The 113193-nt window shown below is 60.8% G+C and carries 116 protein-coding genes, 2 tRNA genes and 2 pseudogenes (2 of these 120 only partly in view); 70 read left to right on the top strand and 50 right to left on the bottom strand.

Annotated features, from left to right (window positions below):
• The 7 genes from PSH73_RS04500 to PSH73_RS04470 form a co-directional block, all read right to left on the bottom strand.
• On the bottom strand, positions 1-1134 hold the 5' portion of the coding sequence (locus PSH73_RS04500; RefSeq protein ID WP_169990148.1) for a DUF1329 domain-containing protein. The gene continues 234 nt to the left of window position 1, outside the view; 1134 of the gene's 1368 nt are visible here — the first part of the coding sequence; its start codon is at positions 1132-1134; the stop codon falls past the left edge of the window.
• A gap of 30 nt (positions 1135-1164) precedes the next feature.
• Positions 1165-2955: a DUF1302 domain-containing protein gene (locus tag PSH73_RS04495; protein WP_305462011.1), complete on the bottom strand. Its 1791-nt coding sequence runs from the start codon at positions 2953-2955 to the stop codon at positions 1165-1167.
• A gap of 483 nt (positions 2956-3438) precedes the next feature.
• Positions 3439-4350, bottom strand: a complete 912-nt coding sequence (locus tag PSH73_RS04490; protein ID WP_120731680.1) for an SDR family oxidoreductase — start codon at positions 4348-4350, stop codon at positions 3439-3441.
• A gap of 198 nt (positions 4351-4548) precedes the next feature.
• On the bottom strand, positions 4549-5493 hold the full coding sequence (locus PSH73_RS04485; protein ID WP_057958330.1) for an alpha/beta fold hydrolase: 945 nt from the start codon (positions 5491-5493) through the stop codon (positions 4549-4551).
• Complete coding sequence (locus tag PSH73_RS04480) at positions 5493-6275, bottom strand: class II aldolase/adducin family protein (RefSeq protein ID WP_057958329.1); 783 nt, start codon at positions 6273-6275, stop codon at positions 5493-5495. The genes PSH73_RS04485 and PSH73_RS04480 overlap by 1 nt, the downstream gene beginning before the upstream one ends.
• Before the next feature lie 153 nt (positions 6276-6428).
• On the bottom strand, positions 6429-7115 hold the full coding sequence (locus PSH73_RS04475; RefSeq protein ID WP_169960571.1) for an LrgB family protein: 687 nt from the start codon (positions 7113-7115) through the stop codon (positions 6429-6431).
• Complete coding sequence (locus PSH73_RS04470; protein ID WP_282405502.1) at positions 7105-7497, bottom strand: CidA/LrgA family protein; 393 nt, start codon at positions 7495-7497, stop codon at positions 7105-7107. Before PSH73_RS04470 ends, PSH73_RS04475 begins: the two co-directional genes overlap by 11 nt.
• A gap of 92 nt (positions 7498-7589) precedes the next feature.
• Here PSH73_RS04470 and PSH73_RS04465 point away from each other — a divergent pair, with 92 nt between their 5' ends.
• Positions 7590-8486, top strand: a complete 897-nt coding sequence (locus PSH73_RS04465; RefSeq protein ID WP_057437816.1) for a LysR family transcriptional regulator — start codon at positions 7590-7592, stop codon at positions 8484-8486.
• On the opposite strand, the gene PSH73_RS04460 is transcribed toward PSH73_RS04465, so the two are convergent.
• The gene (locus tag PSH73_RS04460) at positions 8467-8922 is read right to left on the bottom strand and encodes a flavodoxin (RefSeq protein WP_057444540.1); all 456 of its coding nucleotides are present in this window, start codon (positions 8920-8922) and stop codon (positions 8467-8469) included. The genes PSH73_RS04465 and PSH73_RS04460 overlap by 20 nt on opposite strands.
• 103 nt (positions 8923-9025) lie before the next feature.
• Between PSH73_RS04460 and PSH73_RS04455 the strand changes: the two genes are divergently transcribed.
• Both PSH73_RS04455 and PSH73_RS04450 read left to right on the top strand, forming a co-directional pair.
• The gene (locus tag PSH73_RS04455; RefSeq protein ID WP_057437813.1) at positions 9026-9493 is read left to right on the top strand and encodes a PAS domain-containing protein; all 468 of its coding nucleotides are present in this window, start codon (positions 9026-9028) and stop codon (positions 9491-9493) included.
• 58 nt (positions 9494-9551) lie between these two features.
• A complete protein-coding gene (locus PSH73_RS04450; protein ID WP_057437811.1) occupies positions 9552-10157 on the top strand; it encodes a hypothetical protein in 606 nt (201 codons plus the stop codon).
• A 2-nt stretch (positions 10158-10159) separates the two neighbouring features.
• On the opposite strand, the gene PSH73_RS04445 is transcribed toward PSH73_RS04450, so the two are convergent.
• Positions 10160-11119, bottom strand: a complete 960-nt coding sequence (locus PSH73_RS04445; RefSeq protein ID WP_057958326.1) for a MerR family transcriptional regulator — start codon at positions 11117-11119, stop codon at positions 10160-10162.
• Positions 11120-11332: 213 nt separating this feature from the next.
• On the opposite strand from PSH73_RS04445, the gene PSH73_RS04440 reads away from it, so the two are divergent.
• The 5 genes from PSH73_RS04440 (at position 11333) to PSH73_RS04420 (ending at position 13740) form a co-directional block, all read left to right on the top strand.
• On the top strand, positions 11333-11893 hold the full coding sequence (locus PSH73_RS04440; RefSeq protein WP_057958325.1) for a hypothetical protein: 561 nt from the start codon (positions 11333-11335) through the stop codon (positions 11891-11893).
• Between the two features lie 61 nt (positions 11894-11954).
• Positions 11955-12662 (top strand): dihydromonapterin reductase, encoded by a 708-nt coding sequence (folM, locus tag PSH73_RS04435; protein WP_305462006.1) that lies wholly within the window; start codon positions 11955-11957, stop codon positions 12660-12662.
• Between the two features lie 55 nt (positions 12663-12717).
• Entirely contained in the window at positions 12718-13089 is a 372-nt protein-coding gene (gene folX, locus PSH73_RS04430) for a dihydroneopterin triphosphate 2'-epimerase (protein WP_057437798.1), read from the top strand.
• 23 nt (positions 13090-13112) lie between these two features.
• Positions 13113-13409 carry a DUF1244 domain-containing protein gene (locus tag PSH73_RS04425; RefSeq protein ID WP_057437796.1) on the top strand — a complete coding sequence of 99 codons (297 nt, stop codon included), beginning with the start codon at positions 13113-13115 and terminating at the stop codon, positions 13407-13409.
• On the top strand, positions 13402-13740 hold the full coding sequence (locus tag PSH73_RS04420) for a HopJ type III effector protein (protein WP_120731674.1): 339 nt from the start codon (positions 13402-13404) through the stop codon (positions 13738-13740). The genes PSH73_RS04425 and PSH73_RS04420 overlap by 8 nt, the downstream gene beginning before the upstream one ends.
• An 87-nt stretch (positions 13741-13827) precedes the next feature.
• Here PSH73_RS04420 and trxB read toward each other — a convergent pair whose 3' ends face one another.
• Positions 13828-14790: a thioredoxin-disulfide reductase gene (trxB, locus tag PSH73_RS04415; protein ID WP_057958322.1), complete on the bottom strand. Its 963-nt coding sequence runs from the start codon at positions 14788-14790 to the stop codon at positions 13828-13830.
• Positions 14791-15084: 294 nt separating this feature from the next.
• Between trxB and cysZ the strand changes: the two genes are divergently transcribed.
• The 4 genes from cysZ to PSH73_RS04395 all read left to right on the top strand — a co-directional run bounded on the left by cysZ (position 15085) and on the right by PSH73_RS04395 (position 18706).
• A complete protein-coding gene (gene cysZ / locus PSH73_RS04410) occupies positions 15085-15840 on the top strand; it encodes a sulfate transporter CysZ (RefSeq protein ID WP_057437792.1) in 756 nt (251 codons plus the stop codon).
• Positions 15841-15938: 98 nt separating this feature from the next.
• Positions 15939-16916 (top strand): cytochrome-c peroxidase, encoded by a 978-nt coding sequence (locus PSH73_RS04405; protein ID WP_162947782.1) that lies wholly within the window; start codon positions 15939-15941, stop codon positions 16914-16916.
• A gap of 78 nt (positions 16917-16994) precedes the next feature.
• Positions 16995-18173: a glycosyltransferase family 1 protein gene (locus PSH73_RS04400; protein WP_169960576.1), complete on the top strand. Its 1179-nt coding sequence runs from the start codon at positions 16995-16997 to the stop codon at positions 18171-18173.
• 116 nt (positions 18174-18289) lie between these two features.
• Positions 18290-18706 (top strand): hypothetical protein, encoded by a 417-nt coding sequence (locus tag PSH73_RS04395; protein ID WP_057437786.1) that lies wholly within the window; start codon positions 18290-18292, stop codon positions 18704-18706.
• A 74-nt stretch (positions 18707-18780) separates the two neighbouring features.
• Here the strand turns inward: PSH73_RS04395 and PSH73_RS04390 are convergent, their stop codons facing one another.
• From PSH73_RS04390 to PSH73_RS04380, 3 genes are all read right to left on the bottom strand, one after another.
• On the bottom strand, positions 18781-19884 hold the full coding sequence (locus PSH73_RS04390; protein ID WP_057958319.1) for an NADH:flavin oxidoreductase: 1104 nt from the start codon (positions 19882-19884) through the stop codon (positions 18781-18783).
• Positions 19885-20038: 154 nt separating this feature from the next.
• On the bottom strand, positions 20039-20521 hold the full coding sequence (locus tag PSH73_RS04385; protein ID WP_057958318.1) for a glutathione peroxidase: 483 nt from the start codon (positions 20519-20521) through the stop codon (positions 20039-20041).
• Between the two features lie 136 nt (positions 20522-20657).
• Complete coding sequence (locus PSH73_RS04380; protein ID WP_017476012.1) at positions 20658-21143, bottom strand: peptidylprolyl isomerase; 486 nt, start codon at positions 21141-21143, stop codon at positions 20658-20660.
• Between PSH73_RS04380 and PSH73_RS04375 the strand changes: the two genes are divergently transcribed.
• From PSH73_RS04375 to PSH73_RS04365, 3 genes are read left to right on the top strand one after another with little or no spacing between them, the layout of a single operon-like run.
• Positions 21112-21450 (top strand): DUF3565 domain-containing protein, encoded by a 339-nt coding sequence (locus PSH73_RS04375; protein ID WP_081044174.1) that lies wholly within the window; start codon positions 21112-21114, stop codon positions 21448-21450. The two genes, PSH73_RS04380 and PSH73_RS04375, sit on opposite strands and share 32 nt — an antisense overlap.
• Before the next feature lie 60 nt (positions 21451-21510).
• The gene (pta, locus tag PSH73_RS04370) at positions 21511-23610 is read left to right on the top strand and encodes a phosphate acetyltransferase (RefSeq protein ID WP_057958317.1); all 2100 of its coding nucleotides are present in this window, start codon (positions 21511-21513) and stop codon (positions 23608-23610) included.
• Positions 23611-24510 (top strand): acyltransferase, encoded by a 900-nt coding sequence (locus PSH73_RS04365; RefSeq protein ID WP_120731668.1) that lies wholly within the window; start codon positions 23611-23613, stop codon positions 24508-24510.
• Positions 24511-24682: 172 nt separating this feature from the next.
• Here PSH73_RS04365 and cysN read toward each other — a convergent pair whose 3' ends face one another.
• The 3 genes from cysN to PSH73_RS04350 form a co-directional block, all read right to left on the bottom strand.
• Entirely contained in the window at positions 24683-26581 is a 1899-nt protein-coding gene (cysN, locus tag PSH73_RS04360) for a sulfate adenylyltransferase subunit CysN (protein WP_186625435.1), read from the bottom strand.
• A 9-nt stretch (positions 26582-26590) separates the two neighbouring features.
• Positions 26591-27508: a sulfate adenylyltransferase subunit CysD gene (gene cysD, locus PSH73_RS04355; protein ID WP_057437780.1), complete on the bottom strand. Its 918-nt coding sequence runs from the start codon at positions 27506-27508 to the stop codon at positions 26591-26593.
• A gap of 159 nt (positions 27509-27667) precedes the next feature.
• Positions 27668-28426: a Nif3-like dinuclear metal center hexameric protein gene (locus tag PSH73_RS04350; protein ID WP_057958314.1), complete on the bottom strand. Its 759-nt coding sequence runs from the start codon at positions 28424-28426 to the stop codon at positions 27668-27670.
• A 102-nt stretch (positions 28427-28528) separates the two neighbouring features.
• Here PSH73_RS04350 and algW point away from each other — a divergent pair, with 102 nt between their 5' ends.
• The 3 genes from algW to PSH73_RS04335 all read left to right on the top strand — a co-directional run bounded on the left by algW (position 28529) and on the right by PSH73_RS04335 (position 32599).
• Positions 28529-29683 (top strand): Do family serine endopeptidase AlgW, encoded by a 1155-nt coding sequence (algW, locus tag PSH73_RS04345; protein WP_057437778.1) that lies wholly within the window; start codon positions 28529-28531, stop codon positions 29681-29683.
• Between the two features lie 75 nt (positions 29684-29758).
• Positions 29759-31867 (top strand): TonB-dependent siderophore receptor, encoded by a 2109-nt coding sequence (locus tag PSH73_RS04340; protein ID WP_128593277.1) that lies wholly within the window; start codon positions 29759-29761, stop codon positions 31865-31867.
• Positions 31868-31879: 12 nt separating this feature from the next.
• A complete protein-coding gene (locus tag PSH73_RS04335) occupies positions 31880-32599 on the top strand; it encodes a DUF4198 domain-containing protein (protein WP_057958312.1) in 720 nt (239 codons plus the stop codon).
• A 63-nt stretch (positions 32600-32662) separates the two neighbouring features.
• Here the strand turns inward: PSH73_RS04335 and hemH are convergent, their stop codons facing one another.
• Together hemH and PSH73_RS04325 are read right to left on the bottom strand one after the other, a co-directional pair.
• Positions 32663-33685, bottom strand: coding sequence for a ferrochelatase (hemH, locus tag PSH73_RS04330; protein ID WP_057958311.1), 1023 nt, complete (start codon positions 33683-33685; stop codon positions 32663-32665).
• A gap of 14 nt (positions 33686-33699) precedes the next feature.
• Positions 33700-34599 carry a TIGR01777 family oxidoreductase gene (locus PSH73_RS04325; RefSeq protein WP_186625433.1) on the bottom strand — a complete coding sequence of 300 codons (900 nt, stop codon included), beginning with the start codon at positions 34597-34599 and terminating at the stop codon, positions 33700-33702.
• A 197-nt stretch (positions 34600-34796) separates the two neighbouring features.
• Between PSH73_RS04325 and PSH73_RS04320 the strand changes: the two genes are divergently transcribed.
• The 12 genes from PSH73_RS04320 (at position 34797) to PSH73_RS04265 (ending at position 44789) form a co-directional block, all read left to right on the top strand.
• Entirely contained in the window at positions 34797-35783 is a 987-nt protein-coding gene (locus PSH73_RS04320; RefSeq protein ID WP_057437773.1) for an NAD(P)/FAD-dependent oxidoreductase, read from the top strand.
• Positions 35780-35995, top strand: a complete 216-nt coding sequence (locus PSH73_RS04315; RefSeq protein ID WP_057437771.1) for a TIGR02450 family Trp-rich protein — start codon at positions 35780-35782, stop codon at positions 35993-35995. The genes PSH73_RS04320 and PSH73_RS04315 overlap by 4 nt, the downstream gene beginning before the upstream one ends.
• 122 nt (positions 35996-36117) lie before the next feature.
• Positions 36118-37077, top strand: a complete 960-nt coding sequence (locus PSH73_RS04310; protein WP_057958357.1) for a DUF523 and DUF1722 domain-containing protein — start codon at positions 36118-36120, stop codon at positions 37075-37077.
• A gap of 3 nt (positions 37078-37080) precedes the next feature.
• Entirely contained in the window at positions 37081-38016 is a 936-nt protein-coding gene (locus PSH73_RS04305) for a MerR family transcriptional regulator (RefSeq protein ID WP_057437769.1), read from the top strand.
• Entirely contained in the window at positions 38016-39461 is a 1446-nt protein-coding gene (gene phrB, locus PSH73_RS04300) for a deoxyribodipyrimidine photo-lyase (protein ID WP_198792285.1), read from the top strand. Before PSH73_RS04305 ends, phrB begins: the two co-directional genes overlap by 1 nt.
• Positions 39454-39876, top strand: coding sequence for a nuclear transport factor 2 family protein (locus PSH73_RS04295; RefSeq protein ID WP_057437765.1), 423 nt, complete (start codon positions 39454-39456; stop codon positions 39874-39876). The genes phrB and PSH73_RS04295 overlap by 8 nt, the downstream gene beginning before the upstream one ends.
• Entirely contained in the window at positions 39873-40655 is a 783-nt protein-coding gene (locus PSH73_RS04290) for an SDR family oxidoreductase (RefSeq protein ID WP_057958308.1), read from the top strand. Before PSH73_RS04295 ends, PSH73_RS04290 begins: the two co-directional genes overlap by 4 nt.
• Entirely contained in the window at positions 40652-41899 is a 1248-nt protein-coding gene (locus tag PSH73_RS04285) for an NAD(P)/FAD-dependent oxidoreductase (RefSeq protein WP_057958307.1), read from the top strand. Before PSH73_RS04290 ends, PSH73_RS04285 begins: the two co-directional genes overlap by 4 nt.
• On the top strand, positions 41896-42699 hold the full coding sequence (locus PSH73_RS04280) for a DUF1365 domain-containing protein (RefSeq protein WP_057958306.1): 804 nt from the start codon (positions 41896-41898) through the stop codon (positions 42697-42699). The genes PSH73_RS04285 and PSH73_RS04280 overlap by 4 nt, the downstream gene beginning before the upstream one ends.
• A complete protein-coding gene (locus PSH73_RS04275; protein ID WP_057437758.1) occupies positions 42686-43957 on the top strand; it encodes a cyclopropane-fatty-acyl-phospholipid synthase family protein in 1272 nt (423 codons plus the stop codon). Before PSH73_RS04280 ends, PSH73_RS04275 begins: the two co-directional genes overlap by 14 nt.
• On the top strand, positions 43950-44429 hold the full coding sequence (locus PSH73_RS04270; RefSeq protein ID WP_057958305.1) for a DUF2878 domain-containing protein: 480 nt from the start codon (positions 43950-43952) through the stop codon (positions 44427-44429). Before PSH73_RS04275 ends, PSH73_RS04270 begins: the two co-directional genes overlap by 8 nt.
• Positions 44430-44483: 54 nt before the next feature.
• Positions 44484-44789, top strand: coding sequence for a YkgJ family cysteine cluster protein (locus PSH73_RS04265; protein WP_057958304.1), 306 nt, complete (start codon positions 44484-44486; stop codon positions 44787-44789).
• Positions 44790-44951: 162 nt separating this feature from the next.
• Here the strand turns inward: PSH73_RS04265 and PSH73_RS04260 are convergent, their stop codons facing one another.
• The 6 genes from PSH73_RS04260 to hemA all read right to left on the bottom strand — a co-directional run bounded on the left by PSH73_RS04260 (position 44952) and on the right by hemA (position 50319).
• Complete coding sequence (locus PSH73_RS04260; protein WP_057958303.1) at positions 44952-45470, bottom strand: acyloxyacyl hydrolase; 519 nt, start codon at positions 45468-45470, stop codon at positions 44952-44954.
• A 113-nt stretch (positions 45471-45583) separates the two neighbouring features.
• On the bottom strand, positions 45584-46378 hold the full coding sequence (gene murI, locus PSH73_RS04255; protein ID WP_057958302.1) for a glutamate racemase: 795 nt from the start codon (positions 46376-46378) through the stop codon (positions 45584-45586).
• Positions 46371-47126, bottom strand: coding sequence for a molybdopterin-synthase adenylyltransferase MoeB (locus PSH73_RS04250; protein ID WP_057958301.1), 756 nt, complete (start codon positions 47124-47126; stop codon positions 46371-46373). The genes murI and PSH73_RS04250 overlap by 8 nt, the downstream gene beginning before the upstream one ends.
• Positions 47120-47950, bottom strand: coding sequence for a peptide chain release factor N(5)-glutamine methyltransferase (gene prmC, locus PSH73_RS04245; RefSeq protein WP_120731658.1), 831 nt, complete (start codon positions 47948-47950; stop codon positions 47120-47122). Before prmC ends, PSH73_RS04250 begins: the two co-directional genes overlap by 7 nt.
• Positions 47951-49033, bottom strand: coding sequence for a peptide chain release factor 1 (gene prfA, locus PSH73_RS04240; protein WP_057437746.1), 1083 nt, complete (start codon positions 49031-49033; stop codon positions 47951-47953).
• Complete coding sequence (hemA, locus tag PSH73_RS04235) at positions 49030-50319, bottom strand: glutamyl-tRNA reductase (protein WP_057437744.1); 1290 nt, start codon at positions 50317-50319, stop codon at positions 49030-49032. The genes prfA and hemA overlap by 4 nt, the downstream gene beginning before the upstream one ends.
• A gap of 182 nt (positions 50320-50501) precedes the next feature.
• Between hemA and PSH73_RS04230 the strand changes: the two genes are divergently transcribed.
• The 19 genes from PSH73_RS04230 (at position 50502) to PSH73_RS04140 (ending at position 64911) form a co-directional block, all read left to right on the top strand.
• Positions 50502-52226 carry a tetratricopeptide repeat protein gene (locus PSH73_RS04230; protein ID WP_057958298.1) on the top strand — a complete coding sequence of 575 codons (1725 nt, stop codon included), beginning with the start codon at positions 50502-50504 and terminating at the stop codon, positions 52224-52226.
• Positions 52227-52230: 4 nt separating this feature from the next.
• Entirely contained in the window at positions 52231-52848 is a 618-nt protein-coding gene (gene lolB / locus PSH73_RS04225) for a lipoprotein insertase outer membrane protein LolB (RefSeq protein ID WP_057437742.1), read from the top strand.
• A gap of 1 nt (position 52849) precedes the next feature.
• A complete protein-coding gene (ispE, locus tag PSH73_RS04220) occupies positions 52850-53698 on the top strand; it encodes a 4-(cytidine 5'-diphospho)-2-C-methyl-D-erythritol kinase (protein WP_115127432.1) in 849 nt (282 codons plus the stop codon).
• A gap of 36 nt (positions 53699-53734) precedes the next feature.
• A tRNA-Gln gene (locus PSH73_RS04215) sits at positions 53735-53809 on the top strand.
• Positions 53810-53854: 45 nt separating this feature from the next.
• Complete coding sequence (locus tag PSH73_RS04210) at positions 53855-54796, top strand: ribose-phosphate pyrophosphokinase (protein ID WP_003171603.1); 942 nt, start codon at positions 53855-53857, stop codon at positions 54794-54796.
• A gap of 138 nt (positions 54797-54934) precedes the next feature.
• Positions 54935-55534, top strand: a complete 600-nt coding sequence (locus PSH73_RS04205; protein WP_057958296.1) for a 50S ribosomal protein L25/general stress protein Ctc — start codon at positions 54935-54937, stop codon at positions 55532-55534.
• 168 nt (positions 55535-55702) lie between these two features.
• On the top strand, positions 55703-56287 hold the full coding sequence (gene pth / locus PSH73_RS04200) for an aminoacyl-tRNA hydrolase (protein WP_032857782.1): 585 nt from the start codon (positions 55703-55705) through the stop codon (positions 56285-56287).
• A gap of 22 nt (positions 56288-56309) precedes the next feature.
• A complete protein-coding gene (gene ychF, locus PSH73_RS04195; protein WP_057437736.1) occupies positions 56310-57410 on the top strand; it encodes a redox-regulated ATPase YchF in 1101 nt (366 codons plus the stop codon).
• Positions 57411-57806: 396 nt separating this feature from the next.
• A complete protein-coding gene (locus tag PSH73_RS04190; protein ID WP_057958295.1) occupies positions 57807-58730 on the top strand; it encodes a sigma 54-interacting transcriptional regulator in 924 nt (307 codons plus the stop codon).
• Between the two features lie 177 nt (positions 58731-58907).
• On the top strand, positions 58908-59087 hold the full coding sequence (locus PSH73_RS04185; RefSeq protein WP_081044173.1) for a hypothetical protein: 180 nt from the start codon (positions 58908-58910) through the stop codon (positions 59085-59087).
• 63 nt (positions 59088-59150) lie between these two features.
• Positions 59151-59525 carry a hypothetical protein gene (locus tag PSH73_RS04180; RefSeq protein WP_057958294.1) on the top strand — a complete coding sequence of 125 codons (375 nt, stop codon included), beginning with the start codon at positions 59151-59153 and terminating at the stop codon, positions 59523-59525.
• 6 nt (positions 59526-59531) lie between these two features.
• Complete coding sequence (gene sctJ, locus PSH73_RS04175) at positions 59532-60320, top strand: type III secretion system inner membrane ring lipoprotein SctJ (protein WP_057958293.1); 789 nt, start codon at positions 59532-59534, stop codon at positions 60318-60320.
• A complete protein-coding gene (locus PSH73_RS04170; RefSeq protein ID WP_057958292.1) occupies positions 60313-60894 on the top strand; it encodes a hypothetical protein in 582 nt (193 codons plus the stop codon). The genes sctJ and PSH73_RS04170 overlap by 8 nt, the downstream gene beginning before the upstream one ends.
• Positions 60878-61468, top strand: a complete 591-nt coding sequence (gene sctL / locus PSH73_RS04165; RefSeq protein WP_057438025.1) for a type III secretion system stator protein SctL — start codon at positions 60878-60880, stop codon at positions 61466-61468. Before PSH73_RS04170 ends, sctL begins: the two co-directional genes overlap by 17 nt.
• A 105-nt stretch (positions 61469-61573) precedes the next feature.
• Complete coding sequence (locus PSH73_RS04160; protein ID WP_282405500.1) at positions 61574-61792, top strand: hypothetical protein; 219 nt, start codon at positions 61574-61576, stop codon at positions 61790-61792.
• 1 nt (position 61793) lies between these two features.
• Complete coding sequence (locus PSH73_RS04155; RefSeq protein ID WP_282405499.1) at positions 61794-62186, top strand: CesT family type III secretion system chaperone; 393 nt, start codon at positions 61794-61796, stop codon at positions 62184-62186.
• A 15-nt stretch (positions 62187-62201) separates the two neighbouring features.
• A complete protein-coding gene (sctC, locus tag PSH73_RS04150; protein WP_305461997.1) occupies positions 62202-64343 on the top strand; it encodes a type III secretion system outer membrane ring subunit SctC in 2142 nt (713 codons plus the stop codon).
• On the top strand, positions 64340-64543 hold the full coding sequence (gene hrpT / locus PSH73_RS04145; RefSeq protein ID WP_120731648.1) for an HrpT family type III secretion system protein: 204 nt from the start codon (positions 64340-64342) through the stop codon (positions 64541-64543). The genes sctC and hrpT overlap by 4 nt, the downstream gene beginning before the upstream one ends.
• A gap of 5 nt (positions 64544-64548) precedes the next feature.
• Entirely contained in the window at positions 64549-64911 is a 363-nt protein-coding gene (locus tag PSH73_RS04140) for a transcriptional regulator (protein ID WP_305461993.1), read from the top strand.
• On the opposite strand, the gene sctU is transcribed toward PSH73_RS04140, so the two are convergent.
• From sctU to sctW, 11 genes are read right to left on the bottom strand one after another with little or no spacing between them, the layout of a single operon-like run.
• A complete protein-coding gene (sctU, locus tag PSH73_RS04135) occupies positions 64908-66005 on the bottom strand; it encodes a type III secretion system export apparatus subunit SctU (RefSeq protein WP_200660697.1) in 1098 nt (365 codons plus the stop codon). The genes PSH73_RS04140 and sctU overlap by 4 nt on opposite strands.
• Positions 66002-66790: a type III secretion system export apparatus subunit SctT gene (sctT, locus tag PSH73_RS04130; RefSeq protein WP_169990136.1), complete on the bottom strand. Its 789-nt coding sequence runs from the start codon at positions 66788-66790 to the stop codon at positions 66002-66004. The genes sctU and sctT overlap by 4 nt, the downstream gene beginning before the upstream one ends.
• 10 nt (positions 66791-66800) lie before the next feature.
• A complete protein-coding gene (gene sctS, locus PSH73_RS04125) occupies positions 66801-67064 on the bottom strand; it encodes a type III secretion system export apparatus subunit SctS (RefSeq protein WP_057958285.1) in 264 nt (87 codons plus the stop codon).
• Positions 67065-67071: 7 nt separating this feature from the next.
• Complete coding sequence (gene sctR / locus PSH73_RS04120) at positions 67072-67725, bottom strand: type III secretion system export apparatus subunit SctR (RefSeq protein ID WP_057958284.1); 654 nt, start codon at positions 67723-67725, stop codon at positions 67072-67074.
• Positions 67722-68744 (bottom strand): FliM/FliN family flagellar motor switch protein, encoded by a 1023-nt coding sequence (locus tag PSH73_RS04115; RefSeq protein ID WP_305461989.1) that lies wholly within the window; start codon positions 68742-68744, stop codon positions 67722-67724. Before PSH73_RS04115 ends, sctR begins: the two co-directional genes overlap by 4 nt.
• The gene (locus PSH73_RS04110; RefSeq protein WP_057958282.1) at positions 68741-69199 is read right to left on the bottom strand and encodes a type III secretion system HrpP C-terminal domain-containing protein; all 459 of its coding nucleotides are present in this window, start codon (positions 69197-69199) and stop codon (positions 68741-68743) included. Before PSH73_RS04110 ends, PSH73_RS04115 begins: the two co-directional genes overlap by 4 nt.
• A complete protein-coding gene (locus tag PSH73_RS04105; protein WP_057958281.1) occupies positions 69196-69621 on the bottom strand; it encodes a YscO family type III secretion system apparatus protein in 426 nt (141 codons plus the stop codon). Before PSH73_RS04105 ends, PSH73_RS04110 begins: the two co-directional genes overlap by 4 nt.
• Complete coding sequence (locus tag PSH73_RS04100; protein WP_200656617.1) at positions 69608-70966, bottom strand: FliI/YscN family ATPase; 1359 nt, start codon at positions 70964-70966, stop codon at positions 69608-69610. Before PSH73_RS04100 ends, PSH73_RS04105 begins: the two co-directional genes overlap by 14 nt.
• A complete protein-coding gene (locus PSH73_RS04095; RefSeq protein WP_305420539.1) occupies positions 70963-71868 on the bottom strand; it encodes an FHA domain-containing protein in 906 nt (301 codons plus the stop codon). The genes PSH73_RS04100 and PSH73_RS04095 overlap by 4 nt, the downstream gene beginning before the upstream one ends.
• Positions 71869-71925: 57 nt before the next feature.
• Complete coding sequence (gene sctV / locus PSH73_RS04090) at positions 71926-74022, bottom strand: type III secretion system export apparatus subunit SctV (RefSeq protein WP_198830825.1); 2097 nt, start codon at positions 74020-74022, stop codon at positions 71926-71928.
• Positions 74019-75110 (bottom strand): type III secretion system gatekeeper subunit SctW, encoded by a 1092-nt coding sequence (sctW, locus tag PSH73_RS04085; RefSeq protein WP_169990135.1) that lies wholly within the window; start codon positions 75108-75110, stop codon positions 74019-74021. Before sctW ends, sctV begins: the two co-directional genes overlap by 4 nt.
• 262 nt (positions 75111-75372) lie before the next feature.
• On the opposite strand from sctW, the gene PSH73_RS04080 reads away from it, so the two are divergent.
• Positions 75373-75924, top strand: coding sequence for an RNA polymerase sigma factor (locus tag PSH73_RS04080; RefSeq protein ID WP_057437724.1), 552 nt, complete (start codon positions 75373-75375; stop codon positions 75922-75924).
• A gap of 38 nt (positions 75925-75962) precedes the next feature.
• On the opposite strand, the gene PSH73_RS04075 is transcribed toward PSH73_RS04080, so the two are convergent.
• Positions 75963-77180 (bottom strand): MFS transporter, encoded by a 1218-nt coding sequence (locus tag PSH73_RS04075; protein WP_057958276.1) that lies wholly within the window; start codon positions 77178-77180, stop codon positions 75963-75965.
• Positions 77181-77567: 387 nt separating this feature from the next.
• On the opposite strand from PSH73_RS04075, the gene PSH73_RS04070 reads away from it, so the two are divergent.
• Both PSH73_RS04070 and PSH73_RS04065 read left to right on the top strand, forming a co-directional pair.
• Positions 77568-77644, top strand: a tRNA-Met gene (locus PSH73_RS04070).
• A 140-nt stretch (positions 77645-77784) separates the two neighbouring features.
• Positions 77785-78225 carry a hypothetical protein gene (locus PSH73_RS04065; protein WP_128593266.1) on the top strand — a complete coding sequence of 147 codons (441 nt, stop codon included), beginning with the start codon at positions 77785-77787 and terminating at the stop codon, positions 78223-78225.
• Positions 78226-78389: 164 nt separating this feature from the next.
• On the opposite strand, the gene PSH73_RS04060 is transcribed toward PSH73_RS04065, so the two are convergent.
• Positions 78390-78995, bottom strand: coding sequence for a nucleotidyltransferase domain-containing protein (locus PSH73_RS04060; RefSeq protein WP_169990518.1), 606 nt, complete (start codon positions 78993-78995; stop codon positions 78390-78392).
• A 62-nt stretch (positions 78996-79057) separates the two neighbouring features.
• Positions 79058-80014 carry a GlxA family transcriptional regulator gene (locus PSH73_RS04055; protein ID WP_057958274.1) on the bottom strand — a complete coding sequence of 319 codons (957 nt, stop codon included), beginning with the start codon at positions 80012-80014 and terminating at the stop codon, positions 79058-79060.
• 115 nt (positions 80015-80129) lie between these two features.
• Here PSH73_RS04055 and PSH73_RS04050 point away from each other — a divergent pair, with 115 nt between their 5' ends.
• Positions 80130-81131 carry an SLAC1 anion channel family protein gene (locus tag PSH73_RS04050; RefSeq protein WP_170060234.1) on the top strand — a complete coding sequence of 334 codons (1002 nt, stop codon included), beginning with the start codon at positions 80130-80132 and terminating at the stop codon, positions 81129-81131.
• 283 nt (positions 81132-81414) lie between these two features.
• A complete protein-coding gene (locus PSH73_RS04045) occupies positions 81415-81681 on the top strand; it encodes a hypothetical protein (protein ID WP_252117623.1) in 267 nt (88 codons plus the stop codon).
• A gap of 194 nt (positions 81682-81875) precedes the next feature.
• On the opposite strand, the gene PSH73_RS04035 is transcribed toward PSH73_RS04045, so the two are convergent.
• A complete protein-coding gene (locus PSH73_RS04035; protein ID WP_057442027.1) occupies positions 81876-83930 on the bottom strand; it encodes a TonB-dependent receptor domain-containing protein in 2055 nt (684 codons plus the stop codon).
• Positions 83931-84239: 309 nt separating this feature from the next.
• On the opposite strand from PSH73_RS04035, the gene ggt reads away from it, so the two are divergent.
• Positions 84240-86084 carry a gamma-glutamyltransferase gene (gene ggt / locus PSH73_RS04030; RefSeq protein WP_305461985.1) on the top strand — a complete coding sequence of 615 codons (1845 nt, stop codon included), beginning with the start codon at positions 84240-84242 and terminating at the stop codon, positions 86082-86084.
• A gap of 116 nt (positions 86085-86200) precedes the next feature.
• Here the strand turns inward: ggt and ddlA are convergent, their stop codons facing one another.
• Positions 86201-87295, bottom strand: a complete 1095-nt coding sequence (gene ddlA / locus PSH73_RS04025) for a D-alanine--D-alanine ligase (RefSeq protein ID WP_057442032.1) — start codon at positions 87293-87295, stop codon at positions 86201-86203.
• Between the two features lie 153 nt (positions 87296-87448).
• Between ddlA and PSH73_RS04020 the strand changes: the two genes are divergently transcribed.
• Together PSH73_RS04020 and PSH73_RS04015 are read left to right on the top strand one after the other, a co-directional pair.
• Entirely contained in the window at positions 87449-88258 is an 810-nt protein-coding gene (locus PSH73_RS04020; RefSeq protein ID WP_057442033.1) for an AraC family transcriptional regulator, read from the top strand.
• A gap of 154 nt (positions 88259-88412) precedes the next feature.
• Positions 88413-88928 carry a GNAT family N-acetyltransferase gene (locus PSH73_RS04015; protein ID WP_057442037.1) on the top strand — a complete coding sequence of 172 codons (516 nt, stop codon included), beginning with the start codon at positions 88413-88415 and terminating at the stop codon, positions 88926-88928.
• Between the two features lie 35 nt (positions 88929-88963).
• Here the strand turns inward: PSH73_RS04015 and PSH73_RS26945 are convergent.
• Both PSH73_RS26945 and PSH73_RS26940 read right to left on the bottom strand, forming a co-directional pair.
• A pseudogene (locus PSH73_RS26945) lies at positions 88964-89395 on the bottom strand (methyl-accepting chemotaxis protein); the annotation flags it as partial.
• Between the two features lie 156 nt (positions 89396-89551).
• Positions 89552-90190, bottom strand: a pseudogene (locus PSH73_RS26940) (PAS domain-containing protein); the annotation flags it as partial.
• Positions 90191-90638: 448 nt separating this feature from the next.
• On the opposite strand from PSH73_RS26940, the gene PSH73_RS04005 reads away from it, so the two are divergent.
• From PSH73_RS04005 to PSH73_RS03990, 4 genes are all read left to right on the top strand, one after another.
• Positions 90639-91967: an OprD family porin gene (locus PSH73_RS04005; protein ID WP_305461983.1), complete on the top strand. Its 1329-nt coding sequence runs from the start codon at positions 90639-90641 to the stop codon at positions 91965-91967.
• Between the two features lie 185 nt (positions 91968-92152).
• Positions 92153-92326, top strand: a complete 174-nt coding sequence (locus PSH73_RS04000; protein ID WP_169990520.1) for a hypothetical protein — start codon at positions 92153-92155, stop codon at positions 92324-92326.
• Between the two features lie 291 nt (positions 92327-92617).
• Positions 92618-93292 (top strand): heavy metal response regulator transcription factor, encoded by a 675-nt coding sequence (locus tag PSH73_RS03995; protein WP_057958269.1) that lies wholly within the window; start codon positions 92618-92620, stop codon positions 93290-93292.
• A complete protein-coding gene (locus tag PSH73_RS03990; protein WP_057442049.1) occupies positions 93289-94695 on the top strand; it encodes a heavy metal sensor histidine kinase in 1407 nt (468 codons plus the stop codon). Before PSH73_RS03995 ends, PSH73_RS03990 begins: the two co-directional genes overlap by 4 nt.
• Before the next feature lie 94 nt (positions 94696-94789).
• Here the strand turns inward: PSH73_RS03990 and PSH73_RS03985 are convergent, their stop codons facing one another.
• The 3 genes from PSH73_RS03985 to PSH73_RS03975 are packed head-to-tail and all read right to left on the bottom strand — an operon-like array spanning position 94790 to position 100362.
• The gene (locus PSH73_RS03985; RefSeq protein ID WP_220172697.1) at positions 94790-97939 is read right to left on the bottom strand and encodes a CusA/CzcA family heavy metal efflux RND transporter; all 3150 of its coding nucleotides are present in this window, start codon (positions 97937-97939) and stop codon (positions 94790-94792) included.
• 18 nt (positions 97940-97957) lie between these two features.
• Positions 97958-99121, bottom strand: coding sequence for an efflux RND transporter periplasmic adaptor subunit (locus PSH73_RS03980; RefSeq protein ID WP_120731596.1), 1164 nt, complete (start codon positions 99119-99121; stop codon positions 97958-97960).
• Between the two features lie 17 nt (positions 99122-99138).
• Positions 99139-100362 (bottom strand): TolC family protein, encoded by a 1224-nt coding sequence (locus PSH73_RS03975; protein ID WP_057442054.1) that lies wholly within the window; start codon positions 100360-100362, stop codon positions 99139-99141.
• A 183-nt stretch (positions 100363-100545) separates the two neighbouring features.
• Here PSH73_RS03975 and PSH73_RS03970 point away from each other — a divergent pair, with 183 nt between their 5' ends.
• The gene (locus PSH73_RS03970) at positions 100546-101220 is read left to right on the top strand and encodes a heavy metal response regulator transcription factor (protein ID WP_057958264.1); all 675 of its coding nucleotides are present in this window, start codon (positions 100546-100548) and stop codon (positions 101218-101220) included.
• Positions 101221-101223: 3 nt separating this feature from the next.
• Here the strand turns inward: PSH73_RS03970 and PSH73_RS03965 are convergent, their stop codons facing one another.
• Together PSH73_RS03965 and PSH73_RS03960 are read right to left on the bottom strand one after the other, a co-directional pair.
• Positions 101224-102120 carry a cation diffusion facilitator family transporter gene (locus PSH73_RS03965; protein WP_057442058.1) on the bottom strand — a complete coding sequence of 299 codons (897 nt, stop codon included), beginning with the start codon at positions 102118-102120 and terminating at the stop codon, positions 101224-101226.
• A gap of 297 nt (positions 102121-102417) precedes the next feature.
• On the bottom strand, positions 102418-103701 hold the full coding sequence (locus PSH73_RS03960) for an MFS transporter (protein ID WP_169990523.1): 1284 nt from the start codon (positions 103699-103701) through the stop codon (positions 102418-102420).
• Between the two features lie 199 nt (positions 103702-103900).
• Here PSH73_RS03960 and PSH73_RS03955 point away from each other — a divergent pair, with 199 nt between their 5' ends.
• The 4 genes from PSH73_RS03955 (at position 103901) to PSH73_RS03940 (ending at position 107853) form a co-directional block, all read left to right on the top strand.
• A complete protein-coding gene (locus PSH73_RS03955; RefSeq protein ID WP_057442063.1) occupies positions 103901-105319 on the top strand; it encodes a short-chain fatty acid transporter in 1419 nt (472 codons plus the stop codon).
• A 200-nt stretch (positions 105320-105519) separates the two neighbouring features.
• Positions 105520-105729 (top strand): hypothetical protein, encoded by a 210-nt coding sequence (locus PSH73_RS03950; RefSeq protein WP_128593259.1) that lies wholly within the window; start codon positions 105520-105522, stop codon positions 105727-105729.
• A 261-nt stretch (positions 105730-105990) separates the two neighbouring features.
• Complete coding sequence (locus PSH73_RS03945; RefSeq protein WP_305461977.1) at positions 105991-107160, top strand: hypothetical protein; 1170 nt, start codon at positions 105991-105993, stop codon at positions 107158-107160.
• Between the two features lie 168 nt (positions 107161-107328).
• Positions 107329-107853, top strand: coding sequence for a hypothetical protein (locus PSH73_RS03940; protein ID WP_057958259.1), 525 nt, complete (start codon positions 107329-107331; stop codon positions 107851-107853).
• Here the strand turns inward: PSH73_RS03940 and can are convergent.
• A complete protein-coding gene (gene can / locus PSH73_RS03935; protein ID WP_057442066.1) occupies positions 107850-108494 on the bottom strand; it encodes a carbonate dehydratase in 645 nt (214 codons plus the stop codon). The two genes, PSH73_RS03940 and can, sit on opposite strands and share 4 nt — an antisense overlap.
• A 151-nt stretch (positions 108495-108645) precedes the next feature.
• Here can and PSH73_RS03930 point away from each other — a divergent pair, with 151 nt between their 5' ends.
• A complete protein-coding gene (locus tag PSH73_RS03930) occupies positions 108646-109050 on the top strand; it encodes a hypothetical protein (protein WP_057442067.1) in 405 nt (134 codons plus the stop codon).
• 74 nt (positions 109051-109124) lie between these two features.
• Here the strand turns inward: PSH73_RS03930 and rimI are convergent, their stop codons facing one another.
• Positions 109125-109577 carry a ribosomal protein S18-alanine N-acetyltransferase gene (rimI, locus tag PSH73_RS03925; RefSeq protein WP_057442068.1) on the bottom strand — a complete coding sequence of 151 codons (453 nt, stop codon included), beginning with the start codon at positions 109575-109577 and terminating at the stop codon, positions 109125-109127.
• Positions 109570-110322, bottom strand: coding sequence for a hypothetical protein (locus tag PSH73_RS03920; protein WP_057442069.1), 753 nt, complete (start codon positions 110320-110322; stop codon positions 109570-109572). Before PSH73_RS03920 ends, rimI begins: the two co-directional genes overlap by 8 nt.
• 229 nt (positions 110323-110551) lie before the next feature.
• On the opposite strand from PSH73_RS03920, the gene mksB reads away from it, so the two are divergent.
• The 3 genes in view from mksB to mksF are tightly spaced (each overlapping or abutting the next) and all read left to right on the top strand, a layout consistent with a single transcriptional unit that may run on beyond the window.
• Positions 110552-111829 carry an Mks condensin complex protein MksB gene (mksB, locus tag PSH73_RS03915; RefSeq protein ID WP_057442070.1) on the top strand — a complete coding sequence of 426 codons (1278 nt, stop codon included), beginning with the start codon at positions 110552-110554 and terminating at the stop codon, positions 111827-111829.
• The gene (gene mksE / locus PSH73_RS03910; RefSeq protein WP_057442072.1) at positions 111819-112520 is read left to right on the top strand and encodes an Mks condensin complex protein MksE; all 702 of its coding nucleotides are present in this window, start codon (positions 111819-111821) and stop codon (positions 112518-112520) included. The genes mksB and mksE overlap by 11 nt, the downstream gene beginning before the upstream one ends.
• Positions 112517-113193 carry the 5' end (the start) of an Mks condensin complex protein MksF gene (mksF, locus tag PSH73_RS03905; RefSeq protein WP_305461974.1) on the top strand. The gene runs 2164 nt beyond the window's last position, so 677 of the gene's 2841 nt are visible here — the first part of the coding sequence; its start codon is at positions 112517-112519; its stop codon lies off the right edge, out of view. The genes mksE and mksF overlap by 4 nt, the downstream gene beginning before the upstream one ends.

Below are 113193 nucleotides of genomic sequence, written 5' to 3'. Positions count from 1 at the left end.
CAGCGCCACTTGCCAGCTGTCTTCGTCGATGTACATGTGGCGCTTGGCATAGATGTGCCGTTCGTTGGGCTTGACCGTGCCGACCACTTCCCAGACCCGGTGCAGTTCATAGCGGGTCAGGTCCTGGTTGATATGGCCGGCCTTGATGATGTCGTCGTACTTGAGGGATGGCGAGTCGAGCTTGTAGGCGTTGTAGGGAATGTACATTTCCTTCTTGCCCACCAGCTTCCAGTCGTAGCGGTCTGGCGCGCCGGAGAACATGTCGAAGTTATCCGAGGTGCGCAGGCCGTCGGACGCGGTACCCGGCCCGTCATAGGCTACTTGCGGTGCACGGCGCACGCGGCGTTGACCGGCGTTGTAGATCCACGCCAGGCGCGGTTCCTTCACCTGGTCGAGGGTTTCGTGCACCAGCAGCACGTTACCCGCCAGGCGGGCGGGCGCGGTGACCGACTGCTTGAAGAAGGTCAGCACGTTGGCGCCCTTGGTCGGGTCCATGTCCGGGATCAGTTGCGGCACCGCCACTTCTTCTTCGAAGCGGATCGGCGTGTAGCTGCCGTTGGTCTGCGGTGTGGCCTGGGTGATGATGCGCCGCAGGTTGCCGCCGTGGTAACGGGTGATGTGGTTCCACAACACCTCGACGCCATTCTTCGGAATCGGGAAGGCGTAGTAGCGGTTGCCGGTGAAGTTTTCCAGGCCGTTGCCGTCGTTGATCGACTTGACGTTGAGCGCGCTGCGCTTGATCGACTCGTAGATATCGTCGGGCAGGTTGACCGTGCGGTGAGTGGTGTAGACCGGGATTTTGTAGGTCTCGGGATAACGCTTGAACATCGCCACCTGGCCGTCCGAGAGTTTGTCCTTGTACTTGTCGACCGTGGCCGCAGTGATCACGAACAGCGGTTTTTCATTGGCAAACGGGTCGGCCAAAAAGCCCTTGCTGTCCACCGCACCGGCGTTTTTCGGGATGCCGCCGGTCCAGGCCGGGATCGAGCCATCGGCGTTACCGGCCTTCTCCGCACCCACCGGGGTCAAGGTGGTCCCCAGCTTGGCGGCTTCTTGCGGTGACACCGCGGCCATCACGTTGGCGGCCAACAGGCTGAGGGCCAGCACACCGCACTGCAAAATCGTCTTACGCATGGTTGTTGTCCTTGTTCTTTTTTAGCCGAATCAGAAGTTCACGCCGAAGCTGAGGGCGAGGAAGTCACGATCGGTCAGGGTGTTGTAGTCACCGCCAAAAAAGTCGGTGTAGCTCAGGCTCGCGGTGTAGGTATTGCGGTAGTCCGCATCGACCCCGACGCTGAGCGCCCTGGCCCCTTCGTTGAACAGGCCGTTGGGGCCGTAGCCCTTGACGTCATGGGACCAGGACAGGTTGGGCTTGAGGTTGATCCCGGCGATCACGTTGTTGTAGTCGAGGATCGCCCGGGCGCGATAACCCCAGGAGGTCGCGGTGACGAAGCCGTCAGTGTCACCGCCAAAGCCGTATTGGCCATAGACCGAATCGCGGCCGTAGCGCAGCTTGGTTTTGTTCTCCAGCCCGCCGACCCGCACGATGGCCGCCTCGCCCACCACGGTCAGGCGCTCGGCGCCCAGCACCTGGTCGAAAAACTGGGTCATGGTGGTCTGGAACTGGGTAATTTCCTTGCGCCGGTAGCCGATGTTGTCGGCGCCAAATGAGCTCCTGATAGGTGACACGGTGTTACCGGCAATCGGGTTGACCAGGGCCAGGGTCAGGTCAGTGGTGTTGAGTTGCACGGGGGCGTTGGGGCGGTAGCTGATTTCCCCGGTCCAGGCCGTGCCGGTGGGCAGGGTCGTGGAAAAGCTGGCGCCGTACAGGCGGATATCTTCGGGGTAATCCAGGTAGTACTGGCCGCGCCCGAGCATCACGCTCTGCGCCAGGCCGGCGCCACTGCCGGGGGCAATGCCGTTGGCGGTATTGATGATATTGCCGATGGTCGCCAGGTTGGTGTTGGCCGTGAGGGTGCCCACCGTCGGCGTGCGGCTGTGGTAGTTCATGAAGTACAGGCCGTACTCGGTGTCATCGCCCAACCAGCGCAAGGCCATGCCGAACTGCCCGGAATCCCGGGCGTCACGGTCGGCGGCGCGGCGTACGATCACCCCTTCATTGGTTACGCCAAAGCCCTGGCCGAACGCGGCAGCGACCGGTTGCAGCGGGCGGATCGCCGGGCTGCCAACGGTGTAGTTGTCGGTGCAGCCATCGGCCGCCACGTCGCCACCAAAGTAGGTGCCGCAGTTATCCAGCACGGTCTGGTCCCATTCCAGCTGGTAGAAGCCTTCCACGGTCAGTTGGTTGGTCAGGCCCTGGGAGGCGAACAGCATGTTGACTGGAATCAGGCCCTCCTTGATCTCGGCGCCCGGCCGGCGGAAGGCCGAGACGTCAATGGGGTTGATGCTGTTGATGGAGTTGCCGATGAAGGTACTTTCGCCCCAACTGACCACCTGTTTACCGGCGCGCACGGTGCCCGGCAGGTTGCCCAGGGAATAGTTGTGATAGACGAAGGCATCGAGGATCTGCGCACCGCTGGATTTGGAGCCTTCCTTGCGGTTGTGGTCGCTGATCGGCTTGAACTCGCGGTCTTCGTCCTTGAGTTCGAAGTCGTACCAGTATTTGCCCCGCACAAACACACCGGTATCGCCGTACTTGAGTTCCAGGTCGTGCAGGCCCTTGAAGATTTTCGAGAAGGTTTCGCCCTTCTTGAAGTTCAAGCGCCCGTCATCCCCGGTGGAAGCCTGGCCACTGCCGCCGTTGACCGTCCCCACCAGCTTGCGGTCGGCATCGCGCATGCCCCAACTGGCCCCGACCGACAGCGATGAATCGAATTGACCCTCGATCTCGCCGATATTGAATGAAACAGCCTGCGCCTGAACGCAGCAGCCCAAAGCAACCGCAGCGGCCAGCGCCTGTGGCCTGAAGATGGCGCGCATTGTTGTTTTTGTCATGCGTCTTCCCCGGTGGTGTGACAGAAGGCCCCACCCTACTGCCCGCCAGCAGGAGCGATAAGCGCACCAAGGAGGTATTCGTTGTGTCGCTCGAAAGGATTAGCGCAGGCTCTAGCGTGGGTATCAGCGGGGCTATGGACGCAGTGGATGGAGCGCCATCAAGAGAATGGATACCCCCGCCCGGCAGGGGCGCCACTGTTGTTGTTTTGGTAACAGTCCTTGTCCTGAATCAGTGTTTTTCATTCTGTTACAACGGACTATTCTTGCCGGGCTTTCAAGGCAAACAGCCTGCTTCACGAAAGCCAGTTTTGGATGGATTGAAGCTTATTTTCAGTCTGTTAACGGTGTTCACTGACGTTGATTTGTAGCTCCTTGATCCAACGTCTTACTTCGGCCGCTGCTTTTGCAGCGGCCTTTTTTATGCCTGAAACAAAGCGGGGCGCTCTCAGCGCCCCGCAGGATTAAATGTTTTTCAGGTAACGATCACAGGCTGTACTTCTGCAGGTTGTCCATCATCTCTTTCAAGGCTTCGATATTGTCCTTGGGATGGGCCGCCCCTTCAAAGTCGCAGATCTGCTGCCAGTGCGCCGCCACATCCTCTGGCGAGAAGCCAGCCTCAGGATCAAAGCCTACGCCCAGGCTGCGTTCCCAGCGGGTCTTGCCGATCCAGCCGCCGCCCACTTCAAACAGCCCCGAGGTTTCCTGGCAGGTCTCGCTGCCCAGGTACACCACCAGCGGGCTGACCAGCTCGGGCTTGAGTCGCTCGAACACCTGCGGCGGAATCAACCCTTCAGTCATGCGCGTGCCGCCAGTGGGCGCGATGGCGTTGACCAGGATGTTGTGCTTGCGCCCTTCCAACGCCAGGGTGCGGGTCAGGCCATACAGGCCGAGCTTGGCCATGCCGTAGTTGGACTGGCCGAAGTTGCCGTAGATGCCTGAAGTGGACGCGGTGAAAATCACCCGGCCGTAGCCTTGCTCGCGCATATGCGGCCAGGCGGCGCGGGTCACTTTGTAGGCACCTTCGACGTGCACGCGGTACACCAGGTCCCAGTCGCTGTCCTCCATCTTGTGGAAGGTCTTGTCCCGCAGGATCCCGGCGTTGTTCACCACCACGTCGATGCGGCCAAACACGTCGAGGGCGTGTTGCACGATCTTTTCGCCGTCGGTCACCGAATCGTGATTGGCCTCGGCAATGCCGCCGGCCTCACGAATCTCGGCCACTACGCGGTCGGCCGCCGAGGCGTTGGCGCCTTCGCCCTGAGTCGAGCCGCCAAGGTCGTTGACCAGTACCTTGGCCCCGTGCCTGGCGAACAGCAGCGCATGGGCACGGCCCAAACCACCCCCGGCCCCGGTGACGATCACGACTTTATCTTGGAACTGCACAGACTCACTCATAGGGAACTCCAGCGAAGACAGTGGACGATGGCTTGAGTGTCAGGCACCGGGCTTGTGGTCACAATAAATACGGGCGGGGGTGAATGGTGCGCAATAAGGCACGGGGATGATTGAACTGATGCAGGAGATAGCTTGTGTGGGAGCTGGCTTATGTGGGAGCTGGCTTGCCTGCGATTGCATCACCTCGGTACAACTGATTTACCGAGGTGTACCCATCGCAGGCAAGCCAGCTCCTACACAAGCCAGTTCCCATAGCGGGTCTTTGCTGTTGCCGATGCCGTCGCGAAATACCAGGTAATGCTTGAGCACCTGCACCGGCGCCTCGATCTGCGGGTAGTGGCCGATATTGGCCAGCAACACCGTGTCGGCGTCCGGTATCAACTCGCGGTAACGCGCGACCATGTGCGCGCCGGAGACCGGATCGACTTCGCCATCGATCACCCGCAACGGCACTTCGCCGCGCTGCATGGCCGCCACCCAGCGCTCACGCTGGCGACGGCGCTGGGGAATGTAGGCGATGAGTTTGTGCAGGATCCGCGGGCCGTCGTTGTTTTCGATCAGGCTCCAGAAATCATCCAGGGCACTTTCGCTGGGACGGGTGTCGGGGCCGAAGATCTGCTTGAAGCTGTCGGCCAGGGCGTTGCGCCCGAATGCGCGACCGATCATCCACCCCAGGGGGCTGAGCAAGAGTTTTTGCACCAGCGCCGCGCGGTGGGTCTCGGGGAACAGCCCGCCATTGAGAAATACACAACTGGCCAGTTGAAAGCGACCTTCGTAGTGCCGGGCGAGCAGTTCCTGGGCCACGCTGTCGCCGTAGTCATGGGCCATGACATGCACCGGCTGTTGAATCCGCAGATGGGCCAGCAGCGCCTGTTGCAGGTCGGCCTGTTCCAGCAGGCAATAAGTGTGGTCCAGGGGCTTGGCCGAGTCGCCGAAGCCGAGCATGTCGCAGGCGATCACCTGATAACGCTGGGCCAGGGGCTGCCAGAGGTAATGCCAGTCCCAACTGGCGCTGGGGAAACCGTGGATCAGCAGCAAGGGCTCGCCCTGCCCGGCCACCCAATAACGCAGGGTCTGCCCGCGAAAGACAAAACTCTGCCCGCGCTTGCGCCAGGCGCTCAGGGGGATCTCGGCCAGTGGCATCAGAGTCGGTATCCTGGGTCTTGTTGGTCCAGCTTGCGCAACAATGCCGGCCAGGCCAGCGCGCCGCCCATGCCTTGGGCGCTCTTGGTCACGCCCGCAATCATCGCCTTGGCCCCCGCCAGAATCTGCGGCTCGATGGCGATCAATTCCGCACCGCCGTTTTGCGCCAGCACCTGGATATCGCAGGCGCGCTGGAAGGTGAACATCATCAGGAACGTATCGGCGATGGTCGCACCGCAGGTCAACAGGCCATGGTTGTGCAGCATCAGGAAATTGTTCGGCCCCAGGTCGGCCTGCAGGCGGGCCTTTTCCTCGTGGTTCAGCGCTACGCCTTCGTAGGCGTGATAGGCCAGGCTCGACAGCACGAACAGCGATTGCTGGCTGATGGGCAGCACGCCCTGCTTCTGGGCCGACACGGCCACGCCGGCCGCCGTGTGGGTGTGCAGCACGCAGACCACGTCGTGGCGTACTTCGTGTACCGCGCTGTGGATGGTGTAGCCGGCCGGGTTGATCTCGTAGGGGCTGTCCATCAACTTGTTGCCGGCCTGGTCGACCTTGACCAGGCTGGAGGCGGTGATTTCGTGGAACATCAGCCCGAACGGGTTGATCAGGAAGTCTTCGGTGCCCGGCACCTTGGCAGAGATATGGGTGAAAATCAGATCATCCCAGCCATGCAGGGCCACCAGGCGATAGCAGGCGGCCAGGTCGATACGGGCCTGCCATTCGGCGGCGCTGACCTGGTCTTTTACACTCTGTGTCGATTGAACGGGGGCTAGGCTCACGGCAATGACCTCGACGCGGTGGTGTTCTTATAATTTTTTTAGGGTGATGGGCCAGTCTAGCCAGACCTCGGGGCAGCCGTAGTTGCGTTGGCAGCCAGCTTGATGACCGAGCGAGTCAACTACGAGGATAGTTCAGATTCGTACAACAAGGTGTCAGAGAAGCGACGCCAATAAAGGCGCGGCAAACAGGTTGAGCAAACCGGCCAGGACCATCACCAGTCCGGCCACCGAGCCCTCCTCGCCCCCCACTTCATGGGCACGGCTGACGCCCGCACCGTGGGCGCCCACGCCAAACAACGCGCCCCGCGCCAGGGCACTGCGCAGCGGCAACCACTTGAGCAGTACCCCGCCGAGCATGGCGCCGAACACACCGGTGAACATCACAAATACTGCCGTCAGCTCCGGTACACCGCCCAAGTCATGGGCCAGGGGCATGGCAAAGGGCGTGGTGATCGAGCGTGGCACCAACGACATCGTGACCGAACTGTCCAGGGCCAGGGCCTTGGCCAGGCCAAATGAGGTGCCAATGGATGCCGCGCTACCCGCCAGCATCCCCAGCAGCAACGCCGACCAGTGCCGCATCAATAACTGGCGCTGCTGCCAGATCGGAATGGCGAACGCCACCGTGACCGGCCCCAGTACCAGCATCAGCCAATGGGTGTCGGTGGAGTACTCGGCATAGGCGGTGTTCAGTGGCACGGCCACCGCCAGCAGCAGCGCGGGCACCAGAATCAGTGGCGACAGCAGGTAGCGCCCGGTACGCCGATAGATCCAGCGGCTGAAACCATAGGCCACCAGGGTCAGGGCCAGCCAGAACAGCGGCATCAGTTCAAGCTTCATGGCGCAACTTCCAGCGGCAGACCAGTTCGACGGTAAACGCCGTGACCAGCATCACCATCAGGGTACTGAGGGCGATCACCAGCATGATCCGCCAGCCGTCATGGCGCATCAGGCCGCCGTAATCGAGCAGGCTCATCAGCGCCGGGATAAAGAACAGCAGCATCTCTGCCATCAGCAGGCCAGCGCCCAACTGCAGGGCCGCCGGCTTGATCAGGCCGCAGGCGAACACCAGCAACAGCAAGCCCAGGCCAATCACCCCGCCAGGGATCGGCCAGGCCAGCCACACGGCCACTTGGCAGCCCAGCAAGTAAATCGCCAGCAATACCAGCAACTCAACCAGCAGCCGGCCCAGATGTTTGAAGGTTAAGCGTTTAGTAGACATAGGTTCCTCGCAGGCCTTCATTTTAAAGAGCCGCGTGGCATACCCGAAGCGAATTGTTAGACTGCAAGCCATTCCAAATAGGAATTACCGCAATGGAATTCAAACAACTGCGCAGCTTTATCGAAGTGGTCCACCGTGGCGGGTTTACCCAGGCCGGGAAAACCTTGCATATCAGCCAGTCCGCCGTGAGCAAGCAAGTGGCGCAACTGGAGCAAAGCCTGGGCACGCCGCTGCTCGACCGCATTGGCTCCCAGGTGCGCCTGACCGCCGCCGGGCAGGTGGTGCTGCAACGGGCCGAAGCCATGTTGCGCCTGCAAACCGAGCTGCTGAGCGAGCTGGACGACTTGAATCAACTCACCCGTGGCGAGTTGCGCATGGGCCTGCCGCAGTTGGGGGGCGACACCCTGTTTGCCGGGCTGTTTGCCGAATATCGCCGGCGCTACCCCAATGTCAGCATCCAATTGCTCGAAGGCGGCAGCCGCAATATTGAGCAGGCCATCCTCGCGGGTGAGCTGGACGTCGGCGGCAGCCTGTTGCCCACCGATCCGGCCTTCGCCTGGCAAGCCTTCTGTGATGAACCGCTGGATGCGCTGCTGCCCGTGGACCACCCGCTGGCGCAGCACACAGAGATTGGCCTGGAGGAGCTGGCCGACACACCATTTTTGATGTACCAACGCAGCTTTGTGCTCAATGACCGGCTACTCCAGGCCTGCCAGCAACTGGGCTTCACACCCCGGGAAAGTGGGCGCAGTGGCCAGGCGGACTTTCTGGTGGCACTGGTGGCCGCCGGCCAGGGCGTGGTGCTGCTGCCCAGCGTGGTCGCACGTGGGCTGGAACGTCCCGGCGTGGTGCGCCTGACACTCAGGGCACCGCAATTCCTACGTTGGGATATCGCCTTTATCTGGCGCAAGGGCGCCTATCTGTCGAAAGCCGCCCTGGCCTGGCTGGCGCTGCTGCGCGAATACCCGATCAGCCGCGCAGTGCGCTGACCAACTCTGCCAGCCATGGCTCCGCGTCAGCTTCCGGGGTGACGCTTTCGCTGGCATCCAGGCGCAGCATTGGCAGGACTTCGCGCACGCCCAATTCGCCGAACAGCTCACGCATCTGCTCGCCGCCGCCACAGAAGGTGTCGCCGTAGCTGGCGTCGCCCAGGCCGATCACCGCGCCAGGCAAACCGCGCCAGGCGGCGGGCAATTGGTCGCGGATCATCGAATACAGCGGCATCAGGTTGTCCGGCAGTTCGCCCATGCCGGTGGTGGAGGTGACGGCCAGAAAGGCGTCCGGGGCGAAGGCTTGCACATCGGCCAGGGTCGCCCGCGGGTTATGCCAGGCCTCGAAACCGGCTGCATTGAGGATACCCATGGCGTGGCGGGCAACTTCTTCTGCCGTGCCATAGACCGAGCCGGAAAGGATGGCGACTTTCATCAATCTGATCCTGTAGTTGAGTGAAAACCTGGGATATTAACAGTTGGCAGCCGGGTGGGTTGCCCTACACTAAGAAATCCACAAACACGCTATGGATCGCTCAATGATCAACGCCAAGCTCATGCAAATGGTGGTCAATGCCTCCAACGACGGGATTGTCGTGGCGGAACGGGAAGGCAAGGACAAACCGCTGATTTACGTGAACCCCGCCTTCGAACGCATGACCGGCTACAACCTGGACGACGTCCTTTATCAGGATTGCCGCTTCCTGCAATCGGGTGACCGCGACCAGCCGGCCCTGATGGCCATTCGCGAAGCCCTGGACAGTGGCGGCGCATGCCGGGAAATCCTGCGCAACTACCGCAAGGACGGCACGCATTTCTGGAATGAACTGTCATTATCGACGGTTTATAACCAGGCCGATCAGCAGACTTACTTCGTCGGCGTGCAGAAAGATGTCACGGTTCAGGTCAAGGCCCAGCAGCGTGTGACCCAGCTGGAAGCCCAGGTAGCAGCACTTACGGCCGAGTTGGCAACGCTCCGGGCGACGAGCGGATCTAACAAACTTTAGAAAATATGGTCTTTAGGGTGATAATCAGTTTAATCACGCATTTCCTTGAGCCACATCAATGCAACGCGACGCGCTTTTGACCCAGGACGAGCTGGATTTCATCCAGAACATGCACCACAACCCGCAGCTGAATGTGCGGGATGTGTCGTCGAGCCTGACGGTCAACGGTGGCGCGCAGATCCGCGACCTGCTTACGCGCCTGGCGGCCCATGAGCAGGTGACGATCCAGGCGCAGTTCGATAACCAGCAAATGACCTTTCCACTGCAACTGGTGGAAGACGAGTTCCATGCCCTGCACTTGCGTCTTGGGGTGCCGAGTATTTTCGAGGATGGGCCGATGATTCGGCCCTGGCGCCTAGTGCTTGAAGAGCCGGTCGCCCTGGAAAACGTCAGGGGTCAGCCGGGAGCGTTGTGGGTGCATGAAGTGTCGTTCAAGGGCCTGCTGGTGCAGTGTCGCGGCCGCAGCAAACCACCGCGCACGTTCTCGATGTGGTTCAGCCCCTCCGGCTACGAACGGATTGCCGTGCGTGGCACGTTAGAGCGCGAAACGGCTCGCGGCCTGTTTGCCTACCGCTTGAGCCAGGGTGATGCGGATGAAACCGAGCGCCTGCGCCAGTTCATCCTGCAACAGCATCGCCTGGCCCACCCCGAAGTGCATGCCTGATCTCAGGTATCCAGGGTTCCACTGAGAAACTGCTGCAAGCGTCGCTGCATCAACCGCCCCTCATTGCCCAGGCAACCGATGGCAGTACCGGCCAGTTGCTTGTCGGCCATGTCCGAGGCATCACCGGCCAATAGCAGCGGGCACTCCAGGGTCAGGGCCAAGCGCTCCAGCCGATTGGGCAAATCGTGGGTCGGTGAGTGGTTGGAGAACAGCACCAGCGCCTGCGGCCGGGTCTTCTCGCAGATCAGCGTCAACTCATCCAGGGGATGGCCCAAGCTCAACACGTGAACGGCCAGTTCATCACCACTGAGCATCAGCCCCGCCACCAGCAACTCCAGTTCTCGGCACTCCCCGGCAATGGCCGCCAGCAATACCTGTGGCGTACGGCCGGCACGGGCCATCTGCAGGCGCTGGGAAATCCGCGCCCGCAAGAAACTGTCGAAAAACAGCCATTCGCTGGCCTGGCCGAAACGCCCCTGGTGACGCAACAACTGTTGCCAAAGGGGCATCAGGATGTCCTGGAACACCACCGCAACGGGGTATGCCGCAAAAATCTGCCCGTACAGGCGTTCCAGTTGCAGCTCATCAAAAGCGCCGATGGCAAGTTGCAATTGCTGCTGCCACTGAGTCGACTCGTGTTCTGCGTCGCCTTCCTGCAACTGGCGCACGAAAGAGGCCTGCGCATCGTCGCGCGCGAGGATCTTGCCAACTTTGCTGACCGCCACGCCACGCTCGATCCAATCCAGAATGCGATGGACGGTCTCAATATCCTTCTGCGTGTACAGGCGATGCCCGCTTTCGGTGCGTACCGGTTGGATCAAACCATAACGCCGCTCCCACGCTCGGAGCGTGACCGGGTTGATACCCGTCAATCTCGCAACTTCGCGAATCGGGAACAACTCATCTGCCGCACAGTGGGCGCTTGGTGCAATACCTTGGGATGGTGCTGTGATTACAGGCATCGGCTGACCAAAACTATACAAAGTTGGATCCCATTTAACGCTTTTATACCTGTCTTTTTCAAGGGAATTGCCCAGCCGTCCAATGTCGCTGGCGTATTTCGTCAAATCAGGAATAATCCTTGCCTGTTTTTTCTGCGTCGCCGCTCTACCCCGCGGTTTCGCCAGGGACGCCACCTACCCGGTACAGCGCTCCCACACATTCGGAGATACACAATGTCTACCCTCCCCGTCACCTTGATGGTCGCGCGCCGCGCTGCCCAAGGTCGCTATCAAGACATGATGAGCTGGCTGCGTGAAGGCGAGCAACTGGCCACTGACTTTCCCGGTTACCTGGGCTCCGGCGTGCTTGCCCCGCCTGCCGACGGTGGCGAATTCCAGATCATCTTCCGCTTCGCCGACGAGCAGACCCTGCACGCCTGGGAATTCTCGGCCTCGCGCAGCGCCTGGCTGAGCCGTGGCAGCGAGTTGTTTGCCGACCCTATGGAGCATCGGGTCAGCGGCATGGAGGGCTGGTTTGGTGCCGTAGGCCAACGCCCGCCGCGCTGGAAACAGGCCGTGGCGATCTGGCTGGCGTTTTTCCCGGTGTCGCTGCTGTTCAACTTTGGCCTTGAGCCCTTGCTGGCCGAACTGGGCCTGTTCAGCCGCGTGCTGGTCAGCACCCTGGCCCTGACGCCGTTGATGGTCTATCTGTTCATTCCGCTGTCGACCCATTTGCTGGCAGGCTGGCTCAATCCTGCGCCGCCACGGGTAAAACCTGCCGAAGCAACCGTTTGAGCCGATCCGCAACAGGCCGGTCGCTGGTATAGTTTTAGCTTGCCCGCGACTCGAGCTTCCCATGACTTCTCCCGCTCCGATCCTGATCACCGGCGCCGGCCAACGTGTCGGCTCGCACTGCGCCCTGCGCCTGCTGGACGACAACCAGCCGGTGATCTTCAGCTATCGCAGTGAGCGTCCCGGCGTGCAGGCCCTGCGCGAACGTGGGGCGATTGGCGTGTTTGCCGACTTCTCCTCTGAGGCCGGCATCCTGGCATTTATCAGCGAACTCAAGAGCCATACCGATAGCCTGCGGGCGATTATCCACAATGCCTCGACCTGGGCCGCAGAAACACCTGGCGACGAAGCCCACGCCTTTATTGATATGTTCAGCGTGCACATGCTTGCGCCGTACCTGATCAACCTGCATTGTGCTGACTTGTTGCGCTGCTCGACGCTGGCCGACATTGTGCACATCAGCGACGACGTGACCCGCAAGGGCAGCCGCCAGCATATCGCCTACTGCGCCACCAAGGCCGGGCTCGACAGCCTGACCCTGTCCTTCGCCGCCCAATACGCGCCCCGGATCAAGGTCAATGGCATCTCGCCGGCCATGGTGATGTTCAACGACGGCGACGACGCGGCCTATCGCGCCAAGGTCCTGGCCAAGTCTGCATTGGGTATCGAACCCGGGCCTGAGGTGATTTACCAGAGCGTGCGTTACCTGCTGGACAACCCTTATGTGACTGGCACCACCCTGACCGTCAATGGCGGGCGGCATGTCAAGTAAACCCGAACACCAGCCGCCTGGGGTTCCTGCAACTGATTGGACGGAGCAAGTAGCAATGCCACAACTTCAACCAGGTATGGCGCGCATCCGGGTCAAGGACCTGTGTCTGCGCACCTTTATTGGCATCAACGAGGAGGAGATCCTCAACAAGCAGGATGTGTTGATCAACCTGACCATCCTGTATGCCGCACAAGACGCGGTGCGCGATAACGACATTGACCACGCCTTGAACTACCGCACCATCACCAAGGCCATCATCGCCCACGTCGAAGGCAACCGCTTTGCCCTGCTCGAACGCCTGACCCAGGAACTGCTGGACCTGGTGATGAGCAATGAGTCGGTGCTGTATGCCGAAGTCGAAGTCGACAAGCCCCATGCGCTGCGTTTTGCCGAGTCGGTGTCGATCACCCTGGCGGCCAGCCGTTAACCCCCTGAATCTGCGTGAACCCCATGACTGATCAACAACGCCTGGAACTCGAAGCCGCCGCCTTCCGCCGGCTGGTCGCACACCTGGACAGCCGCAAGGACGTGCAGAACATCGACCTGATGAACCTCGCCGGGTTCTGCCGCAACTGCCTGTCCAAGTGGTACAAGGCCGAAGCCGACGAACGCCAGATCGAGGTCAGCCTCGATGACGCCCGCGAAGTGGTCTACGGCATGCCGTACGCCGAGTGGAAAGCCCAATACCAGCAAGAAGCCAGCGCCGAACAACAAGCGGCGTTTGCCAAAGGAAAACCCCATGACTGACCTGAACACCCTGCGCGCCAGCCTCAACAGCGGCGTACACGTCTTTGCCGACACCCTGGCGTTTATCGCTGCTGGCTACGACTACCAGCCCCAGGCCTTCACCAACGGTGGTGTAGAAAACGCCGCCGGGCAAAACGAGGGCTCGTGCAAGACCCTGGGCCTGGCGCTGCTGGAAGGCTTGAGCGACCAAGAGGCCCTGCTGGCGTTTGGTGAGCACTATCGTTCGGTGCTGGCGACGCCTGAGGGCACAGATCACGGCAATATCCGCGCGTTGATCGAGCATGGGTTGGCGGGTGTGAAGTTCGGCGCCCAGCCCTTGAGCCGGCGCTGATCGGGTTAACACGTCTGTACTCTGGCGTTGCTTGAATCGCGCCCATAAAAAAACCGGCCTCGCAGCCGGTTTTTTCATTGCAACGGTTTAGAAAGCAGCGTCTTTCAAGCCGTCGAGGTAACGCTCGGCATCCAGGGCCGCCATGCAGCCGGCGCCGGCCGAGGTGATGGCCTGGCGGTAGACGTGGTCAGCCACGTCGCCAGCGGCAAAGATGCCTTCGATGTTGGTCGCGGTAGCATTGCCTTCACGGCCGCCCTGCACCACCAGGTAACCGTCTTTGGCGGTCAGCTTGCCTTCGAACAGCGAGGTGTTCGGAGTGTGGCCGATGGCGATGAACACGCCGTCGACTTTCAGCTCGTCGAAGCTGCCGTCGTTGTTTTTCAGGCGCGCACCGGTCACACCCATGTTGTCGCCCAGGACTTCATCCAGGGTGGCGTTGAGCTTGAGGATGATCTTGCCTTCGGCAACCCGCGCGTGCAGCTTGTCGATCAGGATCTTCTCGGCGCGGAAGGTTTCGCGGCGGTGAACCAGGGTCACGGTGCTGGCGATGTTGGCCAGGTACAGTGCTTCTTCGACAGCGGTGTTACCACCACCGACCACAGCCACCGGCTTGTTGCGGTAGAAGAACCCGTCGCAGGTCGCACAGGCGGAAACGCCTTTGCCCATGAACGCTTCTTCCGATGGCAGACCCAGGTAACGGGCGCTGGCGCCGGTGGCGATGATCAGCGCGTCACAGGTGTAGACGCCACTGTCGCCGGTCAGGCTGTAGGGCTTTTTCGAGAAGTCCACGGCATTGATATGGTCGAAGACGATTTCGGTCTCGAAACGCTCGGCGTGCTCTTTCATGCGCTCCATCAACACCGGGCCGGTCAGGCCGTGGACGTCGCCCGGCCAGTTGTCGACTTCAGTGGTGGTGGTCAACTGACCACCCGCCTGCATGCCGGTGATCAGCAACGGCTTGAGGTTGGCCCGGGCCGCGTAGACCGCAGCGCTGTAACCGGCAGGGCCGGAACCGAGAATAATCACTCGCGAATGACGGGTATCAGACATGACTCACTCCTATCGACCGCCCGGACTACAGAGCGGCTGGAATAAAAAAGGACCGCGAAGCACTTGGGGAAGGCTTTTTAACTCGCAGGCCCTAAAAATAATGGGTGCAGCGTATAGAGGGGGGCAAGATTAAGGAAATACGGATTAACAATCCAGCTCATAGGCGGTCTCTATGCCGTGGCACCTATTAATCAACATGTTTGTTACCGTTAATGTCGGCTTGCTGACCGTGCTTTCACCCTACCGGCAAAGCCGGTAAGGTCGGCGCGTTTACCCTTTTGCCCGGAGTTTTCCATGCCCGCCCCCGTTCTGTCAGGCCCACAATACCTGCGTGAAGGCCTGAAACTGGTCTTGAGCCCAGGCCTGCGCCTGTTCGTCCTGCTGCCCCTGGCGATCAACCTGATACTGTTCGTCGGGTTGATTTATTTTGCTGGCCATCAGTTCAGCCTGTGGGTCGACACCTTGATGCCGACGCTGCCCAACTGGCTGAGCTTCCTCAGCTACATCCTGTGGCCGCTGTTTGTGCTGCTGGTGGCCTTTATGGTGTTTTTCAGCTTCACCATGCTCGCCAATATCATCGCCGCGCCCTTCAATGGCTTCCTCGCGGAAAAAGTCGAAGTGGTGGTGCGCGGTACCGATGATTTCCCCGCCTTCAGCTGGGCCGAGCTGTTCGCCATGGTCCCGCGCACCCTGGCCCGGGAAATGCGCAAGCTGGGCTACTTCCTGCCCCGGGCCATCGGCCTGTTTATCCTGTCCTTCATCCCCGTGGTCAACCTGATTGCCGCACCGCTGTGGCTGCTGTTCGGGGTGTGGATGATGGCGATCCAATACATCGACTACCCGGCCGACAACCACAAGCTGGGCTGGAACGAAATGCTCGCCTGGCTGCGCCAGAAGCGCTGGCAGAGCATGAGTTTCGGCGGGATTGTTTACCTGGTGTTGCTGGTGCCGGTGGTCAACCTGCTGATGATGCCGGCGGCGGTGGCCGGGGCCACGTTGTTCTGGGTGCGTGAGCGCGGCGCCGAAACGATGCTGGCGCAAAAGCCCTAACCTGTTCGATTGACCTGGATCATGGCGATTTGCCCACACAGAGCACATGGTTATTAAAACTATAAGCCTGTGGGGAGCACACCGTGTACAGACCGTTAATGCTGATGTTCGGATTGATGTTGGGCGGCGAGGCCTGGGGGGCCGCCGCCGCCAATGAACCCATCCTGCCGGTGCAACCGGCGAAGATCACCGATGCCAACAAGGTCGAGTTGGGCAAGCAATTGTTCTTCGACCCGCGCTTGTCCAAGTCCGGTTTTATTTCCTGCAACTCGTGCCACAACCTGAGCATGGGCGGCAGCGACAACCTGCCCACCTCCATCGGCCATAACTGGCACCAGGGCCCGATCAACTCGCCGACGGTGCTCAACTCGAGCATGAGCGTCGCGCAGTTCTGGGACGGGCGCGCGGCGACTCTGCAGGAGCAGGCCGGCGGCCCGATCGCCAACCCCGGCGAGATGGGCTTTACCCACGACCTGGCGGTGGACGTACTGCGCTCGATCCCGCAATACCAGGCGGCGTTCAAGAAGGTGTATGGCGATGACGGCATCAAGTTCGACGATGTGACCAATGCCATTGCGGCCTTCGAAGAAACCCTGGTCACCCCCAACGCCCCATTCGACCGTTGGTTGCTGGGCGATAAAAAAGCCATCAGCGCCACTGCGGCGCAGGGCTACCAGCTGTTCAAGAGCATCGGCTGTGTGGCGTGCCATAACGGCGAAGCGGTCGGTGGCAGCACCTTCCAGAAAATGGGCATGGTCGAACCCTATGCCACCCAGAACCCGGCCCAGGGCGTGGCGGGCCTGACCGGCAAGGATCAGGACCGGATGATGTTCAAGGTACCGACCTTGCGTAACGTCGCCCTGACCTACCCCTACTTCCACGACGGTGCCTACTGGAACCTCAGCGAAGCCGTGGACGTGATGGCCCGCCTGCAACTGGGGCGCAAGTTGAGCACCGATGAGGTCAGCCAGATTGTCGCATTCCTCGACACCCTGACCGGCGACCAGCCGGACTTCAAGCTGCCGATCCTGCCACCGTCCTCGGCCAAGACCCCGCGTCCTGCGCCGTTCAACTAAGCCAGTACCGGGCCTGTCGTCATAAATCCGTCATTGCGATGACACAATGACGACATGGCCCGCGCCGACACTGGCTGCATGACGACAGCTTCCCTGAATATCACCCTGATCACCGAAACCTTTCCACCGGAAATCAACGGCGTGGCCAACACCCTTGGCCGCCTGTGCGACGGCCTGCGCGCCCGTGGGCACCAGGTGGAGTTGGTGCGCCCGCGCCAGGGTGGCGACTTGAGCCGCCTCAGCGACGACGGCCTACTGTTGTGTCGCGGCTGGCCTCTGCCAGGCTATCCCGGCCTGCAATGGGGCCAGTCCTCGATGCACAAACTGCTGCGGCGCTGGAAACGCCAGCGTCCGGACGTGCTGTACATTGCCACCGAAGGCCCGCTGGGCTTGTCGGCCTTGCGCGCGGCACGGCGCCTGGGGATCAGCGTGGTCAGCGGTTTCCATACCAACTTCCAGCAGTATTCCAGTCAGTACGGCCTAAGCATGCTCAGCCGCATCCTGACCCACTACCTGCGCTGGTTCCACAACCGTTCCAGCCTGACCCTGGTGCCCAGCGTCAGCCAACGCCTGGAACTGGAACGCCGCCACTTCGAGCGCCTGGACCTGTTGTCGCGCGGGGTCGACAGCCAACTGTTCCACCCGGCCAGGCGTGACAACACCTTGCGTGGGCAGTGGGGCCTGGGCAATGACGATATTGCGATCTTGCATGTCGGACGCCTGGCGCCAGAGAAAAACCTCGGCTTGCTCAAACGCTGCTTCGAGGGGTTGCAGGCGACTTATCCACAGCGTCGTTTGAAGCTGATCGTGGTCGGTGACGGGCCACAGCGGGAGACACTGGCGAAGAGCCTCCCCGAGGCGATTTTCTGCGGCACGCAACGCGGCGAGGAACTGGCCCGGCACTATGCGTCAGGGGACTTGTTTCTGTTCCCCAGCCTCACCGAGACCTTTGGCAACGTGGTACTGGAAGCCATGGCCTCCGGATTGGGCGTAGTGGCCTACGACCAGGCGGCCGCCACCCAGCATATCCGCCATGGCTACAGTGGTGCCGTGGCGATGCCGGGTGACGAGGAGGCATTTTGCGATGCCGCCAGTTGGTTACTGGAAGAACCCGAGAGTCTGCGCCGGATGCGCCTGAATGCCCGCCAACATGCCAGTCGCCAGGGCTGGCCGGCGATTATCGAGCAGTTCGAGCACCAACTGCGCAGCGTGTGCGGTGAGGAACCTGTCGATACAGGCAGCTCGCGCCTGGTGTGAGGTATATCCAGTTACTTTAGACATGGAACCATCAGCCCTCTAGCGCCATACAGATAGGGCTGCAGATTCAGGCTCGTGCAGGTCTGCGCAGACAATCATGCGATGGAGTCTTAACCATGTTAATCAACACCAACCCTTTACCGACCTCAGCCCTCCCCCCGAACAACGGCCAGAAGGATCCCGCGCAGTATGATCATTTATGGCAAAAGCACGGCAGAGACATCGAACCCTTCACCGCCGACGAGCAGAAACTGCTGAACAGTGACCGATTCAATCGACTCACACATGAGGCAGACCTCCCTGATCAAACAGCCGTGCAGGAAAAAGCGCAGCGCAATCAACTTCGGCGGCAGTTCGGGATATCGTCGCAAGAGCCCTCACACTCACCCAGCCAAGTCAGCTCGGGTCAGCCTAAGGCAGAGTCCCGCCCCTTTGAGCAGCTTACTTCCGCCCCAAGGGTGGATAATCCGCTACCGCCCGAGGTTGCATCGCGCCCCTTGATGTACGCTCCGAACACCGCCAAGGGTGGATAGCCCGCCCTTCAGCCGCAGCTAACGCATGGGGCAGCAACCTCAGATGAGCCGGGCCAGCCGGCTCATCCTGAGCGTCACACCAAGGTCATCAGCGCTTCACGACTGAACGGCAAGATATCGCCCTCACGGCCTTCACGGACCTTCAGCGCCCAATCCGGGTCGACCAGCAGCGCACGACCAACGGCCACCAGGTCGAACTCATCGTTATTCAGGCGCTCCAGCAGTTTTTCCAGGCTCGCCGGCTGCGCCACTTTGTCAGTATTGACCATGAACTGCAGGAACTCGCCATCCAGGCCCACGCTGCCCACAGTGATGGTCGGTTTGCCAGTGAGCTTGCGGGTCCAGCCCGCCAGGTTCAGCTCGGAGCCTTCAAACTCCGGTTCCCAGAAACGCCGTGTGGAGCAGTGGAAAATATCCACACCCGCGTCCGACAACGGCTTGAGAAACTCACCCAGTGCCTCGGGCGTTTGCACCAGACGCGCGGTGTAATCCTGCTGCTTCCATTGGGAGAAACGGAAAATGATCGGGAACTCGGGACCTACCGCCGCCCGCACGGCCTGAATCAACTCGATGGCGAACCGGGAGCGATTGGTCAGGCTGCCGCCGTATTCATCCGTACGCTGGTTGCTGCCTTCCCAGAAGAACTGGTCGACCAGGTAACCGTGGGCACCGTGGATCTCCACGCCGTCCATACCGATGCTCTGGGCATCCTTGGCGGCCTGGGCGAAGGCAGCAATCACCGCCTGGATATCCTGGACCGTCATGCCGTGGACCACCACGTTACCGTCCTTGAGTTTTTCCATCGGGCCATAGGCCGGCACGCTGGCATCGGGTTCTGTGCCTATGCGCCGCACGCTGCCAACGTGCCACAGTTGCGGGACGATCTTGCCGCCCTCGGCATGCACCGCGTCGACCACTTTCTTCCAGCCGGCCAATGCCGCTTCACCGTAGAAATGCGGGACATTCGGATAGCCGTTGGAAGCCTGGTGGCCCACCACCGTGCCCTCTGTGATGATCAGGCCAACGCCGGCCGCCGCGCGACGGCGGTAGTACTCGATGACTTTGGAATTGGGTACGCCACCGGGGGAAAACGAACGGGTCATCGGCGCCATGACCACGCGGGTCGGCAATTGCAGTGCACCGAGCTGGAAAGGTTTGAACAAGGCTTGGACAGGCATGGCAGCACTCCGCATGAAAGGGGTTTTATGATGCGGATAATATGGAGTGCAGACCGCACTGGATAGCACTATTGATTGCGGTGATTAAGGTGCAAAAGCGGGAGGATACATCGACTTGTGGCAAAGGGGCGTGCCCCCTCACCACAGCGCCAAATCAGGCCAGGGCCTTTTCGATGGCCTGGATAACACTCGGATCATCAGGCGCGGTACGTGGGGAAAAACGCGCCAGCACCCGCCCATCCTTGCCCAGCAGGAATTTCTCGAAGTTCCAGGTGATATCCCCTGGAAACTCCGCGCCCTCACCTGCCAGCAAGCGATACAACTGATGACGATCGGGACCGTTGACCTCCAGCTTGCTGCCCAGGGGAAAGCTCACGCCATAGTTGAGGCTGCAAAACGCCTGGATCTCGTCTTCGGTCCCGGGCTCCTGGCCTGCAAATTGATTGCACGGCAGGCCCAGCACGGTGAAACCCTGGCCCTTGTACTGCTGATAAAGTTTTTCCAGCGCCGCATACTGCGGGGTCAGTCCACACTTGGAGGCGACATTGACCACCAGCACGACTTGCCCCTTATAGGGCGTCAGAGGCAGCTCCTGACCATCCAGGGCTGTGAGTTTAAGGTCGTGGAAAGCACTCATGACGAACTCCAGATTTCCCATATTCTGTGTAACGGCCATTCGAGATTACAGCCGCCCAGCCGGCAAGAATAGCCGCCAATCAAAAAAGGCGCCCGAAGGCGCCTTTCTTTTCAACTGACTGGACGTGGCCCGTCAATCAATGGTGGTGACCACCTTCGCCGTGTACGTGGCCGTGGGCAACTTCTTCCTGGGAAGCGTCGCGGATGGCAACGATCTTGACCTGGAAGTTCAGGCGCTGGCCTGCCAGCGGGTGGTTGCCGTCGACGGTGACATCGTCGCCGTCCAGGTCGCGGATGGTCACGATCTGCATTTGGCCGTCCGGAGCGGAGGCGTGGAACTGCATGCCCACTTCCAGTTCGTCGACGCCTTCGAACATGCTGCGGCTCAGGGTGCTGACCAGTTCGGCCGAGTACTCGCCGTAGGCATCTTCAGGTTCTACGGCAACGGTCAGTTCATCACCAACCTCTTTGCCTTCCAGGGCCTTTTCCAGGCCCGGGATGATGTTACCTGCGCCTTGCAGGTAGACCAGCGGCGCGCCGCCGGCGGAGCTGTCGATGACCTCACCAGCGTCGTTGGTCAGGGTATAGTCAATGGAGACAGCCTTGTTGGCGGCGATCGGCATGGGGCGAGACCTTTTGCATAAGAATGAAGAACGGACAAGTCTAAACAAGGATTTGCCCGAAAGCGAACACAACCCGGACAGACGGAGTCGATCCAGTGACTCGACGGTCGTCGGATTTCACCAGGACGCAGACGGCCACTGGGTCGCCGCGCTGTCCTGCGGCCATACGCAGCACCTGCGCCACCAGCCGCCCTGGCAATCCAGGGGCTGGGTGATTGATCCGGCGCAACGCCTGGCAAAAATAGGCCAGCCCTTTGCCTGTGGCTGGTGTGCGCAGCGCCCGGATAACGATACCCTTGGCAACTGATTCCCGGTCGGCGCGCAGCCATAGCGCACCACCGAAGCCATGCACCTTCAGAGAATTCGCATGCAGACTTTTTTTATCGCGCCCACCGATTTTGGTGTGGGTCTGACCTCCATCAGCCTTGGGCTGGTGCGTACCCTTGAGCGGGCCGGGCTGAAAGTCGGCTTTTTCAAACCGATTGCCCAGCCGCACCCCGGCGATACCGGGCCTGAGCGTTCCACCGAGCTGGTGGCGCGTACCCACGGCCTGAAACCGCCGCAACCCCTGGGGTTGGCCCATGTCGAGCGGATGCTCGGCGATGGCCAGCTCGATGAGTTGCTCGAAGAAATCATCACCCTGTACCAGCAGGCCGCCGTGGGCAAGGACGTGCTGATTGTCGAGGGCATGGTGCCGACTCGCAGCGCCAGCTATGCCGCACGGGTCAACCTGCACCTGGCGAAAAGCCTGGATGCCGAAGTCATCCTCGTCTCGGCCCCGGAAAACGAAGTACTGACCGAACTGTCCGGCCGCGTGGAATTGCAGGCGCAACTGTTCGGCGGCCCTAAAGACCCGAAAGTGCTGGGCGTGATTCTGAACAAAGTGCAGACCGACGAAAGCATGGAAGTCTTCGCCGCGCGCCTCAAGGAGCATTCACCGTTACTGCGCAGTGGCGATTTCCGCTTGCTGGGCTGTATCCCGTTCCAGCCCGAGCTCAATGCCCCGCGCACTCGCGACGTGGCCGACCTGATGGGCGCACAAGTGCTCAATGCGGGCGACTATGAAACCCGGCGCATGAGCAAAATCATCATCTGCGCACGCACCATGCGCAACACCGTGGAGCTGCTCAAGCCCGGCGTGCTGGTGGTGACGCCGGGGGATCGCGACGACATCATCCTCGCCGTCAGCCTGGCCGCGATCAATGGCGTGCCCCTGGCCGGCCTGCTGCTGACCAGCGACACCCTGCCCGACCCACGGATCATGGATCTGTGCCGTGGTGCGTTCCAGGCCGGGCTGCCGGTGCTGTCGGTGAGCACCGGTTCCTACGACACCGCCAACCAACTCAACAGCCTGAACAAGGAAATCCCGATTGATGACCGCGAACGTGCGGAGATCATCACCGATTTCGTCGCCAGCCACCTGGACGCGCGCTGGCTGCACCAGCGTTGCGGTACGCCACGGGAGATGCGCCTGTCGCCGGCAGTGTTCCGCTACCAGTTGATCCAGCGTGCCCAGGCCGCCAACAAGCGCATTGTGCTGCCCGAGGGCAGCGAGCCGCTGACCGTGCAAGCCGCCGCCATCTGCCAGGCCCGGGGCATCGCCCGTTGTGTGCTGCTGGCCAAGCCGGCTGACGTCGAAGCCGTGGCCCGCGCCCACGGCATCGAGTTGCCCGAAGGCCTGGAGATTCTTGACCCGGACCTGATTCGCGAGCGCTATGTCGAGCCGATGGTGGCCCTGCGCAAGAGCAAAAGCCTCAACGCGCCGATGGCCGAGCAGCAACTGGAAGACACCGTGGTGATCGCCACCATGATGCTGGCGCTGGATGAAGTGGACGGCCTGGTCTCCGGGGTCATCCACTCCACCGCCAATACCATCCGCCCGGCCCTGCAACTGATCAAGACCGCGCCGGGCTGCACCCTGGTGTCGTCGGTGTTTTTCATGCTGTTCCCTGAACAAGTACTGGTCTACGGCGACTGCGTGATGAACCCGCACCCCAGCGCCGCGGAACTCGCGGAAATCGCCCTGCAGAGCGCCGACTCGGCCGCCGCCTTCGGTATCACCCCGCGCGTGGCGATGATCAGCTACTCCAGTGGTGACTCGGCCAGTGGCGAAGAAGTGGAGAAAGTCCGCGAGGCCACCCTGCTGGCCCACGAACAACAAAGCTCGCTGCTGATCGACGGCCCCTTGCAGTACGATGCCGCCGCCAACGAAAACGTCGCCCGGCAACTGGCACCCAACAGCCTGGTGGCGGGCAAGGCCACGGTCTTTGTGTTTCCCGACCTCAACACCGGCAACACCACCCACAAAGCCGTGCAGCGCAGTGCCGATTGCGTCAGCCTCGGCCCGATGCTGCAAGGCCTGCGCAAACCTGTGAACGACCTGCCCCGTGGGGCCCAGGTGGACGATATCGTCTACACCATCGCCCTGACCGCGATTCAAGCCGCCAACCGACCTATGGATGCCTAAATGCTGGACTTTCTGCCTGCCCCCCTGCGTGGGGTCATTGCCTCGCTGCTGCTGGCGTTGAACACCATCCTGCTGTGTTCATTCCTGTTTATCGTCGCGCTGTTCAAGGCGCTGCCGTTCGCCAAGCGCTTCAGCGAGTGGTTGATGAACCACACCCATGAAGCATGGATCAGCAATAACAAGGCCTGGATGAACCTGGTGCGCCGCACCCGCTGGCACCTCAAGGGCCTGGAAGGCCTGGACTACCAGCACTCATACCTGGTGACCAGCAACCACCAGAGCTGGGTCGATATCATGGTGTTGCAGTACGTGCTCAATCGACGGATCCGCCCACTGAAGTTTTTCCTCAAGCAGGAGCTGATCTGGGTACCGGTGATTGGCCTCGCGTGGTGGGCGCTGGGCTTCCCCTTCATGAAGCGTTACACCAAGGCCTACCTGGAGAAACACCCGGAGAAGAAAGGCAAGGATCTGGAAACCACCCGCAAGACCTGTGCGAAATTTCGCGACAACCCGGTGGGTATTTTCAACTTTGCCGAAGGCACGCGGTTTACCCCTGGCAAACATGCCCAGCAACAATCGCCGTTCCGCTACCTGCTCAAGCCCAAGGCCGGCGGCATTGCGTTTGTACTGGATGCCATGGGCGAGCAACTGAAGTCACTGGTCAATGTGACTATCCACTACCCAGGCGGGCGCCCGGGGTTCTGGGACTTGTTGTGCGGCAATGTAAAAGACGTGGTGGTGCAGTTTGAAGAGGTGCAGATCCCGGCCGAGTTCATTGGCAAGAATTATGAGCAGGATGGGGAGTATCGTTTGGCGTTCCAGGGCTGGATCAACCAGTTGTGGGAAGACAAGGATGCCCTGTTGAGCCGGCTTCACATCGAGTACCCAGGCAATCGCTGATCACCATGTGGGAGCAGGCTTGCCTGCGATAGCGGTCTGTCAGATGTAAGTGCATTGCCTGAACCACTGCCATCGCAGGCAAGCCAGCTCCCACACTGACTGTGTCAACCTGAAGAATGTGAAAAGCCCGCCACCGAGTGATCGGTGGCGGGCTTTTTTGTGGCGGCGAGGTTTAGATCGCGCCGCGCTGGCGCAACAGCTCCAGCACTTGCTTGACGCTGTCGTCCAGCGACAGGGCCTGGGTGTCGAGCACCAGGTCGGCATTCAACGGCACGTCGTACGGGAACGACTCACCAGGGATGTTATCCCCACCCGCAGCATACAGGCCTTGCGGGTCACGCTCGGCACACACCAGCGGCGAGGCCTGCACGTACACGGTCAGCAAACGATCACTGCCGATCAACGCCTTGGCCTGTTCACGGCCCTCGGCATCCGGCGCCACGAAGGCCGCCAGGGTCAGCAGGCCGGCTTCGTTGAACTGACGCGCCACGTGAGCAGCACGCCGCCAGTTCTCGGTACGCCCGGCTCGGTCCTGTGGCAGACCTTTATTGAGGTCATGGCGCAGGTTCTGGCCATCGAGTACGAACACCGCACGGCCCATGTCGAACAATTTACGCTCAACTGCATAGGCCAAGGTGCTCTTGCCTGCGCCCGACAGGCCGCTGAACAACACGGTGGCCGGCTGCTGGCCGAAACGCTGGGCGCGCTCTTCGGTGGCCACGTGGGCCAACTTGCCGTGCTGCGCCGCGCCGCCATGGCTGACCGGTGGTGCGATGATCATGCCCGCGGCCACAGTGCCGTTGGTCAGGCGATCAATTACGATAAAGGCGCCGGTGGTGCGGTTGCTGGCGTAACCGTCCAGGGCAATGGCCGCGTCGAGGCTGACCTTGACCCGACCGATCTCGTTCAGTTGCAAGGCACTGGCGGGGCCTTCTTCCAAGGTGTTCACATCCACACGATGCACGATGCTGGTGATGGAACCCGGCACGTAGCTGGTAGCGCGCTTGATGTCGTATTTCTTGCCCGGCAGCATCGGCTCCTCGGCCATCCACACCAGCATGGCGTCGAAGGCGTCGGTCACTTGCGGCACGTTGTCGGCATGCACCAGCAGGTCGCCACGGGAGATGTCGATCTCGTCTTCCATGGTCAGGGTCACGGCCTGGCCTGGGCCTGCGTGCTCCAGTTCACCTTCGAAGGTGACGATGGATTTGATGCGGCTGCTCTTGCCCGACGGCAACACCACCACTTCGTCGCCCTTGTGCACGATGCCGCTGGCCAGGGTACCGGCGAAACCACGGAAGTTCAGGTTCGGGCGGTTGACGTACTGCACCGGGAAACGCAGGTCGGTGTAGTTGCGGTCGTTGGCGATCTCGACGGTTTCGAGGATCTCCATCAGCGACTGGCCGGTGTACCACGGCGAACGCTCGCTCTTGTTCACCACGTTGTCGCCCTTGAGCGCCGACATCGGCACAAAGGCCATGGTGCTCGGCTTGAACGCAATGCCCTCGGCAAACTTCAGGTAGTCGGCCTTGATCGACTCGAAGATGCTCTCGTCGAAACCGTTGAGGTCCATCTTGTTGATCGCGATAACGATGTGCTTGATGCCCAACAGCGAGGCGATAAAGCTGTGGCGACGGGTCTGGGTCTGCACGCCGTAGCGCGCATCCACCAGGATGATCGCCAGGTCACAGGTGGACGCACCGGTGGCCATGTTGCGGGTGTACTGCTCATGGCCGGGGGTGTCGGCAATGATGAATTTGCGCTTGGCGGTGGAGAAATAGCGGTAGGCCACATCAATGGTGATGCCCTGCTCACGCTCGGCCTGCAGGCCGTCGACCAGCAAAGCCAGGTCGATATCGTCACCGGTGGTGCCGACTTTCTTCGAATCGCGGGTGATGGCTTCCAGATGGTCTTCGTAGATCATCTTGGAGTCGTGCAGCAGGCGCCCGATCAGGGTGCTCTTGCCGTCGTCGACGTTGCCACAGGTCAGAAAGCGCAGCATTTCCTTGCGTTCGTGCTGGCCCAGGTAGGCGAGGATGTCCTCGCTGATCAAATCAGATTGATGCGACATGACAGCCCCTTAGAAATAACCTTGACGTTTTTTATCTTCCATCGAGCCTGCACCATCGTGGTCGATGACACGGCCCTGGCGCTCGGAAGTTCGCGTCAGGAGCATTTCCTGGATGATGTCCGTCAGCGTCTCGGCTTCGGACTCCACCGCGCCCGTCAACGGGTAGCAGCCAAGGGTACGGAAACGGACTTTCTTTTTGACGATGCGGGCTTTGTCCTCGTCGGACAGGTGCTCGAGGATGCGCTCGTCGTCGATCATGATCAGCGTGCCGTTCTTCTCGATCACTTCACGTTCGGCGGCGAAGTACAGCGGCACGATGGGAATGCCTTCCAGATAGATGTACTGCCAGATATCCAGCTCGGTCCAGTTGGACAGCGGGAACACGCGGATCGACTCGCCCTTGTTGACGTTGCCGTTGTAGACGTTCCACAGCTCCGGGCGCTGGTTTTTCGGGTCCCAGCGGTGCTTGCTGTCGCGGAACGAGTACACGCGCTCTTTGGCGCGGGATTTCTCTTCATCGCGACGGGCGCCGCCGAAGGCTGCGTCGAAACCATGCTGGTCCAAGGCTTGTTTCAGGCCTTCGGTCTTCATGATGTCGGTGTGCTTGGCGCTGCCGTGGGTGAACGGGTTGATGCCCTGCGCCACACCGTCCGGGTTGACGTGAGTGATCAGCTCCAGGCCCAGTTCCTCGACCATGCGGTCGCGAAACTTGTACATTTCCTGGAATTTCCACTGGGTGTCCACATGCATCACCGGAAACGGCAGCTTGCCCGGGAAGAATGCCTTGCGCGCCAGATGCAGCATCACGGCGGAGTCTTTGCCGATGGAGTAGAGCATCACGGGGTTGTCGAACTCGGCGGCAACCTCACGGATGATGTGGATGCTCTCCGCCTCCAGCTGTTTCAGATGCGTCAGTTTGTCGACCATGGCTACTCACGGAAAAACGATCTTATGGACGGCCTGCGGGCCGTGTTCGAGCGAGGCATGCTAGCACAGCACCTACTTCTAATCAGGGAGCTGGCTAGATCGAAACGGTATATGGATATACCGCTCGGTTTGCCTGCAATGAAGGGCCTGTGGGGAGGCTCAGATCGGGTTGGGGCAGTCGATAAACAGGTGCTCGAGGGCAAAGCGCCGGGCCAGGTAATCGCCCAGGGCCTGCACGCCATAACGCTCGGTGGCATGATGGCCGGCGGCGATAAAGCTGATGTCGTTTTCCCGGGCACTGTGGAAGGTCTGTTCCGAAGCTTCGCCGCTGAGGTACAAATCCACCCCGGCCAGCACGGCCTGGTCGATGTAGCCCTGGCCGCCGCCGGTGCACCAGCCCACGCGGCGGATCATCGCGCTGCCTTCGATCAGCAGCGGCTCGCGGCCCATGGCTTCCTGCACACGGCGGGCGAAATCCCGTGCCGACAGGGGCTCGGCCAAGGAGCCGACCAGGCCGACGACCTTGAGGTTGTCCGGGTCCAGCGGGCCTTCGACGGTGATGTCCAACTGGCGGGCCAACTGCACGTTGTTGCCCACGTCCGGGTGCAGGTCCAGCGGCAGGTGGTAGGCCAGGAGGCTGATGTCGTGCTTGAGCAGGGTCTTGAGGCGGCGCTGTTTCATGCCGGTGATGCACGGGCTCTCGCCTTTCCAGAAATAACCGTGATGCACCAGCACCAGGTCGGCCTTGGCCTCCACCGCCGCGTCGAGCAGCGCTTGGCTGGCAGTCACGCCACTGACAATGCGCAACACCTGCGGCCGGCCTTCGACCTGCAGGCCATTGGGGCAGTAATCGGCAATTTTCGCGCTGTTCAAGTAGCGATCCGCTTCTTCAACCAGGGTGCTCAGGGCGACGGCCATAAAAGACTCCTAAATATCCCGTTCAGAGGCGCTCGCGGCCTCGTATAATGCGCGACATTATGGGCGCTCCCGCGCCCCCTGCAACCTGTCAGGACTTACTTGATGCTCAAGGCGCTGCGTTTTTTTGGATGGCCATTGTTGGCCGGCGTGCTGATCGCGATGCTGATTATTCAGCGTTATCCGCAATGGGTCGGCCTGCCAAGCCTGGACGTCAACCTGCAACAGGCACCGCAAACCAGCGCGGTGCAACAAGGCCCGGTGACCTACGCCGATGCGGTGGTGGTCGCTGCGCCCGCAGTGGTCAACCTATACACCACCAAAGTCATCAATAAACCGGCGCACCCGCTGTTTGAAGACCCACAGTTCCGGCGGTTCTTCGGTGACAATTCGCCCAAGCAGCGCCGCATGGAGTCGAGCCTCGGCTCCGGGGTGATCATGAGCCCCGAAGGCTACATCCTGACCAACAACCATGTAAGCACCGGGGCCGACCAGATTGTCGTGGCCCTGCGCGATGGCCGCGAAACCCTGGCGCGGGTGGTGGGCAGCGACCCGGAAACCGACCTTGCGGTCCTGAAGATCGACCTGAAGAACCTGCCCTCCATCACCATCGGCCGCTCCGAAAGCCTGCGGGTCGGTGATGTGGCCTTGGCGATCGGCAACCCGTTCGGCGTCGGCCAGACCGTGACCATGGGCATCATCAGCGCCACCGGGCGTAATCAGTTGGGCCTTAACAGCTACGAAGACTTTATCCAGACCGACGCGGCTATCAACCCGGGCAACTCCGGCGGCGCGCTGGTGGACGCCAATGGCAACCTGACCGGCATCAACACGGCGATTTTTTCCAAGTCCGGCGGCTCCCAGGGCATCGGTTTTGCGATCCCGGTGAAGCTGGCGATGGAAGTGATGAAGTCGATCATCGAGCACGGCCAGGTGATCCGTGGCTGGCTGGGGATTGAAGTGCAACCGCTGACCAAGGAGCTGTCGGAGTCGTTTGGCCTGACCGGGCGCCCAGGCATCGTGATTGCCGGCATCCTGCGCGGCGGCCCGGCGGAGAAAGCCGGGATGCAGGTGGGCGATGTGATCCTCAGCATCGACGGTGAACCGGCGGGCGATGGTCGCCGTTCGATGAACCAGGTGGCGCGGATCAAACCGACGGAAAAGGTCGCGATCCAGGTGATGCGCAACGGCAAAGAGATCAAGCTGCTGGCCGAAGTGGGCCTGCGCCCGCCGCCCGCCCCGGTGAAAGAGCAGGAATAAAGGACGATCCTTAAAGAGATACACTCTCAATAGTCATGTTATATTATTTCAATATTGATATTGGAATGTTAGACCATGACGTCTCGAAAGTTTGCGCCCCTGGCCGGTCTCGCCCTGGGATTGCTGGTGGACCCGGTGTTTGCAGAAGACACCAACACCCTTGAACTGGGCACCACCAGCATCACCGGCGAGGCGTATGAATCCGCTACCGGCCCGGTCACGGGTTACCGTGCGACCCGCTCGGCCAGCGGGACCAAGACCGACACCGCCCTGCGGGATATCCCACAGTCAATCAGCGTAATCCCCACCACAGTGCTCAAGGACCTGGGCAGCAACAACGTCGAGCGCGCCCTGGAGTTTGCCGGCGGGGTGTCCAAGCAGAACAACTTCGGTGGCCTGACCCTTTACGAATACAGTATTCGCGGCTTCACCACCTCGGCGTTCTACCAGGATGGTTTCAGCGCCAACCGTGGCTACCCGAGCACGCCGGACACGGCCAATATCGAACGTATCGAAGTGCTCAAGGGCCCCGCCGCCAGCCTCTATGGCCGTGGCGATCCCGGCGGCACCGTGAATATCGTCACCAAAAAGCCCCAAGCCGAAGCCTTTACCACCCTGCAGACCAGCGCCGGCAGTTGGGACCGCTACCGCACCGCCGTCGATATCAACACCCCGCTGGACAGCGAAGGCAATGTGCTGTCGCGGGTCAATCTGGCAGTGGAAGACAACCACAGCTTTCGTGACCACGTGCAGAGCAAGCGGGTGTTTGTCGCCCCATCGTTCAGTTGGCAACTGGACCCGGACACCAGCCTGTTGGTGGAAAGTGAGTTCGTGCGCCACAGCTCAACGTTCGACCGGGGCATCGTCGCGCCGAATGACCGCTGGAGCGGCATGTCCCGCTCGACCTTCCTCGGCGAGCCCAACGACGGCGATATCGACAACCACAACAACCGCCTGCAAGCCACCCTCGAGCATCACTTGAACGATGCCTGGAAGCTGCGCCTGGCCAGCCATTACAAACAAGGCAGCCTCTGGGGCCACGCCTCGGAAAGCCGCCCGCTGAATGCCGATGGGCATACCGTCAACCGCCGTTACCGCGAACGCTCCACGGGTTGGCACGACAGCATCACCCAGTTGGAGCTGCGCGGTCTGTTCGATATCGGCAGTTGGCAGCATGAATTGCTGATCGGCACCGAGTACGAGGACTACCGCAAGAAAGAACGGGTGACCGCCATCACCGGCAGCTACCCGATTGATATCTACCAACCGGTCTATGGCCAGCCCAAGCCCAATGGCAAGCCCACGGGCACTGATTTTTTCACCCAGGTGAAAAGCCAGGCGCTGAACCTGCAAGACCAGATCGTATTTACCGACCGCCTGCGCGGCCTGGTGGGCGTGCGCCTGGAGCACGTCGAGCAAAGCTCAGAGGACTTCACCCGCAACGGCGCCAAGAGCCAGAAAACCCACGATGTCATGACCCAGCGGGCCGGCCTGCTGTATCAACTGACCCCGCAGGTGGGGCTGTTTGCCAACGCCAGTACCTCGTTCAAGCCGCAAAGTGACCTGGACGCAGCCGGTAAATTCCTCGAGCCCGAAGAAGGTGTTGGTTATGAAGTCGGTATCAAGACAGAGCTGTTCGACGACCGCCTGAGCGCCACCGTCGCCGCCTTCCATATCAATAAAGAAAACACCCTGGCCACCGACCCGGCCACCGACCTCAAGCGCGCCATTGGCAAGGCCCGCAGCCAGGGGGTTGACCTGCAACTGAGCGGGCAATTGACTGACGCTGTGCGGGTGATTGGTGCCCTGGCCTACATCGATGCGCAAGTGACCAAGGGTGACAAAGAAATCCCCACCGGCAGCCGCGTCCCTGGCGTGGCCAAGCGCAGTGGCAGCCTGTTGGGCGTGTATGAGTTCCAGGATGGCGCCCTGCGGGGCTCGGATCTGGGCGCGGCCTTTACCTACGTCGGCGACCGCTCGGGCGAGGCCGGTAAAAGCTTCGAGTTGCCGGCCTACCACACGGTCGACCTGCTGGCCCATTACAAGGCCAGCGACAACCTCACCGTGGGCCTGAACCTCAACAACCTGTTCGATGAAAAGTACTACGAGCGCTCCTACAGCAACTACTGGGTAACCCCCGGAGAGCCGCGCAACTTCACCGTCAGCCTGACCCTCAATCTGTAAAAGGACCTCACCATGCAAGCGCTCAAATCATTGGCCGTGCTCGGCCTGCTGTTCGCCACCCAGGTATCGGCCCACGGTCTGTGGACCGAGCAACGCCGGGGGCATATCGAGGTGGTCTATGGCCACGGTGCCGAAGACGAAGCCTTCAAGGCCAGGAAAGTCAGCGGCGCCTGGGCCTATGACGCCAGTGGCCGGATGATCCCGGTGACCGTACAACGCCTGGACGACCAGGCGCGCCTGCAACCGCTCAAATCTCCTGCGGTGCTGGCCGTGGCGTTTGATAACGGCCTGTGGACGCAAACCCCAGACAAGAAATGGGTGAACAAGGGCCACAGCCAGGTGCCGGGCGCCGTCGAAACGACCCAGGCCCTGAAGTACAGCCTGGCGATCTATCAGGCCGGGGCAAAACTGCCCAAGCTGGATCAGTTGAGGATGGTGATCGTGCCCGAAGTCGACCCGCTGACCGTCGGCCCAGGCCAATCGCTGCCTGTACGGGTGCTGATCGACGGCAAGCCCGCCGCCGGAATCAAGTTGATTGGCGACTACCGCAGCGCGCCGAACACCTTGAGTACCGAGACCGACAAGGATGGCCGGGCCCAGGTACTGGTGCGCAATGAAGCGCTGAATGTGATTGCGGCGCAGGCACAAGTGCCGGTCAAAGATAACGGCGAGGTCCACATCCGCGCGCTGTTCAGCTCACTGACCTTTCTTGGCCAGCCCCATCACGAGTAAAGCCCGCTGAAGCCATGTGGGAACTGGCTTGTATGGGAGCCAGCTCCCACACAAGCCGCCACATTAGAGGCTGACGGGCGCTCTTTCGCACAAGGTGTTAAGTGCCGCCGCCCACTGCGGATCATCATTGAGGCACGGCACCAGCACTAACTCCTCGCCCCCGGCTTCGCGGAACTGTTCCAGGCCGCGATCACCGATCTCCTCCAGGGTCTCGATGCAATCGGCGACAAACGCCGGGCACATCACCAGCAACTTCTTCACCCCCTGCTGAGCCAGAGCCTCCAGGCGGGCCTCGGTGTAGGGTTCGATCCACTTCGCCCGGCCCAGGCGCGACTGGAACGCTACCGACCATTTACCCTCAGGCAGGCCCATGCGCGCGGCAAAGTCGCGGGCGACGCTGAAGCATTGCCCGCGATAACAGGTGGTACGCACCTCAGGCGACGCATTGGCGCAGCAGTCGCCCGCACCGTCCAGGGAATGCCCGGGGTTGAGTTTATTCAGATGGCGTTCCGGCAGGCCATGGAAGCTGAACAGCAGGTGATCGTAATCCTGCTGCAAATGCGGCCTGGCACTGGCCACCAGGGCATCGAGGTATTCCGGCTGGTCGTAGAACGGTTGCAGGATCGAGAACTGCAGGTCGAGTTTCTTCTCGCGCACCACCCGCCGCGCTTCTTCGATCACCGTGGTCACGGTGCTGTCGGCAAACTGTGGATACAACGGCGCCAGCGTGACCTTATGGATGCCCTGGCCGGCCAGGCGGGTCAGCACGCTTTCAATCGACGGTTCGCCATAACGCATCGCCAGTTCCACCGGGCCATGGGTCCATTGGCTGGTCATCTGCTGCTGCAGGCGGCGACTGAGGACCACCAGCGGCGAGCCTTCGTCCCACCAGATCGAGGCGTAAGCGTGGGCCGACTGCTCGGGACGCTTGATCAGGATCAGCGACACCAGCAAGCGCCGCACCGGCCATGGCAGGTCGATCACATACGGGTCCATCAAGAACTGATTGAGGTAGCTGCGCACATCGGCCACCGAAGTGGACGCCGGCGAGCCCAGGTTGACCAGTAACAACGCGTGATCCGTCATGCAACATCCTATCTCTAGAGGCGGCTGGACAAGTCGTCCAGGGCCGCGTGCAACTCAGTGAACTGAAAAGTGAAACCGGCGGCCAACAACCGCTCGGGTAGCGCCTTCTGCCCGCCCAGCAACAGGCCGGACAACTCGCCCAAACCCACCCGCAAGGCAAACGCCGGCATCGGCATAAACGCCGGGCGGTGCAGCACCTGGCCCAGGGTCTTGGCAAACTCGCGGTTACGCACCGGCTGGGGCGCGCAGGCATTATAAGGACCGCTGGCGTCAGGTTTGTGTAGAAGAAAATCAATCAGGGCGATTTGATCCTTGATATGCACCCACGGCATCCACTGCCGACCGTTACCGATAGGCCCGCCCAGCGCCAGTTTAAAGGGCAGTAACAACCGCGACAAAAAGCCGCCCTCGGCCGCTAGCACCAGGCCAGTACGCACCAGCACCACCCGCAGGCCGAAGGCCTCGGCGCGCTGGGCGGTTTCTTCCCAGGCAATGCACAACTGGCTGGGAAAATCGTCCAGCACCGGGCCGCTGGCTTCGGTCAGCTCGCGCTCACCGCCATCGCCATACCAGCCCACCGCCGACCCGGAAATCAACATCGCAGGTTTTACCGCCAGGCCTTCAAGCCAGGCCAGCAAGGTTTCCGTCAGGCTGATCCGACTGCTCCACAGCAATGCCTTGCGTTTATGGGTCCAGAGCCGGTCGGCGATCGGCGCGCCGGCCAGGTTGATAACAGCATCCACCGGCTGCGTTACATCCTGCAAACGGGCAACGCCCTTCACCTGCGCACCGCACAGGGTGGCGACCTGCGCGGGATTGCGGCTCCATACCGTCAACTGATGCCCCTGGGCGCTCCAGTACTGGCAAAGCTGGCGGCCGATCAGACCGGTACCGCCGGTCAGCAAAATATGCATGAGATCTTCCTCCTGTAACGTTGGCCGGGCATCGCTGGTCTATTTTATAAGCAGGGATCTTTTTAATCGGGCGCGACCTACGTTTAACCATAGGCCACGCCACACGTTAAGGCATGCCGAAACTTATACCAAAAAACAATATTGTACAGCTATTGGTGTCGGCGTAGTCTGTACCCAAAGGTAAAACGAGGCCTCCCATGACTGTTCCCATCGCGATCATCGGTACCGGCATCGCCGGACTTTCGGCCGCCCGAGCGTTAAAAGATGCCGGGCACGCCGTCCAACTCTTCGATAAAAGCCGCGGCAGTGGCGGGCGCATGTCCAGCAAGCGCAGCGAGGCCGGCACACTGGACCTTGGCGCGCAGTACTTCACCGCCCGCGACCGACGCTTCGTCGATGAAGTACAACGCTGGCAAGCCAATGGCTGGGTTGCCGAGTGGGAACCGCAACTCTACAACTGCCAATCCGGCCAACTGAGCCCTTCTCCCGATGAGCAGACCCGCTGGGTCGGCACCCCGCGCATGAGCGCCATCACCCGCGCACTGCTGGACGACCTGCCGGTGGAGTTCGGCTGCCGTATCACCGAAGTGTTCCAGGGCCAGCAACACTGGAACCTGCTGGACGCCGACGGTGGCAACCATGGCCCCTTCAGCCACGTAATCATTGCCACCCCGGCGCACCAGGCCACGGCCCTGCTGGCCGCGGCGCCGAAACTGGCGAGCACGGCAGCCGGGGTAAAAATGGACCCGACCTGGGCCATTGCCCTGGCCTTCGACACGCCGCTGGATACGCCGATGGAAGGCTGCTTCGTACAAGACAGCCCCCTCGACTGGCTGGCCCGCAACCGCAGCAAACCAGGGCGTGACGCCACGCCAGATACCTGGATCCTGCACGCCACCAGTGCCTGGAGCAAACAGCACCTGGACCTGCCCAAGGAAGCCATCATCGAATTGCTGCACGGCGCCTTTGCCGAATTGCTGCATTGCAGCATGCCGGCGCCCTCCTTCAGCCTCGCCCACCGCTGGCTGTACGCCCGACCGGCGGGCAGCCATGAATGGGGAGTACTGGCGGATGCCGACCTGGGCCTGTACGTATGTGGCGACTGGTGCCTGTCAGGCAGGGTCGAAGGCGCGTGGCTCAGCGGCCAGGAAGCCGCGCGGCGCTTGCTCGGACACCTGCAATGAACCGCATCAATCCAACAAAACTGTTGCTCTCCAAATGGACAGCAACCCACCCGCGAAACAAGGAAAAACATTTCCTGGTCACCGAGTTGTTTCGCGATGAAGAAGACAACGTACTGGAGATTGAACTGCAAGCCGTCTTGACCCGGCGCGGAGAACGCCTGACCTGGCAGAGCCTGCAAGATGCCGAGCGCTGGAAAATGGGCTGGCAATAACCTCATCAAAAAACTTGTACAAACTATTTGACTTGTACAGTGCAAAACCTATGATGAGATTAGTTGTACAGAAAACATAAACTGTACAGGAATCTTGTCGAGGCTTTGCCATGTCCTGCAACGTGTCCGTCACCGGCAAACCAAAAATCGCCATCAGCGCCTGCCTGCTCGGCGAAAACGTGCGCTTCAACGGCGGGCACAAACAATCCCCCTTGTGCAGCCAGACACTCAGTGACTATTTCGACTTCGTGCCACTGTGCCCCGAAGTCGCTATTGGCCTGGGCATCCCCCGTGAGCCGATTCGCCTGGTGGGCGACCCACTCCAGCCGCAAGCCGTGGGCACAGTCCACCGCGAACTGAATGTGACCGGCGCACTGGATGAGTACGGCCAGCGCATGGCCGCCGAACATACGGACCTGTGCGGCTATATCTTCATGCAGAAATCACCGTCCTGCGGCCTGGAACGGGTCAAGGTCTACCGCGACAACGGCACCCCGGCCGAGGGCGGTGGGCGCGGCATCTATGCCCAGGCATTCTGCGCACGCCATCCCAACCTGCCGGTGGAGGAAGATGGCCGCCTGCACGACCCGGTGCTGCGGGAAAATTTCCTGACCCGGGTCTTTGTCTATGCCACATGGCAACAATTGCTGGCGCAGGGTCTGACCCGTCACCAGTTGCTGGCCTTCCACTCGCGCTATAAATACCTGCTGATGGCCCATAGTCCGGCCCACTACAAAAGCCTGGGCAACCTGCTGGGCAGCATGAGCAAGGACTGCGACCTGCCAGTGCTGGCCGCCGAGTATTTCAGCGAGCTGATGACGGCTCTGAAAAAGTGCGCCACCCGTGGCACCCATTCCAATGTGTTGCAGCACATCAGCGGTTACCTCAAGCAGGCCCTGAGCGCCGCAGACAAACAGGAAATGCAGGCACTGATCAGCCAGTACCGGCAAGGCATCGTGCCGCTGGTCGTGCCGCTGACCTTGCTCAAGCATCACTTTCGCCAACACCCGGACCGCTACATCGCGCAGCAGGCCTACCTGCAACCGCATCCGGAAAATCTCAGCCTGCGTAATGCGATCTAACCCATGAATGTTTCCCCGCAACCCCCTGCCCAACCCGTCGAAGATGTGGCCCTGGCCCTGGAACAAGGCTGGCTGCCGATTCGCGAAGTGGCCCGCCAGACCGGGGTCAACGCGGTGACCCTGCGCGCCTGGGAACGGCGTTACGGCCTGATCGTGCCGCAGCGTACGCCCAAGGGCCATCGGCTGTTCAACGCCGACCATGTGCAGCGTATCCAGACTATCCTGACGTGGCTCAACCGAGGCGTACCGGTAAGCCAGGTCAAGCAGTTGATCGACAACGCCCAGCCGGTGGACGACAGCGTCGAAAACGAATGGCAGAACCTGCGCCAGACCTTGATCCAGGCCATCGGTCAACTGGCCGAGCGCCGGGTCGACGACGTGTTCAACCAGGCCATGGCCCTTTACCCACCGCGTACCCTGTGCGAGCAACTGCTGTTGCCACTGCTCAAGGAGCTGGAGCAGCGCTGGCAAGGCCAGTTCGGCGCGCAGACGGAGCGGGTGTTTTTCCATTCCTGGCTGCGCAGCAAGTTCGGCGCACGGATGTATCACAACAACCGCCAGCTCAACGGCCCGCCATTGTTGCTGATCAACCATTCCGACCTGCCGCTCGAACCGCACCTGTGGCTGAGCGCCTGGCTGGCCAGCAGCGCCGATTGCCCGGTGGAAGTTTTCGACTGGCCGTTGCCCACCGGCGAACTGGCCCTGGCTGTCGAGCACCTGCAACCGCGCGCCGTGCTGCTGTACTCGAGCAAGGCCCTCCATTTAGCGACCTTGCCGAAACTGCTGAGCGGCACCCACTGCCCGATCCTGATTGCCGGACCAACGGTGTGCATCCATCAAGCCGAGTTATCCGTATTAACCCAGGACACCCCTCAATTGGTGCTGGCCGAAGACCCCTTGTCGGCCCATCAGCTCCTGATCCAGCGTGGGCTTCTCTAATGCATCTGATCTGGCTGCGCAGCGACCTGCGCCTGCATGACAACACCGCCCTCGCTGCCGCCTGCCAGCGCGGCCCAACAGCGGCGGTGTACCTGATTACCGCCGATCAGTGGCTGGCCCATGACGATGCGCTGTGCAAGGTGGACTTCTGGCTGCGCAACCTCAAGGCCCTGAGCCTGGCCCTGGGAGAGCTGAATATTCCCCTGCTGATCCGCCATGCCGACACTTGGGACCAGGTGCCACAGGTACTGGTGCAGGTGTGCCAGGCCCTGTCAGTCGAGAGCGTGCACACCAACGAAGAATACGGGATCCACGAAAGCCGGCGCGATGCCGCCGTGGCCCAGGCTCTGGAAGCACACGGGGTGGGGTTTCACAGCTATCTGGACCAATTGCTGTTCCAGCCTGGCAGCGTATTGACCAAGACCGGCACTTACTTCCAGGTGTTCAGCCAGTTTCGCAAGGTCTGTTACAACCGCCTGCACAGTGCCCTGCCGCGCCGGGTGGCGACGCCCAAGGCGCAGGCCGCGCTGCCGTTCGCCAGTGATGCAGTTCCCGAGCAGGTCAAGGGATTTGCCCCGCCCAGCGACACCCTGCGCGCCCTTTGGCCGGCCGGTGAAGACGAGGCGCAGCGACGCCTTGCCCAGTTTGCCGACGCACAAATCAGCTATTACAAGGATGAACGCGACTTCCCGGCCAAGCCCGGCACCAGCCAACTGTCTGCGTACCTCGCCGCCGGCGTGATTTCGCCACGCCAGTGCCTGCATGCGGCGCTGCAAAGTAACCAGGGTGAATTCGAAAGCGGCGACATCGGCGCAATCACCTGGATCAACGAGTTGCTGTGGCGCGAGTTCTACAAACATATCCTGGTGGGTTACCCACGGGTGTCGCGCCATCGTGCCTTTCGCCCGGAAACCGAAGCTGTGGCCTGGCGCCACGCTCCCGCTGATCTGGCCGCCTGGCAAGAGGCACGCACCGGCCTGCCGATCATTGATGCCGCGATGCGTCAGCTCTTGGAAACCGGCTGGATGCATAACCGCCTGCGCATGGTGGTGGCGATGTTTCTGACCAAGAACCTGCTGATCGACTGGCGCGAAGGCGAGCGCTTTTTTATGCGCCACTTGATCGACGGCGACCTGGCGGCCAATAACGGCGGCTGGCAATGGAGTTCGTCCACCGGCACCGACTCGGCACCGTACTTCCGGATTTTCAGCCCGTTGAGCCAGTCCGAGAAATTCGATGGCGAAGGGCGTTTTATCAAGCAGTGGCTGCCACAACTGGCGGGATTGAACAAAAAGGAAGTGCACAACCCCGACGCTGTCGGCGGGCTGTTTGGCGTGGCCGACTACCCACGGCCCATCGTCGATCTGAAGTCTTCCCGCGAGCGGGCGCTGGCGGCCTTTCGTGCCCTGCCCTCACGCCAGGTGGCAGGGGGTGTGTATGAGTGACTTCCTGCGCCAGTTCGCCGAGTCCTTCGCCACCCTGGACAAACACAACCTGCACCGGCTCGACAGCCTATACAGCCAGGACATAGCGTTTACCGATCCACTGCACCAGGTCCACGGTATCAGCGCGCTGAAGGCGTACTTTGCCGAGCTTTACAGCAACGTCGACCCATTGCATTTTGACTTCCACGGTTTCGACCACGTAGCCGAAGGCGAAGGTTACCTGCGCTGGACCATGAGCTTTTGCCACCCGCGGTTGGCGGGCGGCCAACAGATTCAGGTGCAAGGCTGCTCTCACCTGTTATGGCACGACAAGGTTTACCGGCACCGCGATTACTTTGATGCCGGAGCGCTGCTTTACGAACACCTGCCGGTACTCGGCCGGTTGATCCGTTGGTTGAAAGGGAGAATGGCATGAGCCTGACATCGCCACGCCGTTATTGGCTGACCGGGGCAAGCAGCGGTATCGGTGCGGCCCTGGCCGAAGAGTTGCTCGGCAGTGGGGCGCAGGTCGCGCTGAGTGCGCGCACCAAGGCGCCGCTGGAGCAACTTGCGCAACGTTACCCCGGGCAAGTGCTGGTGGTCCCCGGTGACTTGACCAACAGCCAAGTGGTCCGGGAAATCGGCGAGCACATCATGCAAACCTGGGGTGCCCTGGACACCGTGATCCTGAATGCCGGTACCTGCGAATATGTGGATGCCAAGCAGTTCGACGCGTCGATTATCGAACACGTGGTGCGCACCAACCTGCTGGCCAGCAGTTATTGCATCGAAGCCGCATTGCCGCTGCTGCGCGCCGGGTCAACCCCGCACCTGGTGGGCGTCGCCAGTGCCGTCACCTACCTGCCGATGCCCCGCGCAGAAGCCTACGGTGCGTCCAAGGCGGGCCTGCGCTATTTGTTTGAATCGCTGCGCATCGACCTGTCTCCCGAAGGCATTGATGTCACGGTGGTCAGCCCCGGCTTCGTCGATACGCCGTTGACCGAACGCAACGACTTCCCGATGCCCTTGAGCTGGCCGGCCGACAAAGCAGCGCGGCATATTTTCGGCAAACTGGAAAAACGCCCACTGGAGATCGCCTTCCCGGCACTGTTTATTGCCACCCTCTGGCCTTTGTCGAAACTGCCGAACCGCGCGCAACTGATCATCGGCAAGCGCATGCTGCGCAGCCCACCGCCACAAAAGGACGACCTGTGAAGATCGCCATTATCGGCAGTGGGATTTCCGGGCTGACCAGCGCCTACCTGCTCAGTCGCCGCCACGACATCACCCTGTTCGAAGCCGCCGACCGGATTGGCGGCCATACCCATACGGTAGACGTGACCGTCGATGACAGACATTACGCGGTGGACACCGGCTTTATTGTGTTCAACGACTGGACCTACCCCAACTTCATCCGTTTGCTGAGGCAGATCGGCGTGCCGTTCAAACCGACCGAAATGAGTTTCTCGGTCTGTGCCCCAGAGGAAAACCTCGAGTACAACGGCAATAACCTCAACAGCCTGTTCGCCCAGCGCAGCAATATCCTGTCCCCCGGCTTCTGGGGGATGTTGCGCGATATCCTGCGCTTCAATCGCCAGGCGCCGCTGGATTTGCAGGAGCAACGCATCAGCGCACAGACGACCCTGGGCGAATACCTGCAGGCGGGCAACTACGGCCCGCGCTTTATCCGGCACTACATCGTGCCCATGGGCGCGGCGATCTGGTCGATGCCCCTGGCGGACATGCTGGGGTTTCCGCTGCAGTTCTTCGTGCGCTTCTTCAAGAACCACGGCCTGCTGTCGGTGAACAATCGGCCGCAGTGGTGTGTGATCGAGGGCGGCTCCAGCCGTTATATCGAGCCCCTGACCGATTCGTTTCGCCAACAGATCCGCCTCAACTGCCCGGTGCAAAAAGTCGAGCGCACACCGGAAGGTGTGGTCATCCACAGTGCCGATGGCCGTGAAATTTTCGACAAGGTTGTCTTCGCCTGCCACAGCGACCAGGCCCTGGCCCTGCTGAACGACCCGAGCCAGGCTGAGCAGCAGATTCTTGGGGCGATAACCTACGCCGACAACGACGTGGCCCTGCACACCGACACCCGCTTGCTGCCCGATCGCCCACTGGCCTGGGCCAGCTGGAACTATCGACTGGACGCCAGTATGCACAAGCCAGCGGCCGTCACCTACGCCATGAACATCCTGCAAGGCATCGACAGCCCCACCACCTTTTGCGTGAGCCTCAATCAGACAGCAATTATCAACCCGCTGAAAATCCTTGCCCGCTACACCTATGCCCATCCCCAATACAGCCTGGCGGCGGTGGCGGCGCAAGCGCGCTGGGAAGAACTGCATGGCGCCCAGCACACCTATTATTGTGGGGCCTACTGGGCCAACGGCTTTCATGAAGACGGCGTGGTCAGTGCCCTGCGCGTGGCCCAGGCCTTCGGGGAAACCCTGTGAACAGCGCCCTCTACAGTGGCTGGATCGCCCATCGGCGATTTACCGCCAAGGGGCATGCGTTTCGCTATCGCATCGGCCTGCTGTACCTGGACCTCAGCGAACAGGAGCAGGTGCTGGGGCTGTCGCCGTTCGCCGGCCGTGGCCGCTTCGCGCCGTTTTCATTGCGCCAGCAGGACTACCTGCCTGAATTGACCCGCGACGGCACCTGTTTGACTGATGCCGTGCGCCAGGTGGTCAGTACGGCGTTGGGGCATACCCCACAGGGCACTGTCTGCCTGCTGACCCAGGTCCGCAGTTGGGGCCTGGCGTTCAACCCGGTGAGTTTCTTTTACTGCTTCGAGGCTGATGGGCAACTGGCGGCGATTGTCTGTGAAGTGACCAACACCCCATGGCGCGAACGCTATCACTACGTGCTGCCGGCCCGCGCCCTGGCGGGCGGCGAGCACCAGCATTTCGCGGTGGCCAAGGCGTTTCATGTGTCGCCGTTCTTGCCCCGGGACCTGGAATACCGCATGAGCTTCAGCCCACCCGGCCAGCGCCTGGGGGTGCATATGGCCGACTGGCAGGGCGAGACCAAGGTGTTCGACGCCACCTTGAGCCTGCAACGCGAAGCCCTGGACCGCGCCAGCCTGCATCGCTACTTGTGGCGCTTCCCGTGGATGACCGCCAAGACCGGCCTGGCAATTTACTGGCAAGCCCTGCGCTTGCTGCTTAAACGCACACCGATTTTCCCCCATCAGGCCGCCGATGGCGCCTGTGCAACTGGGTATCCCAAGGATCGCCGCCATGAAATCCCCTAGCTTATCGGTCAAATCCAATCGCCTGAACGTCAATGGCCTGACCGGCGCGTTGTTGCGCAAGGCCGTGCTGCGTCAACTCGGCAACCTGCGTCACGGCCAACTGGTGGTGGTCGAGGACGGTGAGCGCCAGGTGTTCGGCGCACGGGAGGCGCACTTGCTGGGGGAAATCCAGATCCTCGACCCGGCGGTGTGGGGCCTGGTAGCCGCCAACGGTTCCATCGGCGCCGGCGAGGCGTTTATTCATGGTTACTGGAGCAGCCCGGACCTGACCGCGGTGGTGCGGGTGATGGTCAGCAACCTTGAAGTACTGGATGCCCTGGAAGGCGGCTTGGCCAAGTTGGCCCGCCCATTCACCCAGGGCCTGCACTGGCTCAACCGCAATACCCGCAAGGGCTCGCAAAAGAACATCGCTGCTCACTACGACCTGGGCAACGACCTGTTCCAGGAGTTTCTCGACCCGACCATGATGTATTCGGCGGCGCAGTTCCTCACCGCCGACGACACCCTGGAACAGGCGCAGCTCAACAAGCTCGAACGCATCTGCCAGAAACTCGCGCTCAAGCCTTCGGACCACCTGCTGGAAATCGGCACCGGCTGGGGCAGCATGGCCCTGTACGCGGCGCAGCAGTATGGCTGCCGGGTCACCACGACCACCTTGTCCAAAGAGCAGTTTGCCTACACCGAACAGCGCATCCAGGCCCTGGGTTTGCAAAATCAGGTGACATTGCTGTTGCAGGACTACCGCGACTTGAGCGGGCAGTACGACAAACTGGTGTCCATTGAAATGATCGAGGCCGTGGGCCATCGTTTCCTGCCCACCTACTTCAAGCAATGCGCGCACTTGCTCAAGAGCGACGGGCTGATGCTGCTGCAGGCAATCACCATCCGCGAACAGCGCTATGAACAGGCCAAGAGCAGCGTCGACTTTATCCAGCGCTACATTTTCCCCGGTGGCGCCCTGCCCTGTGTACAGAAGATGTTGCAGATCGTCAGTCGCGACACCGATATGAACCTGCTGCACATGGAAGACTTCGGCCTGCATTACGCGCGAACCCTGCGCTTGTGGCATGAGAATTTTCGCCGTGCCCATGGCCGCCTCACGGAACTGGGCTACGACGAATACTTCCTGCGGTTGTGGGAGTTCTATCTGTGCTACTGCGAAGGTGGTTTTATGGAACGCACCATCGGCACCGCGCAATTGCTCCTGGCCAAACCTGGCGCGGTGACACAACCACTGCTCGGGCGCTTCAATGCTTAAAAACCTGGCCAATGCCGCGCTGTTCCAGTGCGGCTGGTTTGCCTGTGTGATGGGTGGCGACAGCCTGTGGTTATTGCTCGGGCTGGGCGTGCTGGCAATCCACCTGCTGTGGATAACTTCGTGGGCCGTTGAAGGGCGGTTGATCTTGAGCGTGACCGTGCTGGGCACCCTGCTCGACACACTGTTGCGCACGGCCGGTGTATTTGAATTCAGTGATCCAGGCCCGTTGATTCCTCTGTGGTTAATCTTGCTGTGGGCGCTGCTGGCGACTACCTTGCGCCACTGCCTGGCCTGGAGCGCCCGGCCCTGGTGGCGCGCAAGCCTGCTGGGAGCAGTGGGCGGGCCGCTGTCGTACTACGCCGGTAGCCAGTTGGCAGGCGTGAGCTTCGGGTTTGCCACGGCCCCGACCCTGGCGGCCATCGCACTGCTGTGGGCTGTGGTATTTCCTGGCCTGCACCGGCTCGCGCGCTGACGTCCGTCAGAGCTTTCACACGCGCCCGACCGGCTTGCCTTACACTGCGCGCCTATGACCACCATTCCCCACATTCAAATCGCCGAACCCGCCGTGACGTGCTCCACGTGTGCAGCTTGCTGCTGCCAACTGGAAGTCATGTTGATCACTGACACTGGCGTGCCTGATCGCTTTATCGACACGGACGATTGGGGCGGCGAAGTCATGCTGCGCCTGGACGACGGCTGGTGCGCGGCGCTGGATCGCGACACGATGATGTGCACCATCTATGAGAAGCGACCGCTGATTTGCCGGGAGTTCGAGATGGGCGCGCCGGAGTGCCTTGAAGAGCGCCAGGGGATTGCGACGGTCTACCGCTGACCGTGAAAACTGCCGAGCTCAAATGGGGGAGCGGGCTTATGTGGGCTTGCCTGCGATAGCATCACTTCGGTTTGTCTGAAGCACCGAGCCATCTGCATCGCGGGCAAGCCCGACTCCCACACAAGCCCGGCTTCCACATGGGCTCTGCTGTGCCGGGGAATATCAGAGCGGCAGGGTGTAGTTCAACGAATAGCTCTCGATACCATCGTTGTGACTACTGATGCCTGCGTTGGAATAGTGCGTGGCACGGATCCCCACCTGATGCCCGCCGGCAAAACGCAAGCCGAAGCCCAGGCGGTCTTCGAACTGGAAGGCCCCGCCGATGTTGTTGTCCTCGATCCGGGTGCGTGAGAACAGCGCCACACCGATCCCCGCTTCGATATAGGGTTTCACCGACTCGCCGGCGAATTCGTACACAAACACCGGCGAAAACGACAGGCTGCTGACACTCGCCCGCTCATCACCGTCCCAGAAGGTATAAGCGCCGCTCCAGTAGCCGGTCAGGCGCCCCACATCGCTCTGCCACCAGCTCTTGTCCCAGTCCGATTGCAGGCCCAGACGATAAGTCATGGTCGAATCGCTGGTATGCCCTACCGCAAACTCCAGGCCGGCAGCCTGGGCCGAAACCGAGTGTCCCAACACAGCGGCTGCAATCGCAGCCAAATAGAACAAGCGCTTCATAAGAAACATCCTTTCCAAACGAAGTTGTATGGTTGTGTACCGCTAATCAAGAGCTATAGAAATCACGGACTACGCAGAAGTTCAGCTAAAAAACCCGCTATTTCACGAATTTTTCACAGGCCGAAGCTTCGCACAACGCCGCTGAACTTCCACAGTGTGGGTAGGATATTTCTTAGATGCTGCGGATCACCGCTGGTCCAGAACTGCGCAGCCCGAGGATTGCCCTCGGCCAGCAGTTGGCGCTCGCCCAGCAGACGCTGCAACTGACGCGCCACGGCCGCCCCGGTGTCGATCAGGATGACCGTCGGTGGCAGCATCGTCGCCAGCAATGGCTTGAGGAAAGGATAATGAGTGCAACCGAGGATGATGGTGTCGCACCCGGCCTCGACCAGCGGCGTGACGTACCCCTGCAACAACTGGCGCAGCGCCGGGCTGCCCAGGTCGCCGGCCTCGATCAACTCCACCAGCCCCGGACAGGGTTGGGTGACCACCCGCACATCGCTGGCAAAGCGGTCCAGTAACGCGGCGAACTTGGCGCTTTGCAGGGTGCCCGTGGTGGCGAGCACCCCGATCACCCCGCTGCGGGTCGCGGCGGCGGCTGGTTTGACTGCCGGCTCCATGCCCACCAGGGGCCAATCCGGATAATCAATACGCAAGTCCGCAACCGCGGCTACGGTTGCCGTGTTGCAGGCGATCACAAAGGCCTTGGCGCCCTGCTCGCGGAAAAACTCCGCGACCACCCGCGAACGTTCGCGAATGAACGCCGGGGTTTTCTCGCCGTAGGGGATATGCCCGCAATCCGCCACGTACAGCAGCGACTCATGGGGCAATAAACGATGAATTTCGTCCAGCACCGACAGGCCGCCAACGCCGGAGTCGAACACACCAATCGGTGCATCCTTAACCATGCTGGCTGCCGCAGACGCTGCAACCGGGATCGCGCTTGACCCGCAGTTCGCGAAAACGTGTGCCCAGGGCGTCGATCAACAGCAGGCGCCCAACCAGCGGTGTGCCAAAGCCAGCCAGCAGCTTCAGGGCTTCCAGGGCTTGCAGGCTGCCGACCAACCCCACCAGCGGGCCGACGACGCCGGCTTCGCTGCAGGTCAGCTCGGTATCGCTGCCGTGCCCATATAAGCAGTGGTAGCACGGGCTTTCCGGGCGCCGCGGATCAAACACCGAGAGCTGGCCTTCGAGGCGAATCGCCGCGCCGCTGACCAGGGGCTTGCCAGCTGCCACGCACGCCGCGTTCACCGCTTCGCGGGTGGCGAAGTTGTCACAGCAGTCGAGCACCAGGTCCACATTGGCCACGGCGGCGGCCAACGAATCAGCGTCCAGCGCCGTGCGGTGGGCAATCAGTCGGATCTCGGGGTTGATCGCGCTCAAGCGGCCGATGGCGGAATCGACCTTGCTCAGGCCGATGCTGTCGGTGTCGTGGATGATCTGGCGTTGCAGGTTGGTCAGGTCGACGGTGTCAAAGTCCGCCAGATGCAGCTCACCGACGCCAGCCGCTGCCAGGTACAAGGCCACCGGAGCGCCCAGGCCGCCAAGGCCGACAATCAGCACGCGGCTGTTTTTCAGGCGTAACTGGCCGTCGATATCGACCTGTTGCAACAGGATCTGCCGGCTGTAGCGCAACAGCTCCTGATCGGTCAGCACGGCCGGCGTCCCAGGCTGATGCGCTCATGGCCGCCGAGGTCGATACGGCTGTGGACCTCTTCGAAACCTTGCGCCAGCAGCAGGTCGCGCACGGCCGGAGCCTGGTCGTAACCATGCTCGAGCAACAACCAGCCACCGGCCTCCAGGTGCTGCGGCGCCTGGGCGATGATCAGGCGCAGGTCGTCCAGGCCGTCGTGGCCGGCCACCAATGCGCTGGCCGGCTCGAAACGCACATCACCCGCCGCCAGGTGCGGATCGCTGTCGGCAATATAGGGCGGGTTGCTGATGATCAGGTGATAGGTGTGATCTTTGAGGGCGCTGAACCAGTGACTATTGAGCACCGTGACGTTTTCCAGGTGCAGGCGCTGGCGATTGCGCTCGGCCAGGGCCACGGCTTCCAGCACGCGATCCACCGCCGTCACGCGCCAGGCCGGGCGCTCGCTGGCCAGGGCCAGGGCGATGGCGCCGCTGCCAGTGCCCAGGTCGAGGACATTGGCCGGGGTCGCGGGCAACAACTCCAGGGCCGCTTCCACCAGCAGTTCGGTGTCCGGGCGCGGGATCAGGGTGTGCGGCGCGACTTCCAGGTCAAGCTTCCAGAAACCTTGCTGGCCGAGGATATAGGCCACCGGCTCGCCGCTGCGGCGACGTTGCAGGTAGTCGGCAAAGCGCAGCGCGTCTTCGCTGCTGACGATTTTTTCCGGCCAGGTGTGCAGGTAGCTGCGGGACTTGCCCAAGGCAGCGGCCAGCAACAACTCCACATCCAGGCGCGCGGTAGGCGAGTCCGGCAGGTCGGCGGCGCGCAGCAAGCTGGCAATAATGGTCATTTATTCACCTATCGCGGCCAGTTGGTCCGCCTGGTATTCGGCGAGCAACGGCTCGATCACTGCGTCCACGCCACCGGCAAGGATCTCGTCCAGGGAATACAGGGTCAGGTTGACCCGATGGTCGGTAACCCGGCCCTGGGCGTAGTTATAGGTGCGAATGCGTTCGGAGCGGTCACCCGAGCCCACCAGCAACTTGCGCTCACTGGCAATGGCGTTGGCGGCGGCGCTGGTCTGCTGGTCGTTGAGCTTGGCCGACAACCAGGACATGGCCCGCGCACGGTTCTTGTGCTGGGAGCGTTCTTCCTGGCACTCCACCACAATGCCGGACGGCAAGTGGGTGATGCGGATCGCCGAGTCGGTCTTGTTGACGTGCTGGCCACCGGCGCCCGACGAGCGGTAAGTGTCGACCCGCAAGTCTGCCGGGTTGATTTCAATGGCTTCCTGCTCGTCCGGCTCGGGCAATACCGCCACGGTGCAGGCCGAGGTGTGGATACGGCCCTGGGATTCGGTGGCGGGCACACGCTGTACGCGGTGCACGCCGGACTCGAATTTCAGCTTGCCGTAGACGTTCTCGCCTTCGACCCGGGCAATGATTTCCTTGTAGCCGCCGTGCTCCCCTTCGTTCTCCGAGAGGATTTCCACGCGCCAGCCGCGCCGCTCGGCATAGCGCGAATACATGCGGAACAGGTCGCCGGAGAAGATCGCCGCCTCGTCACCGCCAGTACCGGCGCGGATTTCCAGGAATACGTTGCGCCCGTCGTTGGGGTCTTTGGGCAGCAGCATGCGTTGCAGGTCGCCCTCCAACTCGATGAGCTTATCTTTGGCTTCGCGGACTTCTTCCACGGCCATTTCACGCATGTCCGGGTCGCTGTCCTTGAGCAGTGCCTGGGCACCTTCGAGGTCGGCCTGCACTTTGAGCAGTTGCGAATAGGTGGTGACAATCGGCTCAACTTCGGCGTATTCCTTGGAATAGGCACGGAACTTGGTCTGATCGGAAATAACCTCGCCATCGCCGAGCAAGGCAGTCAGTTCTTCGAAACGGTCCTGGAGCACGTCCAGTTTATTGAGCAGTGACGCTTTCATTGCGGTTTTTTATCCGAAGAGCTGTCTGACGCGCCCTCTCCGAGGGCAAAGAGTTCCTGGGCCATGGCCAGCGCATCGAGGCGGCCTTCGGCTGTCAGTTTTTTAAGCTGTACGCTGGGAGCATGCAACAGCTTGTTGGTAAGGCCACGGGCCAATTGCATCAAAATGTCTTCAGCGTTGCCGCCATTGGCCAGCAGGCGCTGGGCCTTGATCAATTCTTCGTCACGCAAGCGCTCGCCCTGTTGGCGATAGGCCTTGAGCACATCCACGGCGGCCAGCTCGCGCAGGCGCACCATAAAATCCTCGGCGCCGATCGCGACCATTTCCTCGGCAGCCTGGGCAGCGCCCTGGCGGCTCTTGAGGTTTTCGGCGACCACTTCGTGCAGATCGTCGACGCTATAGAGGTAAACGTCGTCCAACTCGCCGACTTCCGGCTCGATATCCCGGGGAACGGCAATATCCACCATGAAAATCGGCTTGTGCTTGCGCAGTTTCAGGGCGCTTTCCACTGCGCCCTTGCCGAGGATCGGCAACTGGCTGGCGGTGGAACTGATGACGATATCGCTGCGCACCAGTTCGGCCGGAATATCGGCGAGCAACACGGCGTGGGCGCCGAACTCTTCGGCCAGGATGCTGGCGCGCTCCAGGGTCCGGTTGGCCACCACGATGCGCTTCACGCCCAGGTCATGCAGGTGCCTGGCGACCAGGGTGATGGTCTCGCCCGCGCCGATCAGCAGGGCCTGGCTGCGTTGCAGGTCGCTGAAAATCTGCTTGGCCAGGCTGACGGCGGCAAACGCCACGGAGACCGGGTTTTCACCGATGGCCGTATCAGTGCGCACCTGTTTGGCCGAGTTGAAAGTGGCCTGGAACAAACGCCCCAACAACGGCCCCACGGTCCCGGCTTCGCGGGCTACGGCGTAGGCCGATTTCATCTGGCCGAGGATCTGCGGTTCGCCCAACACCAGCGAATCGAGCCCGGACGCCACACGCATCATGTGACGAACTGCCGCATCATCTTCATGCACATAAGCGCTGGCGCGCAGGTCATCCAGGCTCAAATGGTGGTAATCAGCCAGCCAGCGCAGCACCCCATCCGACGAAAGATGTTCCTGCTCTATATAGAGCTCGCTGCGGTTGCAGGTGGAAAGGATCGCAGCTTCGCGGCTGTCGGTGAGCCGGCACAGCTGCTGCAAAGCCTCAACCAACTGCTCCGGGGTAAACGCCACGCGCTCGCGGACGTCTACAGAAGCAGTCTTGTGGTTGATACCCAGAGCAAGGAAGGCCATTCAATATCGCTGATGATGTCGAGAAGCCGACAATTGTCCTACTTCGACTGATTCAGAACAACCACCGTCGTCTATTGTCCTAATGCCCTATGCCTATAAAGGCGCCAATTGAGACTCGGTTATGTTTGGCCGAGGGCTTGTGTCATGATGATCCGACCGCAGGTTAGTCGTCCTCTTCCTATATGAATAGATCTTCCGCGTTGCTCCTTGCCCTTGCCTTCCTAGGCGGCTGCCAGTCCATGGCCCCCGTATCGCCGCAGAGTCCTGCGCCGGTGGAAGACAACACCCCCGCCCCTGAAAAGCCCAAGGTTTATTCCTCGTTCAGCGAAGAAACGGTGTTCAGCCTGCTGAGCGCGGAGCTGGCCGGCCAGCGCAATCGTTTCGACATTGCCCTGGATAACTACGTGACCCAGGCCATCAACACCCAGGACCCGGGGATTTCCGAGCGCGCGTTTCGCATCGCCGAATACCTGGGCGCCGACCAGGCCGCCCTGGACACCGCACTGATCTGGGCGAAAAACGCCCCGGACGACCTCGAAGCCCAACGCGCTGCGGCAATCCAGTTGGCGCGTGCCGGGCGCTACGACGACTCCATGGTCTATATGGAGAAAGTCTTGCAGGGCAAGGGCGATACCCATTTCGACTTCCTCGCCCTGTCTGCTGCCGACACCGACCAGGACACCCGCGATGGTCTGATGAAGAGTTTCGACCGCCTGCTGCAAAAGCACCCGAGCAATGGCCAACTGGTATTTGGCAAGGCGCTGCTGCTGCAACAGGATGACGAACCGCAAGCGGCCCTCAAGCTGCTGGAGCAAAACCCGCCGGAAGAAGGTGAGATCGCCCCGCTGCTGCTGCGCGCGCGCCTGCTGCAAAGCCTCAACCGCGGTAAGGAAGCCTTGCCGCTGCTGCAAAAAAGCATCAAGAAGTATCCGGACGACAAGCGTCTGCGCCTGACTTATGCGCGCATGCTGGTAGAACAGGACCGCATGGAAGACGCCAAGGTGGAGTTCGCCAGCCTGGTCCAGCAATACCCGGACGATGACGAATTGCGTTATTCCCTGGCGCTGGTCTGCCTGGAAGCCAAGGCCTGGGAAGAGGCCAAGGGCTACCTGGAAGACCTGATCGCGCGGGAAAGCCATGTCGATTCGGCCCACCTGAACCTGGGGCGCATCGCCGAAGAACGGGATGACCCGCAAGGCGCGCTGATCGAGTACGCCCAGGTCGGCCCCGGCAATGACTATCTGCCGGCACAACTGCGCCAGGCCGATATCCTGATGAATAACGGCCGCACCGACGAAGCCGAAAAACGCCTGGCCGCCGCCCGCGATGCCGAGCCGGACTACGCCATCCAGCTGTATCTGATCCAGGCCGAAACCTTGTCGGCCAACAATCAGGGGGAGCGCGCCTGGAAAATCCTCGCCCAGGCCCTGCTGCAATACCCCGACGACCTGAACCTGCTGTACACCCGCGCCATGCAGGCCGAAAAACGCAATGACCTGGCACAGATGGAAAAAGATCTGCGCCTGATCATCAAGCGTGACCCGGACAACGCCATGGCACTGAACGCCCTGGGTTACACCTTGTCAGACCGTACGACGCGCTATGCCGAGGCCAAGGCTCTGATCGAACAGGCGCACCAGCTCAACCCGGAAGACCCGGCAGTGCTCGACAGCCTGGGCTGGGTGAACTACCGCCTGGGCAACCTCGATGAAGCCGAACGCCTGCTGCGCCAGGCCCTGGAGCGATTCCCCGACCAGGAAGTCGCCGCGCACCTGGGCGAAGTGCTCTGGGCCCAGGGCAAACAACGCGAAGCCCGACAAATCTGGGGCAAGTTCCTCAAGGAACAACCCGACAGCCCTATCCTGCGCAGCACCATCAAGCGCCTGACCGGATCCGAGACTCTTTAATTCTATGTTTTTGCGCCACGCCATCGTTTTCAGTTTTATCGCCCTGCTCGCCGGTTGTGCGGGCTTCGGTGCCCGTGAGTCCGTCGAAGGCCAGGGCAACCCGGCACAGTGGCGGCAGCATAAGGATCAGCTCAGCAGCATTGATGGCTGGCAGATCGAGGGCAAGATCGGGGTTCGCGCACCGAAGGATTCGGGCAGCGGCACCTTGTTCTGGCTGCAACGCCAGGACTATTACGACATCCGCCTTTCTGGCCCCCTGGGTCGCGGTGCTGCGCGCCTGACCGGCCGACCGGGGCAAGTGAGCCTGGAAGTGGCCAATCAGGGCCGCTACGAAGCGCCATCGCCGGAAGCCTTGCTTGAAGAGCAGGTCGGCTGGAAGCTGCCGGTCTCCCATCTGGTCTGGTGGGTTCGCGGCCTGCCCGCGCCCGAGAGCAAGAGCCGTCTGAGCCTCAATGGCGACAGCCGCCTGGCCACCCTGGAGCAGGATGGCTGGCGGGTCGAATACCTCAGCTATGTGGAACAAAGCGGCTACTGGCTGCCCGAACGCATCAAGCTGCACGGCTCCAACCTTGACGTCACGCTGGTGATCAAGGACTGGCAACCACGCAAGCTGGGGCAGTGACATGAGCGAACGCCTGACCCTGCCCTCCCCGGCCAAGCTCAATCTGATGCTGCACATCCTCGGACGTCGTGAAGACGGCTACCACGAGTTGCAGACGCTGTTTCAATTTCTCGATTATGGCGATGAGATGACCTTCGCCGTGCGCGACGATGGCGTGATTCAGCTGCACACCGAATTTGCCGACGTGCCCCATGACAGCAACCTGATCGTGAAGGCCGCAAAAAAACTTCAGGAACAATCCGGTTGCCCGCTGGGCATTGATATCTGGATCGACAAAATCCTGCCCATGGGTGGCGGTATCGGTGGTGGCAGCTCGAATGCCGCGACCACCCTGCTCGGCCTCAATCACTTGTGGCAGCTTGGCTGGGATGAAGATCGCCTGGCCGCACTGGGCCTGACCCTGGGCGCCGACGTCCCGGTTTTTGTGCGTGGACACGCCGCATTTGCTGAGGGTGTAGGGGAAAAACTCACCCCTGTAGACCCCGAAGAGCCGTGGTATGTCGTGCTTGTTCCGCAAGTATCTGTAAGTACAGCAGAAATTTTTTCAGATCCGTTGTTGACACGTAACTCTTCTCCCATTAAAGTGCGCCCCGTTCCCAAGGGAAACAGTCGAAATGACTGCTTACCGGTGGTAGCAAGGCGTTATCCAGATGTACGTAACGCATTGAATTTGTTAGGTAAATTTACCGAAGCAAAACTCACCGGAACTGGAAGTTGTGTGTTTGGGGGCTTCCCAAGCAAAGCTGAAGCTGATAAAGTCTCGGCCCTTCTTACAGAGACCCTTACAGGGTTTGTAGCAAAGGGAAGCAACGTTTCGATGTTGCATCGCAAGCTGCAAAGTCTGCTCTAAAGGAACCGAGTACTGGGTACTCGTTGCAACAGATACAGGGGCGTCGCCAAGCGGTAAGGCAGCAGGTTTTGATCCTGCCATGCGTTGGTTCGAATCCAGCCGCCCCTGCCATTTTCTATACTCATCCAGGTTACCCTCAGCCTCTAGGTACTGCGCGTGTCCAAGATGATGGTCTTTACGGGGAACGCTAACCCCGATCTGGCTCGACGTGTCGTACGTCAGCTGCATATCCCTCTCGGTGACATCTCTGTCGGTAAGTTTTCCGACGGCGAAATTACAGCCGAGATCAATGAAAATGTCCGCGGTAAAGATGTTTTCATTATTCAGCCGACTTGCGCTCCGACCAACGATAACCTGATGGAACTCGTCGTGATGGCTGATGCCTTCCGCCGCTCCTCAGCGACTCGAATCACAGCTGTAATCCCTTACTTTGGTTATGCCCGTCAGGATCGCCGTCCGCGTTCCGCACGTGTGGCTATCAGCGCGAAAGTCGTCGCTGACATGCTGACCGTGGTAGGTATCGACCGTGTTCTCACGGTTGACCTGCACGCTGACCAAATCCAGGGGTTCTTCGATATTCCGGTAGATAACATCTACGGCTCCCCCGTTCTGGTGGATGACATCGAAGACCAGCGCTTTGAAAACCTGATGATCGTGTCCCCGGACATTGGTGGCGTCGTGCGTGCACGGGCTGTTGCCAAATCCCTGGGCGTGGACCTCGGGATCATCGACAAACGCCGCGAGAAAGCCAATCACTCTGAAGTGATGCATATCATCGGTGATGTCGAAGGGCGTACCTGTATTCTGGTCGATGACATGGTTGATACCGCCGGCACCTTGTGCCACGCGGCAAAAGCCTTGAAAGAGCACGGTGCGGCTAAAGTCTTCGCCTACTGCACACACCCTGTGCTGTCGGGCCGAGCGATCGAGAACATCGAGAACTCTGTGCTGGACGAACTGGTGGTGACTAACACCATCCCGTTGTCCGCTGCTGCTCAAGCCTGTGCACGTATCCGTCAACTGGATATCGCACCGGTTGTTGCTGAGGCGGTTCGCCGTATCAGCAATGAAGAATCGATCAGCGCGATGTTCCGCTAAGGGTCAAACCCTGGCGGCATCAACCTGACGAAAAGCGCCCCGCCCCAGCACAATGCTGGGGCGGGGCTTTTTTGCCCATATCGCCTTTAGCGCTGGTCGCAAACGCTGGGGCGAATGTGGTTATTTTGGAGATACAACATGAACGATTTTACTTTGAATGCTGAACTGCGTTCCGACCTGGGGAAAGGTGCGAGCCGCCGCCTGCGTCGTCTCGCAAGCCTGGTTCCAGCTGTAGTCTACGGTGGCGAAAAAGCCCCTGAGTCCATCAGCATGCTGGCTAAAGAAATTGCCAAACTGCTCGAAAACGATGCGGCCTACAGCCACATCATCGAGCTGAACGTTGGCGGCAAAAAGCAGAACGTCATCATCAAGGCCCTGCAACGTCACCCAGCTAAAGGTCACGTGTTGCACGCTGACTTCGTACGCGTCGTAGCAGGTCAGAAACTGACCGCTATCGTACCTGTGCACTTTGCTGGTGAAGAAGCTCCGGTCAAGAAAGGCGGCGAAGTCTCGCACCTTATCGCCGAGATCGAAGTGACCTGCCTGCCTAAAGACCTGCCTGAGTTCATCGAAGTCGACCTGTCGGCTCTGGAAATCGGTGACATCGTTCACCTGTCCGACCTCAAGGCCCCTAAAGGCGTTGAGTTCGTTGCTCTGGCTCACGGTGATGACAAGGCTGTTGCCAACGTCCACGCTCCACGTGTTGCTCCAGAAGCTGAAGAAGGCGCTGCAGAGTAATTCACTCTGTAATGCCGGAGCTTGAGGAAACATCGCGGACCGAAACGTAGCGAGAAAGCGGGCGATAACGCGAAGTTTATCTCTGGATAAGTGAGCTCCTGTCGTCCACTTTCGCCGCAATGAGGTTGCGGCGATGTTATCCACAACTCCAAAGGAAGGGCCCCTGTCGTGACTGCCATTAAACTGATCGTTGGCCTGGGAAATCCAGGCGCCGAATACGAACAGACCCGGCACAACGCGGGGGCCCTTTTTGTTGAGCGCATCGCCCACGCCCAAGGCATCAACCTGGTGGCCGATCGCAAATATTTTGGCCTGACCGGACGCTTCTCGCATCAGGGTCAGGATGTTCGTCTGCTGATTCCCACCACCTACATGAACCGCAGCGGCCAGGCTGTCGCGGCGCTTGCGGGCTTCTTCCGGATCAAACCCGAAGAAATCCTGGTGGCCCATGACGAACTGGACCTGCCACCCGGCGTTGCCAAGCTCAAGCAAGGCGGCGGCCACGGCGGTCATAATGGCCTGCGCGACATCATTGCGCAGTTGGGCAATCAGAATACGTTTTACCGCCTGCGGCTCGGCATTGGCCACCCAGGCGTTGCCAGTATGGTTTCAAATTTCGTCCTGGGTCGTGCGCCACGCGCCGAACAGGAAAAACTCGATGCCAGCATCGACTTTGCCCTCGGCGTGCTGCCGGATATCTTCGCCGGTGAATGGAACCGTGCGATGAAAAACCTGCACAGCCAGAAGGCCTGACTTTTTTGCGAGGGGAAACACCATGGGATTCAATTGCGGCATCGTCGGCTTACCTAACGTCGGCAAGTCCACCCTGTTCAACGCCCTGACCAAGTCCGGTATTGCGGCGGAGAACTTCCCCTTCTGCACCATCGAACCCAACACCGGTATCGTGCCAATGCCCGATCCGCGCCTGGAGGCCCTGGCGGCCATCGTCAATCCCAAGCGCATCCTGCCGACCACCATGGAGTTCGTCGACATCGCCGGCCTGGTGGCTGGCGCGTCGAAAGGTGAAGGCCTGGGCAACAAGTTCCTCGCCAACATCCGTGAGACCGATGCCATCGCCCACGTGGTCCGCTGCTTTGAAGACGAGAACGTGATTCACGTCTCCAACAGCGTCGACCCGAAACGCGACATCGAGATCATCGACCTGGAACTGATCTTCGCCGACCTCGACAGCTGCGAGAAGCAACTGCAAAAGGTCACGCGCAACGCCAAAGGCGGCGACAAGGACGCAGTGGTCCAGAAGGCCCTGCTGGAGCAGTTGATCGCACACTTCACCCTGGGCAAGCCGGCACGCAGCCTGATGAAGAACATGAGCGTCGACGAAAAGGCCGTGATCAAGGGCTTCCACCTGCTGACCACCAAGCCTGTGATGTACATCGCCAACGTGGCTGAAGACGGTTTCGAGAACAACCCGCTGCTCGACGTGGTCCTGGCCATTGCCGAAGAAGAAGGCGCAATGGTTGTACCGGTCTGCAACAAGATCGAAGCGGAAATCGCCGAACTTGAAGACGGCGAAGAGAAAGACATGTTCCTCGAGGCCCTGGGCCTGGAAGAGCCTGGCCTGAACCGCGTGATCCGTGCGGGCTACGAAATGCTGCACCTGCAGACCTACTTCACCGCCGGCGTCGAAGAAGTACGTGCCTGGACCGTCAAGGTCGGCGCCACCGCGCCACAGGCTGCCGGTGTGATCCACACCGACTTCGAAAAAGGCTTTATCCGCGCGGAAGTGATCGCCTACAACGACTTTATCCAGTTCAAGGGTGAAGCCGGGGCCAAGGAAGCCGGTAAATGGCGCCTGGAAGGCAAGGAATATGTCGTCAAGGATGGCGATGTGATGCACTTCCGCTTCAACGTGTAAGCTGGCTGTACGATCCAAGCGGTAGAACAAAAAGCCGATGCTCTGCATCGGCTTTTTTGTGGGCGATGATTTCTGTTACCCATCACAACGAAACAATCACTTACCTTATAAATCAAAAGATTCAAATACAAATATTCCACTCCGCAGACAAAAAATCTTCTCAACAGAAAACTCACAGCTACTTGTAGACTATTCCTGCCGAGAATAAGCATATCCACACAACCAGACACTTGACTTATATAAAACCCCAGGCCACCAAGCCTTTCGCACAACAAAGCCGCCATTTACCATTTTTAACCACGATGACAATCCAGAAATTTTACTATCTACTTACCAACATATAACAAACTTTAGTCCCACAATAGTGAAGCGACACATTATTGGAGCAACAGCAATATGTCGACCTCCTATCAGTACGAGTTCGAGACTGACACATCGCTAACCGAGTGCCCGGATATCGAAAGCACAATCCACAATACCGCCACGCAGAACATCGATATATTGCTGTTGGGCGAAACAGGCACTGGTAAAGATACACTGGCGCAACGTGTGCACCGTTTATCTCATCGAAAAGGTAACTTTGTTGCCATCAATTGCGCAGCGATACCGGAAAGCCTTGCAGAAAGCCAACTGTTCGGAGTCAACAGTGGCGCCTATACCGGGGCCATACAATCACGTGCAGGATTTATTGAAGCCGCCCATCTGGGCACTTTATACCTGGATGAAATCGATAGCATGCCACTCACTTTGCAAGCGAAGTTGCTGCGTGTGCTGGAGGCTCGGGGTGTCGAGCGGCTGGGCTCTACGCGGTTTATCCCGCTGGACATACGCATCATAGCTTCAGCCCAACATTCGCTGCACGACATGGTGGAACAAGGTGCGTTCAGACGAGACCTGTACTTTCGCCTGAATGTCGTCAACATCACCCTCCCCCCCTTACGTGAACGCCCCGAGCGGATTATTCCGTTATTTTTTAACATGATCCGGCAAGAGGCAGAGTACTTTAAGTGCCCAGTTCCACAACCGCCCAGCACCCTCATTCAACAATTGCTGTGTCACCCATGGCGCGGTAACGTCCGAGAGTTGCGCTCAACCGCCAAGCGTTTCGTGCTGGGACTGCCTCCAACTTCAGTGCCTTTAATGAGCACCGAAGACAATAATTTGAACTTAAAAGAACGCTTGCAGCAAATAGAGAAACTTCTGATTGAAGAATCCCTGCGCCGCCATGTTTATAACGTGGACAGTGTGGCGACCGAACTGAATATCGCCAAACGCACGCTCTACCATCGAATGAAGCAACTGGGAATATCGCTGGAGTGAATGAAGACTGCTCAACAAGGACATATTTCGATACAGCTGCTCCCACAGGCTTTGGAACGACATGCTATTTGCAACCACATAGATAATGGCTACAGGCTTTGACTGCCCAACGTCAAGGGGCATTTGAAACACTGTCAGCAACCACCTTTTACGTTAATGATCATGGAGTAAACAAATATGGGTGTCAGTGGCGTTGGTAATAGTAATAGTGGCGGCTCTTCAAATTTTGGTTTTGGCGACGGAGATAACGCAGACCTGAAAGCACAACGTAGAGCCATCCAGCGTGAATCCCTGAAGGAAGGTAACGAATCCTTCAAGCTGAGTGAACAGAAAAAAAATATTGAAGCAATGCGATAACCCACTGCGTCCCCTGCCTCCTGGCAGGGGACGCAGCCTCACTGTCTGGCTTCGGGATTTTATATGCGTACAGAAGCGCTACAGGCGTTTTCATCAACCGATGAAAAGCGCCTGAAAACCTCCACAATGGCTACATCTCCTGTGTTCCAAAGCGAGGATGTGAACTTTTTCATCTCAAGCCTGGAGCACTCAGGCCAAGCTGCAATAGCCGTAGCCCCAACGGTTACACCGAACGCCCTCACGGACATGTCCAACCAGTTGCTCAAATCGTCAAACTATATGGGCAGAGCCCTGAAAGCGATGGGGAACGGCACGAGAGAAAACTTCTCGCTCGGCTACTCCACCCAACTGTCCACTACGGTGCTGGGAACACAGATGCTGGTCAAGGGCCTCTCAAAGGGTGCCCAGCTCATCGAAAAAATCAGCAACCTGCAGTAGGTAAACATGATTCGTCTCCTGGTCACCGGGTTGGTTTTATCTCTGACATTAGTGCTCACGGGGTGTAATGACAGTGTCGAACTCCATCGCCAGCTTTCCGAGCAGGAAGCCAATGAGGTGATTGCGGAACTGGCAGACAAACACATACGCGCCCAGAAAATCCCCGCCAAAGATGGTGTGGTTGTACGAGTGAACAGCGCCGATATCAGTCGTGCAGTGCGTACACTTGATGCCGTCGGTTTGCCCAAGATGGCCCGCGCCACAATGGGCGATACCTTTCGCAAGGAAGGCGTCATCTCCACCCCACTGGAGGAACGTGCCCGCTACATCTACGCCTTGTCCCAGGAGTTGGAGGCGACCTTGTCAAATATCGATGGGGTGATTGTCGCCCGGGTCCACGTAGTGTTGCCAGAACGCGTTGCACCTGGAGAACCCGTGCAACCTGCATCCGCTTCGGTCTTTATCAAACACGATCCGCGACTGGAGCCTGACAGTATCCACGGACGCGTCCGGCGGATGGTCGCCAGTAGCATTCCCGGCATGGCCACGGCCGTCGATAACTCACAAAAACTGACCGTGGTATTCGTACCCGCAACGGCTTACCAGGAGCAGCAACGCCTGAGCTATTTCGGCCCGTTTCTGATACCGGGCGATGACCTTGTTTTTTGGCGCAGCACCCTCGCGTTGATAGCCGCCGTCATAGTACTTGTACCGGCTGGCGCCCTGTTCTGGCATAGGCGTGGTCAACGCCTGCGGCGTGAGACACTCACCACGGCCACCCCGGCCCATGAGTGAGCAGTTGGAGTGGGCCCGATGGTGGGCTTTCCCGTGGAAGTTTTCACACAGCGACTGGGGCAACTTCGACGAATATCATGCACAGAGCGCCCTGTACCACCCACGGCACGTTTTCGTGAATACCCGGCTGGGTATCGAACCCTGCCTGCCGCCCACGCCCCACTCCACAATCCTTCGCTTGGCGCTGGCCCCCCAGGAGCAACTCGAGAGCATGCTGGCGCTGCTGGACAACGTTTGTCGCCCCGCCACCGATAGCCAGTTGAGCCAAGACCAATACGAGTGGTGTCAGCGCCTGTCCAAGGCACTACGCCCAGACACGCTGTTGTCCGGTAAAGAAGACCCACTGCAATTGCTACGTGCCTGGGTAACCCCAGCCATCTGGCAACGCCTTCGATTGCGGTTTGAGCGCCGTCGGACCCACCCCCCTGAAGAGCACACACCCGCACTCAATGACGCTCGAAACCGCCTGGACACGCTGTGGCAGGCCATAGTCTGGCGAGCAACCACCATGCCAAGCGAGCAATCCTTCACTTATCAAACTGAGCAGAGAACGGATGATGTTGAACATACGTAAAATCGAGTTGCGCACCGGTGCTCCAGGATTACCGCAAACCCTGATTTCCCAGGAAATGCTGGCGGATTGCCGCAGGGCCAGTCAATTGTTGAGCCGTGCCAAGGTCCAAGCCAAGGAACTGCTGCGCCAGGCAACCGAACACCGGGAAAAAGCCCTTGAAAAGCTCACACTGGAGTTCTGGCGGCGGGCCAATGCGCAACTCAAGGAATGGGAAAAACAACAGCACGTTATGTGCGACAACCTGGAGCAATATGCCACCTCTATTGCCAACCAGACCATCCTCTGCCTGCTTGAAGAGGCACCTGTGGCACAGCGCCTTAGCGCCTTGGTCAAGCAATTACTGGCGACTCAAGTTCCATCAGGCAAGGCAACACTCCTCTGTCACCCACTTGAGTGTGCCGAGGTAGAACGCTGTCTTTCCAGGCAGCACGCCACGTTTTGGACACTACGTCCTGATGACCGGGTCCGTCCTCAATCCCTGGTATTGGAAACGGAGGAAGGGGACTTCTGTATCAACTGGGCCAGCCTGTGCGAAACAGTACTGGTCCGTGACGTGCAAACACCAGGTGCCTGACGGGTCAGGGAGCGTTGCCGAACAGATGTATCAATAAACACCGAAACAAATGGAACTGAAATTTGAGGGGAACCACATAGCTCAGACACATCAGGAGAAAAATATATGGATTTCCACCACGACGTGAAAAAGAACCTGTTCAGACAACTGCAGAGCAGCATAAACAAGGCAGCCGATATAAACGAAGATTTTGCCAACGCAGATTTCGATGAGTATTTGTTCGCTGAGTTGATGAAACAGGAGCGTTACTCGTTGATCGCCTACAACGAGGCCGTTCGCGCCAGCCATACCATTCTCAAAATAGTCGCTGACGGCGTGCAGTAAGGTGGATGCGCTGATTGCCCGCTGGATGAATGACCAAACTGAACACATCAGCCTGATGGAGGGCAACGATGAGATTGTCTTACGGCGCTCTGGCCCAGTGCTGCTGTTAAGTGTGCAACTGACTCAGGAACGGCCCGACAAATCCTCCTTGCAAAACTGGATGCGATTGGGACGCGCCAGCCTGAACCACTTCCAAGGAGCGCTGGCCCAATCACCGGAAAGTGGTGCGCTCTGGCTGCGTCAACAATTGATCAGTGGGTGCAGTCCAGAACAGTTGTGCAACACACTCGAAACGCTGCTCAACCAGCGCGACACCTGGCGCGCAATGATCAAGCGTCTCGCAAAGCCAAACCTGAAACACAAGCCCCTGTCACTACGCTCGCTGCCGTACTAATCAGAGAGTTCCCCCATGTATAACAAGATCGACAAGCGCAATCGCTTGCGCGCCGTCTCGCCTGCAGGTCCGCGAAAAATAGCCGATTGGCGCTGCCTGCTAGCGTTACCCTGGTTGCTTATGCCCCTGCAAAGTACGCTCGCGGCTATCCCCAGTGAATGGAAAAACACCGCGTATGCCTATGAAGCCGAACATAAGCCGGTGCAAGAAGTCCTGGAGGATTTCGCCCAGACCTTTGGCACGCAATTGCAGATCGACGGCCTGCTGGAGGGCAACGTCAATGGCAAGATCCGCGCTGATACCCCCCAGTCACTGCTCGACAGGCTGGGAGTAGAACATCGTTTCCAGTGGTACATGTACAACAACACGCTGTACATCAGCACCCTGGACCAACAGGAGTCCGCGCGCCTGGAAGTCTCCTCCGAAACCGTGGCGGACTTGAAGCAGGCCTTGACCGACATTGGCCTGCTCGATAGCCGTTTCGGCTGGGGAGAATTACCTGACGATGGTGTGGTGCTGGTGTCGGGCCCCAAGCGTTATATCGACCAGATCAAGCAGTTCAGCAGTCAGCGTAAATCTCCCGATGAAAAACAGAGTGTGCTGACGTTCCCGCTGAAGTTCGCCAACGCAGCAGACCGCCCGATTGATTATCGTGGCGAAAAGTTGGCCATCCCCGGGGTTGCCAGCATGTTGCGAGGCTTATTGGAACCTCGGGACACCTCAGTGCTTTCGTCGAGGACCTCACGTCCCGCCTCGTCATCGCAGCCCTCGCCTGTCACCCCGATCCTGCCCCGCCTAAGCAACCCGATGCTGGACCAGATGCTCGGCGCGCCAGCTCCCCTCGGGCAGATGAATCCAGGCATGCCGCTCACCACCAGAGCCCCGGTTGCAAGAGGCCGGATCCGCGTTGAAGCGGATGTGCGTAACAACGCCGTATTGATCTATGACCTGCCAGAGCGCCAGGCAATGTACCGCGAGCTGATCGCCCAGCTCGATGTGGCACGCAAGCTGGTGGAGATCGACGCGATCATTCTCGATATCGAGCGCACGCAGCTGCGTGAGTTCGGGGTCAACTGGGGTTTCCAGAACAGCCGCTTTCGTGGCGGGGTGAACATGGCGCCGGGTACCTCCGCACAGATGTCGATTGAAAACCGCGACCGCTTCTACGCCGATATCCGCGCCCTGGAGGCCAAGGGCCTGGCGACCATGGTGTCCAACCCTTCGGTGCTGACCCTGGAAAACCAGCCGGCGGTGATTGACTTCAATCGCACCCAGTACCTGACCGCTGGTGTCGAAAACGCGACCATCTTGCCCATCACCGTGGGCACCAGTTTCCAGGTGGTGCCACGGGTCATCACCTCGCGCGGCAGCCATCAGGTCCATCTGGCGGTGGATATTGAAGACGGCAACTTCGACGAAACCAACCCCGAACGCATCGGCCCCGATGTACGCCGCGGCAAGGTCAGCACCCAGGCGGTGATGGCGGAAAAACGCTCGCTGGTGGTCGGCGGCTTCCATGTCAGCGAAAGCGCCGATAGACGCAATAAAGTGCCGGTGCTGGGCGATATCCCCTTGCTGGGCAAGACGCTGTTCTCCTCCACCGAGCGCAAGAACAACCGCCGTGAACGCCTGTTTATCCTGACCCCGCGGGTGATCGGCGACCAGGCGGACCCGTCGCGCTATTTGCCCCAGGACGACCAGGCGGAACTGCAGGCCGCCCTCAAGCCTTTGGCCAGGCGCTATGCCGAGCATCAGCCCGTGATCAAGCGCAGCGATATCACCAGCGCCCTTGCACATCTGGTCACCGGTCAAGTGCCCCACACGTTCAAGGCTGAGCCTATGCCGCTAGGCCTGAACACCTTGTGCAGCACCCGTGATCTGCTGGCGCTCAACACCGAACGCAGCCAGTGGTACACCGGCCCGCAGTTCAACGTGGCGGTGGTCGTGCTGCGTAACCAGTTCAAGCGCAACGTGCGCATCGATGAGAAGGAATGCAGCAACTCCCAGACCCTGGCCGTCGGTGTCTGGCCGCGGGCCTGGCTCAAGCCGGGTGAAGAGGCCGAGGTATTCATCGCCATGCGCCCGGTGGTGAAGGATGAACATATCGGTTTGACCCGCCCCTCCCTGCTCACCCCAACACGGAAAACTGCGCCATGAAACAGCGAATCGCCTGCATCACCCTCCTCGGCCTGACGCTGCTGATGGAGGGGTGTACACCTACATGTCGAGGCGACTCCTGCTCCCGCCCCCAATCGAGCGCCGACAAACTGGTGGTGTGGTGGCCGCCGCAAATGCGTGTCGAACCCGGCCCCTCGGGGGAGCGCTCGGATTACCAGACAATCTCCCTGGAGCGATGACGGTCATGCCATTACCCGACGCTGGTTCGCATGACCTGGAGTTTCTGCAGAACCTGGTGAGCGGCCGTGTCGCTTACCACTCGCTGCACCCGGGCATTGGCCTGTGCCGTTTGAATCCCGGCTCGCAACCCGGCCTGGCCTTGCAGATTGCGCCTGAGGCGTTGCAGGTCGGCCAGTTGGAACGGGGGCTGGAGCGGCGCTTTGAACACGCAACGGCGTTCGATGGGTGCTTTGTGTTCCTCGATGCCAAGGGCAGCCTGGTGATCTGGCATGCACTGCCCTCCTGCGGCCACTCGCCCGCTGACACCCTCAGCCGCATGCTTTCCCTGGCCCGGCTCGAAGCGCTGGATGTACACCGCGCGCCCTAGCGGCGCGCAAGCTCCGGCAACTCCAGGGTCTGGCGCTTGGCTTCATCACCCAGTTCACGCAAGGTGCGATAGATCAGCGCCACTGCCTGCAGGGTCTCCCGGGGAATCGGCGCGCCCAGCTTGCGCTCATACAGCATGCGCGCCAACCACACACACTGGATCACCGGCACGTCGGCGGACTTGGCCCGTTCAATCAACTTACGGGCCAGGGCATCCGTGCCTTTGTCCACCAGCATCGGCAGCGGGGTTTTGCCGGGGCGGTAGTACAACGCCACGGCATAGTGCGTGGGGTTGACCACCAGCATGTCGGACTCTTCCAGCTTGGGTAGCTTGATCTTGGGTTCTTCCTGGGCGAGCTGGTAAGCCAGGGAACGCCGCTGCCCCTTGACGTGGGGGTCGCCCTCCATGTCCTTGTACTCCTTGACCACCTCCACCTGGGTCATGCGCATGCGCTTGGCAAAGAAGTACTTCTGCATGGCCAGGTCGATCAGCGCGAGCACCAGCAGCAGCCCCAGGCAGGCATGCAGCAAGTGGCGGAACAAGGTGATCAGCGCCACGATATAGCTTTGCAGATCGCTGGTGGCCAGGTTGATCAACACCTGCAAAGAGGGGGTGATAACCACATACAGAATCAGCGAGAGCAGCAATGCCTTGCCCAGCCCCATCAACAGGTTGATCACCGACTGGGCGGAAAACATCTGCTTGAGCTGGTTCAGCGGATTGAGGCGATTGAAATCCGGCTTCAGGCTTTCCGGGGCAAACAGGAAGCCGAACTGCATCCAACTGCTGATCAGTTTCGTCGCGATCGCCACCGCGCACATCAACAGACCAAACGAGAAAAAAACGACCAGGCCATCGAGCAACACTTCTTCCAGGGCGCGAACAAACGGTTGGTCCAAGCGCGAAAACGGCAACACCATCAACTGCTGGAAGCGCTGCATGCTGGTTTCGGCGGTGAGCAACGCGATCTCGCTGATCGCGGTGAGCACCAGCAACTTGGGCACGTCCTGGCTTTGTGCAACCTGGCCTTTCTTGCGTTGGTCCTTGAGCTTCTTGGGCGTTGCCGCGTGTTTTTTCTCGCCGGAATCGCTCATTGGTTCACGCCCCGGAACATCAGGCCAAGGGCATGCTTAAGGTCGCCCAGCAGCCCCATGCGCCCTACAATCAGATCTTGCAGCAATGGAAAATACAGCAGTAAAAAGGCCAGTCCCGCCAGGCTCTTTGCCGGCATTGCCAGGGTACTGACCTGCAACTGCGGGCTGTACAACCCGAGTAAGGCGAAACCGAACTCCAGTAACAGCAGCACCGCGATAAAAGGCGCAGCGTAAAGCATCATGTGTGTGAAGGTTTCGCCAAGCATCCCAACGAACACGCTGAAACCGTTGACGGCCACCACCGGCAGCCAATCCGTGGCGGGCCAGATCAGGTAGCTATCCCAGATAACCTGGGTCAATACGCCCAGCCCAAGGGTGGCAATCAACAGGAAAATCACCACCTGCTTGAATAAATGCCCCACGGGCGTGGCGTCCGGGCCGAGCGAGGGGTTCAGTTGCCCGCCCGCCAGGGCCCCACGCTGGTTATCCAGCAGCGCGCCTACCGACTCGAACATCCAGAATGGCATGGACAACAAGACACCCAGCAAAACCCCCAGGCCCACCTCCTTGAGCAATAGCCCACCGAGCATCAGCACCGAGTATTCGTTGCCCGCCAGCGCAGCATGGATCATCGGCGCCGGCATAAACGCCATGACCATCACAATGGTATGCCGGGGCATACCGCGTATATGTTGAAAACAGAAGGCCGGCACCAGGAACGCGCAAGGGTAGATGCGTGCCATGGCGATCACCAGGCTGACCAGGAAGTCGAGATAAGGCAGCACCGGTCGTACCTCAGTTCAAGGCCGAACGGGCGATCATGTCGAACATCAGGTTGATCAGTTGGATCAACTCCACGCCAATCCAGCGCCCCGTCAGGATCAGGGTAATGCCAACCGCCACCAGCTTGATGCCAAAGGGCAGCGTCTGGTCCTGTATCTGCATCAGGGCCTGTACCAGAGATGTCATCACGCCGACGATCACTGCCACGATCAACGGAGGTGCCGATAGCACCACCACCAGCAACATGCCCTGTTTGAAGAGTAGGATCGGTTCCATAGGCCACTCAGAGATAAGAAAAGAACAAGCTGTCGAGCAGGCGCGACCACCCGGACACCAGCACGAACAACAACAACTTGAGGGGTAAGGAAATGGTCATGGGTGAGACCATCTGCATGCCCAGCGCCAGTAACAGGTTGGAAACAATCAGATCGATGACGATAAAGGGCACATAGATCAGGAAGCCGATCTCGAACCCTGCCTGCAACTGCGAAAGCACAAAAGCCGGGATCAGCAGCAACAGGTCATCGCGATGGGCGTTTTGCGCCATCTCCGGCGGCCACATGCGCGCGGTGTTTTCCACCAAATGGGTCAGGACGTCCGGGTCGGTGTTGCGGCTCATAAAGGTGCGCAGCGGCTTTATCGCCTCTAGCCCCGTTTCTTGCAGGCGCTGCACGCTGCTCATGTCCACGGGGAATTGCTTGGCATTCTGTGCCATTTCATATCCCACGGGCGCCATGACAAACAGGGTTGCCGCCAGCGCTATGCCGTTCAACGCCATGCTGGGCGGCACCTGCTGCACGCCAATCGCGTTGCGGGTGATCATCAGCACAATGACGATTTTCAGAAAGGCCGTGCAGACAATCAACAACATAGGCATCAACGACAATGCCGCGAGAAACAACGCCAGGACAATGGGGTCGATCCCCTGAAAAGTCATCGCGCGAAAATCACACGGGACAACTGCAAGCCGAGGCGTCCATCCACCTCCACCAACTGGCCCTGACCAATCGGTCGATCGCCGTAGTAAAGCCCTGCCATGCCCGGGGCGTAGCCCGCGATGCTCAACACCGCGCCGGGGGCCAGATTGCGCAGCTCCCCGAGGGTCAGGTTCAGGGTCCCACAGCGCACATTCAAGGCCATGCTCAACTCATCGAAAGGCTCATGGCCAAAAACATCTACCACGGGTTCATCAAGATCATGCTCGTCATACCCTGAGTAATGTTGTGCTGAAAGATCCTCGTCCACAGACGTCTCCTCGATAGATATAAGTGTCAGGCACACAGACCCCGATTCATCATCAAGGCGCCCATGCACGCGATGCCTTCCCATCCGCAACCGACCATTGCCGTGCACATCGAAAAAGGCCTGTTCCAGCATCACCACATCACCGACACGCAGGCTGCGAACCTGGGTCAGGGGTAGCTGCAAGCGCCCCAGCGTCACGGCAATCGCCAGTTGAAACGAGGCCGGTAATGGCTGGGCCGTCGGCTGCCATTGCCCCGCCTCGCACAGCGCCAACAGACTTTCAGGGGTCAGCAACAGATACCCCACCACCCTGGAGGGCCCCAGCGTCACCGTAAGCCGGCAACCGAAATTCAGTTTTCCAGGAGGCGTGCGAAGGCGCAGGTAACCGAACAGCGCTCGCACCTGAGGGCTCAAGTGGTGCTGGAACAGCTCCCAGAACCAGGAATCCGGATCATTGCCAGCCTCTGCCAGCGTCACCGGGCACTCCCCCAGCAGGCTGAACATCGGCCCCGGCTCGCTGAAGGCCAGCAGGCCGCAAGCACTGTCGAAATACAGGGGGGCAGCGCTTCTGGGCGCGCGCCCGGGTTCCAGCAGCAACTCTCCCTGCTGGTCCTGGACCGTAAACCCCATGCGCAAGCCGCGCCCCAAACGAAGCCTCGCCGCCACCGTGCCGCTTTTGACCGATGGAATGACCAAGGTCGGCAGGATCATGCCGTCCCCACATGCACCAGATGCACATTGACCGGCTGGCCCAACCCTTCGGCCAAACGCTCCTCGCAGCACTGGCGCACGCCCCCCAGCCAACGGGCGGTCAGCTCCTGTTCTGCCGCCAACTCTATGCTCCAGGCCCCCTGTTCACGACGCACACTGGCATTGATCCGGCCCAGGCGCGGCAGATACAGCAACGCCTGCAGGGGCCACTGCACTCCCCCACGGATCTGGGGGAGCAACTGGCCGGTCATGGCTTCAATCATCAAGATATCGGCGGACGCCGCAGCACCCGTGGCCGATGGGCCGTAACCGGCGCTCTCGTCGGTGTCGCCAAGCAGATGAGTAAACAACTGCCCCAGCTCCCTGGCCAAGCCGCCCACCATCACCGGCTCCCTGTCGTCCCGAGGCTCACGCAGACGCGGGCGTTCGGGTTTGCTTGCTGGAACTTGCGTCATATTTCTTCCTGTATTGCTTCCTGAGCCAACAAAACGGACAACTCCTGAAGTTTCTCGACCTCTTTAAGGCATTGGCTCACCTGTTGCTGCGCACTGGCGACCTGCACCACCTGCTCCTCACGCCGGCCATGCAGCTCATGCAACTGCCCTTCTTCGCGCCGGGTTCCGGCGGACAAAGTGCGCTCCTGGGTCCCCCAGGACTTGAGCTGGGACAGCGAGAGCACCTGCCCCTGGTGCTTCTCCAACAGCTCTGCGGTTTTCTGGATTTCCTCCAGGCGGGTCTGCTCAAGGGCTTGCTGGGCCTGCTGGATTTGCGCCAACAAGGCCTGCTGGTGCCGCTTGGCCTCACGCAACGCGCGCTCGGCGCGGTCGGCGCGATGCCTGCGCAGACGCCGCAAGGTGTCGAGTTCAGAAAGGGACATGGGTGGTCAGGCTCATCAATTGATCGAGGGTCATCGGCATCGGTGCCGGCTCGCGCAAGTCCTGGCGCAGGAAGCCATCCACCGCCTGGCGGCTGTCCACGGCCAGGTCCGTCAGGGCATCGTTGCCGGGCTGGTATTCCCCCAGCTTGAGCATCAGCTCGATCTGCTGGTACGCCGATAACAAGCGACGCAGTGCCGTCCCGGCCTGGATATGCGCGGGCTCGGCGACGTTGCTCAAAATCCGTGACAGGCTGGCCAGCACATCCACCGCCGGGTAGTGGCCGCGCTCGGCCAATTTGCGCGACAAGACGATATGGCCATCGAGCAGCGAGCGCACTTCATCGGCCACCGGATCGCTCATGGAGTCCTGCTCGATCAGCACCGTATAGATCGCCGTGATCACCCCCTCGCGGGTCAGCCCTGCGCGCTCTACCAGACGCGGCAGCAAGCTGTACACCGACGGCGGCAGGCCGCCACGCCCCAGCGGTTCGCCGGCGGCCAGGCCGATTTCGCGCTGGGCCCGGGCAAAACGGGTCAGGGAGTCGATCAGCAACAGGACCCGCTTGCCCTTGCGTCGGTAGCCTTCGGCCAGTGCCGTGGCGGTGAAGGCAGCCCGGGCGCGCTCCATGCTTGAACGGTCGGACGTCGCACACACCAGCACCGCCTTGGCCCGCAGTCGCTCATCCAGTTCATGATCGAGAAACTCGCGCAACTCGCGGCCCCGCTCGCCAATCAGGCCGAACACAATCACATCACAGTCGACGTTTCGGGCGATCTCCGCGAGCAACGTGGTCTTGCCACAGCCGGCCCCCGCAAACAGGCCAACGCGCTGGCCTTCACCCAGGGTCAGCAGGCCGTCGATCGAACGCACCCCGGTGGACAATGCGCGGTGGATCCGCGGCCGCTCGGTGGGCAACGGCGCCTCGCACAACACCAGGCTGGTATCGTGGGCGTGCGCCTCGACAAAGGCGCTGGCCCCCTCCCCCGTAATCGGGCGACCAAAGCCGTCCAACACCTGGCCCAACAGGTCATCGCCAACCCGCACCCGATGCGCAACCCCCAACTGCTCGACACTGGCACCCACGCGCACGCCTTCCAGGTTGCCCAGGGCACTGAGCACCGCATCCTGCTGATCGAAACCGATAATCTCGGCCAGCATGTAGTCGCCCGTGGACTTTTCCACCTGGCACAAATCGCCAATACGCGCGTCGGGCAAGCGGCATTGCAGCAACATGCCGTTGACCCGCTGAATACGCCCACGTACCGAGACCGGCGCAAAATTGGCCAGGGCCTGTGATCGGTCCTGCTGCCAGGCCTCCAGGCGTGCCTGCAGCTCGCCACTCACCAGCGCACCTCATAGCGCTGCACGCCGTCGAACACCACCTTGCTGTTATCAATCAGGACCAGCCGCAAGCCATCCACTTCATCCCCGACAAACAGCCGGCTGCCTTCATCCAGGACCACATGCCCATTGGGCCCGCCGACGATCTGCAGGATCTTGAAAGGGAACACGGCGCTGCGCTCTTTGACCCGGCTGATCACCGGCACGGAGGTCTCGAACTGCTCGCCAAAACGACTGAGCATGCGCGACACCACTCCCACCTCGTCCAGGGAAACGTCACCGTCCAGAGCCACCTGGCCATTGATCACCTGCAGGCGGATCCGATGACCCAGCTCACGCTCGTTGAGCATTTTCAGCAGTTGCTGGCGGACTTCGTAGGGTGAGTCCAGCTCGTTTTTTTGACTTTTCACCGGCATCAACGACGCCTGCGCCTCGTGGTCGCCCGTGGTGGCCAGGCCCACCGCCGTAATGATGACGGCAATCACCAGCACCAGGCTGAGCATGCGCTTCTGTTGCGGCCCGGAAATCGAGGACAACGTTAACGCCGGCACCGCCTGGCCGACCGGCCTGGGCGCAGGCGCATCGGCAGCAGGCATCGCTGCTTGCGGCCAAGGCTGGTCGGCCAGGGTGACACACAGGCGAACATTGCCAATCGTAAAAGGACTACCCAGTGCCAGGTCGGCAATCTGCGCCAGAAGCCGACCGTCGCCGGCCCGCACCAGCCCTTCTTCGGCCTGCACCGACCAGCGCTGCTCGATACAACGCAACAGCACATGCCGCTCGGCAATACCTTCGTCATACAGCGAAAGATCAGCATCCGGGTGGGCCCCAATCAGCCATTGCCCGCCAAACAGTGGCAGCGCAGCCCCCTGGTGCAGACCATCAAGCACGCGCAATTCAAACATCATCGAGCCTCATTACCGCTGGAACGACATTGGCCCGCGCAAGACTCACTAACGCCCTCATGCCACCTCCTCGCGCATCAGATCGTCCCGGGCCAGATCAAAACGCCCCAGCACCTTGACCTTGGATGAAGCACTCAGCTCGGCGAACGACAGGACCGGCACATGGTTGAACTCTTCCAATAGGAGGGTGCGCAAGGGGCTGCGCAAGTCCTGCGCCACCAGCAGCACGCTCTTGCTCTTGGGGCGCACGGCAAAGGCTTGCTTGAGCAGGCTGACCAGCGCCGCACTGCTTTCGTGATCCAGGGAAAAGAACACCCCCGTCTGGGTCTGGCGCAGGGCATCGCGCAATACGTTTTCGGTGTGGGGTGACAGCAGCCAGGCATGCAGGCCGTCGACTTCGCTGTATTGGTGGAGAATCTGCGACTTGAGGGCTATGCGTGCATAGTCAGCCAGGGCATCCGGCTCACGCTCATGCTGACCGTGTTCGATCAGCGCCTCGACAATCAGCCGCACCGCCCGTAGGGGTACGCCCTCACCGGCCAGGCGCTGCAACACCGATGAAAACCGCGACAGCGGCATGATCCGCTGCAGCTCCTGCACCAGCTCCGGCTGGTTGAACTCCAGCCAACTGAGAATCGCCTTGCTCTCCTGAATCCCGAGAAACTGCGGGCCACTGAGCAACATCGCCCGGGTCATCCGCTCCTGGAGCAAGCTGTACGCCGTCGAGCGCGCCAGGTGTTCGTCCGCCAGCACCGGGTCATCGGGGGTGAACCAGACCCAGTCCTGTTCATCACGCTCCACCAGGCCCCTGCTGCCGCTTTCAGGCTCGGCCGACAGTGCCGCCAGCTCCACGCCGACCCAGTGACCTAGGGTGGCTTTCAATATGGGCACTTCATGCACGCAGAAGCGAAACTCATCGTCGGCCAGCGTAGGCGCAAACTCGACTTCAAACGGCGGCAGCGTCAAGCCGATCTGGGTCACCAGGCTATTGCGGCTCTGGCGCACCCCGTGGATCACTTCAGTGACCAGCGGGCTATCCTGCAGGGCCGGCGGAAACTGCAACAGGTAAGGCCGCGACGGATCGAAACCACGCAAGTCCTCCACCCCGTTCTGCTCCGGCGGGAGGGTATCGGCGACCGGTTCCTGCGCCTGCTGCTCACGCTGACGCTGGCGCGTAAGGTAATAACCCAGGCTGCCGGTCATCAGCGAAATAAGGATAAACACCACCGTGGGCATCCCCGGCAGCGTCGCGAACGCGAGCATGCCCACCGAGGCGATCATCCAGCTCTTGGGCTCACTGGTCATTTGCCGGGCAATCTCGGCGCCCATGTTGTTGCTGCCTTTGTTGCGACCGGACGGCGCCACACGGGTGATGATCATGCCGGCCGTCAGCGAGATCAGCAGGGCCGGGATCTGCGCGATCAAGCCGTCACCAATGGTCAGTACCGAGTACAACGCCATGGAGTCGCCGGCGCTCATGCCATGCTGGAACATGCCGGTGGCAAAACCGCCCAGCAAGTTGATCACCACAATGATCAGCCCGGCGATAGCGTCTCCCTTGACGAACTTCATCGCCCCGTCCATGGCCCCGAACAACTGGCTTTCACGGGACAGTTGCTCACGTTTGTCACGGGCCTGGTTGCCATCAATCAGGCCGGCACGCAGGTCACTGTCAATGGACATTTGCTTGCCGGGCATGGCATCGAGGCTGAAACGCGCGGCCACTTCCGCAACCCGTTCCGAGCCCTTGGTGATCACCAGGAAGTTCACCAGGGTCAGGATCATAAAGATCACCAACCCCACCGCCAGGTTGCCGCCCACCACAAAGTTGCCGAACGCCTCGACAATGTCACCGGCGTCCTGCTCCAGCAGGATCAGACGCGTGGTGGCAATCGACAACGCCAGGCGAAACATCGTGGTCAGCAGCAGGATCGACGGAAACGAGGAAAAGGCCAGCGGCCCCGGCAGGTACAACGCCAACACGATCAGCAGGCACGAAATACAGATATTGACCGCAATCAGGATATCCACCAGCCAGGTGGGCAACGGCACGATAAAGATAAACACAATGGCCATGACGACCACCGCGCCCAGCACCTCGGCACGCTGTGCAACCTTCAACAGCACCCCGTTGATTGCCCGCAACGCACTCATGCCTTGAGCCCTGGCCACGTGTGGGTATGTCGCGCGCCTCGCTCCTGCATGGCGTATTCAAGCAGCACCTGCTTGTAGCTGTTCACGGCCTCTTCGCGCCGTCTTGCATCGCACCACCAGGCCAGGGGCAAGGCTTTGAGCTCGGGAAAAAAGGCGCCGAGGGAACTCAACTGGTGAGACAGCTCACTCCCCCCCAGGTCCCTGGCCAGGTGCTTGATTTCGTGGGGCGTAAGACCGTTGGCCGCATACCCCAGCAAGCGCTGCAACAGACCCAGCGGATCCAGATGCAGTTCGGGGTACAACAGCAGGGAGCGCCCGATCAGCTCCTTGCAGCGCGCGAGCACGCCGCTCAGCCGGCTGCAGTCGTTCAGGCCCAACAGCAAAGTGCGCAACTGGCCCCGATCGACCGACGAGGTCTGCGCGGCAATATCATCGGCCAGGGCCCGGCGGATCAGCTTCAGCCCCGTCTCGAAGTCACCTTCACCATACAGCCCCAGCAGCGACTGCATCAGGGTCGCCAGCGATTGGGTCGTGACCACGCTGGTGTAATACAGGCTGCGCACCGCCTGGCGCATCTGTGGGTCATCGCTGCCGGCCTGCAGCGCCATCGCCGTGTTCAGGCCCGCCTGGATCTGCGGCTGGTAGTGGTTCTCCAGATCAGTCAGGGAACTGCGTGCCAGGCTAGCCTCCGCAGTACGCCCCTCAGCATCCGCCTGGAGCGCCACGTGCTTGAGCACCACATAGGCCCGCGCCGGGTCGTTGCCGGTGATCTGCATGATTTTGCCGACGCCGGCGCGGAGCAGCAATTGCCCCCTGACATTACGGGCAATGGTCGCCATTTTCGCCTGGGCCGGATGACCCAGTTGCTCATAGAGCTGGACCAACTGCTCGGCCGGAGGCGTACGCAAGCCCAGTTGACGCTCGCTCAGGGACGTGGCGTTGCGTGCGACCTCCTGGCTGAACATCTCACTGAAATCGTCAGCGATGGGGGCGTTTATCAGCGACGACGGCCCACTCTCGAACCGTGTAGATGCCGGCTGATTCAACTGCGGGTGATTTTGCACATCAAGGTTGGGATCGACTTTCATGGGAGTGCCAGGACAAGAGATTCGTATCCTTGTGTGGCTACAGCACCCGATACAGTTCCATCTTCGCCGTCATTTCCCAGGGCAATGAAAATACCTGCACAAACTCATGATGCTTTGTGCAAGGCCTTGCATGAAAAACACCTAAAACAAGATATTTCCTTATATTTATCAACCAGATAGAGACTTTCCGCGCTTGGCACAAGCGGTGCTAACAGGGTTCTCGTCGAAACCATTTCGACTGCTTCTACCCTGAGGAAAAATCATGGATATCCCTATCAGTGTTTTAGTTAATTTACCCCGTGACCCTAGCCAATCCATCCAAGATCTGTCCGACGACCACCACAAGCGCCTGCGCCGGTTCATTCATAAACGCGTACTGAACCCAGAGGATGCGGACGACATCCTGCAACTGACGTATCTGGAGGCCTGGCGCAACCGCCATCACTTCAGCGCGCAGGCGTCACTGAGCACCTGGATGTGCGGGATCGCGCTGAACTTGATCCGCAATCACTTCCGCCGCCTCTATGCCAAGCCGGTGCATTGCGAGTTCGACGAAGCGCTCTCCCATGGGCAGAACGAAGAACAGGATCTGGCGCGCCAATTTGAGATCAGCCGCCGCCTGGAAAATACTCTGAGTGCCATCCAGCACCTGCCCCTGGAAATGCGCAATACCTTGTATGCCTCATTGGAAACCGACGGCAGCTACCAGGACACCGCCGACGCCCTGGCGATCCCGATTGGTACCGTCCGCTCCCGACTGTCCCGGGCGCGGGAACAGCTCAAACGCGCGACAAAGTCTCACCCCTACCAGTAGGAAAGGTGTCGCCCAGGGATAGGGCAAACCTTACGGCTTTACGCTTTTTTCGTGCGAGGCAACAGAATCGCCAGCACCCCGAGCAATGGCAGGAACGAGCACAACGTGTACACGTACTCGATGCCATGAATATCTGCCAGATACCCCAGCAACGCCGCGCCAATCCCGCCAAACCCAAACATCAGGCCAAAGAACACCCCGGCGATCATCCCTACATTGCCCGGTACCAATTCCTGCGCGTACACCACAATCGCCGAGAACGCCGAGGCCAGGATAAAACCGATCACCACACTGAGCACGCTGGTCCAGAACAGGTCGACATGGGGCAACAGCAAGGTGAACGGCGCCACACCGAGGATCGAGAACCAGATCACCGCCTTACGGCCGATCTTGTCGCCAATCGGCCCGCCAAAGAACGTACCCGCCGCCACCGCGCCGAGGAACAGGAACAGATGCAACTGGGAACTGGCCACCGACAGGTCGAACTTCTCGATCAGGTAAAAGGTGAAGTAACTGGTGAAGCTGGCCATGTAGAAGTACTTGGAGAACACCAACAGCCCCAGCACCACCAGCGCGCCGAGCACACGGTTTTTCGACAGGCCATGGGTGGCGGCCTGGCCTTGCTTGAGCTTGAACAGGTTCAAATGGTTGCGGTACCAGCGGCTGATCGCATACAGCACGCCCAGGGCAAACACCGCGAACAAGCCGAACCAGGCGACATTGCCCTGGCCGAACGGAATGATGATCGCCGCCGCCAGCAACGGGCCAAACGCCGAACCCACGTTACCGCCCACCTGGAAGGTCGACTGCGCCAGGCCATAACGCCCACCCGAGGCCAGGCGCGCCACGCGGGACGCCTCCGGGTGGAAGGTCGAGGAGCCAATACCGATCAACGCCGCCGCCAGCAGAATCAGCGGGAAACTGCCGACCTGGGACATCATCAAAATCCCCACCAGCGTACAGATCATCCCGCAGGGCAACAGGAACGGCTTGGGATGACGGTCGGTGTAATACCCCACCCATGGCTGCAGCAGCGAGGCCGTGAGCTGGAACGTCAGGGTAATCAGGCCGACCTGGGTAAAGGTCAGGCCATAGCTTTGCTTGAGCATCGGGTAGATCGACGGCAACACCGCCTGAATCAAGTCATTGATCAAGTGCGCCAGCGCCACGGCGCCGATGATACGCATGACCAACGGGCTGGATTGCGCCGCGGCCGGCGCCGTAGCCACTGAAGGCTGGGAATTGGTAAGGGCCATGAGAAACGTTTCCGTACAGCAGATGGATGCACAGGTGCAGGTGTGACAATGTGCCACTTAATGGGGCAGGAAGGCTATCCCGTTAGCAGGCTAACGAGTAGGTGAATCGTTGCAGCGAACACCAGCCAGGCGCCGAACGCGCCACAAATCAAATGTGTGCGGGCTTGTGTGGGAGCCGGGCTTGCCCGCGATGCAGGCAACTCGGTGTATCAGATGCCATCGCAGGCAAGCCCCACACTCAGATGTTCGCGGCCTGGTGAAGTGCACAAATCCCCAGCCACTGGTCGCCTCACCCGGTGTTTTTCCTTAAACAGTTGATAGCGTAGATAAATTTTCAAAAAAAGCGCTTGACGCATTCCCGTTCTACGCGAATAATGCGCGCCACTTGGCTACATAGCTCAGTTGGTTAGAGCATAGCATTCATAATGCTGGGGTCCGGGGTTCAAGTCCCTGTGTAGCCACCAAGTACCGATCCATAGATGTCTACAGCAGTCTATGAATCACCTCAAGAAGCCCGCCTCGTGCGGGTTTTCTTGTTTCTGGCTGTCTACCTCTACCCCATCCTTCCCCTCTGTGTAGGCCCACACGCATGCTTCAATAGCACATGGCGGAAGCTCGGGCGCAGACCATCATCGATGAAGGCATCCCATCAGAAGAGACGCTTCGCGAACTGCTTATTCTTTGCTGGCACTCGTCCCAGATCGCGGACTCATTCTTTCTATCTCACGCCAACTGCACCCGTTTTCTCGTCCAACTGGCGCAGATCGCAATTGACGAAAAAGACTATCAAGGCGACGCACCGCCCGCTGCTGCTTACTACCTTGAGAAGCTGCCACCTCCAGTGTTGAAGGGCGTCGCGGATATCCTGCTACGTGGTTTTCCCGTCGAGGAGTGCGGCCACAACAATTCACTCGCTGTCGCAATTGCACTCTCCGGGATCGAAGGTGGCAGGGCAAAAGTTCAGGGCGCATACGAGAATGATTTCCTCAACACCGACAGCTACGAAAAGGTCATGGCAATCTATGCCGAGCACTCGCAGCCCTGACCCTACGCTCAAGTTCGCTCAGTAAAGCGTAAGCTGGAGATGCGAATGGCCGAGGCTCAAACCAGGGTCGCTCAGGAGCTTGATACTGCGCGACGCGTCGGGACCGCAGAAGTGTGGCGATGCGCCCTCAAAAGGGAGAACCCAATGCAGCGGGCAATTGTTGATCAATGGCTTATCCAGTGATGCCCCGGATGAAGCTTCAGCAAATGCCGCCTCAGCCACGCCACCTCCTCATCGGGCAGCGTCGGCAAGGCCTTGTGAAAATCCTCCTCATCCTTTGGCCGCACGTGCAGGGCTTTGAACAAGAGGATCGCCGCAGGCCTTAAATATGGAATGCCTTCACTGCTCAGATACAACATTTCGGTACGGGGAAACCGGATAGACCCATCCCGTTTGTATACCCATACTTCAGGGCTTCCTGATTCAATCATCATGTCCACCCGCCAGGCTTGAGCAACAGGGTCGAAACACCACACCTGCTGAATGTCTAATCCTGGGATTTGACCCACGGGAAGAAAAGTGAGCACTCCGGCCTTCGCGGTGTACATATCAAGGTCGCCAAGCGCGTGCCGGAACTCCGAAAAATCGTCTCGCAACAGGGTGAACTCTATATCGTCATGCTCCCTCGTCTTTTCGCCGTGCCATAGGTCAAGCGCCCACCCGCCGACAACGCACCAGGGGAGCGAGACGGTCTTCAGGCGAACAGCCAACTCAGCGGGCGTCCATGAACGCCATAGTTCTTGATCCGGCGCCAGAGCCTTGTCCGTCATAACCTGATCTCCGATCGTTCTGAAAATTACTGGCATGCCTAGCGCATTGGGCCACTCACGCATCACATCAATGAAAACCGCTTTCGATAATCACTTGGCCCAACGCCGAGACGGCGCATAAATGCCCTTCTGAACCCGTCCGCATTGGCATAACCGACTGTATCGGCCAAGCGTTTAAGTGAAACATCGGCATCTTCAATCAGCCGTCTGGCCGCATCAATGCGGGCCAATTCGACAAATTCGGCCGGGGTCGAGCCGGCTTCAGCCTTGAAGGTACGGGCGAAGTTTCGCTCACTCATACCGGCGCGGGCGGCCAAGGCAGGGACGCTCAAGTCGGCCTTCAGGTGCTCCACCACATATTCCTGCACGTCCCGGATCACGCTGCGTTCGGCGGTTTGCGCTGCCAGTTGCGCGCTGAACTGCGATTGCCCGCCAGGCCGCTTGAAGAACATCACCATTTCACGGGCCACGCTGAGCGCCAATTCTCTGCCGTAATCTTCTTCGACCAGCGCCAACGCCAGGTCCATGCCCGCCGTAACACCCGCCGACGTGTAGATGTTGCCGTCCTTGATAAAGATGCTATCCGGATCGACGTGGGTGTGCGGATACTCCTTGGCAAGCCTTGCGCTGGAATTCCAATGGGTGGTGACACGGCGCCCGTCGAGCAGACCTGCGGCGGCCAGCAAAAAAGCACCGCTACAGACTGAGCCGATACGACGGACGGATTTGGCTTGCCGGCGTAGCCAATCTTGCAACGCAGGGTCATGCGCGATTTCGTTGATATGTGGGCTGCCGGCCACGAGCAAGGTGTCGACCTTGCCCTTATATGTTTCGAAGGTTTCATCAATGCCAAGCTTCAAACCACTTGAGGTTTTGATCAGGCCCTTGCTGGTACCGATGACTTCGACCCGATAGGCACGCGGGTTCCCCAGTTGCTTGGCGGCTTCAGCAAAGATATCGGCGGGCCCGGCGACGTCCAGCAGTTGCACACGAGGGAATGCCAGAAGGGTGATACGCATGATGTCTGTCCTTGTCGAATAATTGGCTGAATACATCGCTTTATGACTATTTCAGCCAATGTTTATTTGGCTGAAAATATCCACAACAGCAAATTCAGTCAATCAAGAGACTAGCATGAACACTGCATACACCCCCACCGTCGATACCGCTCGAGCGGTAACCGTCAGCAAAACTTCGATCAAAAACCTGCCTATCAATTTATTCGGCTCAGTGATGGGTTTGGCCGGCCTGGCCCTGGCTTGGCGCTTGAGTGGTCAGTATTACGGCGTCGGCGGCAGCTTGGGTGAGGCCATTGGCGCGCTGGCCGGCCTGGTATTCGTGCTGTTGACCCTGGGTTACCTGACCAAATGGGTGAAACATCCAGCAGCGGTCAAGGCCGAGTTCAACCACCCGATTGCCAGCAACTTTTTTGGCACCGTCACCATTGCACTGCTGTTGCTTTCGGCAGTCGCGGGGGCCCACAACGAATGGCTCGGACAGGCTCTCTGGATACTGGGCAGCGCACTGACGGTGCTGCTCGCAGGCTTCGTGGTTTACCGTCTGTTGTCGGGCAATCAGGACCCGTTGAATGCCGTACCTGCCTGGCTGATTCCAGGCGTTGCCACCCTTGATATCGCGGTAACCGGTGCGCATATGCCGATGGCCTGGGCGACTGAGTTCAACCTGTTTGCCCTCGCCGTGGGTGCGGTGCTGGCGCTGGTACTCTTCACCCGAATCTTTTCGCGGCTGGTGCATGAGGCCGCTCCGGCCAAAGGCATGGTGCCTTCGCTGATGATCCTGATTGCCCCCTTTGAAGTAGGTTTTCTGGCCTACACCAACGTATTCGGCGAGATCGACCGGTTTGCCAGCGTGTTGTTCTACTTCGGCCTGTTCCTGTTCGTGGTGCTGAGCTTCAAAGTGTTCCGTCGGGATGTGCCTTTTGCCCCTTCATGGTGGGCAATCAGCTTCCCCATCGCAGCGCTGAGCAACGCAGCGTTGAAATATGCACATGCCCAGGACAGCAGCGTGTTGATGGTCATCGCCGCTGTGATCCTGCTGTTCCTCACTGTGGCACTGAGCGTGCTGCTGGTGAAAACCCTGACCAGCCTGTTCAGCGGCAAACTGTTGGCCAACTGACCTTTTACCTCCCTTTGGCGAGCCTTAACCGGCTCGCTTTTTTGCCTTTGCGCATCGTCATGCCGGCTCTGAGTGCTAACCCACCTAGCGTACACCGCCAAAGACAATGGCTCCCATCAACCATGCTACTCCCCAAGCGCCAGACCGGGCCGTTGCCAGCCTTGATCGCGAGCAAACCGAACAATGGCCAGGCAAGAGTTATGTGAAAGATTTGCGCCATCAGGCGGGCTCGCCCGCAACGGCTCTATCGCTACCTTTATCACCAAATGATCCGAGGTGAACGTTGAAAGGTAACAAGGCAGTTCCCCTTGTTGATCCCCTGACGACCCATCGGTTGGTACTGCGCACGCCCCATGCATCTCATGCGGCAACAATGCACACTTATTTGCTGGAAAATCGTACCTATCTCCAACCGTGGGAACCGCTGCGAGATGGTGGTTTTTTCAACCTTGATGCCGTGACTCAACGGCTGCAGTTGATGGAGCACAAAGCCGCCAGAGGCGAGGCCTTGCACGTGCTGATGCGCGATAGCGATGAGCATCGAGGGTAGGAAGCTGCACCGGATCATGGCCAATGACCGACCGGAGAACCTGCGCAGCGCGCGTCTGTTAACGCACTTAGGATTCGAAACCGAAGGCAAGGCACGCGCCTACCTTCAGATCAATGGCGCCTGATCAATCCTAAAATGGACTGAGCCATCAGCAAGCCCGCGAGCAGCTGTTGCTCGCGGGGCATGGCTACACCTCAAAAGTAAGTCGTAGCCCCGGCAAAAAACGCCCGGCCCGGCACATAGAACGTCGTCGAACCATCCCGCGCATCTTCATCCAGCAAGTTCTGCACGCCACCATTGAGCGTCAACCACTTGGTCACGGCCAGGTTCGCCGTCAGGTCGTAGGTGGTGTAGGACTTGACGAAGTCGTTACCCACACCCCGCTGCTTGCCGACATGCTGCGCCGACAGTTCGGTGTTGAGTGTGTCGGTGGCTTGCCAGTTGATTGCACTGAAAGCCGACAACTTGGGCGCGCTGATCAGGTCTTCGCCGGTGGACAGGTTTTTGCTCTCCAGCATGTAGGTGGCGTTGGTGCGCCAGTCCAGGGAATCGGTCAGTGGTACGCGAACCGAGCCTTCCCAGCCGCGGGTGCGCGCTTCTTCGACGTTTTCCAGCATGGTCCACCAGCGACCCTGGAACTGGCCCAGTGGCGCGTATTCGATCTTGTCTTCGAAGTCGGTGTGGAAGTAGGTCAGGCTGGCCTCCCAACCGTCACGGTCGAAGGACACGCCTATTTCCTTGTTGACGCTGGTCTCTGGCGACAGGTTCGGGTTACCGGCCATCCAGCAACTGCCGCTCACATAACCCAGGGGTTTCAAGGAGCCGCAACCGCGACCGCCGGATTCAGTGGCGGCACCGGCGCTGCCCTCTTTCAGGCTTGGCGCACGGAAGCCCTTGGACACACCGCCGCGCACGGTCCAGTCCGGGTGCGGATGGTAGACCAGGTACGCCCGCGGGCTGTTGTGGTTGCCATAGTCTTGACTGTGGTCGAAACGGTTGCCCAGGGTCAGGGCCAGGTTGTCGAGCAGGTACAACTCATCTTCGATAAACGCGGCCGAGTAGTCACCCTTGAGCGACGAACCGGAAACCGCAGCGCCCTGGTAGTCCACAGGCACCGTGCCCAGGGTGTCGCTGTTGGTCAGTTCTTCACGCTTCCACTGCCCGCCCACGGTCATGCGCTGGCTGAGCAACAACTCAAACGGAATGTTCAGGCTGCCTTCGGCGATTTTCTCTTCGGCGCTGGATTTGCCCCAGTCGATGTCGTTCTTGAATTTGTTCAGGTACAGGTCGACCTTCGAGGTACCGAAACTCCAGTCCCCACTGTGGGACACAGAGTAGCTGTCGCGAATCAACCGCCCAGGACCGAAGCCAGCGCCGAGGGTTTCGCCCCAATCGCCAAAGGTCTTTTTGCTCGACCAGGAGCGCTCGACGCCATGCACGGCCTCGAACGACAGGCTTTGCTCGTCATTGATTTTCCAGTCGAGCAAGGCGTTGACGCTGTGGTCCTTGGCGCCGCCAGCGCCGTCGCCGTACATGAACTCGCCATCCTTATCCAGGCGCGCCGTGACCTCATCGGCGGCCCGCCGGGTCAGGTTGGCGCCCAGGCGCAGGCCCACGGACTCGGTCAACGGCCCGGACAGGTTGAGGCTGGTCTGGGTGGTCTGGCCACGGTCGGAATCTTCGGGAATCGTGGTGTTGACGTTGGCCGAACCGCTCCAGGTGCTCGAGACCTTGCGCGTGATGATGTTGATCACCCCGCCCATGGCATCCGAGCCGTACAGCGACGACATGGGGCCGCGCACGATCTCGATGCGCTCAATCATGTTCGGGGTGATCCAGTTCAGGTCCTGGCGCGCCAGGTCGCGGCGATAGCTCAAGTCTCCGGAACCACCGAGGCGTTTGCCGTCCACCAGGATCAAGGTGTACTTGTCGTCCAGGCCACGCAGTTTGATTTTCGATTGCTCGCCCACCGGGCCGAAGCCACCGGTGACCCCGGGTACACGCCGCAGCAGGGTATTGAGGTCGTACACCGGCTGGCGCTCGATTTCTTCGCGGGTAATCACGCTGACGCTGGCCGGTGCGTCGCGCAGGTCCGTGGCGCCGCCGGTGGCGGTGACGAATGAGGTATCGAGTTCGGTGACGGCGTGTTTATCGACCTCGCCAATCTCTTCTGCCTGCAACACGGGGGCGGCGATCAGCACGCCGGCGGTGAGGAAAAGAGAGCTGAAAAGGCAGGGAGGGGTTTTCATTGCAAACAGTCCTTGTTGGGCCAATATGCACCATGGTGGAGCATTAAAGGCCAAGGATCGTAATGCAAATCCTTATCATTTAGAAAGACGTTTTTGAAAAATCTCGCAACAACCCCATGCGGTTGAAACAAATTTGTTGTCTGCGCCACGCCTGGTCATAGGCCAAGATGGCCGAGAACGCCGAAGCCGGAGGGGGGATTTTGACGCTCCTGTCTCCCGCTGTTAGTGTCCGCCCTCCTCCCCGCAGATATCTGCCAGGTGCGTTTTACCCGCCAAGCATCACCCCAGGGACAACAGATCATTCTCAAAATGAACGGAGTTCAGCGCGTGCTTTTCAACCTACGCTTGCAGCGCCTTACCAGCCTCTCGGTGATCATCGCCGCCCTCAGCCTCGGTGCCTGCAACAGCACCAGCACCCCCGACCTGCCGCCCGCCCCGGAGCTGGGTTCGGGTTATCGCACGGACATGACGGTACGCCACGCCGAACGCCATATGGCGGCGGCGGCCAACCCGCTGGCGGCCGAAGCCGGGCGCAAGATCCTGCGCCAGGGTGGCTCGGCGATTGACGCGGCCATCGCCATGCAAGCGGTGCTGACACTGGTGGAGCCGCAGTCCTCGGGGATCGGTGGTGGCGCCTTTATCATGCTGTGGGATGGCAAGCAGGTACGGGCCTATGACGGCCGTGAAACGGCACCGGCCGGCGCCACGGCCGATATGTTGTTGAAGGCCGACGGCACACCGATGGCGTTTACCCAGGCGCAGATCGGTGGTCGTTCAGTCGCCACCCCCGGTGTGCTGCGCGCGCTGAAGATGGCCCACGAACACAGCGGCCGCCTGCCTTGGGCGCAGTTGTTTGCGCCGGCGATCCAGCTGTCCGAGCAAGGCTTTGCGATTTCCCCGCGCCTGCACAGCCTGATCGCCGCCGACCGCTACATCAGCCAGTCACCGGACATGGCGGCGTACTTCCTCAACGCCGACGGCAGCCCGAAAGCCACCGGCACCCTGTTGAAAAACCCGGCGCTGGCCAATGTGTTCAAGCGCATCGCCAAGGAAGGACCCGACGCGCTGTACCACGGCCCGATCGCCGAAGAGATTGCACGCAAGGTCCAGGGTCATCAGAACACGGGGCGCCTTGCACTGAACGATCTCAAGGGCTACCGCGCCAAGGAGCGCGCGCCGCTGTGTACCGACTACAAGCGCTGGCAAGTGTGCGGCATGCCACCGCCCTCTTCAGGCGGGGTGGCCATTGCGCAGATCCTCGGCACCTTGCAGGCCCTCGAAGCCCGCGACCCACGCTGGGCCCTGGCGCCGCTCAAGCCGGTGAAGAGCGCGACAGCCGCCGGCCTGGAACCGGTGCCCGAAGCGGTGCATCTGATTGCCGAAGCTGATCGCCTGGCTTACGCCGACCGTGGGCAATACGTCGCCGATACGGACTTCGTCCCGGTGCCGGTCGCGGGCCTGGTCGCCCCCGGCTACCTGGCCAGCCGCGCAGGATTGATCGGCGAACGCAGCATGGGCGTGGCCAAGCCCGGCCAACCGATGGGCGTTCAAGTGGCCTACGCGCCGGATCGCTCGCCGCTGCGCATTTCCACCTCGCAAGTGGTGGCCGTGGATGACCTGGGTGGCGCAGTGTCGATGACCACCACCATCGAAGCCGCGTTCGGTTCCCACGTCATGGTTCAGGGCTTCCTGCTGAACAATCAGATGACTGATTTTTCCTTTATCCCCGAGGAAAACGGCCAGCCGGTGGCCAACCGCATCGAGCCGGGCAAACGCCCCCGGTCGTCCATGGCGCCAACCCTGGTCTTCGACCGCCAAAGTGGCGAGCTGCTGGCCACGGTCGGCTCCCCCGGCGGATCGCAGATCATCGAATACGTGAGTAAATCCCTGGTGGGCATGCTCGACTGGAACCTCGACCCGCAAGCCGCCATCAGCCTGCCCAACTTCGGCAGCCGCAACGGCGCGACCGAGCTGGAGCAAGGGCTGTTCAGCGAGCCGTTGAAGGCGGCGCTCAAGGAACGAGGGCATACCTTGAGCGAGATCGAGATGACCAGCGGCACCCAGGCCATCGTGCGAGTACGCGATGCCCAGGGTAAGGCGACCTGGAGTGGGGGCGCGGATCCGCGTCGTGAAGGGGAAGCGTTGGGGGATTGACCCAGGGTTGTATCGCCTTTACGGGCCTCATCGCCAGCAAGCCGGCTCCTACAAAGTTAACGGCAGAATACGCCATACCCTGTAGAAGCTGGCTTGCCGGCGATGGCGGTTGAAGCTTAGCGACTGATCTTCAGCCCCTTGCGCATCCCATGCCGCTCCAGCGCCAGCTCGATCAGGCGGCTGACCAGTTCGCTGTAGCTCATCCCCGCCGCCTGCCACAGCTTGGGATACATGCTGATGCGCGTGAACCCTGGCAGTGAGTTGACCTCATTGATCAGTACTTCACCGTCCTCGCAAAGAAACACATCGACCCGCGCCAGCCCGGCGCAGCCCAGCACTTCAAAGGCCTCGACGGCCAGGGCACGAATGCGTTCGCTGGCTTCGACGCTGATGTCCGCCGGCACCAGCACTTGGGCGGCCTGGTCGTCGATGTACTTGCTGTCGTAGGAATAGAAGCCGTCACGCACCACGATCTCACCACAACCGCTGGCGATGGGACGCTCGTTGCCCAGCACCGCGCATTCGATTTCGCGGCCTTTGACGGCAGACTCCACCAACACTTTTTCATCGAAACCCAGGGCCAGTTCAATCGCCGCCAGGTACTCGGCTTCGTCAGCCACCTTGCTCACGCCCACCGAGGAGCCTTGGTTGGCCGGTTTGACGAACAGGGGCAACCCCAGCTTTTGCCGAGCCTGATCGAAGGTTGTGCGTGCCGCGTTGCCACGGTTAAGGGTGATAAAGGGCGCCACGGCGATACCGGCATCACGCAACAGGCGCTTGCTGATGTCCTTGTCCATGCACACCGCCGACCCCAGCACGTCGGAACCCACAAACGGCAGGTCCGCCATGCGCAGCAAGCCTTGCAGGCAACCGTCTTCGCCGAGGGTGCCGTGGACGATGGGGAAGATCACATCGACGTGTTCCAGCAAGCCCTGGCCCGAGGTTTCCACCAGTTGCTGGCTGGCCTTGCCCGGCACCACCGCCAGTTCGCGGTTGGACTGGTTGAGGGCGATCAGCGCCGGGTTTTCCTGGTTGAGCAGAAAGTTCGAGGTGTCGTTGAGGTGCCAGTGGCCGGCCTTGTCGATGCCGATCAGTACCGGCTCGAAGCGCGTGCGGTCGAGGGCGTCGACGATGTTGCGTGCCGACTGCAAGGACACTTCATGCTCGGCCGAACGCCCACCAAAAATAATACCTACCCGCAACTTGCTCATAACCTGCCTCACATTTGAAATGTTGGGTTTATTACCACGAGCGGTCAGCAGCCTGCCACCGTTGAGGCCGCGCACAATCGTTCAAGACCCTGGCAGACAGCCGCCCCAGACTCAGTTAACGTAACTCCATCCGACATATTTCGAAAACATCCCATGGGCAAACCCACTGCAAATATCGACTGGCTGCACCGGGCGCCTCATGCCAGCGGCCTGGAGCGGATCGAGGCATATTTCTCCGGGTTCGGCTTCGACCCTCATCGCCACGATACGTACGCCATCGGCCATACCCTGTTCGGTGTGCAGAGCTTTCATTATCGCGGCGGCCAGACCCACAGCCTGCCGGGCACGACCATGGTGATCCACCCCGACGAAGTCCACGATGGCTGGGCCGGCAGCGACGAGGGCTTCAAGTACCGGATGATTTATGTGGAGCCGGCGCAGATCCAGCAGGTTCTCGGCGGCAAGCCGTTGCCGTTTATCCACAACGGGCTGTCCAACGACCCATGGCTGCACCGGGCCTGCCAGGCCTTTGTGCAGCAGCTCGACTGCCCGCTGGACCCGCTGCAGGAGCAGGACGCGTTGTTCGACCTGGCCCACGCCCTGAACAACGCGTCGGGCATCAGCGTCAGCCGCAAGACGTTTGATTACCAGGCCGCCGAGCGGGCCCGGGAATTTATCCACAGCGCCCTGGGGCGCAGCATCACCCTGGATGAAATGGCCGCGCACTGCGGGCGGGATCGTTGGGCCTTGTCGCGGGACTTTCGCCTGTTGTTCGGCACCAGCCCCTATCGTTACCTGACCATGCGCCGCCTGGATCTGGTGCGCAACCTGCTGGGCCAGGGCCAGTCACTGGTGGATGCGGCGCTGATCGCCGGGTTCACCGACCAGAGCCACATGACCCGGCAGTTTCGCAGTACCTTTGGCATACCGCCTTCGCGGTGGGTGAAGATGCTAGGCCGATAAGCCAATAGAAACGGTAGGACCAAGCTCGCTCCTACAGAAAATCCAAGCCGCCTGCAGAACAGGTCCGGACCGCAATGACCCCAGCCTCATTGCCACCAGCGCCCCGAGTGTGAGAAGAAAGGATGCGCTACCACCACCGCGAGGTTTTCCACGGATGAACCTGACATTGACGCCCCCCCAGTGGGATGACGTGAACGAGCTGCTGGCGTTCGAGCTGGCCAATCGGGCCTTTTTCGAAAGTTGGATCAATGCCCGGCCCGAGGCTTACTACAACGTGGAAGGGGTACAGCGCGCCATCGAGAGTGCGCTGCTGGAGGCCAGTGAAGACCGCGCCTATCAGTACCTGATCCGCGAAAACGGCGTGCTGGTGGGGCGGATCAACTTTACCCAGGTGCGCCGCCGCTACTATCACTCAGCGTCCCTGGGCTATCGCATGGGGGCCGAGTTCACGGGGCGCGGCCTGGCCCGGCAAGCTGTGGCACTGGGCCTGCAAAAAGCCTTTGGCGAGCACGCCCTCAAGCGCATCGAGGCCACTGTGCGCCCGGAGAACCCGGGTTCGTTGCGGGTGTTGCAGCGCAGCGGTTTTACCCAGTATGGGCATTCACGCAAGGCGTTCCTGCTCGACGGGCAGTGGTTCGACCTATTGCTGTTCGAGGTCCATGCCCCCTGACAAACACAGCTCCTGCCTTTGAGCCGGCCTGCGGCCTAGCTGGATAACTGATTGGCAAACTGGCCAACCGCACTCACTACTTTCTGCGCGCCGTCCTGGATCTCGACGATCACCGTACCGGCCTCGGCCGCCAGGGACAGCCCCTGCTCGGCCTGCAGCCGGCCATCGGTCATCAGCGCCACGGCATCGCGGGCCATGTCCTGGTTCTGGCGCACCACGCCGACGATTTCTTCAGTGGCTTTGCTGGTACGCGAGGCCAACTGCCGCACTTCATCGGCCACCACCGCAAACCCGCGCCCCTGCTCGCCGGCACGGGCCGCTTCGATGGCGGCGTTGAGCGCCAGTAGGTTGGTTTGCTCGGCAATCCCGCTGATGGTCTTGACGATACTGCCAATCACCTGGGACTGAGCATTCAGGGCCTCGATCCCCTCACCCGCCTGTTCCATGTGTTTGGCCAGGTCGCGCATCACCTCCACCGCCTGGGTGACCACGGCGGTACCGCGCTGGGCGCTGCTGTCGGTTTGCAGCGAGGTGCTGTAGGCAATGTTGGCAGCCTCGGCCACCGCGCGTTCCTGATTGATCTGGTCGGTGATCACCGTGGCGAACTTGACCACTTTGTACAGCCGGTTATTGGCATCCAGTACCGGGTTATAGGACGCTTCCAGCCAGACCTCGCGACCATGGGCGTCGACACGCTTGAAGCGCCCGGCCACAAACTCACCGCTGTTCAAACGCTTCCAGAACGCCTGGTACTCGGCGCTGTTGTAATCCTGCGGTTCACAGAACATACGGTGCGGCTTGCCCAGGATCTGCGCCAGGCTGTAACCCATGCCCTGCAGGAAACGCTCGTTGGCAGCCAGCACGTTGCCATTGAGGTCAAACTCGATCACCGCCGTGGAGCGCACCAGGGCGGTGATCAGGTTTTCGTGCTCGCGGGAGGCTTCGATGGTGCGGGTCAGGTCGCTGGAGTACACCGAAAACCGCTTGATGCGCCCATCCGAGCTCCGCACCGGCTGCACGATGGAACGCAACCACGCCTCCTTGCCGTTGCCGCGCAACAGGCGCACGGTGCCGGCATAGTGTTCGCCACGGCTCAGGGCGTTGTTGAAGCGCTGCTGGAATTCATCGCGTTTCACATGCTCGGGCACAAACCCGTGAATGGCATGGCCCAGCAGGTCGCTGGATTTGTAGAGCATTTCGTCGAGGAAGTTCTGGTTGACCGACTCGATCCGGCCCTCGGGGTCCAGGCTCAGTGCCAGCATCTCGCTCTCCAGGCTTTCCTGGACCTGCTGAAGGCTGGACAGTTCTTCGCGAAGAGCGGACAGCTCCTGCTTCAAGCGGGTATTGAACATAGGAACACCAGAGGGCAGAGATGAGTGGTTTATCTAACCATCGGCGCTTCTGGCGTTTTCTGAAGAGGGCTTGAGTGTTCGACTCAACTATTTTTTCAGTCCCTCAACAGCCGTTGTGACGGGGCCGCCTCAGGACCTGGGACTCCAAGGTAACCAACGCCGCGTTTCAGGGGGCTCGCGTGCGGATTGCCAATCCGTCATCCCGTGTGGAGCTGGCAAAATTGTAATGCGCATGCCACCTCGGCGTTATCCGCTGTTTGCAACTATGAGCCGGGCTCCCCTTATCAGGGACAGCTCTCCAATAAGAACGCCCCAGGCGACTAAAAAGCTCATAGCTGCCAACACCGAGGAGCGATACATGCGTACTAACCGCACACTTTCCCTTTCCATCATTGCGGCACTGGCCAGCGCTGCACCGCTGGCGGGCATGGCCGCAGGAGATAAACCCGAGGGTTTTATCGAAGGCAGTACGTTGAACGTGCTGGCACGCAACTTTTACTTCAACCGCGATGACCGCAAAGGCCAGTCCAGCCCGACCGGCAACGGCTACTCAGAGGCGTGGGCCCAGGGCCTGATCGGCAAGTTCGAGTCCGGGTTCACCCAAGGCACTGTAGGGTTTGGCCTGGATGCCTTTGCGATGTATGGCTTGAAGCTCGACTCCGGCACCGGGCGCAGCGGCGGCCGGGGTTCCTTCGACATGTTGCCGGTGGACAGCGACAATCGCCCTGAAGACGACTACAGCAAACTCGGCGGTGCCGTAAAAATGCGCCTGTTGGATACGGTGGTCAAAGTCGGCGATGTCTTTCCACAAACCCCGGTGGTGCATTACGGCGACTCACGCCTGCTGCCGGAAAGCTTTCGCGGCGTGACCCTGGAAAACACCAGCCTGGAAGGCTTGACCCTGCAGGGCGGACGCTTGCACGCCATGAGCCAGCCGAACAGCAGCAGTATGCGTGAAGGCTTCGCGACGTTTTATGCCGGCAACCTCAACTCGCCCTGGGTCGGTTACTTCGGTGGCGACTATCAGTTGAACCCGCACCTGAGCCTCAGCCTCTACAGCAGCCGCTTGAAAGACGCCTGGGACCAGTACTACTTCGGCACCGCCGCCAGCTATCCGCTGACGGAAGAAGTCTCGCTGTTTGGCGGTTTCAACTACTACAACACCCAGGACGAGGGTAAAAAACTGCTGGGCGAACTCAACAACAACATCTGGAGTGCCAAGCTCGGGGTCAAGGTCGGCGCCCATCGCCTGGCCCTGTCGCACCAGCGCAACAACGGCAACAATGACTTCGACTACCTGCGCCAGTCGGACTCGATCTTCCTCGACAACTCGATCCAGTACAGCGATTTCAACTCGCCGAAGGAGCGCTCGTGGGCGCTGCGCTACGACCTGGATATGCAGCCCTTCGGCATTCCCGGCCTGTCGTTCATGACCCGTTATGGCAAAGGCACCGGCGCCGATTACAGCAACGCCAACGCGGTATATATGCGCCGTGATGCCGCGGGCGACCCGCTGACTGACCAGCGCCGCTGGGAGCGCGACATCGAGGCCAAATATGTATTTCAGGGCGGCAGTTTGAAAGACCTGTCCCTGCGCATTCGCCAGGCCACGGTGCGCTCCAGTGCCTTTGAATCAGACCTGGAAGAGTTCCGGCTGATCATGGAGTACCCGCTGGCCATCCTCTGATAGGCCCCAACGGCAAGTGCTTACATTCACTTGCCGTTGACTAGCACTTCTTCACAATTGGCAGTCTGTCAGAACTGTAATATGCGCCTCACGTTCTCGTTAAGTTGCACTTCATATACTGCCCGCATCGACCGGCCGAGTAGCTTTGGGCAACTAACGGCACGGGTCTTTTGCGGAGAAGGTTGATGAAGGTACTGCATAGTTTATTCACCGGTTTGCTCATTGCGGCCTCCACCGCAGCGCTGGCCGACGATGGCGGCGAGCGCTCCCGTCAGTTGCTGGCTGAATTTCGCCAGCAACAGCAACAAATCCATGGCACCCAAGTGCTAGCCCAGCAAACACCCGCGCCCTCGACCTGAGCGGCGCACTCCGAGCACATTCATCTCTTGAAGCTTTTTTTGTGGAGCTCCTTTGGAAGGAGATGAATTTTTAGCGCCCTCACGGGCGCTTTTTTTTGCCTGCCCAGTGGAGTCAAAGCCCCGCCCACAGCGACCAATCGTCGCACCTGTGCCCAAACAGCATGATTGCGCGGGATGCGCCTTGACCCTGAAGTAGCTTCAAGGCTCAGAATTTTCCTACTTTTGGGACTACAGCCCTTATCTCGCGTAGCTCCCGTCGCCTATCCGCTTACCAGTATGAGGTCAATCTGCATGCGTATCCTTGTGGTTGAGGACGAGCCAAAAACTGCCGACTACTTGCATCAAGGCTTGAGTGAAAGTGGTTATGTCGTCGATTGTGCCGCCAGCGGCATCGACGGCCTGCACCTGGCCGAGCAACACCGCTACGAACTGGTGATCCTTGACGTCAACCTGCCCGGCAAGGACGGCTGGCAGGTGCTGGAACAACTGCGCCGCAACAACACCTTGCGGGTGATGATGCTCACCGCCCGTGGCCGGCTGGCCGACAAGATCAAGGGCCTGGACATGGGCGCCGATGATTACCTGGTCAAACCCTTCGAGTTTCCCGAGTTGCTGGCCAGGGTGCGTTCATTGCTGCGACGCAGCGAGCCGATTGCGCTGCCGGAAGTATTCCGCGTCTCGGACCTGGAGCTGGACCCACGTCGCCACCGAGCGTACCGGGGCACGCGGCGCATCGACCTGACCACCAAGGAGTTCACGCTGTTGCAGGTTTTGATGCGCCAGAGCGGCGAGGTCCTGACGCGCACGCAGATCATTTCCCTGGTGTGGGACATGAACTTCGACTGCGACACCAACGTGGTGGAGGTGTCGATCAGCCGGCTACGGGCCAAGATCGACGACCAGAGCGAGGTCAAGTTGATCCATACCATTCGTGGCGTGGGCTATGTGCTGGAAGCGCGCCAATGAGACCTGGCAGTTTATCCATGCGCCTGGGGCTCACCGTCAGCCTGATGGGCGCCGGCCTGGTGCTGTTGCTGGCGACCCTGGCGTACCTGGCCCTCACCCACGAGCTGGAAAACCTCGCGCGCAAGGGCCTGGAAAGCAAGATGGAGCAGATCCAGCACAGCCTGCTGCAGGATCTCAACACCCGCGACATCAGCGCCCGGCCCCATTCGCTACTGGACCTGGTGATGGGCCACGACAATTTCTACCTGACCATCATCGGCCCGTCGCCCGCCAATACGGTGCTGCTGAGCGTCGGCGCCAAACCCCAGGAACCCTTGCTGCTCGACTTTGCCGCCAGACCGACCCTGGGCTTTTTCAACTGGACCGATGGGCGCGGCAACCAGATCCTCAGCGCGTCGAGCCTGATGCCCCTGCACACCGGGGAGAAGGTGCGGGTGCTGCTGTCCCTGGACCGCTCCGACGACCAGGCGCTGCTCAGTGCCTATCTGCAATCCACGGTTATCGCCCTGCCGCTGTTGCTGATCCTGATCGGCATGGGCGCCTGGTGGCTGGTGCAGCGCGGGCTGGCACCGTTGCAGCAATTCAGCCGCGTCGCCGGCAAAGTCACCACCCAGGACCTGAGCCATCGCCTGGCCGTCGAGAATCTGCCCCGGGAACTCAGCGAACTGGCGCGGGGCATCAATGTGATGCTCGACCGGCTGGATGCCGGTGTGCAGCAGTTGTCGCAATTCTCCGACGACCTGGCCCACGAACTGCGTGCGCCCCTGACCAACCTGATGGGCAAGGCCCAGGTGACACTGTCCCGCGCCCGGGCGCCCGACGAGTACAAATCGGCGCTGGAGTCCAGCACCGAAGAGCTGGACCGCTTAGCGCGGATCGTCGCCGACATGCTGTTTCTCGCCCAGGTCAGCCATCCGGCGGCGCGGGTGTCGTTTACCACGGTGAACCTGCGGGATGAAGCGCTGCGGGTCATGGACCTGTTTGCCTTGAGCGCCGAAGACAAAGGGTTGCGCCTGAACCTGGCCGGCGACGCCTGGGTCCTGGGGGATCGGCTGATGATCCAGCGGGCCATTTCCAACCTGCTGTCCAATGCGATCCGCCACAGCCCGCACGGCTCTGGCATTGCATTGCAGATCGACAGCCACGACCAGCGCGTTTCACTCACCGTGAGCAACCCTGGCGCAGGCATTGAAGCGCAACACCTGCCCCACCTGTTCGAACGTTTCTACCGCGCCGACAACAGCCGCGCCCGCAGCGAGGGCGGCACCGGGCTGGGCCTGGCGATTGTGCGTTCGATCATCAGCCTGCACCAGGGCCAGGCCGAGGCCACCAGCGTGCTGGGTGGCGTGACCTCGTTCCGACTGATATTCCCCGCCCTGTCTGCCGCCCCAAAAGCCCCGTAGCAACCCTCTTAGTGGTCCGGCCCCCTGCTGAACATGCTTGCCATGGCCAGCAGGGGGTTTGTTGTGGTGAGGGGCTTGCCCCGCTCCCCCAAGGTCACTGGGGCTCCTGCTCCTCATCGCGACGATGGGCCCAGTGGTAGAGCGCAGGCAGTACCAGCAACGTCAGCAGCGTCGAAGAAATAATCCCGCCAATCACCACCGTCGCCAGTGGCCGTTGCACTTCAGCGCCGGTGCCGGTGGCCAGGGCCATGGGGATAAACCCGAGGGACGCGACCAGCGCGGTCATCAACACCGGGCGCAAACGGGTCAGTGCCCCCTCGTTGATCGCCACCGTCAGCGAACGCCCTTCCTCGCGCAGGTTGCGGATAAACGCGATCATCACCAGGCCATTGAGCACTGCCACCCCCGACAGCGCGATAAATCCCACCCCGGCGGAAATCGACAACGGAATATCGCGCAACCACAGCGCCATGATCCCACCGGTCAGGGCGAAGGGAATCCCGGTGAACACCAGCAACCCATCCTTGAGGTTGTTGAACATCATGAACAACAAGCCGAACACCAGCAGCAATGCCACCGGCACCACCACCTGCAGGCGCTCGGACGCTTCCTTGAGTTGCTCGAACTGGCCGCCCCAGGTGGTCCAGTAGCCGGCGGGGATTTTCACCTGTGTCGCCAACGCGTTTTCCGCCTCGGCAACAAAGGAACCGATATCCCGCCCCCGCACGTTGGCGCTGACGATCACCAGGCGCTTGCCGTTTTCGCGGCTGATCTGGTTCGGGCCCAGCACCAGGTCCAGGCTGGCCACTTGCGACAAGGCGATAAAGCCCAATTGCCCCGTGGTATTGCCGGCCAGCGCCGGGATCGGGATCAACAGCCGCGACAAGCCCTCGATATCGGTACGCAGGGTTTCCGACAAGCGCACCACCATGTCAAAGCGTCGGTCGCCTTCGTACATCGTGCCGGCCTGGCGCCCACCCACGGCCACCGCGATGGTGTCTTGCACATCGCCCACATTCAGGCCAAAGCGCGCGGCCTTGTCGCGGTCGATGTTGATGGTCAGCACCGGCAGGCCGGAGGTCTGTTCCACTTTCACTTCCGAGGCACCATCGAGCTTCTGCAAGGTTTCGGCAATCTCCCCGGCAGTCTTGTTCAGCACCGCCATATCATCGCCAAACACCTTCACCGCCACATCGCTGCGCACCCCGGAAATCAACTCGTTGAACCGCAGCTGGATCGGTTGCGACAACTCGTACTGGCTGCCCGGCACAATCGCACTGGCGCGCTGGATATCGGCGATCAGGGCTTCGCGGGATTTTTTCGGATCCGGCCACTGGTCCTTGGGTTTGAGCATCAGATAGGCGTCGGAAATATTCGGCGGCATCGGGTCGGAGGCAATTTCTGCGGTGCCGGTACGGGCAAATACCCGCTGGATTTCCGGCACCTGTTCCATCAAGGTTTTTTCCAGTTGCTGTTGCATCTGCACCGACTGCGTGAGGCTGGTGCCCGGCACGCGCAAGGCTTGCTGGGCGAAGTCACCTTCGCTGAGGCTGGGGATAAACTCGCTGCCCATGCGGCTGGCCACGGCGCCGGAGAGCACGATGGTCAACAGTGCCAGGCCAAACGCCCACGTACGGTGCGCCATCACCCAATCCAGCACCGGCGCATAACCCCGGCGCGCGTTGCGCATCACCCAGTTTTCGTCTTCCTTGACCTTGCCGGTGACGAACAGCGCAATCGCCGCGGGGACAAACGTCACCGACAGAATCATCGCGCCCAGCAAGGCCATGACCACGGTGAACGCCATGGGGTGGAACATTTTCCCGGCCACGCCCGTCAAGGCGAAGATCGGCAGGTACACCACCATGATGATCAATTGCCCAAAGATCAGCGCACGGCGCGCTTCCTTGGCGGCGGCGAACACTTCGTGCAGGCGTTCGCTGCGGGTCAGCAGGCGGCCGTGGCGTTGCTGCGCATGGGCCAGGCGGCGGATCGCATTCTCGACGATCACCACCGCACCATCGACGATAATCCCGAAGTCCAGCGCGCCCAGGCTCATCAGATTGGCGCTGACCTTGTTGGTGAACATCCCGGTAAACGTGAACAGCATGGCCAGCGGAATCACCATCGCGGTGATCAACGCCGCGCGGATATTGCCGAGGAACAAGAACAGAACCACGATCACCAGCAGCGCACCTTCGAAGAGGTTTTTCTTCACGGTGGCGATGGCTTTTTCCACCAGGTTGGTGCGGTCGTAAACCGTGACCGCGACCACGCCTTCGGGCAGTGAACGGTTGATCTCTTCGAGCTTTTTCGCCACGGCCTGGGACACGGTGCGGCTGTTTTCGCCGATCAACATAAAGACCGTGCCGAGCACCACTTCACGGCCATTTTCGGTGGCCGCACCGGTACGCAGCTCACGGCCGATATCGACCTGGGCCACATTGCGCACGCGGATCGGCGTGCCGTCCACGGTGTTGATCACGATATTGGCGATGTCGTCGATGGACGCCACCTGCCCCGGCGCGCGAATCAGCAACTGCTCGCCGCTGCGCTCGATATACCCGGCGCCAACGTTGGTGTTGTTGCGCTCCAGCGCCGTCACCAGATCACTCAAGGTCAGGTTGTAGGCCGCCAGGCGCTTGGGGTCCGGGGCGATCTGGTATTCCTTGGCAAAGCCGCCGATGGTATTGATCTCGGCCACGCCGGGCACGTTGCGCAACTGTGGCTTGATGATCCAGTCCTGGATCACCCGCAGGTCCGTCGGGGTGTAGGCCGAGCCGTCTTCCTTGCGCGCGCCGTCTTCAGCCTCCACGGTCCACAGGAATATTTCCCCGAGCCCCGTGGAAATCGGCCCCATCGCCGTTTCAATGCCGTCCGGCAGTTGCTCGCGGGCCACTTGCAGCCGCTCATTCACCAGTTGCCGGGCGAAGAACAGATCAGTGCCGTCCTTGAAGATCACCGTGACCTGGGACAGCCCCGAGCGCGACAGTGAACGAGTCTGCTGCAAGCCCGGCAGGCCGGCCATGGCGGTTTCGATGGGAAAGGTGATGCGCTGCTCGGTTTCCAGCGGCGAAAAACCGGCCGCCGCCGAGTTGATCTGCACCTGGACGTTGGTGATGTCCGGCACCGCGTCGATCGGCAGTTTCTGGTAGCTGGCGATGCCGACACCGGCCATCAGCAACACGGCCAGCAGCACGATGATGCGCTGCTCGATGGCAAATTGAATCAGACGTTCAAACATGGGCAATCACTCGCAGGATCAATGGGCGTGCTCGGCCGAAGCCTTGCCCAGCTCGGACTTGAGGACGAAGCTGCCAACGGCCGCCACCTGGGCGCCGGCCTCCAGGCCCTGGCGCACTTCGACGAAGCCGTTTTCACTGACCCCCAGCTCGACGTGGCGGGTGGCGAAGCCTTCGGCGGTGCGCACAAACAGCGACGGTTTGTCTTCCACGGTCTGGATCGCCTCCACCGGCACGGTGACCGGCGCCGAGTAGGTATCCGTGGCCACCTGCACCGCCACGAACAACCCGGGGCGCCACGAGTCGTCGGGGTTGGGTACGTTGACCCGGACCATTGCGGTGCGGGTCTGCTCGCCCAGCAAGTTGCCGACATAGGCCACGGTGCCCATCACATCGGTGCCCATTTCCGTGGAGCTGACCTTCACCGGCCGGCCCACCTGGACCTTGTTCAAGTCCTTGGGAAACACCCCAAACGTGACCCACACCTGGGACAGGTCCGACAGGGTGAAGGCAGCGCTGGTCTCACTCACCACTTCGCCGACACCCAGGTGTTTTTCCACCACCACCCCGGCAAACGGCGCACGCAACTCATAGCGATTGCCGCCGACCAGAACCGCGCTGCCGCTCAAGGCATTCATCTTTTGCCGCGCATTGTTCAGGGCGATCTCGGCTTCTTGCAGGGTCTGGCGGGCCAGCAGGTAATCCTGTTCGGCAGAGATTTTGTCCTGCCATAACTGGCGCTCACGCTGGAAGGTGGTGCGGGCCAGCTCGACCCTGCGTTCGCTGGCGGCCAACTCACTGCGCTGATCGGAAATCTGCTGGCTGGCGATCACCGCCAATAGCTCGCCCTGCTTGACCTTCTGACCAAGGTTGACCCTGACCGACTCCACCACACCCGCTGCACGGGGCACGATATGCGAGGTGCGGTCTTCATCGAATCGCACCTCGCCCGGCAACGACAGCACGCTGCTGATTTGCCGGGGTTGGGCCTTGGCCAGTTGAATGCCGGCGGCCTGGATCTGCTGCTCATTGAGCACCAGCACACCCTCTTCCTCTTCTTCCTCCGGTGCTTCGACGTGCGCTACCGGTGCCTGAGGCGCCACGCTGGTGGCCGGCCAAAACACTATCGCCCCGAGGGCGACGGCCACTGCAACGGCCAAAGCCAGGCCTTGTAGTTTGTTCATGGGGAACTCCTGAAAGATCAAATGCGGGCGAGGTCGCCGTAAATCCGTTCGATGCGCACCCAGGCATCGGTGGCCTGGGCGAGTGCGGCGAGGTATTGGGTGCGGGCGGCGATCAAGGTGCGCTGGGCGTCGAGTACCTCGAGGAAGTTGAACTTGCCCATCTCAAAACCACGGGTGGCGCTGTCCACCGCGCTTTGGGCGGCGGGCAGGATCACTTGGTTGAACGCGCGCACTTCACTGTTGGCCGTCGCCCACAGGTCCAGGGCCTGGCGGGTTTCGGTGCGCAGGCGCAGCTCGGTGGCGTTGCGCAAATCCCGGGCCTGGTCGGCACGGCGGCTGGCGGCCAGTACATTGCCCTGGTTGCGATTGAACAGCGGGATCGGCATCGATACGCCCACCAGGTTCACCCGCTCACGGACGCTGGCGTCGTACTGGCTGCCGATGGACACGTCGAGGTCGGGAATCCGCTGGGCCTTTTCCAGGCCCAGGCCGGCTTCCCGTTGCTGGATTTGCAGCTCCGCCAGGCGCAGCTCGGCGGTGCTCTCCAGGCGCGCCAGCAGTTGGGTGGCCGAAGGCAACGCCGGGGTGTTCAGGGCCCCTGACTCGACACGCTCAAAGCCGATGTTGGCGCTGCCAGTGATGGCGGCCAGGCGGCGATAGGCATCACTCACACCAATCTCGGCGCGGCTGCGCTCCAGGCGGATTTCCGAGAGCTGTACCTGGGCGCGGGTGGCTTCGACCGGCGACGCCTTGCCCGCCGTGACCCGGCCATTGGCAATCACCAGGCCGCGCTCGGCCAGCGCCATCGAGCGTTGGGCCAGCTCCAGGCGTTCCTGGGCCCGCAGCGCGCCATAAAAGCCCTCGATGACCTCGGCCCGCAGCAGGTTACGCCGCTGTTCCAGTTCCTGGGCGGCCGCATCTTGTGCCCGCGAGGCCACGTCGATGCGTGCCCCGCGCTTGCCACCCAACTCCAGGGTCTGGCTCAGCTTGACGGTGGTGGTGCGCGTGCTGCGGCGGGTGTCTTCGGCGTCCCAGGAGGCCACCGGGTTGGGGATCAGCCCGGCCTGTTGCCGCCCACCCTGGGCAATCTCGATTTCCCACTGGGCTGCGGCCAGGTCCGGGTTGCCGGCAAACGCACTTTGCAGGGCCGATTCAAGGGTCAGGGTCTGGGCGCTTGCCACTTGGGACAGCGCCAAGACCCCCACTACAGAGCACACAATTGTTCTTAAAAACGTTGGCATAACAAGCGTTCCACACCCATGAGTTGGCGGACAAATCCAAGCAGGGGCAATGTAGCTTTCGCTCCTTATCAGAGGGGTGGCCGGAACATTACAAATCCGTTAGCAAAGGCTCTGTTCCGGGCTTTTGCTTTAATCTGCGCGCAACTATGCAGATCCTTTCTCCTGCCCCGAGGCACGCTCTACATGCGAATCCTGGTTATCGAAGATGAACTGAAAACGGCGGAGTACTTGCTTCAGGGACTGAGCGAAAGTGGCTATGTGGTCGACTGCGCGGCCAGCGGCGCCGACGGTGTGCACCTGGCGCGGCAATACGCCTATGACCTGGTGATCCTGGATGTGAACCTACCGCTGATGGACGGCTGGGAGGTGTTGCAACGCATCCGCCAGAGCAGCAACACACGCATCATGATGCTCACCGCCCAAGGGCGCCTGGCCGACAAAATCAAAGGCCTGGAACTGGGCGCCGACGACTATCTGGTCAAGCCTTTCGAGTTTCCCGAACTGCTGGCCCGGGTCCGCAGCCTGATGCGCCGCAGCATCGAGAGCGCAGTGCCGGACGTGCTGCGGGTGGCCGATCTGGAACTGGACCAGGGTCGCCACCGGGCCTTTCGCGGCAACCAGCGGATCGACCTGACCACCAAGGAGTTTGCCTTGCTGCACCTGCTGATGCGCCAGAGCGGCGTGGTGCTGTCACGCACGCAAATCATCTCGTTTGTGTGGGACATGAACTTCGATTGCGACACCAATGTGGTCGAGGTCTCGATCCGCCGCCTGCGCGCAAAGATCGACGACCCGTTCGAGCGCAAGTTGATCCATACCTTGCGCGGGGTGGGCTACGTGCTGGAAGAGCGCGAATAGCGGTCAGTGCGTGAGGGGTTCCTGATGAAAGCCCGCGCCTTCGATCTGAATGGTGACGTGGGAAATATCGAATTGCTCATGCAGCAATTCCGTCACCTGGGCGAGGACCTGTTGCTCGCTGCCCTGCGCCGGGTCCACCACCAGATGGGTGCTCAGCACGTTCTTGCCGCTGGTCAGGGCCCAGATGTGCAAGTCATGCACCTCCCTGACCCCAGGCACCGCGTGAATGGCCTGCTCTACCGCGTCGATATCAATGCCGTCCGGCACACCTTGCAGCAGCACGTTCATGCTGGCCTTGAGCAGTGTCCAGGTTCGCGGCACCACCCAAAAACCAATCGCGGCGGCCACCACCGAGTCGACCCAGCCCCACCCGGTGAACATGATCAGCACGGCGGCAATGATCACCCCGATAGAGCCGAGCATATCGCTCCAGACCTCCAGGTAGGCGCCCTTGACGTTCAGGCTCTCGCCACTGGCCGCGCTGAGCAGGCGCATGGAAATCAGGTTGACGATCAGGCCCAGCACGGCAATCACCAGCATGCCGGTGGACTGGATTTCGGCCGGTGCCTGCAGGCGCAGGTAAGCCTCATAGAGGATGTAGAACGCCACCCCGAACAGCAGCAATGCGTTGAACGCGGCGGCGAGGATTTCGAAGCGCGCATAGCCAAAGGTGCGCTTGCGGTCCGCAGCGCGCTTGGCCACCTGGATGGCCACCAGGGAAATGGCCAGGGCCAGGGCGTCAGTCATCATATGGGCGGCGTCGGACAACAGCGCCAGGCTGCCGGTGACAAAGGCGCCGATCACTTCGGCAATCATGAAACTGCCGGTCAGGCCCAGGGCCATCCATAACTTGCGTTCATGACCGGCGCGTACGGTGGCGTGGCTGTGTCCTGCGCTCATGGCATGTCCTCGTGGGGGGATGTGCGCTGATCATAGAGCGATAAGGGGAAACCTTTGGTATGGATTTCACAATTGTCATAACGCTGCCAGCGGGGTGTTAACCACATGGGGGAGCGGGCTTGCTCGCGAAAGCAGTGGGTCAGTCAACATCAATGTTGGCTGGGCCGACGTCTTCGCGGCGATGCGGCGATCCGACAAGCCCGCTCCCACATTTGATCTTCACTGCTGTGAGCATTGCGTTCGCTTAACTGATCGGCATTCGGGCAAGCCCGTTCCCACAGGGGGAATGCGGCGGCTTTAAAAAACCGGGCGCCGGCTAAACCGCAATGCGCTGGCCACGCCCACCGCGCCCATCACCACACAGTAGAAAACGCAGATCCACGGGCTGGTGGGCATCAAGGCGATCAGCATCAACGGCGTGGTACTCGCCCACAGCGCGTAGGCAATGTTGTAGGTAAAGGAAATCCCCGACACGCGCACCGGTGCCGGAAACAGGCTGACCATCACCGAGGGCACCGCCCCCACCACCCCGCAACTCAACCCCGCGATGGCATAGGCCGCGCCCAGCCACACGCCGCCGGCAATCAGGCTGGCATAGAGCACGGCAATGCCCACCGGCAACAGCAGGCTGTAGACCAGCACCGCGCGCCAGGCGCCGATGCGGTCCACCAGCAGGCCGGCCAGCACACAACCGATGTTCAGGAAAACGATGCCCAATGCACTCAGGGCGAAGGTGTGGCTGGGGCTCATGCCGAAGGTTTTCTGCATCATGGTCGGCGTGATCACCACCAGCACCACCACCGCTGAGGTGAGCACACAGGTCAGCAACACGGCCGGCAGCAATGCCTGGCGGTGGTCACGCAACACCGTGCGCAGCGGCAGTTCGGCGTCGGCCTGGCGGCGCGCCTGCATGGCCAGGAACACCGGGGTTTCACTCAGCCAACGCCGCAGCCACACGCCGATCACGCCAAACACACCGCCCAGCAGGAACGGAAAGCGCCAGGCGTAATCGAGGATCTGTTCAGGGGTGAACATCTGCGCCAGCAATGTCGCGGTCAAGGCCCCCAGCAGGTAACCGAAGGTCAGCCCGGCCTGCAGGAACCCCAAGGCATACCCGCGATGGCCGGCGGGCGCGTGCTCGGCGACAAACACCCAGGCGCTGGGCACTTCACCGCCCACTGCCGCGCCCTGCAGGACGCGCAGCGCCAGCAAAATCAGGGGGGCGAAATAGCCGATTTGCGCGTAGGTCGGCATGATCCCGATCAGCAGGCACGGCAAGGCCATCATCAGGATACTCAGGCTGAACACGCGCTTGCGCCCCAGGTGATCGGCAAAGTGCGCCATCAGGATCCCGCCCAGTGGGCGCGCCAGATAGCCGGTGACAAAAATCCCGAAGCTCTGCAGCAGGCGCAGCCATTCGGGCATTTCCGGGGGGAAGAACAGTTGGCTCAGGGTCAGGGCGAAAAATACGAAAATGATGAAGTCGTAGATTTCCAGGGCACCGCCCAGGGCAGCCAGCCCCAGGGTTTTGTAGTCGGAGCGGGAAAAACGCTGCGCCTGTGGATAAGCGGTGGCAGTCATGAAGAGGCTCGGCAGACAAACAAAATGGCGTGCAGGTTATGAGCTGAACCGGATCCTGGCAATCGCCGCCGATATATTCGTTTTACTCATTGATCCATGAAAATAACAACATTCCCAAATAAATAGCCGTGGGCCAAGATGCAGCGATACCTTGCCAACACCCCGACGCTTGCATAATAACTACAAGAGGTACTCCCACATGGCCGACCCTATCGAAGATAGCCGTTATGCCCGCTTTGCCCTGCGCTGCTCCAATTTTGCCGAACGCTGGTTTCCCGACTCCTGGGTGTTTGCCGCCCTGGCGGTGATCATTGTCACCGTGGCGGTTCTGGGCATGGGCGCTGCGCCCACCGACGCTGCCAAGGCCTTTGGTGATGGTTTCTGGAGCCTGATCCCGTTCACCATGCAGATGGCCTTTGTGGTGATTGGCGGCTATGTGGTGGCCAGTTCGCCGCCCGCCGTAAAGCTGATTGATCGCCTGGCACGCATCCCGAAAAACGGCCGCTCGGCCGTGGCGTGGGTGGCGCTGATCTCGATGGTCGCGTCGCTGCTCAACTGGGGCCTGTCCCTGGTGTTCGGCGGGTTGCTGGTGCGGGCCCTGGCCCGGCGCACGGATTTGCGCATGGACTATCGCGCCGCTGGCGCGGCGGCTTACCTGGGCCTGGGCGCCGTGTGGGCGCTGGGGTTGTCGTCATCGGCCGCGCAATTGCAGGCCAACCCGGCCAGCTTGCCGCCGTCGATCCTGGCGATCACCGGGACCATCCCCTTCACCGACACGATCTTTTTGTGGCAATCGGGGGTGCTGTTGCTGGCACTGATCGTGGTGTCGCTGATCATCGCCTACGTCACCGCACCGGGGCCCAACTCGGCCCGTGATGCCAAGGCCTGTGGCGTGGACCCGGCGTTCAACCTGCCCAAGCTACAACCGCCAACCCGCCCGGGGGAATGGCTGGAGCACAGCCCGCTGCTGACCATCCTCCTGGCACTGCTGGCCGCCGGCTGGCTGTTCCACGAGTTTTCGACCAAGCCTGCGATCAGCGCGATCTCGGGGCTCAACACCTATAACTTCCTGTTCCTGATGGTCGGCGCCCTGCTGCACTGGCGCCCGCGCAGTTTCCTCGACGCAGTGGCGCGCGCGGTGCCCACCACCACCGGGGTGTTGATCCAGTTCCCACTGTACGGCTCCATCGCGGCGTTGATTACCGTGGTCAAGGGCGGCGACGGCCAGACCCTGGCCCACCATATCTCGATCCTCTTCACTTCCATCGCCTCCCACGACACCTACGCGCTGCTGATGGGCGTGTACTCGGCGGTACTGGGGTTCTTTATTCCGTCGGGCGGTGGCAAGTGGATCATCGAGGCGCCCTATGTGATGCAGGTGGCCAATGACCTGCAATACCACCTGGGCTGGGCCGTGCAGATCTACAACGCCGCCGAGGCCCTGCCGAACCTGATCAACCCGTTCTATATGCTGCCATTGCTGGGGGTACTGGGGCTGAAGGCGCGGGACTTGATCGGCTTCTCGTTTGTGCAGCTGCTGGTGCACACGCCGCTGGTGTTGTTCCTGCTGTGGGCGCTGGGGACGACGTTGAAGTACATGCCGCCGGTAATGCCTTAATCATTGGACGCCGCACCCGTCGTTGTGACGGGTGCATCCAGGTCGACATTGAGCGCCGTTGTTCCCTCTGAATATTTCAGGAAGGGAACCACGCGTTAATGACGGGCCACCTAACAGTGTCTTTTAGTAGCACCAGACACTCTTCAACTTAACTAAGAGACCACAACTAATTATTTAGAGTTACAACTGGAGTCATACCGATGAATATCGCACCTACCGCTACTACGCCCACACCTCAAAACAGCGCTGAGGCTGGCAATACCCAAGATGTCAACCCACAGCAAAATCCCGCGTTGAAAAAATTCAGACAATTCAAACCGGCGTTCGGCCAGCCGGCGGGAAGAATAGTATTTGCAGAGTCAAACCCTAACAAAAACCTTTTCAAGCCTGTTGCAGCGTTTAAAGGCTGATTCCTTTATAGAGGCTGTGATCCCCCTCAAGCCCTGGAGCTTCACAGCCTGCATTGAATACTTACAAGTAACGCGACGACCTCAAGCCTAGTTGCACATTCATGGACAACCACAGCAACGCGCAGCACTTCACGTTATAGCGAGGCGGCCAGGCCCTGCAAAAAAACCGCATTTTCCGAGGCATTTTCCCGGTCAGCCGCTACTGTGTGAAGGTGGGCATTCATCCCGCGCAGACGGGCATTAGCTGACAAGGAAACATGCATGTTTAAACTGACCAGGCTGTCCTTCACCTCTGTCGCACTTGCTGTGAGCACGGTCGTACAAGCCGACGTCGAACTTGATCTGGGCACGGCACAACGGGTCACGCAATTGTTCGCCTACCCCAACAATTGCAGCGTGATCTGCTTTCGGCCGCTGACCCTGGAACAGACCGTCGAACACTATCTGACCCAGAGCCTGCAGCGCGATGGCTACAGCCGGGCCAGGGTCAGTGTGAAGACCGAACAGGGTCAGGTCCGCGCGCGCTTTACCGGGGTGCCCGATGGCTATGGGCAGCCCTTGACCGCGTTGCTGAACACCGCCGACCTGGCTTACGAGGGCGCCAGCCGGCTCAACCGCGATGGCAAGTGGCAATTTAGCTGGTACCTGTTCCTGCCGCTGGGCATGGCCCTGGAAAACCGCAAGAGCATCGAGTTGATGCACTTCCCGCCGGATTACTCCCTGACCCACTACCAGGACTATCTGGAATCAGCCACCACCGACCGTTGGGCCACGCTACTGAGCGCCAACGGTATACCGGCGACCCAGACCCCGGAATACCAGACCATCATTGATATCGCGCCCATTGCCGCCCCCTCCACGGCGGGCAAGGATCTGGAGGGGGTCTACAGCTACTTCAGCGAGTATCAGACCCGGGTTGTCCGGGAACTGAGCCTGCACCCCACTGGCCCGCTGCCCATGGTCGCTTTCGGTGCACCCGTGCGCAGTTGGATCCAGCAACACTACGGGCAAACCCTCGGGGTACTGGGCCTGACGCAAATCAGCCCGGCCGAAGGCAGTAAAGTCGCAGTGCTGGGGGCCAATCACCCCAGTTACATCTGGTACGCCGCCAACCCGGACAGCTACGACGGCGACGAACAGAAAGCCGACGAGGCCGGCTTGAAAGTCATGGGCCAGGACTTGAGCGCGGCCTGCTGGCAAGCCGGGATGGGGCAAAAGCCTGCCAGCGACCCCAATGTGTTGCTCAAGGGCTGCATGAACACCTGGCAGGTGACGCGCAAGGAGCAGACCTGCGAATTGTTCTACACCTCGGTGCGCGAATTGTCCGCCGAGCAGGCCAAGGAAAAATGCACCAGCGCCTCGATCAAGCCCCAGCTCAAGCGCCTGAAAAGCCCTCTGCCAGAAGCTTCTGTCGCGGCGCCGGCGCTGTAGGCTCCTGCCCTTATCGCCAGTGTCTTACGCAAAAAAGCCGATACCTACTGTCAGATTTGACAGTAGATATCGGCTTTTTTTTGCGCAAACCTTGAGCGGTGCCCATTTGCTGCAAGACTGGCAGTCATAGCAACACCAGGAGGTCGATGCAGCCCGACAAGGAATGCTATGAAAACCCAGATCATGGAAGAGGCGCCCGCTGCGGCCAGTGACTGTCTGTACCCCTTCGCAGCACTGTTGGCGAAAAAAGGTTACCCCTCGCGTCAAAACTTTGAGGTGGTACACACCCGCAATGGGCGCGGAACCGGGATCAAGGCCAAAGTGGCCTTCGACAGCCGTGTGCGAATCGCCAAAATTTCCGGGCACGCCCTGGGTGAACGGCGCTTGCACACGCTGCAGGTGTCTTCACGCATCCACTTGTACGACCCGTGGTTCAGCGGCCTGCTCCTGCATTCGTGCGATCCGAATGTGTTCCTCGACATCAGCGAGCTGGAGCTATGGTCGATCCAGGCCATCCGCCCTGGCACGCTGCTGACCATGGATTACGCCACCACCGAGGATGTGCTGTACCGGCAGTTCCCGTGCCGTTGCGGCGCGGGGAACTGCCGGGGCTGGATCACCGGCATGAAAGAGCCGCTTAACCGGGAAGGCCAACTGTTTATGGAACAGTGGCGCCAGCGCAAACGCTCTTAAAGGGCCTCCACCGGACGCAGGCGGTACTGCGGCGGCAGTTGCTCGAAGCCGGTGATGGTGGCGTTGAGGCTTTTCCAGCGGCCGTCCTTGATCCCGTAGATGCACCCGTGGATCGATAGGCTCTGCCCGCGATGCCAGGCGTTCTGCACGATGCTGGTGTGACCGACATTGGCGACTTGCTGGATGACATTGAGTTCACACAGGCGATCGACCCGTTCTTCTTCGGTAGGTAACTGGGCCAGTACTTCGCGGTTCTCGTAGTACAGGTCGCGGATCGACCGCAACCAACCGTCGATCAGGCCGAACTGGCGGTCCTGCATCGAGGCGCGCACGCCGCCGCAGCCATAGTGGCCAGTGACCAGGATATGTTTGACCTTGAGCACATCCACAGCGTACTGGATCACCGACAGGCAGTTGAGGTCGGTGTGCAGCACCACATTGGCCACGTTACGGTGCACAAACAGGTCGCCCGGCAACATGCCGACGATCTCGTTGGCCGGCACCCGGGCGTCCGAACAGCCGATCCACAGGTATTCCGGGGTCTGCTGGCGGGCGAGCTTGGCGAAGAATTCGGGATCTTCCTGTTTGATCGCATCCGCCCAGCGTTCGTTGTTATCAAGCAGGTCTTGTAGTTCGTTCATCAGGGAAAGCCTCAGGAATGATGCGCAGCTTTGACAGACGACCGCCCGTCCGGGTCACGCCGTCTATAAAGATAGCCGGTCGGTAATGACTTGAATCTTGGGGCGCCCTGCCTGTCCACACACTATAAGCCCCACAGTATGAGGATTGACCATGACTGAATCACGACGTCCGTACGGCGCTACGCAGCCCGAACCGATTGATGACAACGAAGATCGCATGGGCTCGATGCGGGAGCTGGATTTTGACGAGGAGACGCCGACGGCGGAAATCGGCGATGAGATCCCCCGTGCCGAGCGCGAGCAGCTGATGCCCGACGAACGGGTACGCGAGGCTGGGATGACTGGGGCTTCGACGGCGGATCATGAATCCACGGATGATGATATGAGCCCCGAAACGCTGATTCAGGAAGACGGCGCGCGCGATGCCCTGGAAGAAGGTGAAGACGAACCGGCCGATTGGGACCTGAGCATCGTCGATGAAGATGAGATTGGCGGCGGTAATGGGTTGGATGAGGCAGAGCTGGCGGACATTGATCCGGTCGACGGCAACCGCTGACACAGCGCCAGACTTATGGTGAAGCATGGCGGTGTGGGAGCTGGCTTGCCTGCTCCCACAGGGGATCGTGTGTGTTAGTCGACCAGGGTGCAGGCCATGACGACTGCGTCTTCGCGGCCACCGACGGCCGGGTAGTAGTCGCGACGACGGCCAATTTCATTGAAACCGTAGCGCTCATACAGGCGGAAAGCCCCGGTATTGCTGTCGCGCACTTCCAGGAAGCACTCCCGTGCATGGGCGGCATACGCCCGCGACATCAGATGCTCCAGCAAGGCCAGGCCCAGGCCACGCCCTTGGTTTTCCGGCTTGACGGTGATGTTCAGCAAATGCGCTTCATCGAGGATGATCTGCACCACGCCGTGGCCCACTTGTTGCTCGCCTTCGAACATCAACCAGATCTGGTACTTGCCCAGCCCATCGAGAAAGATGCCCCGGGTCCAGGGGTGGCTGAACGCCGCGTATTCGATTTTCAGCACGGCGTCGAGGTCAGCCTCGGTCATCGGGCGGAAGGATAAAGCCTCACTCATCGGTTGTTTTCCAGCGCGCCATCAGCCGGCGCATGGCTTGCCAGACATCAGCCTTACGCTGTGGCTCTTCCATTAATAATTCCAGGCCCGGCAAGGCCCAGACCGAGCCCAGGCCTTCGACCTGCAGTTCGCGGTACCAGGCCTCGGCGTCGGCTTCGCCGGCAAACCGCACGGCCGGCAGGCCGATCAGCCACAGGCACACGCAGGGTTCGTCTTCCAGGCGGGCCGAGACAAAACCTTGCACAAAATCACGCGCGGCGTCCGGGCCCTGGTCCATATTGCCGCGCACCAGCAGCGGCCAGCGCACGGGCTCGCCGACGATCTGCGGGCTGTCGGGCAGGCCGGCGGCGCGCAGCATGTCCTTGAGCAGCAGGTAGGCCGGGTCACGCGTCTGGAAGCGCTCGCCGGTCGGCAACTCGACCAGCAACAGGCAACGCCCGGCCCGCAGCAACTGCAGGGCAAAACGCGGTGGCGGCACGACCGGGGCCTTGGCCACCGGGGCCGGGGCATCGTCGGCCACGGCAGCGGGCTTGGGCGCGGTCGAGGGGCGTGGTACTTCGATCTTGACCCGCTCCGACGGCCGCACAGGCACCTCGGCCACGGGTTTGACCAGCGCAACCGGCGCCGCCGCTTCCTCACCCGAGGCGTCGAACGGCTCGAAGGCTTCCAGCGCCTGCAGCAGTTCGGGCCGCGACGGCGCGGCAAAGGGCAATTCGGTGCGCGGCAGCCAGTTGACCACCTGCATGGCAGTCAAGTAAGCGCGACGTCGGGACTCGATAAGCAAGGCTCGGCCACTTGTGGATAACTAAAGAGCGCAGATTCTACCGCCCTTCGACGATGATCGCCCACCGTTGATGACTTTCTCTGCATTGCTGACCGCCCATCGCGAACGCGCCCTGACCGGCTGTGGATAAATCCCGCGCCTGATGCAGTACAATCGCTGCTTTTAATTCGCCAACCAGCCGGCCATTCCGATGATCGAACCCAAGCGCGTCTTGCGCGCCCTCGCCGAACACTGGGCCCTGCTTGAGCCACTGTGCGAACACTTCGACCAAGGCACCCTGAGCCTTGGCGAGTTGCGCGCGCAACTGGCCGCCCAACAACTGGACAGCACGCCACAGGACATCACCAACCTGCTGGACGTGTGGATTCGCCTGGATATCCTGGTGCCTGTCGCCAAGAGCCCGAACCGTTTCGAGCTCAACGCGCAGATCCATGACTTCCTGGCCTATCTTCGCAAGGAGCACCGGCTAGGCCTGTGCCTGGAAATCGAAGCCTACCTGCGCCACCTCGAGCGCCTGGCCGGTTATATCCAGGACGCCTTCGACATCCGCGACGGCCACGACCTGGCCCGCCAACTGCGGCTGCTGGACATGCGCGTGCGCGACGTGCTGAAAAAACTCGCCAATGACGAACAGGCCCTCGCTGCCGTGGCCGACCGGGCCAAGACCAGCGACCGGCAGATCCCGTTGCGCCAGCGTTATGCCGAGGTCCTGGCGACCTGGGACGAGTACGTCGAGCCGATGATCCAACTGGTGAACGCCGACGGCGCCTTCGAGCAAGGCGTGCGCAAGGTAGAGAACGTGCTGTTGCGCATGCTCACCGAGCAGCAACGCCTGGGCCACCTGGTGGACGACGACATGTTGCTGCGCACCCACGCGCGCATCCTCGAAATGCAGACCAGCGCCCAGTTGACCTTGCGCCATGCCCGGGAACTGCTGCTGCCGCTGCGCGAAGAAGCGCGCCGGCACAACGCCGTGACCCGTGGCGCAGCGCTGGCCCTGTCGGCGATCCGGCGCAAGGGCCTGGACGCGGTGCCGCAAGCGGCGATGCCGATGTTTACCCGGCCACAGAGCACCTTCCTCGGCAGCGCCAGCCAAGTGGAAGCCTATGTGTATGCCCTGGCGAATTTCGAACCCAAGCCGGCGCGCTTCCCCAAGGCCCACAAATCCCACAAGGGCGAAGCCCAGCGTGCGCCGCGCACGGTCAAGGAGATGCTCGAGCGCTGCGAAGACGCACTGCCGATGCCCGACCTGATGACCTGGCTGCTGGAACAGGAACCAGACGGGGCCACCGACGAGTTGCTGTACTGGTTCTCGCGTTTGTCGCGGGAGAAGCGTTTCAAGCGCGAGCGCCTGGAACGCCGGGATTACCATACTCACGAGCACCAGGTCAGCCTGCGCTCATTCGCCCTGCTCCCGGCCAGCACCGACGTAGCCGAGAATTCTGCGAGCACACCTTATGCATCTTGATCTATCCGAACTGTCCCAGCTGGCGCCGATCTTTCGCGAGCTGTTCAAGGGTTACCACGTCAGCCGCCGCGACCCGGAGCTGTACGCGCAACTGTCGAACTTCCAGGACCAGTACCGCACGCTGTTCAAGGCCCTGGGCTTTGAGTTGGTGTGCGATACCCGGGGTTTCTACTACTTCGTACCCGACTCGGCCATCGCCAGCGCGCAGGTTAACAAGACTGCGCAACGCCTGGCGCTGTTCACTTTCATCATTGTCGAGCACCTGGCCGATCAGGGCCGCGACCCGATTGCCGTGCTCGACGGCGGCAGCCTGGGCCGCGATGAACTGCCCTCCTTGCTGGAGAAGTACCGCGACCTGTTTATCCAGGCCGAAGTGCAGACCCAGGAAGAACTGGAAGAAAAAATCATGCGCCGCATGACCCAGCTCGGGTTTGCCAGTGAAGACAACGGCGTCTATCGCTTCCTGCCGCCGATGCACCGCTTCCTTGATGTGTGCCTGTCGGTCCAGGCCGACCGCGACCTGGCAGCCAGCGTGCACAGCGTGCTGCCGTTGCCAGCGCCGGTGATCATCGACGAAGACAGCGATGAAAAACTGCTGCAGACCGATGACCCGCTGGACTTGAGCGAATTTGAAAGCGAAGAAGATGCCCTCGCCCGCGCCATTGCCGAAGAACAGGAGACCGATGCATGAGCAAGGAACGCTACGGCATTCGCCGCTTCGCCCTATTGAATACCGCCGGCTACAGCCTGGGCCTGTTCCCGCTGGAAGAGCCGCTGTCGGTGTATGGCGCGAACAACCTCGGTAAGTCGGCGTCGATCAACGCCTTGCAGTTCCCGATCCTGGCGCGCATGTCGGACATGAGCTTTGGCAAGTACACCCTGGAACAGTCGCGGCGCTTCTACTTCGCCACCGACACCAGCTACATCCTCGTCGAAGTCTCGCTGCCCCACGGCCCGCACGTGATTGGCGTGGTCGGCCGCGGCCCGGGCGGTGGTTTCGGCCACCAGTTCTTTGCCTACGCCGGCAAGCTGGACCTGGCCCACTACCAGAAGAACGACACCTGCCTGCGCCAGAAAGAGCTGTTCACCAACCTTGAGCGCGAGGGCCTGAAGGCTTACGAGCTCAAGCCCGACGAACTGCGGCGCTTGCTGGTCGGCGGCCATACGTCGATCCCGCTGGACCTGACCCTGATTCCGCTGCGCTCCACCAGCGAGCAGAGCCTGAAAACCTTCCGTGCGCTGTTTATCAACCTGCTGCACATGCGCGAAATCACCGCGGCCAAGCTCAAGCAGCTGTTCCTCGATGCCTTCGAACACAGCCTGCGCTCCGGCAGCGTGGATTACATCGCCGCGTGCGAAGAAGC

The organism is Pseudomonas sp. FP2294, from assembly GCF_030687625.1.
GTDB lineage: Bacteria > Pseudomonadota > Gammaproteobacteria > Pseudomonadales > Pseudomonadaceae > Aquipseudomonas > Aquipseudomonas shahriarae.
Note: the sequence above shows the minus strand (reverse complement) of the source record. Positions and strands in the feature narration are given on the sequence as shown.

Bases quoted from the DNA above. Each gene is read 5' to 3' on its own strand.
- lolB (WP_057437742.1), top strand. From the start codon at position 52,231: ATGTTTTTGCGCCACGCCATCGTTTTCAGTTTTATCGCCCTGCTCGCC.
- can (WP_057442066.1), bottom strand. From the start codon at position 108,494: ATGAACGAACTACAAGACCTGCTTGATAACAACGAACGCTGGGCGGAT.
- PSH73_RS04470 (WP_282405502.1), bottom strand. From the start codon at position 7,497: ATGTCTACTAAACGCTTAACCTTCAAACATCTGGGCCGGCTGCTGGTT.
- PSH73_RS04020 (WP_057442033.1), top strand. From the start codon at position 87,449: ATGGGCAAACCCACTGCAAATATCGACTGGCTGCACCGGGCGCCTCAT.
- PSH73_RS04190 (WP_057958295.1), top strand. From the start codon at position 57,807: ATGTCGACCTCCTATCAGTACGAGTTCGAGACTGACACATCGCTAACC.
- PSH73_RS04305 (WP_057437769.1), top strand. From the start codon at position 37,081: ATGAATGTTTCCCCGCAACCCCCTGCCCAACCCGTCGAAGATGTGGCC.
- PSH73_RS04230 (WP_057958298.1), top strand. From the start codon at position 50,502: ATGAATAGATCTTCCGCGTTGCTCCTTGCCCTTGCCTTCCTAGGCGGC.
- hemA (WP_057437744.1), bottom strand. From the start codon at position 50,319: ATGGCCTTCCTTGCTCTGGGTATCAACCACAAGACTGCTTCTGTAGAC.
- PSH73_RS04075 (WP_057958276.1), bottom strand. From the start codon at position 77,180: ATGGCCCTTACCAATTCCCAGCCTTCAGTGGCTACGGCGCCGGCCGCG.
- PSH73_RS04315 (WP_057437771.1), top strand. From the start codon at position 35,780: ATGAACCGCATCAATCCAACAAAACTGTTGCTCTCCAAATGGACAGCA.
- PSH73_RS03955 (WP_057442063.1), top strand. From the start codon at position 103,901: ATGGCCGACCCTATCGAAGATAGCCGTTATGCCCGCTTTGCCCTGCGC.
- ggt (WP_305461985.1), top strand. From the start codon at position 84,240: ATGAACGGAGTTCAGCGCGTGCTTTTCAACCTACGCTTGCAGCGCCTT.
- PSH73_RS04325 (WP_186625433.1), bottom strand. From the start codon at position 34,599: ATGCATATTTTGCTGACCGGCGGTACCGGTCTGATCGGCCGCCAGCTT.
- trxB (WP_057958322.1), bottom strand. From the start codon at position 14,790: ATGTCTGATACCCGTCATTCGCGAGTGATTATTCTCGGTTCCGGCCCT.
- ddlA (WP_057442032.1), bottom strand. From the start codon at position 87,295: ATGAGCAAGTTGCGGGTAGGTATTATTTTTGGTGGGCGTTCGGCCGAG.
- PSH73_RS04095 (WP_305420539.1), bottom strand. From the start codon at position 71,868: ATGTTTGAATTGCGCGTGCTTGATGGTCTGCACCAGGGGGCTGCGCTG.
- folM (WP_305462006.1), top strand. From the start codon at position 11,955: ATGACTTCTCCCGCTCCGATCCTGATCACCGGCGCCGGCCAACGTGTC.
- PSH73_RS03945 (WP_305461977.1), top strand. From the start codon at position 105,991: ATGTTTAAACTGACCAGGCTGTCCTTCACCTCTGTCGCACTTGCTGTG.
- PSH73_RS03940 (WP_057958259.1), top strand. From the start codon at position 107,329: ATGAAAACCCAGATCATGGAAGAGGCGCCCGCTGCGGCCAGTGACTGT.
- sctL (WP_057438025.1), top strand. From the start codon at position 60,878: ATGTTGAACATACGTAAAATCGAGTTGCGCACCGGTGCTCCAGGATTA.
- PSH73_RS04035 (WP_057442027.1), bottom strand. From the start codon at position 83,930: ATGAAAACCCCTCCCTGCCTTTTCAGCTCTCTTTTCCTCACCGCCGGC.
- PSH73_RS04065 (WP_128593266.1), top strand. From the start codon at position 77,785: ATGGCGGAAGCTCGGGCGCAGACCATCATCGATGAAGGCATCCCATCA.
- PSH73_RS04260 (WP_057958303.1), bottom strand. From the start codon at position 45,470: ATGAAGCGCTTGTTCTATTTGGCTGCGATTGCAGCCGCTGTGTTGGGA.
- PSH73_RS04335 (WP_057958312.1), top strand. From the start codon at position 31,880: ATGCAAGCGCTCAAATCATTGGCCGTGCTCGGCCTGCTGTTCGCCACC.
- rimI (WP_057442068.1), bottom strand. From the start codon at position 109,577: ATGAGTGAGGCTTTATCCTTCCGCCCGATGACCGAGGCTGACCTCGAC.
- algW (WP_057437778.1), top strand. From the start codon at position 28,529: ATGCTCAAGGCGCTGCGTTTTTTTGGATGGCCATTGTTGGCCGGCGTG.
- sctU (WP_200660697.1), bottom strand. From the start codon at position 66,005: ATGAGCGATTCCGGCGAGAAAAAACACGCGGCAACGCCCAAGAAGCTC.
- PSH73_RS04265 (WP_057958304.1), top strand. From the start codon at position 44,484: ATGACCACCATTCCCCACATTCAAATCGCCGAACCCGCCGTGACGTGC.
- PSH73_RS04460 (WP_057444540.1), bottom strand. From the start codon at position 8,922: ATGAAAGTCGCCATCCTTTCCGGCTCGGTCTATGGCACGGCAGAAGAA.
- ychF (WP_057437736.1), top strand. From the start codon at position 56,310: ATGGGATTCAATTGCGGCATCGTCGGCTTACCTAACGTCGGCAAGTCC.
- PSH73_RS04365 (WP_120731668.1), top strand. From the start codon at position 23,611: ATGCTGGACTTTCTGCCTGCCCCCCTGCGTGGGGTCATTGCCTCGCTG.
- cysZ (WP_057437792.1), top strand. From the start codon at position 15,085: ATGCCCGCCCCCGTTCTGTCAGGCCCACAATACCTGCGTGAAGGCCTG.
- PSH73_RS04395 (WP_057437786.1), top strand. From the start codon at position 18,290: ATGTTAATCAACACCAACCCTTTACCGACCTCAGCCCTCCCCCCGAAC.
- PSH73_RS03930 (WP_057442067.1), top strand. From the start codon at position 108,646: ATGACTGAATCACGACGTCCGTACGGCGCTACGCAGCCCGAACCGATT.
- mksE (WP_057442072.1), top strand. From the start codon at position 111,819: ATGCATCTTGATCTATCCGAACTGTCCCAGCTGGCGCCGATCTTTCGC.
- PSH73_RS04180 (WP_057958294.1), top strand. From the start codon at position 59,151: ATGCGTACAGAAGCGCTACAGGCGTTTTCATCAACCGATGAAAAGCGC.
- PSH73_RS03985 (WP_220172697.1), bottom strand. From the start codon at position 97,939: ATGTTTGAACGTCTGATTCAATTTGCCATCGAGCAGCGCATCATCGTG.
- prfA (WP_057437746.1), bottom strand. From the start codon at position 49,033: ATGAAAGCGTCACTGCTCAATAAACTGGACGTGCTCCAGGACCGTTTC.
- sctR (WP_057958284.1), bottom strand. From the start codon at position 67,725: ATGACTTTTCAGGGGATCGACCCCATTGTCCTGGCGTTGTTTCTCGCG.
- PSH73_RS04445 (WP_057958326.1), bottom strand. From the start codon at position 11,119: ATGCCTGTAATCACAGCACCATCCCAAGGTATTGCACCAAGCGCCCAC.
- PSH73_RS03965 (WP_057442058.1), bottom strand. From the start codon at position 102,120: ATGAGCGCAGGACACAGCCACGCCACCGTACGCGCCGGTCATGAACGC.
- sctJ (WP_057958293.1), top strand. From the start codon at position 59,532: ATGATTCGTCTCCTGGTCACCGGGTTGGTTTTATCTCTGACATTAGTG.
- PSH73_RS04455 (WP_057437813.1), top strand. From the start codon at position 9,026: ATGATCAACGCCAAGCTCATGCAAATGGTGGTCAATGCCTCCAACGAC.
- PSH73_RS04340 (WP_128593277.1), top strand. From the start codon at position 29,759: ATGACGTCTCGAAAGTTTGCGCCCCTGGCCGGTCTCGCCCTGGGATTG.
- PSH73_RS03975 (WP_057442054.1), bottom strand. From the start codon at position 100,362: ATGCCAACGTTTTTAAGAACAATTGTGTGCTCTGTAGTGGGGGTCTTG.
- PSH73_RS04115 (WP_305461989.1), bottom strand. From the start codon at position 68,744: ATGATCCTGCCGACCTTGGTCATTCCATCGGTCAAAAGCGGCACGGTG.
- PSH73_RS04440 (WP_057958325.1), top strand. From the start codon at position 11,333: ATGTCTACCCTCCCCGTCACCTTGATGGTCGCGCGCCGCGCTGCCCAA.
- PSH73_RS04105 (WP_057958281.1), bottom strand. From the start codon at position 69,621: ATGTCCCTTTCTGAACTCGACACCTTGCGGCGTCTGCGCAGGCATCGC.
- cysN (WP_186625435.1), bottom strand. From the start codon at position 26,581: ATGTCGCATCAATCTGATTTGATCAGCGAGGACATCCTCGCCTACCTG.
- PSH73_RS04205 (WP_057958296.1), top strand. From the start codon at position 54,935: ATGAACGATTTTACTTTGAATGCTGAACTGCGTTCCGACCTGGGGAAA.
- PSH73_RS03920 (WP_057442069.1), bottom strand. From the start codon at position 110,322: ATGCAGGTGGTCAACTGGCTGCCGCGCACCGAATTGCCCTTTGCCGCG.
- PSH73_RS03980 (WP_120731596.1), bottom strand. From the start codon at position 99,121: ATGAACAAACTACAAGGCCTGGCTTTGGCCGTTGCAGTGGCCGTCGCC.
- PSH73_RS04270 (WP_057958305.1), top strand. From the start codon at position 43,950: ATGCTTAAAAACCTGGCCAATGCCGCGCTGTTCCAGTGCGGCTGGTTT.
- PSH73_RS04490 (WP_120731680.1), bottom strand. From the start codon at position 4,350: ATGAGTGAGTCTGTGCAGTTCCAAGATAAAGTCGTGATCGTCACCGGG.
- PSH73_RS04420 (WP_120731674.1), top strand. From the start codon at position 13,402: ATGACTGACCTGAACACCCTGCGCGCCAGCCTCAACAGCGGCGTACAC.
- PSH73_RS03950 (WP_128593259.1), top strand. From the start codon at position 105,520: ATGAATATCGCACCTACCGCTACTACGCCCACACCTCAAAACAGCGCT.
- PSH73_RS04185 (WP_081044173.1), top strand. From the start codon at position 58,908: ATGGGTGTCAGTGGCGTTGGTAATAGTAATAGTGGCGGCTCTTCAAAT.
- phrB (WP_198792285.1), top strand. From the start codon at position 38,016: ATGCATCTGATCTGGCTGCGCAGCGACCTGCGCCTGCATGACAACACC.
- PSH73_RS04380 (WP_017476012.1), bottom strand. From the start codon at position 21,143: ATGCCGATCGCCGCCAACAAGGCTGTCTCCATTGACTATACCCTGACC.
- PSH73_RS03995 (WP_057958269.1), top strand. From the start codon at position 92,618: ATGCGTATCCTTGTGGTTGAGGACGAGCCAAAAACTGCCGACTACTTG.
- PSH73_RS04015 (WP_057442037.1), top strand. From the start codon at position 88,413: ATGAACCTGACATTGACGCCCCCCCAGTGGGATGACGTGAACGAGCTG.
- PSH73_RS04000 (WP_169990520.1), top strand. From the start codon at position 92,153: ATGAAGGTACTGCATAGTTTATTCACCGGTTTGCTCATTGCGGCCTCC.
- PSH73_RS04405 (WP_162947782.1), top strand. From the start codon at position 15,939: ATGCTGATGTTCGGATTGATGTTGGGCGGCGAGGCCTGGGGGGCCGCC.
- PSH73_RS04475 (WP_169960571.1), bottom strand. From the start codon at position 7,115: ATGAAGCTTGAACTGATGCCGCTGTTCTGGCTGGCCCTGACCCTGGTG.
- PSH73_RS04425 (WP_057437796.1), top strand. From the start codon at position 13,113: ATGACTGATCAACAACGCCTGGAACTCGAAGCCGCCGCCTTCCGCCGG.
- PSH73_RS04465 (WP_057437816.1), top strand. From the start codon at position 7,590: ATGGAATTCAAACAACTGCGCAGCTTTATCGAAGTGGTCCACCGTGGC.
- PSH73_RS04110 (WP_057958282.1), bottom strand. From the start codon at position 69,199: ATGACGCAAGTTCCAGCAAGCAAACCCGAACGCCCGCGTCTGCGTGAG.
- folX (WP_057437798.1), top strand. From the start codon at position 12,718: ATGCCACAACTTCAACCAGGTATGGCGCGCATCCGGGTCAAGGACCTG.
- hrpT (WP_120731648.1), top strand. From the start codon at position 64,340: ATGAAACAGCGAATCGCCTGCATCACCCTCCTCGGCCTGACGCTGCTG.
- PSH73_RS04005 (WP_305461983.1), top strand. From the start codon at position 90,639: ATGCGTACTAACCGCACACTTTCCCTTTCCATCATTGCGGCACTGGCC.
- pta (WP_057958317.1), top strand. From the start codon at position 21,511: ATGCAGACTTTTTTTATCGCGCCCACCGATTTTGGTGTGGGTCTGACC.
- PSH73_RS03990 (WP_057442049.1), top strand. From the start codon at position 93,289: ATGAGACCTGGCAGTTTATCCATGCGCCTGGGGCTCACCGTCAGCCTG.
- ispE (WP_115127432.1), top strand. From the start codon at position 52,850: ATGAGCGAACGCCTGACCCTGCCCTCCCCGGCCAAGCTCAATCTGATG.
- PSH73_RS04400 (WP_169960576.1), top strand. From the start codon at position 16,995: ATGACGACAGCTTCCCTGAATATCACCCTGATCACCGAAACCTTTCCA.
- PSH73_RS04170 (WP_057958292.1), top strand. From the start codon at position 60,313: ATGAGTGAGCAGTTGGAGTGGGCCCGATGGTGGGCTTTCCCGTGGAAG.
- PSH73_RS04080 (WP_057437724.1), top strand. From the start codon at position 75,373: ATGGATATCCCTATCAGTGTTTTAGTTAATTTACCCCGTGACCCTAGC.
- cysD (WP_057437780.1), bottom strand. From the start codon at position 27,508: ATGGTCGACAAACTGACGCATCTGAAACAGCTGGAGGCGGAGAGCATC.
- mksB (WP_057442070.1), top strand. From the start codon at position 110,552: ATGATCGAACCCAAGCGCGTCTTGCGCGCCCTCGCCGAACACTGGGCC.
- sctV (WP_198830825.1), bottom strand. From the start codon at position 74,022: ATGAGTGCGTTGCGGGCAATCAACGGGGTGCTGTTGAAGGTTGCACAG.
- PSH73_RS04140 (WP_305461993.1), top strand. From the start codon at position 64,549: ATGCCATTACCCGACGCTGGTTCGCATGACCTGGAGTTTCTGCAGAAC.
- PSH73_RS04390 (WP_057958319.1), bottom strand. From the start codon at position 19,884: ATGCCTGTCCAAGCCTTGTTCAAACCTTTCCAGCTCGGTGCACTGCAA.
- hemH (WP_057958311.1), bottom strand. From the start codon at position 33,685: ATGACGGATCACGCGTTGTTACTGGTCAACCTGGGCTCGCCGGCGTCC.
- PSH73_RS04350 (WP_057958314.1), bottom strand. From the start codon at position 28,426: ATGGCCGTCGCCCTGAGCACCCTGGTTGAAGAAGCGGATCGCTACTTG.
- PSH73_RS04320 (WP_057437773.1), top strand. From the start codon at position 34,797: ATGACTGTTCCCATCGCGATCATCGGTACCGGCATCGCCGGACTTTCG.
- PSH73_RS04485 (WP_057958330.1), bottom strand. From the start codon at position 5,493: ATGCCACTGGCCGAGATCCCCCTGAGCGCCTGGCGCAAGCGCGGGCAG.
- sctW (WP_169990135.1), bottom strand. From the start codon at position 75,110: ATGAAAGTCGATCCCAACCTTGATGTGCAAAATCACCCGCAGTTGAAT.
- PSH73_RS04375 (WP_081044174.1), top strand. From the start codon at position 21,112: ATGGAGACAGCCTTGTTGGCGGCGATCGGCATGGGGCGAGACCTTTTG.
- PSH73_RS03960 (WP_169990523.1), bottom strand. From the start codon at position 103,701: ATGACTGCCACCGCTTATCCACAGGCGCAGCGTTTTTCCCGCTCCGAC.
- PSH73_RS04450 (WP_057437811.1), top strand. From the start codon at position 9,552: ATGCAACGCGACGCGCTTTTGACCCAGGACGAGCTGGATTTCATCCAG.
- murI (WP_057958302.1), bottom strand. From the start codon at position 46,378: ATGGTTAAGGATGCACCGATTGGTGTGTTCGACTCCGGCGTTGGCGGC.
- prmC (WP_120731658.1), bottom strand. From the start codon at position 47,950: ATGACCATTATTGCCAGCTTGCTGCGCGCCGCCGACCTGCCGGACTCG.
- sctS (WP_057958285.1), bottom strand. From the start codon at position 67,064: ATGGAACCGATCCTACTCTTCAAACAGGGCATGTTGCTGGTGGTGGTG.
- PSH73_RS04290 (WP_057958308.1), top strand. From the start codon at position 39,873: ATGAGCCTGACATCGCCACGCCGTTATTGGCTGACCGGGGCAAGCAGC.
- PSH73_RS04060 (WP_169990518.1), bottom strand. From the start codon at position 78,995: ATGACGGACAAGGCTCTGGCGCCGGATCAAGAACTATGGCGTTCATGG.
- PSH73_RS04295 (WP_057437765.1), top strand. From the start codon at position 39,454: ATGAGTGACTTCCTGCGCCAGTTCGCCGAGTCCTTCGCCACCCTGGAC.
- PSH73_RS04160 (WP_282405500.1), top strand. From the start codon at position 61,574: ATGGATTTCCACCACGACGTGAAAAAGAACCTGTTCAGACAACTGCAG.
- PSH73_RS04385 (WP_057958318.1), bottom strand. From the start codon at position 20,521: ATGAGTGCTTTCCACGACCTTAAACTCACAGCCCTGGATGGTCAGGAG.
- PSH73_RS04055 (WP_057958274.1), bottom strand. From the start codon at position 80,014: ATGCGTATCACCCTTCTGGCATTCCCTCGTGTGCAACTGCTGGACGTC.
- PSH73_RS04275 (WP_057437758.1), top strand. From the start codon at position 42,686: ATGAAATCCCCTAGCTTATCGGTCAAATCCAATCGCCTGAACGTCAAT.
- PSH73_RS03970 (WP_057958264.1), top strand. From the start codon at position 100,546: ATGCGAATCCTGGTTATCGAAGATGAACTGAAAACGGCGGAGTACTTG.
- PSH73_RS04495 (WP_305462011.1), bottom strand. From the start codon at position 2,955: ATGACAAAAACAACAATGCGCGCCATCTTCAGGCCACAGGCGCTGGCC.
- PSH73_RS04050 (WP_170060234.1), top strand. From the start codon at position 80,130: ATGAACACTGCATACACCCCCACCGTCGATACCGCTCGAGCGGTAACC.
- sctC (WP_305461997.1), top strand. From the start codon at position 62,202: ATGTATAACAAGATCGACAAGCGCAATCGCTTGCGCGCCGTCTCGCCT.